Below are 113,428 nucleotides of genomic sequence, written 5' to 3'. Positions count from 1 at the left end.
GGAACGGCCGTACGGGATCTTCGCCGCGTCGATCACCTCGACGTGCGGCGGGAGCTCGGCGAGCAGGTCGCGCGGGCCGAGGCGGTCCGCGATGACGACGTCGGCCTCGGCGAGCAGGCGACGGCCGCGCACGGTGATCAGGTCCGGGTCGCCGGGACCGCCGCCCACCAGGGCCACGCCCGGGGTGCGGGTGCGGTGGTGGGGGGCCACCAGGGTGCCGTCGCGCAGGCCCTCGACGACCGCGTCGCGGACGGCTGCGGTGTGGCGGGGGTCGCGGCCGCGCGCGTCCGTGGTCAGGACGGCGACCGTGACGCCCGCGCTGTGGCCCGTCGCCGGGGTCCAGGCCGTGGCCGCGTCGGCGTCGTCGGAGCGGACGCACCAGACGCGGTTGCGCTCCGCCTCGGCGGAGGCGGCGGTGTTCGCCTCCGGGTCGCTCGTGGCGATCAGGGCGTACCAGGCGTCGGCGAGGTCGCCGTCGGCGTACGGACGCCGCTCCCAGGTGATCTCGCCCGCGTCCGCCATCGCCTCCACGGAAGGGGTCGCCTCCGGGGACACGAGGAGGACGTCCGCGCCTGCCGCGACGAGGGCCGGGAGGCGGCGCTGGGCCACCTGACCGCCGCCGAGGACGACCACTTTGCGGCCGGTGAGGCGGAGGCCTACGGGATAGGCGGGGTGTTCGGCCATGAGGTGGGGCTCCTCGTACGGGCGTCGTGCGATGGGCGCTGCGGCTCCGGAGCGGCCCTGACGTGCGGATTTTAGACGTGGGTTCAGTGTGTGGCGGGGGCGGGGCGGGGTGGGGCGCGGTCCGCCCCACCCCGGCCGGGCGCTACTTCTCGGTGACGCCCGCCGAGTCGAACGTCGCCACCTCGTGCATCGCCCTCGCCGTGCTCTGCACCAGCGGCAGGGCGAGCAGGGCGCCTGTGCCCTCGCCCAGGCGCAGGTCCAGGTCGACGAGCGGGCGCAGGCCGAGCTTGTTCAGCGCGGCCACATGGCCGGGTTCGGCACTGCGGTGGCCCGCGATGCAGGCCGCCAGGACCTCGGGGGCGATCGCGCGGGCCACCAGGGCCGCGGCGCCGGCGCTGACGCCGTCCAGGATCACCGGCGTGCGCAGGGAGGCGCCGCCGAGGAGCAGGCCGACCATGGCGGCGTGCTCGAAGCCGCCCACCGCGGCGAGGACGCCGATGGGGTCGGCCGGGTCCGGCCGGTGCAGCTCGATCGCGCGGCGGACGACCTCCGTCTTGCGGGCGAGGGTCTCGTCGTTGATGCCGGTGCCCCGGCCCGTCACCTCGGCCGGATCGGCGCTGGTGAAGACCGAGATGAGAGCGGCCGACGCGGTGGTGTTGGCGATGCCCATCTCCCCGGTGAGCAGCGCCCTGTTGCCGGCCGCCACCAGGTCGCGGGCCGTCTCGATGCCGATCTCGATGGCCTTCCTGGCCTCCTCGCGGGTCATCGCCGGGCCGGCGGTCATGTCGGACGTGCCGGCGCGGATCTTGCGCGGCAGCAGGCCCGGGGTGGCCGGGAGGTCGGCGGCGACGCCCACGTCGACCACGCAGACCTCGGCACCCACCTGGGTGGCGAACGCGTTGCAGACCGCTCCCCCGCCGAGGAAGTTGGCCACCATCTGGCCGGTGACCTCCTGCGGCCAGGGGGTGACGCCCTGGGCGTGCACGCCGTGGTCGCCGGCGAAGATCGCGACGGCGGCGGGCTCCGGGATGGGCGGCGGGCACTGGCGGGACAGGCCGGACAGCTGCGCGGAGATGATCTCCAGCATGCCGAGCGCCCCGGCCGGTTTCGTCATGCGCTTCTGCCGCTCCCAGGCCTCGCCGAGCGCCTTGGCGTCCAGCGGCCGGATCTGTGCGACGGTCTCGGCGAGCAGGTCGTGGGGTTCCTCTCCGGGCAGGGCGCGACGGCCGTACGTCTCCTCGTGCACGACCCAGGACAGCGGGCGGCGCTTGGACCAGCCCGCCTGCATCAGCTCGGGCTCGTCCGGGAACTCGTCGACGTACCCGACGCACAGGTAGGCGATGACCTCCAGGTGCTCGGGCAGGCCGAGGACGCGGACCATCTCGCGCTCGTCGAAGAAGCTGACCCAGCCGACGCCCAGGCCCTCGGCGCGGGCGGCGAGCCAGAGGTTCTCCACGGCGAGGGCGGCGGAGTACGGCGCCATCTGGGGCTGGGTGTGGCGGCCGAGGGTGTGGCGGCCGCCGCGGGTCGGGTCGGCGGTGACGACGATGTTCACCGGGGTGTCGAGGATGGCCTCGATCTTCAGTTCCTTGAACTGCTTCGCCCGGCCCTTGGGCAGGGACTTCGCGTACGCCTCGCGCTGGCGCACGGCCAGTTCGTGCATCGCGCGCCGGGTGTCGGCGGAGCGGATGACGACGAAGTCCCAGGGCTGCGAGTGGCCGACGGAGGGCGCGGTGTGGGCCGCCTCCAGGACGCGCAGCAGCACCTCGTGCGGGATCGGGTCGTTGCGGAAGCCGTTGCGGATGTCGCGGCGCTCGCGCATGACCTTCAGGACGGCCTCGCGCTCGGCGTCGTCGTAGGGGGGCGCGGCCGGGCCGGTGGACTGCCGTGCTTCTGCCACTGCGGCCGTGCTCTCCTCTCCCTGGTGTTCGGGGTGTTCGGGGTGTTCGGGGTCTTCCTGGTCGGCGGCCCGGGTGTCCAGGTCCTCCGCGTTCTGCACGGGCTCGGGGTCCGGCCCGGTCTGCGCGCCGCGGGGCGCGGGAACCCCGGCGGCGGGCTCCGGCGCCTGCCGGGCCTGCGCGGGGAGGGCCGCCGCCTGCGGCGGGGCCGGCGCGAGGTGCGGGGCGGCCGGTACCGGGCCCTCGACCGGGACGAACCGGCCGACGGGCTGCTCCGGCCGGTCCGCCGTCGCCGGGAAGCCGTCGTCGGCGGACCGGGCGGGGGCGGTCGCCGCTCCGTCCGGGACGGGAGCGGCCGGGGTCCCGTCCGCGACCGGTGCCCCGGCCTCCAGGGGGGCCGGCTGTACGGGAAGGGACGCCTGGACGTCCGGGGCGGGCTGGAGCGCGTGGGCCTGCTGCGGGCCCTGCACGGGCTGCGCGGCACGGCCGGGCTCCGGGGTGTGCGGCGGCTGCACCTCGGGGACGGACTGCTCGCCCTGCTCCTGCGCGGCCGGCTCGGGGCCCGTCTGCGCGGGGGACGGTCCGGGCGCTGCGGCGGGGACGGCCTCGGTGGGAGCCGGGGCGGCCTCGGCGGGGGCCGGGGCGGCCTCGGCGGGGGCCGGGACGGCCTCGGCGGGGGCCGGGGCGGCCTCGGCGGGCTGCGGGACCCGGGCCGCGTCCGCGGCAGCCGGAGCAGCAGCCGTGAAGGGGGCTGCCTCGGTTGCCTCGGCCGCCTGGGGGACCGCCGTCGGCTGGGGTGCGGGCACGGGCGCCGTGGGTTCGGGCGTTGTGGGTTCGGGCGTCGTGGGTTCGGGGTCCGTCGCCACCGCCGTCGGGTCGGGCGCGGGGGCGGCCGCCTCGGGGATCACCTGCTCGGTGGGGGCCGGCTCGTCGACGGCCGTCCCGGGGGCGACCGTCCCGTGAACGTGCGGGACGGCGTCGGCAGCCGCCGCGTCCGGAGCCTGGGCGGCGGCTCCGGGATCGCTCGCCCCGGGAGCGACGCCCTCGGGAGCGACGCCCTCAGGGGCGATGTCTTCCGGGCCGCTCGCGTCCGGAGCCTGGGCGGCGGCCTGCGGCCCGTCGACGACGGGGGCGGGCCCGGCCGGTCCGGGCACCTCGCCGCCCTCGGCCGCCGAGGGCGGTTCGGCACCCGGCGCGCCGTCGGACGCCTGGGCGTCCTCGGGGGCGGCGGCCGCCTCCGGCGCTTCGGCGGCCCCGGGGGCCTGTCCGGCGTCCGGGACCGGCGTCCCGGAGACCGGGTGCGGGGCCCGGCCGGAAACGTCCGCGAGTTCCTGTCCGGCCTCGTCGGCCGGCAGGTCCGCGGCGCCCGGCGCGGCCGCCTCCGGGGAGCCCTCCGCAAAGCCGTGCCCGGCGTCATCGGCGGGAACACCGTCGGCTCCCTGCCCGGCGTTCGCCGCGTAGGGAACCTCGGCGCCGGGCGCCTGCCCGGCCTGGGGGTCGTACGCCTGTCCGGCGGGCAGGCCGGTGGCCTGCGTGCCGTGCGGCGGCTGCGCGGGGTGCGCGCCGTCCGCCGGCTGGGCGGCCGGCGCGTGCGGCACGGCGTGGCCGGCCTCCGCCGGCTGCCCGGCCTGGGCGGCGCCCGGCTCCGTCGCCGCGCCCGCTCCCGTGGCCACGCGCGCCACCAGCGCCTGCGCCGCGCCCGCCGGCTCCGCCGCCGGAACAACCGTTTCCGCAGGCGCCGCCCCGGCGCTCACCGGCGCCTGTGCCGCGGCCTGCGCGCCCCAGGGCGCCGCCCCCTGCGGGGGCACCTGCGCGGGCGCCGGCCGCGTCCCCGGGGCGTCGAGGTACTCGGGGCCGGCCGCCGGCGGCCCCGGCTGCCGTACCGGCGCGTCCGCGGGGCCGCGGTCGGCGAGGGAGCGGACCGGGCTGGCGGAGGTGTCGGGGATGGGCGGACCGAGGTGCAGCGGACGGCGCGGCGGGACCGGGGCCGGCGCGGGGTCGGGCAGGCGGACGCCGCCGAGGTCGACCGAGCCGCTGTCGCGGCCGGAGAGCTCGTGCGGGCCCGGCTCGTGCACGGCCTCGACGACCGGCTCGGGCGCGGGCGGGGCGACCTCGGTGCCCCAGGCCCCCTGGTGGCCCGGCAGCAGCAGGTCTTCGTCCTCGGCGGGGGATTCGGAGAGGTAGGTGTACGCGCCGGGTGCGGGGACGCCCGGCTGCTCCACCATGCCTGCGTTCTCCGGCAGCCCCTCGCCCGGGACCTGGCCGGTGTCGGTCATGCGTACCCCTCGCCCATCGGTTAGTGCTCCTACGAACAGCTCACCCGGAACGGCGCACCGACCGCCCCGCAGTGAAGAACGAGCTTGCGTCCTCAGCGGCACGAACGGCCCGCCCCGAAAAGGCGACAAAGCCATTCACTGGCATTGTCGCGGCCGTACCGGCGTCGCGGCACCTTGATCCGCGACGCTTCCGCTGTGGACTGCGCCACGTTGCGCGTCCTCCGCTTCTGCCGTACCACACCCACCCCGAAACGGACGGGTTTTCCGGACATCGGCCGACGAACCGCCGGGTGCCCGCGTGGGGTGCAGCGATCGGCCAGCCTACCGCGCGCGGTACGACAAGCGGATCACGGGGACGGCTCGAAGGATCAAGGGCTGCGCTCGGGCAGCACCCCGCTGAGCAGGAACGCGACGCTCCGTTCTTTCTCCGTCCAGGCCCTGGTGTCGAGTTCGAGGGACTGCAGGAGGGTGCACTCGACGTGGTAGCCGTGTTCGCTCAGGTCGCGGCCGACGAGTTCGGCGGCGTCGCGGGTGGCGGCGTGGGTGACGATGCGCTGCGCCCGGCGGTCGGCGACCGCGGAGACCACGGCCGCTCCCCCGCCGCCGACGCGGACGACGTCCGGTTCGGGGAGGTTCTCCAGTACGTGCGGGGCGGTGCCGCGCACGACCTGGAGCTGGACGCCGAAGCGACGGGCGGTGGACTCGGTGCGGGCGCAGGCGTCCGGGTCGTGGTCGACGGCGATGACGGCGGCGCCCAGGCGCGCGGCCTCGGTGGCGAACGCGCCGCTGCCGCAGCCGATGTCCCACACCAGGTCGCCCGGGCGCGGCCCGAGCCGGGCGAGCTGGCAGGTGCGCAGCAGGCCGGTCTCGGCCTCGCCGAGGTCGCCGCCGTACGCCTCGGCCGGCAGCGACCAGCCGCGGGGTCCGGCGGCCGGGTCGCGTCCGGCGATCCAGTCGCCCGGCTCCCCCGCGCCGGCCGGGCCGCCGATGACGATGACGACGTTGGGGTCGCGCCAGGTGTGGTCGGCGGCCTTGTCGGAGGTGACGACGGAGACCTGTTCGCGCTCGGTGCCGAGTTCCTCGCAGATGACGAAGGTGCGGTGCACGCCCTCCAGGAGCAGGCCGAGTTCGGCGGGGCCGGCGCCGGGCGAGGTGAGGACCGCGACCTTGGGGTGGGCCCGGCACACGTTCACCGCGCGCCGCAGGGTGCGGGGGTGCGCGACGACCACCTGGGCGTCGTCCCAGGGCATGCCGGCCCGGGCGAAGGCGGCGGCGACGGAGGAGACGGCGGGGACGACCTCGACCTCCAGACCGAACTCCGGTGCGCGCAGGGTGCGTACGACGCCGAAGAAGCCGGGGTCGCCGTCGGCGAGCACGACCGCGGTGCCGCGGTGGGCGGCGATGCGGCGGGCGGCGAGGGCGACGCTGCCGAGGCGGATGCGCTCGGCGGCCGGGGGCACCTCGGGCAGCGCCAGGTGGTGGGCGGCGCCGGCCACCAGCGTGGCGGCGCCCAGAGCGGCACGTGCGGCTGCGGTCAGCGGCGAACCGTCCCAGCCGATCACCGTGACCCGGTCGGCCATCGTCGTCAGTCTCCAGGGTTCGCAGGTCGGTTCGGAGCGGGTGGTCCCGGCAGGTCCGGGCGGCAGGTCCGGACGCGGTCCTGCCGGCAGGCCGTCCCTGCGGGTCGGGGGGAGGGAGTCCGCGGGCGGGCTCCGTGAGGGTACCTGGTGGAGGCGGCGGGACGGACGGCGGTCCGTCGCCCGTGGGAGCGGTTCCCGTCAGTTCCAGTCGCCGAACGACGTGAAACCGCCGTTCAGCTGCTCGCCGACGCCCTCCAGGTCCTCCGGCAGCAGGCTCCAGACGATCAGGTCGGTGCGGATGTCGGTCCATTCGCCGCCGTCGGTTTTGGCCCGCGCTATCCAGGCGCCCCGCAGCACGCCCTCGCTGATGCAGCCGATCTTCTGGGCCACCTGCTGGGAGGCGGTGTTGTCGGCGGCGGTGCGCAGTTCCAGCCGTTCGAACTTCTGGTCGTGGAAGAGCCACTGGGCGGTCGCGAGGGCCGCCTCGCAGGCGTAGCCCTCACCGCGGGCCCAGGGCGCGACCACGTAGGAGATCTCGGTCGCGCGGACCCGCCAGTCGGTGTTCCGCAGGTGCACCACGCCGACCAGGCGCTGGGTGAGGAACTCGGCGACCGCGAAGACGATGCCGCGGCCCTCGGTGCGTTCGGCGGGGGCGAGTTCGGTGATCCAGGCGCGGGCGTCGGTCTCGGTGTAGGGGTGCGGCACGGAGGTCCAGGCGGTGACGAGTTCGTCGTTCATCATCTCGGTGAACGCCTCGGTGTCCGACTCGTCGAAGGGGCGCAGGACCAACCGCTCCGTGCTGATGGAGACGTTGGGGAAGGTGCCAGTCATGCGCCACTCCGTAAACCTTGGAATACCTTCGTACACCGTCAGGGCCTGCTGAACTGCCCAGCATGCAGCATGAAAGCACTGAACCGCACCACGGGGTCCGCTCCCGGTGAGGGAGCGGACCCCGTGGGCGGTGGCGTGCCGTGCGGGCGCTCAGAAGGAGGCGATCACGGAGCCGGCGTACTTGTCCTGGATGAACTTCTCGACCTCGGGCGAGGTGAGGAGCTTCGCGAGCTTCTTCACGCGCGGGTCGTCCTCGTTGCCCTCCTTGACCGCGAGGAAGTTGCCGTACGGGTTGTCCTTCGCGGACTCCAGGACCAGGGCGTCCTCGGCGGGCTTGAGGTCGGACTCGATGGCGTAGTTGCCGTTGATGACGGCGGCGTCCACGTCGTCGAGGGAGCGCGGGGTCTGGGCCGCCTCCAGCTCCTTGAACTTGAGCTTCCTGGGGTTCTCGGTGATGTCGGAGGGGGTCGCCTCGTTGCCGACGCCGTCCTTGAGGGTGATGATCCCGTTGGCGGCCAGCAGCTTGAGGGCGCGGGCCTCGTTGACGGTGTCGTTCGGGACGGCGATGGTCGCACCGCTCTTGAGGTCGTCGGCCTTCTTGACCTTGTGGGAGTACAGGCCGAGCGGCTCCAGGTGGACCGTGACGACGGGCACGATGTGGGTGCCGTTCTTCTTGTTGAAGTCGTCGAGGTACGGCTGGTTCTGGAAGTAGTTGGCGCCCACCGAGCCGTCCTCCGTCGCCGTGTTCGGCGTGACGTAGTCGGTGAACTCCTTGACCTCCAGGTCGAGGCCGGCCTTCTTCGCGAGGTTCTCCTTGACGTAGGTCAGGATCTCGGCGTGCGGGACCGGGCTCGCGGCGACGACCAGCGGACCGGAGGTGTCGGAGGAGGCGGAGTCCTTGTCGTCGGCGCCGCAGGCGGTGAGCCCGAGGGTGAGGGCTCCGGCGGCGAGGACGGCGGTGGTGATCTTGGCGGTGTTACGCACGAAAAGTGCCTTTCCTTATGGGTGGTGCGACCCCGTCCTGGGTGTACGGGGAGTCTCGGTGGGGGTCAGGCGACCTTGCTCACGTCGGCCGCGGCCGGCTCCTTGGCCTTCAGCAGGCGCAGCTTCGGCGCGGGGCCCGAGCGGCCGCCGCGGCGGTGCAGGGCGCGGGCCGCGTAGTCGCCGGCGAACTGGATGAGCGAGATGACGACGGCGAGGACGGCGACCGTGATCCACATCAGGCCGGTCTCGAAGCGCTGGTAGCCGTAGCGGACGGCGAGGTCGCCGAGTCCGCCGCCGCCGACGGTGCCGGCCATGGCGGAGTAGCCGATGAGCGCGATGACCGTGGTCGTGGTGCTGGCGATGAGCGACGGCAGCGCCTCGGGGACGAGGACCTTGCGGACGATCGTCCAGGTGTTGCCGCCCATGGCCTGCACGGCCTCGACGAGCCCGTGGTCCACTTCGCGGACGGCCGTCTCGACCAGGCGCGCGAAGAAGGGGATGCCGCCGATGGCGAGGGGCACGATCGCGGCCTCGCTGCCGATGGTGGTGCCGGTCACCCAGCGGGTGAAGTTCATCAGCGCGACCATGAGGATGATGAACGGCATCGAGCGGCCGATGTTCACCACCTGCCCGATGACCTTGTTCACCACGGTGTTCTGCAGCAGGCCGCCCCTGTCGGTGAGGACGAGCAGGATGCCCAGGGGGAGGCCGCCGAGGACGGCGATCAGGGTCGACCAGCCGACCATGACCAGCGTCTCCCGACACGCCTGTTCCAGCAGGGGCTGCATCTCGGACCAGGTCACTTGGCACCTTCCTTCACCAGCAGGGGCTGGTCCCGGTTCACGACGTCGATGTGCAGGCCCTGTTCGCGCAGGAAGCCGATGGGGACGACGTTGTCCTCGTAGCGGCCGGGCAGTTCGATGCGCATCCGGCCGACCTGGAGGCCGCCGACGGTGTCGATGGCGGCGCCGAGGATCGAGATGTCGATGTTGTAGGTGCGGGCGAGCCGGGAGACGACCGGCTGGGTGGCGCTCTCGCCCTGGAAGGTGATGTCGACGACGGTGCGGTCCGCGGCGGAGGCCTCGCCGCCGACCGGGAAGAGCGCCGCCGCCAGCTCGGAGCCGGGGGTCGCGAGGAGTTCGCCGACCGTGCCGGACTCGACGATGCGGCCCCGCTCCATGAGGGCGGCCGAGTCGCAGACCGACTTCACGACGTCCATCTCGTGCGTGATGAGCAGGACGGTGAGTCCGAGCTGCCGGTTCAGGTCGCGCAGCAGCTGCAGGATGGAGCGGGTGGTCTCCGGGTCGAGGGCGCTGGTGGCCTCGTCGGACAGCAGCACCTTGGGGTCGCCGGCGAGGGCGCGGGCGATGCCGACGCGCTGCTTCTGGCCGCCGGAGAGCTGGGCGGGGTAGGCCCTGGCCTTGTCGGCCAGGCCCACCAGGTCGAGCAGCTCCAGCGCCTTGCGGGAGCGTTCCTTCCCCGACTTGCCGAGGATCTCCAGCGGCAGTTCGACGTTGTCCTGCACGGTCCGGGAGGACAGCAGGTTGAAGTGCTGGAAGACCATGCCGATCCGGCTGCGCGCCTGCCGCAGTTCCCGGCCCGCGCGCGGTCCGCGGCCGGCCAGGGCGGTGAGGTCCCGCCCGTCGACGGTCACGGTGCCGGAGGTGGGGCGCTCCAGCAGGTTGACGCAGCGGATGAGCGAGGACTTGCCGGCACCGGACTGGCCGATGACGCCGTACACCTCGCCTTCGCGGACGTGCAGGTCGACGCCGTCCAGGGCGGTGACCTCGCGGCCGCGTGAGCGGTAGACCTTGGTGAGGCCCGATGTGGTGATCACGTGGTTTCCGTCACTGTCGAGTGCGCGGCACGTCGTGGGCGCCGGGCACGGGGCATTCAGGGTCGAAGGCAGCCGGGACGCGGCACGGTTCTCGCGGGCGCGGTGGAACCGTGGAGAACGTGCGCGCGGGGCGGCGGGCTCAGCCGCGCGTGCGGGGCACGCGGGCGGACGTGAGCGGGCTCTCGCTTCGGGGCGCGAGGCTCAGGCGGTGCAGGGGCCCTCTAGAAGGCGCACATTCGGCACATGGGACACATACAACGAGCACCGGGCGTCAGGGTCGCCTCGGTCGCAGGGGTGCGGTGGCTCGTCGTGGTCATGCGATCAGTAAAGCAGAGGTTCGCTCCCGGCCGGCCACCGCTGTCCGCATGGTGGACAGCGGTGGACAGCCGGCGGACCTGGGTCAGGCCCGCACGGAGATCTCGACTCCCCCGTCGGTGACCAGGACCGACAAGGCCGACAGGTCGGTCACCACCAGGTCGGCGTCGAGCTCGTCGGCCCGGTGGGTTGTGGCCAACGCCACGGTGGTCATGCCGGCGGCGCGGCCGGCCGCCAGGCCCGCCGGGGCGTCCTCGAAGACCACGCAGCGGGCCGGGTCGACGCCGAGCGTGCGGGCGGCCAGCAGGTAGGGCTCGGGGTCCGGCTTGCCGCGGGTGACGTCGTCGGCGGCGACGAGCGTCTTGGGCAGGATGCCGACGGCGTCGAGGCGTGCCTCGGCCAGCCGGCGGGTGGCGGAGGTGACCACGGCCCAGCGGTCGGCGGGCAGGGCGTCGAGGAGGGCCCGGGTCCCGGGCAGCAGGTGCACGCCCCCGTTGGGCACGTCCTCCACCTCCAGGTCCTCGATCCGCGCGACGGCCCGCGGCACGACGTCGGCGGGCAGCAGGTCGGCGGCTATCTCGGCGGCCGGCCGCCCGTGCAGCTCGACCCGCGCGAACTCCTCGGCCGTGATCCCGTACTCGCCGGCCCACCGCGCCCAGCAGCGGTCCACGGAGGCGAGGGAGGAGACGAGGGTTCCGTCGTTGTCGAAGAGCAGGGCATGTGCGTGGATCCTCATGCCCTCGACCCTACGGGGCCGCCGCACCGCGCCCGGCCGGGGTCGGCCGCATCGGGTCTTTTCGGCCGTAATAAGGTCGCTGCCATGCTTGATGCCCTGACGCTGGCGACCGGCGTCGCCGCGCTGCTCCTCGCCGCCTGGTGCGGCTGGGCCGCCCGTCGCGACCAGCCGACGAAGGACTGGCACTTCATCGGGATGGCCGTGGTCACGCTGCTGGCGCTGGTCCAGCTGGTGGTCGGGATCGTGCACCTGGCGCGGGGCGAGAAGCCGGAGCAGGGCACGACGATCTTCGTGGCGTACCTGCTGGGGGCGTTCGCGTGCGTCCCGGCGGCGGGTTTCATGTCGCTGGCGGAGCGCACCCGGTGGGGCTCGGTGACGGTCGCCGCCGGCGGTGTCGTGCTGGCCGTGCTCGAGGTGCGGCTCCATGACATCTGGGGAGGCTGAGGTGGCGGGCGCGCAGGAGAAGCAGGCGGGCGGGCGGCTCGTCGGCGGGCCCGGCATGCTGCTGGTCTGGCTGTACGGCGTGATGGTCGTGGGGGCGGTGTCGCGGTCGGCCTACCAGATCGCCACCGACTTCGGCCGCGCCCCGCTCGCCTATTCGCTCTCGGCGGTGGCCGGGCTGGTGTACGGCTTCATCACCTACTCGCTGGTGCGCGGCGGCGAGACCGCCCGCAGGGCGGCGCTGGTGTGCTGCGCCGCCGAGCTCGTGGGCGTGCTGGTCGTCGGGACGTGGACCGTGCTCGAGCCGTCGGCGTTCCCCGACGCGACCGTGTGGTCCGACTACGGGATGGGCTACCTCTTCATCCCGGTGCTGCTGCCCGTGTCGGCCCTGTACTGGCTCCGCAGGGCGCGCCCCGCGTAGCGGAACGCCGGGGCGCCTCGGGCCGTGGACCGCGCAGTGGAACGCCGGGGCCTCAGGCCGTGGCCGCGTAGGCCTCCGCCGGCTTCTCCAGGACGATCATCGGGATGCCGTCGGCGCCCTGGGAGGTGCCCACCGCCTCGTAGCCCACCCGGCGGTACAGCCGCAGGTTGCCCTCGCTGCGCCGGCCGGTGTGGAGGCGGAACCTGGTGGCGCCGCGCTCCTCGGCCAGGGCCTCCTCGGCCGCGCGCAGCAACCGCGCGCCGATGCCGTGGCCCTGGAGGCGGGGGTGGACGCAGAGCTTGCCGATGGAGGCGGCGCCGTCCTCGGTGATCCGGCCGCGCACCGAACCGACGACCTCGTCGCCGAGGCGTGCCACGAAGACGCAGTCCCGGGCGACCTCCTCGCGGACGCTGTCGAGGGTCTGCACGAGCGGGTCGATGCGGTAGTTGCCGTACAGCGCCGCCTCGCTCTGGAAGCACAGGTACTGCAGCCTGAAGATCTGCTCCGCGTCCTGCCCGGTCGCCGCAGAGATGGTCACGCTCATGCCCATGTGCGCATGCCTCCCGCTCACCTGATCGCCTGTCGTCCCCCACTCCTATCCCCGTCCTCAGCGGGCCGCAACCTCCGGTGTGAGCAACCGGCGCAGACATCCCAGACATCTGGAACGTTCCGGACCGAGACTGCCCTGTGAGATACCCAACTCCCTTGCGATTTCCCGATATGTCAGGTCTTGCGGGGAGAACAGCACCTCCATCAGGCGGGGGCAGCGGCCGGGCAGGCGCCGGACCGCGTCGCGCAGGGCGCGGTGGCCGGCGGCGGCGAGGGCGAGCCGTTCGGGGTCGGGGCCGCCGTCGTCCGCGGGCTCGGCGGAGCAGGGCCGTTCGAGACGGGCCGTACGGCGGGTGCGGCGCGCCTCGGAGCGGACGGCCCGGCGCAGCCAGCCCTGCGGGTCGGCCGGCGGGTCCTGGGTATCCAGGCGCTCCAGGAGGCGGAGCCAGACCGCCTGTTCCAGGTCGCCCGCCTCCACGCCCGAGGCGTACGCCTCGGCGGAGGCCTCGGCGGTGAGCAGGGGGCGCAGGGCGGCGACCAGGTCGTGCGTCATGTGCACAGCGACGCGGCCGCCCGGGCACGGGTTGCCCGGGCGGCCGAAGCTCACCCCGACCGGGGACGGAGGGCTCAGCCGTTGACGAAGTCCTCGCGGGCCAGCAGACCGGTGTCCGGGTGGTCGGTGAAGATGCCGTCGATGCCGGTCGCGAAGTAGGCCCGGTAGGCGCCGAAGACGTCACCGTAGGCGTCGGCGGCGGTGCCCTCGCGGAAGTCCGCGGGCAGGAAGGGGTTTTCGTTGCGCAGGGTGTAGGGGTGCAGGACCAGGCCCACCCGGTGGGCGTCGGCGACGAGGGTGGTGGGGCGGGTGAGGTTGCCGGCCGCGTCCCTCGGGATGACCAGGTCGAGGGTGGGGCCGATGCCCTGGGCGTAGGAGGCGATCTCCCTCAGGCCCTTCGGGGTGATCAGGTCGGCGACCGTGCGCGGGTCGCCGGTCTCGACGAAGTCCCAGGGGCGGGTGTCCGCGCCGGACAGCAGCACGACGAGCGGGTTGTCGACCAGTTCGTTCAGGCGCTGGACGGCGGTCGGTTCGAAGGACTGCAGGACGACCGGCGAGTTCCACCTGTCCTTGCGGTACTTGCGCAGCAGCTTGGCGACCCGCTGCTCCAGGTCCAGGCCCTGCTTGCGGAAGTAGGTCGGGTGCTTGAGCTCGGGGTAGATCCAGACCTGCCTGCCGCGCCTGCGGGTCTGCTCGTCCTGCCACTTCAGGACCTCCTCGAAGGTGGGGATGTCCCAGCGGCCGTCGTAGAGGGTGTTGCGGGGGCGGTTGGCGGGGATGCGCTCGACCGCCCGGAGCGTCTTGAGCTCGGCGAGCGTGAAGTCCTCGGTGAACCAGCCGGTGGTGGAGACGCCGTCGAGGAGCTTGGTCCTCCTGCGGTCGGCGAACTCGGGGTGGTCGGCGACGTCGGTGGTGCCGCCGATCTCCGGCTCGTGCCGGCAGACCAGGTGGCCGTCCTTGGTGGCGACCAGGTCGCCGGCCTCGACGATGTCCGCGCCCATGTCGAGGGCCAGCTGGTAGGAGCCGAAGGTGTGCTCCGGCCGGTAGCCGCTGGCCCCGCGGTGCGCGACGACCGTCGGCACGGGCAGGCTCTTCAGACCGCCGCCGCGCCGGGTGCCGGCGGCCGACGCCGTGCCGGTCAGCCCGAGGGCCGCCCCGCCCGTGCCGAGCACGGCCGCGCCGAGCAGTGCCCGTCGTCCGGTCCCGCGTGCCTGCTCGTTCGACTCCTGCGTCCCCATGGGCGTCCTCCTGCGTCGGCTCGGTCCTCTTCGCGCGGCTCGCGGGACGGGCCCCCGGTGACGTGACGGGCGCGCCCGGCCGGCCGCGCGCCGTCGGTGCGGGCCGATCGTAGGGGCGCGTCCATGACGGGTGGGAGACGTGCGGCGGAACACGCGGGTGACGCCGGATGTCGCACCGGGCGTACGGGGAGGGAGGGGTGACAATCCGTCGATTCCGCTCGATTCGACGGGGCCGTCCGGGGAACGCGTCCGGTGTGTCCCGGGCGATGTCCGTCACATCGTGGCGGCCGTGTAACGCGCCGTCGCCGACGCGCCACCGCAGGTGAACGTGCGTCAACGGCACGTAAGACCTCGGTGAATCCGGCCCGCCCGACGTGCGGGATCCCCCGGGCCGCGAGTAATGTCCTCACCTGCACAGACTCATACGGCATCCATCGAGATCCCCTTGACACCGGAGGGCCCGTTGTCCCGCTTCGCGCTCATCAAGGCAGTGCTCGGCCCGATCATGCGCCTGATGTTCCGCCCCCGGGTGGAAGGCGTGGAGCACATCCCGGCCGACGGTCCGGTCATCCTGGCCGGCAATCACCTGACGTTCATCGACTCGATGATCCTGCCGCTGGTCTGCGACCGTCAGGTCTTCTTCATCGGCAAGGACGAGTACGTCACCGGCAAGGGCCTCAAGGGCCGGCTGATGGCGTGGTTCTTCACCGGCGTCGGCATGATCCCGGTCGACCGCGACGGCGGCCGGGGCGGGGTCGCGGCGCTGATGACCGGCCGCCGGGTCCTGGAGGAGGGCAAGGTCTTCGGCATCTACCCGGAGGGCACCCGCTCCCCCGACGGCCGCCTCTACCGCGGCCGTACCGGCATCGCCCGGCTGACCCTGATGACCGGCGCGCCGGTCGTCCCGTTCGCCATGATCGGCACCGACAAGATCCAGCCGGGCGGCGCGGGCCTGCCCCGGCCCGGCCGGGTCACGGTCCGCTTCGGCGAGGCGATGGAGTTCTCCCGCTACGACGGCATGGACCGCGACCGCTACGTCCTGCGCGCCGTCACCGACTCGGTGATGACCGAGGTGATGCGGCTGTCCGGGCAGGAGTACGTCGACATGTACGCGAGCAAGGCCAAGGAAGCCGCGTAGTCCGGCTCCCTCACACGGCGGGCCGTCCTCGGGCGGCCCGCCGTCGGCGTGTCCGCCGCCGGGCGCGGGGAACCGCAGCACGGGCGTCGGCCCCTTCCCCGCCCGGGAGGACAGCCGGACCGGACCTGCCCGGCGCGGCGCGTCGTGGTCGCCGGTGGCGGCCGGGCCCGGGGCGAGCCGGCGGTGCAGGCCCAGGCCGCGTCGCGGGCCGCGGTGCGCCGGTCCTCCCCGCCGGTGTCCTCGGCGGTGACGGCGCCGGTGTCCTCGGCGGTGGCGGCGCCGGGTGCGCGGCCAGGACCGTCGGCCGCAGGCTCAGGCGGACTTGAAGCCTGGCGGGATCGCAGGTCAGGGGTGCCCGGCCCGGTCCTCCAGCCGCTGTCCGCGCAGCAGGAACCAGGCCGCCACCGCCGTGGCCAGCAGCACCGCCGCGCCGACGCCCGCCGCCAGCGTCAGCCCGTCGACGAAGGACTGCCGGGCCGCGTCCAGCAGCGCCCGGGAGGTGTGCGCGGGCAGGTGCGCGGCCGCCTCGACGGCGCCGCCCAGCGACTCGTGCGCCGCGGCCGGGGTGCCCGCCGGGCCGGTGAAGTCGCGGTAGACGCCGGTCACGACGGAGCCGAGCAGGGCGATGCCGAGGGCCGCGCCGAGTTCGTAGGCCGTCTCGGACACGGCGGACGCGGCGCCCGCCTGGTCGCGGGGCGCGCCGGAGAGGATGACGTCGGCGGTCACGGTGAACGAGAACCCGGCTCCGACGCCGACGACCAGCAGGGACGCGCCGAGCAGCGGATAGCCCGTGGACCGGTCGACGACGGTCAGGGCCGCGAGCGCGAGGCCGACGGCGGCGAGTCCGCCGGAGACCACCGCCCGCACCGAGAACCGCCGGGCCGCCCGGCCCGCGACCAGACCGGCCGCCACCGCGCCGACGGCGGCGGGCAGTTCGGCGAGCCCGGCCTCGAGCGGGCCCCGCCCCTGGACCAGTTGCAGGTACTGCGAGAGGAAGAACACCAGCCCGGACAGTCCGAGGACGGTCAGCAGGTCGGCCAGCACCGCGCCGCCGAAGCCGCGGTTGCGGAACAGCCGCACGTCCAGCAGCGGGGCGGGCAGGGTGAGCTGGCGGCGTACGAAGCCGTACAGCGCGGCCGCGCCCAGGACACCGGCGGCGAGCGTGGTCCACGCGAACCCGTGCGCCGCGGTCTCCTTGACGGCGTACACGGCACCGATCACGCCGGTCAGCGACAGCAGGACGCTGCTCGGGTCCCAGGGGCCGGGGTGGGGGTTGCGGGACTCGGGCAGCAGCCTGACGCCGACGAGCACCAGGACGGCCATCACGGGCAGGTTGATCAGGAAGACCGAGCCCCACCAGAAGTGTTCGAGCAGGAAGCCGCCGACGATGGGGCCGACGGCCGTGCCGGCCGAGGCGGTGGCGCCCCAGACGCCGATGGCGAGGCTGCGTTCGCGCGGGTCGTGGAAGAGGTTGCGGATCAGGGCGAGGGTGGCGGGCATCAGGGTCGCGCCGGCGACACCGAGCAGGCCCCGCGCCGCGATCAGCAGCTCGGGGGTGGTGGCGTAGGCGTTCAGGACGGACACCGCGCCGAACGCCGTGGCGCCGACGAGCAGGACGCGCTTGCGGCCGATCCGGTCGCCGAGGCTGCCCATGGAGACCAGCAGGCCGGCGATGACGAACGAGTAGACGTCGCCGATCCACAGCAGCTGCGTGCCGGAGGGCTCGAGGTCCTCACTGATGTACGGGGTCGCGAGGCCGAGGACGGTCGCGTCGACGGCCACCAGCAGCACGGCGAGCACGAGGACGGACAGCGCGAGCCAGCGGCCCGGGCGCCTCACCGCCCCGGTGGTGTCCGGCTGCAGGGTGCTGGTCATGATTCCTTCCTTCGTCGGGCACCGCCGAGCAACAGCTCGACGATCATGTGGGTGAAGTCCTTGGAGGCCACGCGGCCCTCCGCCACCGCCCAGGCGCCGGAGGCCAGCAGGCCGTACAGCGCCTCGGTGAGCCAGGCCGGGGTGAGGTCGATGCGGAACTCGCCGCTCAACTGGCCGCGCCGGAACAGGGCGGCGACCCGCTCGTCGATCCGGTTCCAGCCCGCGTCGACCTCCTCGCCCTCGAACAGCTGGTTCTCGGTGTACAGGAAGGCGAGCAGGCCGGCGGCGGGCTCGATCGCCCGCACCAGGCGGTGCACGGCGTCGCTCGCGGACCCCTCGTCCAGCCGGGCCGCGTCCAGGGCGGCCTCGCACTCGGCGATGCCGAGGGCTTCCAGCGCCCGTACGAGCGCGTCGCGCCCGGCGAAGTGGCGGTGCAGGGTCGCCCGGCTGATCCCGGCGGCCCTGGCGACCTCGTCCATGGTCGCGGTGGATTTGCGGGTCAGCAGGGCCGCGGCGGTGCGCAGCACGTGGTCACGATCGACAGCCATGAGACAACCTTAAGCCAAATGAGACGTTGACGTCTCATGCTGGGCATGCGTGACTCACGGTCGGCGGTCGCGCGGGGATCTCAGTGCCAGGGCAGCCGCCCGCGCCGCTCCCAGTAGAGGCGCGGTTCCTCGGCCAGCGCGGCGAGCCGGGCCGACCGGTCGTCGTCGAGGTCGACGGCAGCGGCGTGCAGGTTGGAGGCGAGCTGGCCGGTGGTCGCCGCACCGGACAGGACGACGCCGGCCCAGGGCTGCCGCAGGACGACGGCGAGGGCAACCGCGTCGCAGCCCAGCCCGGTCTCCTCGGCGACCGCCTTCAGCTCCTGCGGCGCGTGCGGCCCGGCGAGCCGCCCGTTGGCCATGCCCTCCTTGACGATCACGGTGAGCCCGGCGTCGTGCGCCTCGGCGAGCGCGGGTCCGGCGGAGGTCTCCAGGACGTTGTACGTGGACTGGACGGTGCGGAAGAGGGGTTCGCCGCCGACCGTGACGGCGAGGGCGGCGCGGATGGCGTCGGCCTGGGCGGGACCGCTGGTGGAGAAGCCGACGGTGAGGCCCTGCGCGGCGGCCTCGGCCAGCCTGGCGTGCAGCTCCCGGTCGGTCAGGGCCGGACTGTCCGGGGTCACCGAGTGGATCTGGTAGAGGTCGAGCCGGTCGCCGAGCAGCGCGTCGGTCTCGGCGCGCTGCCGCTCGTAGGTGGCGAGAGCATGGTCCTTGACCTCGTGCCGCTCGGCGTCGGTGGACCATCCGGCGGTGTAGGTGTAGCCCCACTTGCTGCCGACGACGACGTCGTGGGCGTCGGGCCGGGCCTTCAGCCAGTCGGCGAGGAACTCCTCCGAGCGCCCGTAGGAGCGGGCCACGTCGACGTACCGCACGCCCTGGGCGTAGGCGGCGTCGAGGAGTTCGTGGGTGCGGGCGCGCAGCGCGTCCACGCTGCGGTCGGCCGGCAGGTCCCGGTCGCGGCCGAGGTTGATGTAGCCGGGCCGGCCGACGGCGGCGAGCCCCAGGCCGATGTGGCACGTGGGGGTCGTGGCCGAGGCCAGTCGTGCGAAGGGCATCGCGGGCTCCGTTCGGTCGGCTCCGTGCGGCTGCCGGACCAACGTAACCCGCGATGCCCCGCGGCACCCGGCGGGTCACTTCCCGGCGTTCGCCCACGCGTGCTGGGCCGCCACGTCCGCCTTGACCTCGGCGAGCTGGACGGCGACGGCGTCGGGCGCCGTACCGCCCCGGCCGCTGCGGGAGGCGAGGGAGCCCGGGACGTCGAGGACGCCGCGCACCTCGGGGGTGAGGTGGGGGGAGATCTTCGCGAACTGCTCGTCGGTCAGCTCGTCCAGCTCCTTGCCCTCGGCCTCGGCGACCTTGACGCACTCGCCGGCGACCTCGTGCGCGACGCGGAACGGCACGCCCTGCCTGACCAGCCACTCGGCGATGTCGGTGGCGAGGGAGAACCCGGCCGGGGCCAGCTCCTCCATGCGCTCGCGGTGCACGGTGAGGGTGGCCATCATGCCGGTGAAGGCCGGCAGCAGGACCTCCAGCTGGTCGATGGAGTCAAAGACCGGCTCCTTGTCCTCCTGCAGGTCGCGGTTGTAGGCGAGCGGCAGGGCCTTGAGGGTGGCCATCAGCCCGGTCAGGTTGCCGATCAGACGGCCGGACTTGCCGCGCGCCAGCTCGGCGATGTCCGGGTTCTTCTTCTGCGGCATGATCGACGACCCGGTGGAGAAGGCGTCGTGCAGGGTCACGAAGGAGAACTCCTTCGTGTTCCAGATGATGACCTCCTCGGCGATCCGGGAGAGGTTCACGCCGATCATCGCGGTGACGAAGGCGAACTCGGCGACGAAGTCGCGGGAGGCCGTGCCGTCGATGGAGTTGCCGGCGCTGCCGCGCTCGAAGCCCAGCTCCTCGGCGACCGCCTCCGGGTCCAGGCCGAGGGAGGAACCGGCCAGCGCGCCCGATCCGTACGGCGAGACGGCCGTGCGCTCGTCCCACTGGCGCAGTCGCTCGGCGTCCCGGGACAGCGCCTGGACGTGGGCGAGGACGTGGTGGGCGAAGAGCACCGGCTGGGCGTGCTGGAGGTGGGTGCGGCCGGGCATGGCGACGTCCGGGTGGGCCTCGGCCAGGCCGATCAGCGCGTCCTGCAGGTCGGCGATCAGCCCGCCGATGATCCGGGCGTGGTCGCGCAGGTACATCCGGAACAGGGTGGCGACCTGGTCGTTGCGGGACCGGCCCGCGCGCAGCTTTCCGCCGAGGTCGGGGCCGAGGCGCTCCAGCAGGCCGCGCTCCAGGGCCGTGTGGACGTCCTCGTCGGCGACGGTGCCCACGAAGTCGCCCGAGGCCACGTCCGCTTCGAGCCGGTCGAGCCCTTCGATCATCCGGCCCAGCTCGTCGTCGGTGAGCAGACCGGCCTTGTGCAGTACGCGCGCGTGCGCACGTGAACCGGCGATGTCGTACGGCGCGAGCCGCCAGTCGAAGTGGACGGACGCGGACAGCTTGGCCAGGGCCTCGGCGGGACCGTCGGCGAAACGGCCGCCCCACAGCCGTACGTCACCGCTGTTGCTGCTCACTCGGGTCGCTCCTAGAAGAGATACGGATGTGCCGCCGCCTCCCCACTAAAGCGCAAGTGAGGAGGCGGGTGTCAGGCTGATGCGGGTGAGGTGCCGGGGGCCGTCACGCGAGGTCGCGCTTGGCCGCGATCTTCGACGACAGGCTGTAGATGTCGATGAAGCCCTTGGCGGCGGACTGGTCGAAGGTGTCGCCGGTGTCGTAGGTCGCGAGGTTGAAGTCGTACAGCGACTCCTGCGACCGGCGGCCGGTGACGACCGCGCGGCCGCCGTGCAGGGTCATCCGGATGTCGCCGGAGACGTGCTGGTTGGCCTCGTCGACGAAGCCGTCCAGGGCGCGCTTGAGCGGGGAGAACCACAGGCCGTCGTAGACCAGCTCGCTCCAGCGCTGCTCCACGCCCCGCTTGTAGCGGGCGAGTTCGCGCTCGACGGTGACGTTCTCCAGCTCCTGGTGGGCGGTGATCAGGGCGATCGCGCCCGGAGCCTCGTACACCTCGCGGGACTTGATGCCCACGAGCCGGTCCTCGACCATGTCGATCCGGCCGACGCCCTGGGCGCCCGCGCGCTCGTTGAGCTGCTGGATGGCCTGCAGGACGGTGACGGGCCTGCCGTCGATGGCGACCGGGACGCCCTCCTTGAAGGTGATGACCACCTCGTCGGCCTCGCGGGCGACGGCCGGGTTCTGGGTGTACTCGTAGATGTCCTCGATCGGGGCGTTCCAGATGTCCTCCAGGAAGCCGGTCTCGATGGCGCGGCCGAAGACGTTCTGGTCGATCGAGTACGGCGACTTCTTGGTGGTCGCGATCGGCAGGCCCTTCTCCTCGCAGAAGGCGATGGCCTTGTCGCGGGTCATGGCGTAGTCGCGGACCGGGGCGATGCACTTGAGGTCGGGGGCGAGGGCGACGATGCCGGCCTCGAAGCGGACCTGGTCGTTGCCCTTGCCGGTGCAGCCGTGGGCGACGGTGGTGGCGCCGTGCTTCTTGGCGGCGGCGACGAGGTGCTTGACGATCACCGGCCGGGACAGGGCGGAGACCAGCGGATAGCGGTCCATGTAGAGGGCGTTGGCCTTGACCGCCGGGAGGCAGTACTCCTCGGCGAACTCGTCCTTGGCGTCCGCGACCTCGGCCTCGACGGCACCGCAGGCGAGCGCGCGCTTGCGGATGACGTCCAGGTCCTCGCCGCCCTGGCCGACGTCGACCGCAACGGCGATGACCTCGGCGCCCGTCTCCTCGGCGATCCAGCCGATGGCGACGGAGGTGTCCAGACCGCCCGAGTAGGCGAGTACGACGCGCTCGGTCACGGGTTTCTCCTCACAGTGCATTCGCTGACATGCATGAGTATGCAGGAGTACGCATGATTCGTCAATCCGGACCCGCCGGAGGTGCCTGTCCGGCCGCGCCGAGCCCGGTTCGGGGGCGATTGAACACGGGGAATCGCCCTCCCGTACCTCTTGCCGGACGCAGGCGCCGCGTCACGGAACACACGACCCCCGGCCCGGCTTCGCCCGGAACGCCGCCCTCGGCCCCTCGGGGGCAAGCGCCCGGCCCCCTGTCGACCGCGCCGCCACCGCCAGGCCCCGGGCCTGGACCCCCGGCCGCCCGCACGCCCGTCAGGTGGCGTGACGGGCGCCGCGTCCGCCCCGTGCAAGCGCCGGCCGGGGCGGGCGCGGACAGGACGGGAAGGACAGGACAGGGGCGGCTCGGCCCGGCGGTCCGCGGACGCGACCGGATGCCGCAATTCCTTAGACAGGCAAAACATCAGCGTTCATAATCGTTAGACATGGGAAAGACTTATGAGCGCATAGAGGGCCGGCTGCGCACCTTCATCGAGGCGCAGCCGGTCTTCTTCGCCGCCACCGCTCCCCTGTCCGCCGACGGCACGGTCAACCTCTCGCCCAAGGGCCTCAAGGGCTCCTTCGCGGTACTGGACGAGCACACCGTGGCCTATCTCGACTTCGCCGGCTCCAACGCCGAGACCATCGCGCACCTGCGCGAGAACGGCCGGATCACGCTCATGTGGTGTGCCTTCCAGGGCCCGCCGAACATCGTCCGCGTGCACGGCCGCGGCGAGCCGGTCTTCCGCGACGACCCGCGCTTCAAGGACCTGCTCGGCCGCTTCCCGGGCATCGACCCGGCTCCGCACGGCCTGCGCGCGATCGTCGTCGTGACGGCCGAACTCGTCCGCGGCACCTGCGGCTACGCGGTGCCCTTCATGGCCTACGAGGGCGATCGCGACCTGCACGGCAAGCGTTTCGCCCGCGAGGACGACGCCTCGCTCGGCGAGTACTTCGCCAAGAAGGAGCACGTCGCCACCAGCCTGGACGGACTTCCCGGGCTGCCGCTGCCGCTGCCGCCGTCCGCGGTCTGAGGCCCGCGCCCCGCCGCCCCCGTCCGCGCGTCCCCGCTCCCGCGCGCCGACGGGTGCGGGGCGACAGCGGGCCGCGCGCCGGTGCCGAGGGAGGCGATGCGGCGGCTCCCCGCACGGGCCGCCCCTTTCGAGGAGCCCCGTCCCGCCGTCGGGACGACGGGCGGGACGGCCGCGATCACGAAGTACCGAGCCGCTGAACGCCGGCGCGTCCCGGCACGTATCTGTGGGCCAAGGGTCAAGTCCCGACGGAGGAACCGTGACCACCACGCTCGCAGGCGGCCGTGCCGCCCGCCGCCAGACGATGCGCCGCATCCGTCCGCGCCGCTCCCCGGCCGTCCCGCTGCTGATCGCCGTAGGGGCGGGTGCGGCGGGCGTGCTGTGGCTGTGGTGGGACAACACGCCGTCCATCGCGGACGACGCCGGCAGGATCCTGGCCGCGGGCCGGATCACCGGCCTGCTCGCCGGGTACCTGATGGCGCTCGTGGTGCTGCAGATGGCCCGTGTGCCCGCACTGGAGCGCCGGGTGGGGTCCGACCGGGTCGCGCGCTGGCACGCGATGAGCGGCCGCTACACGCTCTGCCTGGTCATCGCCCACGTCTTCCTCACCATGTGGGGCTACGCGCTCCAGGCGGGCAGGTCGCTGAGCGGGATCGTCCAGCAGACCGTCGACTCGGTGAACCAGCTGCCGGACATGGGCAAGGCCGCCGCCGGCACCGGCCTGCTGTTCCTGATCGGGTTCCTCTCGATCGGCGGGGTCCGCCGCCGGATCCCGTACGACGCCTGGTACCACGTGCACCTGCTCACCTACGCGGCGGTGTTCCTGACGTTCTGGCACCAGATCACCACCGGCAACGAGTTCGCCGTCCAGCCCACCGCGAAGACCTTCTGGTACGGGCTGTACGGGGCGGTCACCGCGCTGGTGGTCTGGTACCGGATCCTCACCCCGATCCGGCTGAACCTGCGGCACCGGATGCGGGTCGAGGCGGTCGTCGAGGAGACGCCGGGGATCGTGTCGGTGCTGATCGGCGGGCGCAAGCTGCACCGGATCGGCGCGGAGGCCGGGCAGTTCTTCCGCTGGCGGTTCCTGGCGCCCGGCATGCGGTTCAGCTCCCACCCGTACTCGCTGTCGGCGGCGCCCCGCCCGGGCCTGCTGCGGATCACCGTGAAGGCGATCGGCGACCACAGCTCCCGGCTGCGCGAACTGGAGCCCGGCACCCGCGTGTGGGCGGAGGGCCCGTACGGCGCGCTGACCGCGCAGCGCCGCAGCCGGGGCAAGGTGCTGCTGGTCGCGGGCGGCGTCGGGATCACCCCGATGCGGGCGCTGTTCGAGACGCTGCCCGGCGCCTCCGGTGACATCACCCTGCTCTACCGGGCCAACAGCACCCAGGAGCTGGCCCTGTGGGACGAACTCGCCAAGATCGCCGACGAGCGCGGGGCGCGGCTGATGTACGCGGTCAACAGCCCCGACGGGGAACGCCCGGACATCTCGGCGGAGTCGCTGCAGCGCAAGATCCCGGACATCGACCGCCACGACGTGTTCATGTGCGGCCCGCCCGGGTTCGCGCAGTCGGTCTACGAGGCGCTGCGCGGGGCGGGTGTGCCCGCCCGCCGTATCCATCACGAGTCGTTCGAGATGTGAGCGACGGGATTCCCACGGGACATCAGGAGTCTGAGAAGCAATGAGGAAGAGTCACCCCGTCCGGCGCGCCGTGCTCGCCACCGCGGCCACCGTCTCCGGGATCGTGCTGATGCTGTCGCTGAAGCCGGCCTCCGACCCGGGCGCCGCCCAGGCGGTGGGCGGCCAGGCCCCGCCCGCGGCGGCACAGTCCCCGCAGGGCGGCGCCCAGGCCGCCGGGAACGGCACGGCCACCGGTGACGCCGCCCAGACCCAGTACGGCGCGGTGCAGGTGCGCCTCACCGTCAGCGGCGGGAAGATCACCCGGGCGGAGGCCGTGCAGGCGCCCCGAGGGGGACGCAGCGACCAGATCACCCAGAGCGCGGTGCCGCGCCTCAACCGGGCGGCGGTCGCCGCGCAGGGCGCGGACATCGACGCGGTCTCCGGGGCGACCTACACCAGCGCCGGGTACAAGCAGTCGCTGCAGTCGGCGCTGGACAAGGTCGAAGCCGCCGGCGCCGGTCCGGGGTCCTCGCAGGCGCCGGGGTCCTCGCAGGCGCCGGGCTCCTCGCAGGGACCGGGGAGCGCGCAGGCGCGGACCGTCACCGGTGACGCCGTCCGGACCCAGTACGGGCCGGTGCAGGTCCGTGTCACCGTCAGCGGCGGGAAGATCACCGCAGTGGAGGCCGTCCAGGCGCCGAGCGGCGGACGCAGCGGCCAGATCACCCAGAGCGCGGTGCCGCGGCTCAACCGGGCGGCGGTCGCCGCGCAGAGCGCGGACATCGACGCGGTCTCCGGGGCGACCTACACCAGCGCCGGGTACCAGCAGTCGCTGCAGTCGGCGCTGGACCGGGCCGGTGGCTGACGCGGTGGCCGGATCGGCCGAGGCTCCCGCCGCGGTGCGTCACGTGGAGGAGGCGATGGGGACCGTCTTCTCCCTCGACGTCCGCGGCGGGGAACCCGGCGCGGTGCGGGCCGCGCTGGACGAGGTGGTCGCCGGGCTGCACCGGGTGGACGAGGTGTTCAGCACCTACCGCGACGCCAGCCAGGTCTCCCGGCTGGCGCGCGGCGAACTGACCGTCGGGGAGTGCGATCCCGAGGTCGCCGAGGTGCTGGAACTGGCGGCCGAGGCGGAGCGGACGAGCGAGGGCTGGTTCAGCACGACGTACCGGGGCCGTCTCGATCCGACGGGGATCGTCAAGGGCTGGGCCGTCGAACGGGCCGCGCGGCACCTCGCGGCGGCGGGCGCGACCGGCGTCAGCGTCAACGGCGGCGGCGACGTCCAGCTGCTCGGCGCTCCGGGCGCGCGGCGCCCGTGGCGGGTCGGGGTCTCGGACCCGCTGCGCCCGGGCGGTCTCGCCGCCGTCGTCTCCGCCGCCGGGGCGGACGAACTGGCCGTGGCCACGTCCGGCACGGCGGAGCGCGGTGCCCACATCGTCGACCCCCGTACCGGCCGGGCCGCGGTGACGGACCTGGTGGCGGTCACCGTGGTGGCCCCTCGGCTGACGTGGGCCGACTGCTGGGCCACGGCGGCCTTCGCCATGGGCTCCCGGGCGGGCCTGGCCTGGCTGGAGTCCCTGCCCGACGTGGAAGCCCTGCTCGTCACGGCGGGCGACGAGGTGCGGTGCACGGGGGGCCTGGCCGCCCGGCTGGGTTAGGGCCTGTCGTCGAACTCCCGCCTGCCCCGCGACGCCCCGCACGCACTCCGGCCGCACCGGGCGCAGACCCGAGTGCATCCCGTACGACGGCCGGCGCCCGGCACGCCGGGAGCACGCACCCGACGCCGCGGGGCCCGCCCTCCGGGCGGACGACGGGAGTCCGACGGCAGGGCCCGGGCAAGGGCCCCGGGGCGCGCGGGACCGCGCGGCCGGGCACCCGCGGCCCGCGCCCGGCCGGAACGGCCGCCGCCCCGCTCAGTGGCCGTTCTGCGCCAGCCTCAGCAGGTGCTCGGCCAGCGCCTGCCCCCCGTCCGGGTTCCGGCTGATCAGCAGCACGGTGTCGTCACCGGCGATGGTCCCGAGGATGTCGTGCAGCTCGGCCTGGTCGATGGCCGAGGCCAGGAACTGCGCGGCCCCCGGCGGGGTCCGCAGGACCACGAGATTGGCCGACGCCTCCGCGGAGATCAGCAGCTCCTGCGACAGCCGCCGCATCCGCTCCTCCTTCGCCGACTCCCCCAGCGGAGCCCGGGGGGTGCGGAAACCCCCCTCGCTCGGCACCGCGTAGATCAGGTCGCCGTCGGTGTTGCGGATCTTCACCGCGTTCAGCTCGTCCAGGTCCCGGGAGAGCGTCGCCTGCGTGACGGTCAGCCCGTCGTCGGCGAGCAGCTTCGCCAACTGGCTCTGGGAGCGCACCGGCTGCCGGTTGAGGATGTCCACGATCCGGCGGTGGCGTGCGGTGCGGGTCTGCGGCACGGCGGGCCCGGCGATGCCGTTGTGCCCGTGGTCCTGCGCCTGGCTCATCGTCGTCTCATTCTCCGGATCGTCCGTCCCCGTCGGTCCCGCCGGTCCCGCCGGTCCTGTCGGCCCCGGCGGCCCTGGCGGCCCTGGCGGCCCTGTCAAGGATGCCGGGCAGGGCCCCGAGGAAGGCGTCCACCGCGTCGTCGCCGAGGTTCAGCGGCGGCATGAGCCGTACGACATCGGGGGCGGGCGCGTTCACCAGGAAGCCGGCGTCCTGAGCCGCCTGCTGCACCCTGGGTGCGAGCGGCTCGGTGAGCACGATACCCAGCAGGAGGCCCGCGCCCCGGACATGGTCGACCAGCGGGTGGCGGGAACCGCCGCCGGCGCCCTCGATTCCGTCGCGCAGCCTCTCGCCCTGCCGCTTGACGTTCTCCAGCAGTCCCTCGCCGGCGATGGTGTCGAGGACGGCGAGTCCGGCGGCGCACGCGACGGGGTTGCCGCCGAAGGTCGTGCCGTGCTGGCCCGGCCGGAGCAGGTCGGCCGCCCGCCCGAACGCCACCGTCGCGCCCAGCGGCAGCCCGCCGCCGAGTCCCTTGGCGAGGGTGACGACGTCGGGCAGGACCCCCTCGTGGGCCTGGTACTCGAACCAGTGCCCGGTACGGCCCACACCGGTCTGCACCTCGTCGAGGACGAGCAGCGCCCCCGTGGCGGCGGTGATCGCCCGGGCCGCCTTCAGGTAGCCGGCCGGGGGCACCACGACCCCGTTCTCGCCCTGGATCGGCTCGATGACCACCAGGGCCGTCTCGTTCGTCACCGCCGCGGCCAGCGCCTGCGCGTCGCCGTACGGCACGTGCGTGACGTCGCCGGGCAGCGGCAGGAACGGCTGCTGCTTGCCGGGCTGGCCGGTCAGCGCCAGGGCGCCCATCGTGCGGCCGTGGAAGCCGCCCTGGGTGGCGACCATGTGGGTCCGCCCGGTCAGCCGGCCGATCTTGAAGGCGCCCTCGTTGGCCTCGGCGCCGGAGTTGCAGAAGAAGACCCTGCCGTCGCGGCCGAAGAGCTCCAGCAGCCGTTCGGCGAGCGCGACGGGCGGCTCCGCGACGAACAGGTTGGAGACGTGGCCGAGGGAGGCGATCTGCGTGCTGACGGCCCGCACGACCGCCGGATGGGCGTGGCCGAGGGCGTTGACCGCGATGCCGCCGACGAAGTCGAGGTACTCGTTGCCGTCGGCGTCCCACAGCCGGGCGCCCTCACCGCGCACCAGGGGCAGCCGCGGGGTGCCGTAGTTGTTCATGAGCACGCCCTGCCACCGCGCGGTCAGTTCCTCGTTGCTCACGACTCCCCCTGTACGCCTTGTTCGTCTTGTGCGCCTTGCCCGCCGGGTTTCTCGTCCGGCACGACCATGGTCCCGATGCCCTCGTCCGTGAAGATCTCCAGCAGGATCGAGTGCTGGACCCGGCCGTCGATGACGCGGGCGGTGTTGACGCCGTTGCGCACGGCGTGCAGACAGCCCTCCATCTTCGGCACCATGCCGGAGGACAGCTCCGGCAGCAGCTTCTCCAGCTGGGACGCGGTCAGACGGCTGATCACCTCGTCGGAGTCCGGCCAGTCCTCGTAGAGTCCCTCGACGTCCGTGAGGACCATGAGGGTCTCGGCGCCCAGTGCCGCGGCGAGTGCCGCAGCCGCCGTATCGGCATTGACGTTGTAGACGTGGTGGTCGTCCTGGCTTCGGGCGATCGACGAGACGACCGGGATGCGGCCGTCCGCGAGCAGCGCCTCGATCGCGCCCGTGTCGATGCCGGTGATCTCGCCCACCCGCCCGATGTCGACGAGCTCGCCGTCGATCTCGGGCCGGTGCCTGGCGGCGGTGATGGTGTGCGCGTCCTCGCCGGTGAGGCCGACGGCGAGCGGCCCGTGCCGGTTGAGCAGCCCGACCAGCTCCCGCTGCACCTGCCCGGCGAGCACCATCCGTACGACGTCCATGGCGTCCTCGGTGGTGACGCGCAGCCCCGCCCTGAACTCGCTGACGATGCCGTGCCGGTCGAGGGCGGCGCTGATCTGCGGGCCGCCGCCGTGCACGACGACCGGCTTGAGGCCGGCGTGCCGCAGGAAGACCACGTCCTGGGCGAAGGCGGCCTTCAGTTCCTCGTCCACCATGGCGTTGCCGCCGAACTTGATGACGACGATCTTGCCGTGGTGCCGGGTCAGCCAGGGCAGCGCCTCGATGAGGATGCGGGCCTTGGGGAGCGCGGTGTGCTTCCTCGTCGTGCTCATGAGCTGTAGGCGCTGTTCTCGTGGACGTAGTCGGCGGTGAGGTCGTTGGTCCAGACGGTGGCGGTCTCGGAGCCGGCGGCGAGGTCGGCGACGATGTGCACCTCGCGGTAGCGCATGTCGACCTTCTCGCGGTCCTCGCCGATGGAGCCGTTCTTGCAGACCCAGACGCCGTTGATGGCGACGCCCAGCCGGTCGGGCTCGAAGGCGGCCCCGGTGGTGCCGATCGCGGAGAGGACGCGGCCCCAGTTGGGGTCCTCGCCGTGGATGGCGCACTTGAGGAGGTTGTTGCGGGCGATGGAGCGGCCCACCTCGACGGCGTCGTCCTCGGTCGCGGCGCCCACCACCTCGATCCTGATGTCCTTGCTGGCGCCCTCGGCGTCCCCGAGGAGCTGCCGGCCCAGGTCCTCGCAGACGGTCCGTACGGCCTCGGCGAACTCCTCGTACGGCGGGGCGATGCCGCAGGCGCCGGAGGCGAGCAGCAGGACGGTGTCGTTGGTGGACATGCAGCCGTCGGAGTCGATGCGGTCGAAGGTCGTGCGCGTCGCCGCCCGGAGGGCCCTGTCCAGGGTCTCGCTGTCGAGGTCGGCGTCGGTGGTGAGCACGACCAGCATGGTGGCCAGGCCCGGGGCGAGCATGCCGGCGCCCTTGGCCATGCCGCCGACCGTCCAGCCGTCCTTGGTGACGACGGAGGTCTTGTGGACGGTGTCGGTGGTCTTGATGGCGATGGCGGCCTTCTCCCCGCCGTGCTCGGAGAGCTGGGCGGCGGCGGTCTCCACGCCCGGGAGCAGCTTGTCCATCGGCAGGGGCACGCCGATGAGGCCGGTGGAGCAGACGGCGATCTCGATGGCGCCCCGCCCGAGGACCTCGGCGGCCTTCTCGGCGGTGGCGTGGGTGTCCTGGAAGCCCTTGGGTCCCGTACAGGCGTTGGCGCCGCCGGAGTTGAGGACGACCGCGGAGACCTGACCGCTCTTGAGCACCTGCTCGGACCACAGGACGGGGGCGGCCTTGACGCGGTTGGAGGTGAAGACGCCGGCGGCGGCGCGGCGCGGGCCGTTGTTGACCACGAGGGCCAGGTCGGGGTTGCCGTTGTCCTTGATCCCGGCGGCGATGCCCGCCGCCGTGAACCCCTTCGCTGCCGTCACACTCACTGCATCTCCTTGTTCGCTTCTCCACCCGTGGAGCGCACAGGTGCGGCTGTCGTCGTCGTCCGCGGCCCGGTGCCCGCACGCGCTCCCCCGGCCGCCGCCGGGCGGCACCCCCGGCTCACGGTGCGACCCCGGCCGTCGTCAGTCCGGTGGTCTCGTCGAGTCCCAGGGCGATGTTCATGCTCTGGACGGCACCGCCCGCGGTGCCCTTGGTCAGGTTGTCGATGGCGCTGATCGCGATGATCCGCCCCGCGGCCTCGTCGTGGGCGACCTGCACCTGGACGGCGTTGGAACCGTGGACGGACGCGGTGGCGGGCCACCGCCCCTCGGGGAGCAGGTGGACGAAGGGCTCGTCGGCGAAGGCCTTGTCGTAGGCGGCGCGCAGGGACTCGCCGGTCACGCCGGGAAGCGCCTTCGCACTGCAGGTGGCGAGGATCCCGCGGGACATCGGCGCGAGGGTCGGCGTGAAGGACACGGAGATCCGCTCGCCGGCCGCCGCGCTGAGGTTCTGGACCATCTCGGGGGTGTGCCGGTGCACGCCCCCGACGCCGTACGGCGTCATGGAGCCCATGACCTCGCTGCCGAGCAGGTGCGGCTTGGGCGCCTTGCCCGCGCCGGAGGTGCCGGAGGCGGCGACGACCACGGCCTCGGGCCCGGCCAGGCCGGCCGCGTACGCCGGGAAGAGCGCCAGCGAGACGGCGGTCGGATAGCAGCCGGGCACCGCGATGCGCTTGGCCCCCTCCAGCGCGGCGCGGCCGCCGGGCAGTTCGGGGAGGCCGTAGGGCCAGGTGCCGGCGTGCGGGGAGCCGTAGAACGCCTCCCAGTCGGCGGCGTCCCTCAGCCGGAAGTCCGCGCCCATGTCGATCACGACGACGTCCGGGCCGAGCTGCTCGGCGACGGCGGCGGACTGCCCGTGCGGCAGCGCGAGGAAGACGACGTCGTGGCCGGAGAGGACGTCGGCGGTGGTCTCCCGCAGCACCCGGTCCGCGAGCGGCAGCAGGTGCGGTTGCAGCGCGCCGAGCCTCTGGCCCGCGTTGGAGTTGCCGGTCAGGGCGCCGATCTCGACCTCGGGGTGGGCCAGGAGCAGACGCAGCAGTTCTCCGCCCGCGTATCCGCTCGCTCCGGCCACCGCCGCTCGTACCGCCATGGGATCCTCCTCCTAGGTGGCATGACTATACGTTTCGCTGCACGTTTATGCAATGCGGAGATCCATGAGCGGCCGGTTCCGGCGAGCGGGTGTCCGGGGCGACGGTGATCGTGCGGTCGGCGGCGTCCCCGGCGTACACGAGGGCCGGGACGAGGGCGGCGGCCAGGAGCGCGGTCGCGGCGGGACCGGGTTTCCAGCGGGTGCGGGCGGTGCGCGCCATGGGCGCTCCGCGGCCCGGACGGGGAGTTGTTCGAAATGTCAAAACTTGGCCAGCACTTCGAACGGCAAGATAGGGAGGGTGCGGAGACGCGTCAACGGGTCACGCGGCGACGGGCGTGGCCCCGTGGCGGCGGACGGGACGGAGAGCGGGGCGTGATGGGCGAGTTCTGGCCGGTGCCGGACGTGCTGGCCTACCTGGCCGGGACCTGGCGCGTGCGGCGCTCGGTGCGGGACCTGGCGAGCGGGGAGGCGGGCGAGTTCTCCGGCACCACCCGCTTCACCGCGCTGCGGGAGGGCGGCCTGCTGCACCACGAGTCCGGCGCCTTCGTCTGGCAGGGCGTCGCCCGGCCCGCCGAGCGGACGCTGCGCTTCCTGCCCGGCCCGCACGGCACGGCGGACGTGCGGTTCGCGGACGGCCGCCCCTTCCACGACCTGGACCTGTCCTCGGGGCGCCACGTCGCCGACCACCCCTGCGCGGCGGACCTCTACCGCGGCGAGTTCACCGTCCGCGACGCGGACCGCTGGCGGACGCTCTGGCGGGTGCGCGGCCCCGCCAAGGACCTCGTTCTCACCACCGACTACACGCGCGAGGGCTGAACCGAGGACCCGGCGGCGGGGCGCCGCCGGTGGTCCGGCCGCGCGGGTCGGCGAGCAGCGCCGCGGTTCGGCGGCGGGGGCGGCGGGTCGTCGACGGGCGGATGCCTCACTCGAGGAGGAGCGCCATCCACTGGTCGGGCCGCTCCAGCGCCCGGAAGCCGAGCTTCTCGTAGACGCCGTGCGCGTCGTGCGTGGCGAGCAGCACGCGACGCAGCCCGCAGGGCCGCAGGTGCTCCCGCACGGCCGCCACGAGCGCCGTGCCGATTCCTTTGCCGCGCGCCGACGGGTCGACGTACACGTCGCACAGCCAGGCGAAGGTCGCCCGGTCGGTGACGATCCGGGCGTACGCCACCTGCTCTCCCGACACCGTGTCGTACACGCCGAAGTTGAGCGAGCCCTCGATCGCCCGGTCCTGCCTGGCGCGCGGCCGGCCCAGCGCCCAGTACGCGTCGGTGGACAGCCAGTGGTGCACGCGCCCGGCGTCGATGCGGGCGCGGTCGGCGGAGATCTCGTAGCCCTCGGGGAGGGCGGGGGTGTCGGTCATGGCGGGATGGTCGCAGGGCCGGGGAAGAGGCGTCGACCGGTTATCCCGGCCCGTGGGCCGGCCGCCCCAGCACCTCGTCGCAGGCCGTGCGCAGCCGCCGCACGCCCTCCGCGATCTCCCCGGTCCCCGCGACCGCCGCGAAGCTGAGCCGGACGTGCCCGGCGGGGGGTTCGGCGCTGAAGTACGGGCGCCCGGGGGTGATCGCGACGCCTGCGCGCAGGGCGGCCGCCGTCAGGGCGGACTCCGCCTCGGTGCCAAAAGCCCCGGCGGCGCCCCCGGTGCCGTCGGGCAGGCGCAGCCACAGGTGGTAGCCGCCCGACGGGACGTGCGGCAGGACGAGTTCGGGCAGGCGGAGCCGGAGCGCGGCGGTCATCGCCTCCCGGCGGGTCCTCAACTCCGCGGAGACCGCCCGCAGATGGCGCGGCCAGGCGGGTGAGCCGACGAGTTCGAGGGCCGCCTCCTGCAGGGGCCGGGGCACGAAGAAGGTGTCGACGACCTGGATGGCCCGCAGCCGCTCCAGGACCGGCCCGCGCGCGGCCAGGGCGCTCACCCGGAAACTGGGCGAGGTCACCTTGGTCAGCGAGCCGACGTGCACGACGACGCCGTCGGGGTCCTCGGCGGCCAGCGGGCGCGGCAGGGGCCCCGCGTCCTCGTGCACGAGCCACCGCACGAAGTCGTCCTCGACGACGAAGGCGCCCGCCTCGCGCGCGATGCGCAGCACCTCGCCGCGCCGCTCCGGCGCGAGCACGGCACCGGTGGGGTTCTGGAACAGCGGCTGGCAGACCAGGACGCGGGCGCCGCTCGCCCGGAAGGCGTCAGCGAGCAGCGCCGGTTTCACGCCGTCGGCGTCCACGGGCACGGGCACCGGGCGCAGTCCGGCGGCGCGGGCGATGGCCAGCATGCCCGGGTAGGTCGGCGACTCGACGAGGACGGGCGCGCCGGGCGGGGCGAGCGCGCGCAGCGCGGTGGTCAGCGCGGACTGGCCGCCCGCGGTGATCAGCACCTCGGCGGCCGTGACGGCTCCGCCGATGTTCCGCGCGAACCACTCCCGCAGCTCCGGCAGCCCCTCCACGGGCGGGCGCCCCCACGCGCCGGGGCGGCGGCCCGCGCGGGACAGGGCGGCGGCCATCGCCCGCTCGGGCTGCAACGACGGGTGCAGATAGCCGCCGTTGAACTCGACGACGCCGGGCGGCGGAGCGGCCAGCGAGACCAGCACACCGGAGGCGTCCACCGAGCGCGGTACGCGACCGGCGGCGCCGTCGGCGCTGAGCGCGACCTCCTGCCAGGCGGTGTCCCCGGCGGGCGCGGCCGTCGCCCGGGGCTGCGCGCGGAACGCGCCCGCGCCGGGCCGGGTGACCACCAGCCCTTCGGCGGCGAGCTGCGCGAGGGCCCGGGAGACCGTCACGGGGCTCACCCGGAACCGTTCGACGAGGGCACGGCTCGACGGGAGCTTTCCACCCGGCGAGTAGCGGTCGAGCTCTCGCCGGAGCTGGGACGCCAGTTCACCGACGCTGCTACGCTCTTGCATGAGAGCACAGAGTAGCGCTACTAACACACCCGCGATAGCGGTCGGCACCCCCGACCGGGAACACCCAGGCCGGGAACACCCAAGCCAGGAACACCCCGACCGGGAACGCCCCGGCCTGGGCATCCTGCAGGCCGCCCTGGGGGTCACCGCCTTCTCCCTCACCTTCCCGGCCACCGCCTGGGGGCTGGAGGGCTTCGGACCCTGGTCGCTGGTCGCCGTGCGCTGCGTGCTCGCGGCCCTGATCGCCGGCGGCTGCCTGCTCGTCCTGCGGGTACCGCTGCCCGCCCGCCGGCACTGGCCGGGCCTGGCCGTGGTCGCCGCCGGGGTCGTCCTCGGCTTCCCGCTGCTCACCACCCTCGCGCTGCAGACGTCGACCACCGCGCACGCGGCCGTCGTGGTCGGCCTGCTCCCGCTGACCACCGCCCTGTGCTCCGCCCTGCGCGTCGGCTCCCGCCCCTCGCGCACCTTCTGGGCGGCGGCGCTCGCGGGCGCGGCGGCGGTGCTGGCCTTCACGGCCGGGCAGAGCGGCGGCGCCCTGACCACGGCCGACCTGTACCTCTTCGCCGCGCTGCTGGTGTGCGCGGCCGGCTACACCGAGGGCGGCCGGCTGGCCCGGGTGATGCCGGGCTGGCAGGTCATCGGCTGGGCACTGGTGCTGTGCCTGCCGCTGACCGTGCCCGTCGCCGCGCTGGCCCTGTCGTACGAGCCCGTGGAGCCGACCGCGCACAGCGTGGCCGGGCTGCTGTGGGTGGCCGCGGGCTCGCAGTTCGCCGGGCTGGTCGTCTGGTACCGGGGCATGGCGGCGATCGGCATTCCGCGGGCCAGCCAGTTGCAGCTGGCCCAGCCGCTGCTCACACTGGTGTGGTCGGTGCTGCTGCTGGGCGAGCGCCTGACGGTGGCCGCCCCGCTGACCGCCGCGGCGGTGCTGGTCTGCATCGCCGTCACCCAGCGGGCGCGCGGCTGAGCGGGCCGCACGGCCCCCTGCCGACCGGCGCTTCCCGCCGTAGACTCAAGGCCACGGACCGCTGCTCCCGCACCGGGTGAGGAGGGCTCCAACGATGCGTGCAACCGTGGGCGACCAGCTTGTCCAGCACGGCAGGGTGGTCGGCCAACACGACAAGGTCGGCGAGATCGTCGAAGTACTGGGCCAGGAGGGCAACCCTCCCTACCGCGTCCGTTTCCAGGACGGGCACGAGGGCGTCTGCTCCCCCGGCCCCGACTCGGAGATCCGCCACAGGACGATCCGGCAGGAGACGCAGTAGCTCAGCGCGAGGGGTTCGCCGGCTGCCGGTAGTGGTCGGCGACCACCCGCGCCATCGCCCCGATCCGGTCCTCGGCCACGTCCCTGGCGGCGAAGTAGACGTGCCCGCGCACCTGCGCGTGGTCCGCGGCGAGGGCCAGGTGCCGGGACAGCTCGGCCGGGTCCTGCCAGGCGGCGGGCTGCGCCGGGTCGCCGGCCTTGTACAGCGCCTCGCCCACGTACAGCCTGGTCGCGGTGCCCCGCGCCACCTCCGCCCACCAGGAGAGCAGCTTCGCGTAGTCGGCGGCGGCGAAGCCGATGTTCCAGTACAGCTGCGGGCAGATGTAGTCGATCCAGTTCTCGCGCACCCACCGGCGGGTGTCCGCGTACAGGTCGTCGTACGTCTGCACCCCGGCCCGTGTGTCGGAGCCGAGCGGATCGGCGGCGGCGTTGCGCCAGACGCCGAACGGGCTGATGCCGAACCGCGCGGCGGGCCGGATCGCCTTGATCCCGGCGGCCGTCTCGCGCACCAGCCGGTCGATGTTGTCCCGCCGCCAGGCGGCCCGGCCGGGGAAGCCCGCGCCGTGGGCGTCGTAGGCCGCGTCGTCGTCGAAGGTCTGGCCCGCCACCGGATACGGGTAGAAGTAGTCGTCGAAGTGCACGGCGTCGACGGGGTACTTCCGCACCGCGTCGAGCATCGCCTCCCGCACGAAGGCGCGGACCTCGGGCAGGCCGGGGTTGTAGTACATCTTCCCGCCGTACGTCACCACCCAGTCCGGGTGCCGTCGGGCGGGGTGGGAGGCGACCAGCCGCGCCGGGTCCGTGTGGCCCGCGATCCGGTACGGGTTGAACCAGGCGTGCAGCTCCAGGCCGCGGGCGTGGGCCTCCTCGACGGCCGTGCCGAGCGGGTCCCAGCCGGGCGCCTCGCCCTGGGTGCCGGTGAGGTACTGCGACCAGGGCTCGTACGGCGAGGGCCACAGCGCGTCGGCGGTGGGCCGCACCTGGAGGATCACGGTGTTGAGGCGGTTGCGGACGGCCAGATCGAGCAGGCCGGTCAGCTCGGCGCGCTGCCGGGCGGCGCTCAGGCCGGTGCGGGAGGGGAAGTCGCGGTTGGCCACGGTGGCGATCCACATGCCCCGCATCCCGGTGGCCGCGTGCCCCCGCGCGCCGGCGTCCTCGTTCTCCCGGTCCCCCCGCGCCTCGTCGTCCGCGGGCCCTCCCCCCGGCGCCGCGGACGCCTGCGGCATCATCGTGAGAGCCGACAGCGCCGCCACGGCGAACGCCCTGCGTGACACTCGTCCCATCTTCATGCCCCTCGACACGGCGGGTCCGCTCCGTCGCGGACCGCTCCGTGCCCAGCATGCCGGACCCCGGCGATCGATCATCGATACTTGGGAGTAACGTGCACGGACGGAGCAGGCACCGGAACCCGGCGGACCTGCCACAGCCGTAGACCAGTGCCGGGGCGTCGGCCAAGGGACGCGCCGCGCATGCGACGGAAAGGGACGATGTGACGGACATCCCAGCGGGAGACATTGCACGCGTCGGAGTGGTGGGCTGCGGTCAGATGGGCGCGGGGATCGCCGAGGTGTGCGCCCGGGCCGGGCTGGACGTGAGGGTCGCCGAGACCACCGGCGAAGCCCTGGAGATCGGCCGTACCCGGCTGTTCAACTCCCTGTCCAGGGCGGCCGAGCGCGGCAAGATCACCGAGGAGGAGCGGGCGGCCACGCAGGACCGCCTGAGCTTCACCACCGACCTCGGCGAGTTCGCCGACCGTGACCTGGTGATCGAGGCCGTCGTCGAGAACGAGCAGGTCAAGACCGAGATCTTCCAGGTCCTGGACCAGGTCGTGACCCGTCCGGACGCGATCCTGGCCTCCAACACCTCCTCCATTCCGCTGGTGAGGCTGGCGGTCGCCACCTCGCGGCCCGACCAGGTCATCGGCATCCACTTCTTCAACCCGGCCCCGGTGCAGAAGCTCGTCGAGCTGATCCCGGCGCTCACCACCTCCGAGGGCACCCTCGGCCGCGCGCAGCTCTTCACCGAGAAGGTGCTGGGCAAGCACTCCATCCGCGCCGTGGACCGCTCCGGCTTCGTGGTCAACGCGCTGCTGATCCCGTACCTGCTCTCCGCCATCCGGATGTTCGAGTCGGGCATCGCCAGCCGCGAGGACATCGACAACGGCATGGAGCTGGGCTGCGCCCACCCCATGGGCCCGCTGAAGCTGTCCGACCTGATCGGCCTGGACACGGTCGCCTCGGTGGCGCAGTCGATGTACGAGGAGTACAAGGAGCCCCTGTACGCCGCTCCCCCGCTGCTGCAGCGCATGGTCGACGCCGGCCGCCTGGGCCGCAAGACCGGCTCGGGTTTCTACACCTACGGCTGACCCGCCCCGGGGCGCCCCGGGCCGCGGCACACCCCTCCGGGGGGAAGCCGGCCGCCTCCGCGTCCGGCCCGTGCCACGGGTCCGGCGGCGGACCGGTGACGGCCGGCTTCGTCCACGCGAACCGACCGCACCCGGATGCGGGATCGGCAGCACCCGGACACGGGATCGGGCAGCACCCGAAGCACGCGGATGTCGGACGGTTCACGGCTCCGGGCAGCGCGGGCCGGGGCGCTGGAGGTTCTCGTGGACGAAGCCGGACGGTGCACGGCGAGGACGGCGGGATCCTTTCCGACGCGAGCCACCGCATCGCGCGGCTGATTACAGACGGTCAGAATTCGGCCAAGTGCACGGGCCCGGCGCCGTGAAAGGCACCGGGCCCGCGGCATTCGCACACCGTGTGAGAGCCGGGCTCGCATATGCCCGTCGCACACTCTCCCCACGCGCCCACCAGGGGAGTTGACTCAGCATGCGCATGCAAGGGATGTGAACGACTACGGAAAGGAGCGGACTTGTGACCGCCGATCCCGAGCATCCCGTCGTCCACGGTGAACTCGCAGAGTTACGACGCCGCCTCGATGTGGCGTACGCCCGCGTCGAGGGCGGACTGGCCCTGCTCAGTCACCGCACCGAGGAGACGGCGAAGGAACTGGACGAACTGCACGACCGGATCGTCACCCTGGAGCACGCCCGCTGGCCGCTGCCCTCGATCGCGGCCGTCACGGCCGTGGGCGCGCTCGTGGTGGCGGTCTGGCAGGCGCTCGGCCGCTAGCCGGAGCCGGACGCGGCGGGGGGGATCAGGGCAAGGCGTCCTGTCCGAGCCTGAGGTGGTGCAGCAGGAGTAACGCGGCCGCCATGTTGGCGGCCGGGACCTCCCCGCGGGCGACCATGTCGGGGACGAGTTTGAGGGGGACCCACTCCCGGCGGTCCGACTCGAAGTCGTCCACGGGGTGCCCGACGTACTCGCCCTCGTCGGCCCAGTAGATGTGGTGCCGGGCGTCGGTGAGGCCGTTGGACGGCTCCACACTCATGAGGTGGTGCAGGGGTCCCGGCCGCCAGCCGGTCTCCTCCTCCAGTTCCCTGGCGGCCGCGACGGGGATGTCCTCGCCGTCCTCCACCACGCCGGCCGCGAGTTCCCACCCCCAGCTGTCGGTGATGAAGCGGTGGCGCCAGAGGAGAAGGACCTCGTTGGCCTCGTTCACCACCGTGGCCACGGCGACGGGCCGCAGCCGGATGAGGAAGTGGTCGAGATGCCGGCCGTCCGGCAGTTCGACGTCCGCGAGATTGACGCTGAACCAGCGGTTTGCGTACACAGTTTGTTCGTTCTGTTTCGTCCACTGCACGGTTCTGCCACCTTTCGCTGGGTAAGGGGCAATATCGCAGCAGGGACGGTCTGGCAGCAGGCGCACGGGCAGCCCGCTCGGGGGGTGGTGCGCGCCGGTTCACAAAGGTCTACAGCGGTACGCGCAGCGCTCCGTCGATCAGTTCGGCGGCCTCGGTGGTGCCCGCGCAGCCGCTGCGCACCAGGTGTTCGCGTACCGCGCGCAGTCTGTCGCGCAGCCGCTGGGACTCCATCCCCCGGGCCTGCTCGGCCATCTGCACGGCGATGGCGACCGCCTTGTCGGCGTTGCCCTGCCGCAGCTCGATCGTGCTGAGCATGGCGAGCCGGTGCACCCGGCCCCGGTCGTGGGCCGGGTTGTCGACGGCCGCCGCCGCGTGCTCCCCCGCCGCCGCGATCTCCCCCAGGCTCAGCAGCGCCTCCGCCACCTGGACGTTGACCAGGCCCGGCTGGACATAACCGGTCTCGTCGGGCTCGTATCCGCGCCGGATGCGTTCGGCGGCCTGCTCGGCGCGCCGGATGCAGGACAGCGCGCTCGTGCCGTCACCGAGGTGGGCGTACGCCTTGGCCTGCATCGCGTACAGGTCGGAGGCGAGCGCCGGGGTGATGTGCCGGCCGGCGGTGCGCAGCGCGGCCTCCGCGAAGGCGACGGCCTGCCGGTACTCCCGCATGAACAGCGACTGGTTGACCAGCAGCGCGATCACGTACGCCCCGAGCCCCCGGTCCCCGCTCGCCTTGGCCAGCCGCAGCGCCTGGTGGAAGTAGCGCTGGGCGAGGCCGTGCGCGTCGGAGTCGTACGCGCAGATGCCGGCGATCGCCACCAACCCGCCCGTGGCCCGGTGCAGTTGGCGGCCGGTGGCGTCGGTGTAGCCGCCGCGCAGCAGCGGGGCGGCCTCGGCGTTGAGGAAACCGACGATGCGGGCGCGGGTCGCGATGCCGCCGGCCTTGCGGTACATCTGCTCGTAGTGGGTGCGGGCGGCACGCAGCGTCTCGATGTCGGACGGGGTGACCCGGTGCCGGCCGCCGCGCGAGACGTCCACGTCCTCGGGCGGGTTCTCCCACTCCCACACCGGCATCACGGCGGGCGTGCCGGTGAGCGCGGGCGCGCCCAGGACGTGCGGGCGCTGCTGCTGGTCGGAGCGCCACAGGGCGGTGGCCCGCTCCACGAACCCGGACAGCGACCCGGTGTGCGGCGCGGCCGGCTCGCCGGGCACGCCGAGGCCGATGTCGTCCAGGGTGACGGGCCGTTGCAACCGCGCGGCGAGCACCTCACAGATCAGGTCGGGCACCTGGCCGCGGGGCCGCTGCCCCTTCAGCCACCGGGCCACCGCCGTGTGCTCGTAGCGCAGGGCCAGGCCGCGCCTGCGGCCGGCCTGGTTGACGTGCGCGGCCAGACCCGCGTGCGAGATGCCCGCCTCGTCCAGGATCGCGTCGAGCAGTGTATTGGGCTGCATGTGGGCCCCCCGGGTGGCTCGGTGCCGACAGCGTAGTGGGTCCGCCTTCACACGGGGTGTGAACGGAGTGTCCGAATCCGCAGCGTGCGCGCGCTGTCGCGGAGAGTTCCCGGCCGGTTGACTGAGGTGCCTCGAAAGAGGCCGGCCGGGCCGCCGGCTCCCCCTCGTACATCGCGGCGGCCCGCTTCCGCGCCGTCCGCCCGGCTGCCTGCCCGACACTCCGTGGCGGGGCGGACGGCCCGCCGGTGGCCGGGCCGGGCGGCTCGTCGCCGCCGGGCCGTCCGTGGTCGTCCGGGGCGGCCCACGGCCGTTCGCGGCTATCCGCGGTGCGTCGGCTGCGGGTGGGCCGGCCGCGCCCCGGCGGGGTCGCCCGTGCCGCGGCCCCGCGTCCCCAGGGGGGTGCGCCGGCCGTTCGTGAGGACCAGCAGGGCGACGTCGTCCGCCGGCGCGCCGCGTGTGTGGCACAGGAGGGCCGTGAAGACCCTGTGGAGCACGGTCTGCGGTGAGAGCGGCTGCACGCGTACGGCGTCGGCCAGGACGGCCGGCAGGGGGAAGAACCGGCCGTGGGCGTCCCGGGCGTCCTCCGCTCCGTCCGTGTGGAGGAACAGCGCCTCACCGGGCAGGAGACGGCCCAGCCACACGGGGGACAGCTCGGCCGGCAGGGGAAACGGCCCCAGGGGCGGGAACGGGTCGGCACGGGCGAGTTGCTCGACCCGCGTACCGCTCAGCAGGTACGGCCACGGATGTCCGCAGTTCAGGGCCCGCACCTCGCCGTCCCCGCGGATCTCCACCAGCAGCAGGGTGACGAACTCCTCGGCCACCGGGTCGCGGGGCGCCGGGCCCGCCGACGGGTGCTCGGCGCGGGCCCGCTCGCGCAGGTGCCGGGCCAGGGTCCGCTCCAGCCGGCGCAGGACCCCGCCGAGGTCGGGCTCGTCGTGCGCGGCCTCGCGGAAGCCGCCGAGGACGGCGGCGACGGTGGCGAGGGCACCGAGCCCGTGCCCGCGGACGTCGCCCATCACCACCCGCACGCCGTGCTCGGTGGCGACGGCCTCGTACAGGTCGCCGCCGACCGTCGCCTCGCGATCGGCGCAGAGCCGGCCGGCGGCGACGTTCAGCCCGTCGATGCGCGGGGGCAGCGGACGCAGCAGCACGCTCTGGGCGGCGCCCGCGACACGGCGCGCCCGGCGCAGTTCACGCAGCAGCGTCCGCCGGACGTGGACGACGATCCCGGTGCCGACCGCGAAGAACACGGCGCCGGTGGCGATCCGCGCGCCGAGCCCGGTCTGCTCGGCGAGCGGGCAGGTCAGCTTGTACGTGAGGGCTGTGGCGCCCCAGGCCGTGGGCAGGCCGAGGGTGAGGATCCGGCGCAGCGGCTGCCGTGCGGCCCGGCACCTGACCCGGCGAGCAGCTCTCCGGACGGCTTCGCCCAGCTCCTCGCGGCCCGTCCGGCGCCCGCCCGGCCGGGCCGGGGCGGGCAATCGGGAGTTCGTCCGGGGCCACCCTGTCCTGCGGGGACCCCCAGCCCTGATGCGGATCATGCCGATGGCCCCCCATATAGGCCCTGACAGCACAGACGGACCGGCCTCGAAAGGCCGGTCCGATTCTGTCGACCGCATGGCCCGAAAGGGCTGGATCACCCGGCATTCTCACCCGATCGGGTGAGGCGCCCGGAAGCGTCCCGAGGGAGCGCGGGGAACCGCGCGACCGGCCGCCGCAGCTATGCGACCGCCGGACGGCAGCGGCTCCCCTCCCCCGGGTACGGCCTTCAGCTCCGCAGCACCGCTCCGGTCCGCTCGGTGGCCAGCGCCACCGCCGCGTCCCGGGCCGCCGACGCCTCGTCCACCGTCAGCGTCCGGTCGGCCGCCCGGAACCGCAGCGCGTACGCGAGGGACCTGCGCCCCTCGCCGAGCTGCTCGGCGTTGTCGTACACGTCGAACAGCCGGATGGACTCCAGCAGTTCGCCCGCGCCCTCGCGCAGCGCCGCCTCGACGTCCGCCGCCGGCACGAGCGCGTCGACGACCAGCGCGACGTCCTGCGTGGCGACCGGGAAGGCCGAGATGCCCGGCGCCTGCAGGGCGCCGTCCCCGGCCTGTTCCAGGACGTCCAGGTCCATCTCCATGGCGCAGGTGCGCGCGGGCAGGCCCAGGGCCTTCAGCACGCGCGGGTGCAGCTCGCCCGCGTGGCCGACGACCCGCTCCGCGCCGTCGACGGTGACCGCCAGCTCGGCGCACCGGCCCGGGTGCCACGGCCCGTACCGGCCCTTGCGGACGATCAGTCCGGCGCCCGCCTCACGGGCCACGGTCCGCGCCGCCTCGACCGCGTCGGCCCAGTCGGCCGGGCGGCCCTTGCCCCACCAGCCGGCCTGCTCGCGGGCGCCGGCGAGGACGACGGCGACGTGGCGCGGCTGCCCGGGCAGCGCGGAGTCGAGCTCCGCGATCTCCTCGTCGGCCGGACGCCGGTCGACGGTGAGCCGGAGGGCGGTCTTCCGCTCCTCGTGCGGGAGGAAGACCAGGCCGGTCTCGAACAGGGCCAGGTCGTGCGAGCCCCGGCCGTCGTTGCGCCGCAGGGCACCCAGCAGGCCCGGCAGCAGCGAGGTCCGCAGCGCGGGCTCCTCGTCGCTGAGCGGGTTGGTGAGCTTCACGACGCGGCGGGCCGGGTCGTCGGGCTCCAGGCCGAGCTGGTCGAAGACCCGCTCGGCGACGAACGGGTAGTTCGGCGCCTCGACGTACCCGGCACCGGCCAGGGCCCGGCCGACGCGGCGGTGCAGCCGCTGCCGGCGGGTCAGGCCGCGGCCGGCCGGCGGCCTGGGCAGCGTGGAGGGCAGGTTCTCGTAGCCCTCCAGGCGGATGACCTCTTCGGCCAGGTCGTTGGGGTCGGTCAGGTCGGGCCGCCAGGACGGGACGGTGACGATCAGCTCGTCCTGCCCGTAGACGTCGCAGCCGATCTCCTGCAGCCGCCGCACGACGGTCTCGCGGCCGTACTCCACGCCCGCGACCCTGTCCGGGTGGTTCGCCGGGAGGGTGATGGTGCGCGGCGCGGACGGGGCGACGATCTCGGTGACGCCGGCCTCGGCGGTGCCTCCGGCCAGCAGGACCAGCAGGTCCACCGTCCGCTGGGCGGCGGCCGCGGCGGCCTGCGGGTCGACGCCGCGCTCGAAGCGGCGGGACGCCTCCGAGGACAGCTTGTGGCGGCGGGCCGTGCGCGCGATCGACACCGGGTCGAAGTGCGCGGCCTCGATCACCACGTCGGTCGTGGCGCCGGCCCCGTCGTCGGCGTCGTGGTCGGCGATCTCGGTGTCGGCGCCCCCCATGACACCGGCGAGGCCGATCGGGCCGCGCTCGTCGGTGATGACCAGGTCCTCGGCGTCGAGGGTGCGCACCACGCCGTCGAGGGTGGTGATCTTCTCGCCCGGCTCGGCCCGGCGCACGCCGATGGCGCCCTGGACCAGCCTGCGGTCGTAGGCGTGCAGCGGCTGGCCGAGCTCCATCATCACGTAGTTGGTGACGTCGACGGCGAGCGAGATCGGGCGCATGCCGACCTTCTGCAGGCGGCGCTGGAGCCAGATCGGGGAGCGCGCCTCGGGGCTCAGGCCGGTGACCGTGCGGGCGGTGAAGCGGTCGCAGCCGAGGGGGTCGGAGATCCGCACCGGGTGGCCGAACGCGTTCGGGGCGGGCACGTCGAGCAGGGCCGGGTCGCGCAGCGGCAGGCCGTAGGCGATGGCGGTCTCGCGGGCGACGCCGCGCAGCGAGAGGCAGTAGCCGCGGTCGGGGGTGACGGCGATGTCGAGGACCTCGTCGACCAGTTCCAGGAGCTCGACGGCGTCCTTGCCGACCTCGGTCTCCGGCGGCAGCACGATGATGCCCTTGGTGCCGTCGTCGCCCATGCCCAGCTCGTCGCTGGAGCAGATCATGCCGCGCGACATCCGGCCGTAGGTCTTGCGCTCGGCGATCTGGAAGTCGCCGGGCAGCACCGCGCCGGGCAGCGCGACGACGACCTTGTCGCCGACGGCGAAGTTGCGGGCGCCGCAGATGATCTCCTGGGGCTCGCCGGTGCCGTTGGCCCGGCCGACGTCGACGGTGCAGTAGCGGATCGGCTTCTTGAAGCCCTCCAGCTCCTCGATGGTGGCCACCTGGCCCACGACGAGCGGGCCCTTCAGGTCGGCGCCGAGCTGCTCGACGGTCTCGACCTCCAGACCGGCCGAAATCAGCTTGGCCTGTACGTCACGGCCGGTCTCCGTCGCCGGCAGGTCGACGTACTCCCGCAGCCAGGAAAGCGGGACCCGCATCAGATCTCCATCCCGAACGGCCGGGTGAACCGGACGTCACCCTCGACCATGTCTCGCATGTCCTCGACGTTGTGGCGGAACATCAGCATCCGCTCGATGCCGAACCCGAAGGCGAAGCCGCTGTACTTCTCGGGGTCGACGCCGCAGGCGGTGAGCACCCGCGGGTTGACCATGCCGCAGCCGCCGAGCTCGATCCAGCCCTCGGAGGAGCAGGTGCGGCAGGGCCGGTCGGGGTTGCCGACGGACTCGCCCTTGCAGACGTAGCAGAGCATGTCCATCTCGGCGCTCGGCTCGGTGAAGGGGAAGAAGTTCGGCCGCAGCCGGGTCCTCATGCCCTCGCCGAACAGCGACTGGACCATGTGGTCCAGGGTGCCCTTGAGGTCGGCCATGGTCAGGCCCTCGTCGACGGCGAGCAGCTCGACCTGGTGGAAGACGGGGGTGTGGGTGGCGTCCAGCTCGTCGGTGCGGTACACGCGGCCGGGGCAGATCACGTAGACCGGCAGTTCGCGGTCGAGCAGCGAGCGGATCTGCACGGGCGAGGTGTGGGTGCGCAGCACGACGCCGGACTCGGTGCCGCCGTCGGGGCCCTGCACGAAGAAGGTGTCGGCCTCGCCGCGGGCGGGGTGGTCCGGGCCGATGTTGAGGGCGTCGAAGTTGAACCACTCGGCCTCGACCTCGGGGCCCTCGGCGACCTCGTAGCCCATGGCCACGAAGATGTCCTCGATGTGCTCCGACAGCGTGGTCAGCGGGTGGCGGGCACCGGCCGGCACGCGGTCGTAGGGCAGCGTGACGTCCACGGCCTCCTCGACCAGCACCCGCGCGTCCCGCTCGGCCTCCAGCTCCTCCTGACGGGCGGCGAGCGCCTTGTTGACGGCGCCGCGGGCCTGGCCGACGCGCTTGCCGGCCTCGGCCTTGGCGTGCGGGGGCAGGGCGCCGATCTCGCGGTTGGCGAGGGCCAGCGGGGAGGCGGGGCCGGTGTGGGCGACCTTGGCCTCGTGGAGCGCGTCGAGGGAGTCCGCGGCGGCGAAGGCGGCGAGCGCCTCGTCCCGCATGCGCTCGATCTCTTCCGGTTTCAACGCCTCGACCTCGACAGGGTCGTACGACTTATTGGGTGCCGACATCTCTTCCCGTGCTTCCGATTGGCTGGCGGATGGTCCCCGTCACCGACTCGTGGACGCCTCGTCTCCGTCCGTGAGATCCGTCGGGATCCGTCGGGATCCGTCGAGGTCCGTCGGGATCCGTCTGGGACACAAAGGTGCCAAAGGCCGAGTCTAACGGGGTGGGGGTGTGCGCATGCGCCCGTGGGGTCTCAGGCCAGATAGGCCGGGGCCGCCACGGGCAGGGTAAATCGGAACTCGGCGCCGCCGCCGGGGGCGCGGCCGACCGTGATGGTGCCGCCGTGGGCCTCGACGATGCCCTTGACGATGTAGAGCCCGAGGCCCGTGCCGCCGCGCTTGCTGCCCCGCCAGAAGCGGGTGAAGACGCGGTTCATGGACTCCTCCGGGATGCCGGGCCCCTCGTCGCTCACCGTGACCGACGTGCCGGCGTCCTCTCCCTCGCGGGGCGACGCCGTGGCCGTGATGTCGATGGTGACGGTTCCCTCGCCGTGCCGCACGGCATTTTCCAGCAGGTTGCTGAGCACCTGGTCGATCTTGTCGGGGTCGGCCCACAGCATCGGCAGGGGCTGCTCGACGCGCAGCAGGAACCGGTCGGCGGGCTGGCCGGCGGCGACGTAGGCCTGGATGTGACGTCCGACGGCGGCCCCGATGTCGACGGGCTGCCGGCGCACCTCCAGCCGGCCGGAGTCGATCCGGGAGATGTCCAGCAGCTCGGCGATGAGCCGGGTGACCCGGTCGGCGTCGGCGTCGACGGTCTCCAGCATGAGCCGTTTCTGGTCGTCGGTGAACCGCTCCCACTTGGCGAGCAGGGTGGCGGTGAAGCCCTTGACGGAGGTGAGCGGGGAGCGCAGTTCGTGGGCGACGGTGGCGATCAGCTCGGCGTGGCTGCGTTCGGTGCGGCGCCGGGCCTCGGTGTCGCGCAGGGTGACGACGACACGGCGGACGGGACCGGTGGGCTCGCCGCGGACGTAGCGGGCCGACACCAGCACCTCCCGCCCGCCGGGCAGCAGCAGGTTGCGCTCGGGCTGGCGGACCCGGATGGCGAGTCCTCCGTAGGGGTCGGTCAGCTGCCACCAGCGCCGGCCGTCCAGGTCCTCCAGCGGCAGGGCCTTGTCCAGCCGCTGCCCGAGGGCCCCGGCGGCGGGCACGGCGGTGATGCGCTCGGCGGCGGCGTTGAAGCAGACGACCCGCCCGTGCTCGTCGGCGACGACGAGGCCGTCGGGCAGCTCGTCGGGATCGATGCCGGGACCGGCGAGGTCACCGGGCCGGGATGCGGGCGGCCGCCGCACGTCCCGTGCTCCCGCTGGCCCGCCCGTGCCGACGCTCATCCCCGTACCCCACCTCTCGTACCGGCGCAGTGGGTGTCCCCGAGCTGGTCACCCTACTAGCTGCCGGTGACGGAACGGCACCCTCCGGCGGCACGCTGTGCACGCGCCGACGCATAGAGACATACGGCGGCGGCGGTGGCGAGGTTCAGGCTCTCGGCCTTCCCGTGGAGGGGGACGCGCACGACGGCGTCCGCGAGCGCCCGGGTCCCCTCCGGCAGGCCCCAGGCCTCGTTGCCGAACACCCAGGCGGTCGGCCCGCCCATGGTGCCCTTGTCGAGCTCGGCGTCGAGGTCACGGTCGCCCGCCCCGTCGGCGGCCAGGACCCGCACGCCGGCCTTCTTGAGCCCGCCGACCGCCCGGTCCACGGGTACGCCGACGGCGACCGGCAGGTGGAACAGCGAACCCACCGAGGCGCGCACGGCCTTGGGGTTGTACAGGTCGACGGAGGCGTCGGTGAGGACGACGGCCTCGGCTCCGGCGGCGTCGGCGCACCGCAGCACGGTCCCGGCGTTGCCGGGGTCGCGGACGTGCGCGAGGACGGCGACCAGCCGGGGGCGGGCGGCGAGGATCTCCTCGAAGGGCGTGTCGAGGAACCGGCAGACGCCGACGAGTCCCTGCGGCGTGACGGTGGTGGAGACGTCCTCGATGACCTGCTCGGAGGCGAGGTGCACCCGGGCGCCGGCGTCCCGGGCCTCCCCGACGATGTCGGCGTACCGCTCGGCGGCCTCCAGGGTGGCGAACAGCTCCACGAGCGTGGCGGTGCCCCCGGTCCGGTGCCCGGCCGCCTCCCGCACGGCCTGCGGTCCCTCCGCGAGGAACAGCCGCTCCTTGCCCCGGAAGTTCCGCTTGGCCAGCCGCCGCGCGGCCAGGACGCGGGGGGAGCGGGGGGAGATGAGCTCGGGGGTGGCGGGGGGCATGGGTTCACCTTGGCAGTTCAGGGGTTCACGGACACAGCAGGACCCGCAGGCCTGGACGGCCTGCGGGTCCCTTCCGTCACACCGGCGCGGCGCCGGCGCGGCGTCACGCAGCCTTGGGGGCGTTCACGTCCGCCGGCAGCGCCTTCTGGGCGACCTCGACGAGCGCGGCGAAGGCGCCCGGGTCGTTGACGGCCAGCTCGGCCAGGATCTTGCGGTCGACCTCGACGTTGGCGGCCTTCAGACCCTGGATGAAGCGGTTGTACGTGATGCCGTTGGCGCGGGCAGCGGCGTTGATGCGCTGGATCCACAGCTGGCGGAAGTCACCCTTGCGCTTCTTGCGGTCGTTGTAGTTGTAGACCAGCGAGTGGGTGACCTGCTCCTTGGCCTTGCGGTACAGGCGCGAGCGCTGACCGCGGTAGCCGGAGGCCTGCTCGAGGATCGCCCGGCGCTTCTTGTGAGCGTTGACTGCCCGCTTGACGCGTGCCACTTGTTAACTCCTTGTAGCGGGGCCGCGGTGGTCCTCACACGGCCCGAAATCGATTGGGTCCCGGTCCTGACGTACGTACGGCGCTCGGCGCGTGCGGTGCGCCCGGCGCCGGGGCGTCACTTGCCGAGAAGCTTCTTGATCTTCTTGGCGTCGCCCGGGGCCATCTCGGCGTTGCCGGTGAGGCGGCGCGTCACACGGGACGACTTGTGCTCGAGCAGGTGGCGCTTGCCGGAACGCTCGCGGAGCACCTTGCCGGAGCCGGTGATCTTGAAGCGCTTGCTGGCACCGCTGTGCGACTTGTTCTTCGGCATAGCGCCGTTCTCTCCTCGTCGGTGGCGCTCCGGTGCCCGGTCGCGAGAACCGGGCACGGTGGAGCGTCGCTCTTGTTTCGGTTACGTCCTGGGGGCTGACGCCCCCCGGGGTCACGCCTCGGCGGAAGTCTCGGCCGGAGCCTCGGCGTTCGCGGCGTCGGGGTCCGCGGCGTTCATCGAACGGCCGGGGTTGGCCTTCGCCTCCGCCTTGCGGGCCTCCTGCGCCTGGCGAGCCTCGGCCATCGCCTCGGTCTTCTTCTTGTGCGGACCGAGGACCATGATCATGTTGCGGCCGTCCTGCTTCGGGTTCGACTCGACGAAACCGAGGTCCTGGACGTCCTCCGCGAGGCGCTGCAGCAGTCGGTAGCCCAGCTCGGGCCGGGACTGCTCGCGACCACGGAACATGATCGTGATCTTGACCTTGTCGCCCTGCTTGAGGAACCGGACGACGTGACCCTTCTTGGTGTCATAGTCGTGCGGGTCGATCTTCGGCCGGAGCTTCATCTCCTTGATGACCGTGTGCGCCTGGTTCTTGCGCGCCTCACGGGCCTTCATGGCCGACTCGTACTTGAACTTCCCGTAGTCCATGAGCTTGCACACGGGCGGACGGGCGTTCGCCGCGACCTCGACCAGGTCCAGGTCGTACTCCTGCGCAAGCTCCAGTGCCTTGGCAAGCGGCACGATGCCGACCTGCTCGCCACTGGGACCGACAAGTCGCACCTCGGGAACGCGAATCCGGTCGTTGATGCGGGGCTCGGCGCTGATGGATCCTCCTCGGTAGCACCACGCGACGGTCTGGCGGACAGCCGCGTAACGTCTGTGTTCGTTAGACCTAACCGCGCCGAAGCAGAAAAAATGCCCCGGACGATCACAGGCGGGGCTCCTCGAACTACCGGAGCACCGCCGCGATGCCGCGGGGCGCGATTTCGGGCGGAGCGCCGTCGCCGGGACGCCGACCGCCTGACCGGTGACCCGCCTCCCGCGAGGGTGGTCGGGTGGGAGTTCGAAAGCCTCCACTTGTGGGTCGGTCCGTCTGTCGTGTGACATACGTGTCCGACCGGTCGTTACACAAGGTTAGCAGCTCCGGCCGGGAACGGCTAACCGGAGCCGGCCGGGGTCCGCCGCGTGGCCCCGTCGCGGTGCACCTATCGTGTGGAGCATGAGTGACACCTCCCCCTCGGACCGCCCCGAGACCGCCGGCAGCCCCGGCTTCGACGCCATGACCCGCGACATCGCCGAGGTCCCGGCGGTCGAGGTGATCGTGACGGTCGCCGTCAACCTGATGAGTGCCGCCGCCGTGAAGCTCGGGCTCACCGAGGAGGGCGACAAGTACAAGGACCTGGACGAGGCCCGCAAGCTGGTCCACGCGCTGGCCGGTCTGCTGGACGCCTCCACCACCGAGATCAGCTCCTTCCACGCGGCGCCGCTGCGCGACGGCCTGAAGTCGCTGCAGCTGGCCTTCCGCGAGGCCTCGCTCGTCCCGGACGAGCCGGGCCAGGGCCCGGGCGAGAAGTACACGGGCCCGGTCTACGGCTAGTCCGTCACCGCACGTACAAGGGCTCGCCCGGTGGCGTCGTCCCGGCCGGCAGCAGTGCCAGGTCGAGGCCGCGCACCAGGCGGGCCCTCAGCGTGTCGTCGGCGGCCAGGCGCCGCGCGAGCGCGCGGGCGGCCTCGGCGGGGGGCGCGGCGGGGTCGAGGACGAGGGCCAGGGTGCCGTCGGCCTGCCCCGGCCCGAGGTGGGCGCGCAGCACGGCGGGCTCGGCCGCGACCGCCGCGCGCACGGCCTCGACGACGGCCGGGTCGGCGAGCGGGTCGGTCGTGGTGCGGCCCTCGGCCAGCGCCAGCAGCGCGGGCCGGTCCAGTTCGAAGGGGACCGGGCCGGCCAGGTCGAGCACGATCGTGTCCGCCTTCTCGTGCGCGGCGGCCTGCAGGGCCTGGTGCAGCGGCACGGCGACGGGGCGGGCCGCCGGGTCCCAGCGGGCCAGGGAGCCGGTGGAGGTGAAGGCGGGCAGGGCGGTGCGGTGTCCGGCCTTCAGGGTCGGCACCGCCATCTCGCTGGTCTTGTCGCGGCGCAGCCCGTTCTCGTCCTCCTCGGCCTCGCCGAGCACGGCCACGACGGGCACGAGCAGCCGGGCGCCCCTGAGCGCCTCCAGGACCGGACCCACGGCGGTGCGGTCCTCGGCCCAGGCGGCGAGCGCCGCGCTCAGCCGGGGGTCGGCGGAGCCGTCGTCGTCGGAGAAGCCGGGGTCGGGGATGTTCTTGTTCGCCACGGTCCCGACCCTATAGGCAGCGGGCATCGGGGCCCGGGCGGGCCCGGGGAGCCCGCGCGTGACGTCCTCGGCGGGCTTCCCGGTGCCTCCCGGCCCGCCCGCGGGGTGCGCCCGGCGGTCCGCGCGGCCGTCGCCCCCGGCATCGCCGGCAGGGAGTCCCCGGAGCCCGCTTTCCCGGGGCCCGCCGGGGCCGTCGTGCCCGCCCGCCCTGCCGCCCGTTCCCGTGCGGCGCGCCCGCCGCGGCCGGCCCCGTGGGCGGTACCGCCGCCGGGACGGTGTACGTGAGGGCGCGGGCGCACTACGGTGTGCGGGCCGTGCCGTCGTCCGCGCCGCCGTCGGGGCCGGCTTCGGCCGGCGGGGAGGCACCGGTGCGACCTGGGAGGAGAACCCGGCGTGGATCTCGACGCGCTGCTCGCGCGGGCCATGGAGCCGGTCACCGTCGCGGACGGCGCGAGGGTGTCGGTGGCGGTGCTGGACGCGGAGTCCGGCCGGGGCGCCGCGTACGGTGACGGTGCCTTCGACACGGCGAGCGTCGTCAAGGTCGACATCCTGGCGGCGCTGCTGCTCCGGGCGCAGGACGCAAGACGGCGGCTCACCGCGGCCGAGCGGGCGCACGCCGCCGTGATGATCCGGGACAGCGACAACGCCGCCGCCTCCGCCCTGTGGCGGGCGATCGGCCGGGCGCCGGGGCTCGACGCCGCGAACGAGCGGTTCGGGCTCACCGCGACCGGGGGCGGCGAGGGGACGCTGTGGGGCCTGACCCGGACCACGGCGGCCGACCGGCTGGTGCTGCTCCGTCAGGTCTTCGGGGAGGACTCGGAGTTGAACGGGGCCTCGCGGGCGTACCTGCGGGGGCTGATGGGACGGATCGCCCCCGGCCAGGACTGGGGGGTCTCGGCCGCGGGATCGCCGTACGCGCTCAAGAACGGCTGGCTGCCGCGCAGCACGACCGGCCGGTGGGACGTCAACAGCACCGGGCGTGTGCGGGTCGGCGGCCGCGACCGCCTGGTGGCGGTCCTGTCGGACGGCAGCGCGACGAAGGCGGACGGGATCGCGCTGGTGGAGGCGGCGGCGCGGGCGGCCGTGTCGGTGTTCGCGACCGCCCCCTGACCGGTCGTCTCCGTGCGGGCCGGGGCGCGTCGCACGGTGTCCGGAAGTCCTCTAGAGGCCGTCCCGGTGTGCGCGGCGGCCGCGCCACAGGGCCACCGACGCGACCAGCAGGACGCCGCCGGCGCCGCCCGCGAGGGGGGCCGCCCAGTTGGCGGTGTCGCCGCCGGACGCGGCGTCGTCCGGGCCGGGGCCGAAGTACCGCTCGCCGTACGCCGCCGGGCGCAGCCGCTCCGGCTTCAAGCGGTCCGCGGCCCGGATGGCGGCGGCCGGGTCGACGAAGCCGAAGCCGCGGGAGTCGTCGCGGCCGCCGGTGGGGGCGTCGCGGGCGGTGTCCTCCAGGAGCTTCTTGATCTGCGCCGGGGTCAGGTCCGGGTGGGCCGCCCTGACCAGGGCGACGGCGCCGGAGACGAAGGCGGCGGCCGCGCTGGTCCCCCAGCCCTCGTAGTACTTGCGGTCGGGGTCGGCGATGACGACGTCGACGCCGGGTGCGCTGACGGTGGCGTACCAGCGGCGGGTGGAGAAGGAGGCGCGGGTGCCGTAGCGGTCGACGGCGGCCACGGCGATCACGCCCGGGTAGGCCGCCGGGTAGGAGATGTGGTCGCCCTTCTCGCCGCCGTTGCCGGCGGAGGCGACGACGGCCACGCCCTTGCGCAGGGCGTACTGGATGGCCTGGTCCTCGGTGGGTTCGGGGTGCGCGGAGGCGGAGTCGTCGCCGAGGGAGAGGTTGATGACGTCGGCGCCGTGGTCGGCGGCCCAGCGGATGCCCTCGGCAAGGGCGTTGCCGCGGGTGTTGCGGGCCTTGGCGCGGGACGCGTCGCCGTCCTCCAGGATCACGCGGACGGGGAGGATCCTCGCCTCGGGGGCGATGCCCATGACGCCGTCGGCGCCCCCGGGGCCGTGTCCGTGACCGGCGATGATGCCGGCCATGGCGGTGCCGTGGCGGGCCCAGGCCCGGTCGCCGGGCTCGGCTCCGAAACCGATCAGGTCCTCGCCGGCGAGGACGTTGCCGGCGAGGTCGGGGTGGTCGGCGTCGACGCCGGTGTCCAGGACGGCGACGGTGACGCCCGCGCCCTTCGTGGTCCGCCAGGCCTCCTGGGTGCGCATGGCGTCCAGGGCCCACTGCTGGGCGCGTATGCCGTCGGCGTGCGCGGTGGTGGACGGCAGGAGGGCGAGGCCCACGGCGAGGAGGAGGCACAGGGCTCCCGACCGGCGGGGCCTTTCCCCGGGCCTCCCGGCCTTCCCGGCCTTCCCGACTTCCCCGGCCTTCCTGATTTTCCCGGCTTTCCCGGCCGGGTCCACCGCGGTGTGCGTCGCGGCGTTCGTCGCGGTGTTCACGAGGGCTGCTCCGTGGCCGAGCGGACGTTCTTGCGCAGGGCGCGCTCGATGCGGTCGGCGAGGCCCCGTGCCTCGTGGCCGAGGCCCGCCTGGGCGGGGGCCGTGGTGGCGCCGGAGGCCATGGCGTCCTCGGCGGGCTGCGGGTCGTCGACGGTGCGGCCGTCGGCCCAGCCGGAGACGGCGTAGACGACGACGGGGGCGTCGGTGAGGACGGAGACGGTCCAGGAGGCGCGCTGCCCGGCGCCGAAACGGCCGGCGGCGGTGTCCCGCGCGGCGTACGGCAGGGGCATCAGGTCGCTGCGGCGGTCCAGGCGCTCCTTGGCGAAGCGGCTCGCCAGGGAGGCCATGGCGGCGGCGTCGGCCTTGGTGAAGAGCAGGCCGACGGTGGTGACGTGGCTCTGGGTGGCGTCGGTGTAGGTGGCGCGCAGCAGGCGCCGGCAGCCGACGGGGGCGAGGGCCTTGCGCAGCAGGGGGTCGAAGGCGCCCGCGCAGCCGCCGTCCGGGGCGACGGCGACGCGGGTCCAGGTGCGGTCGGCCTCGCCGGGACCCGCGCCCTGCCCCGCGACCGTGGGCGGGAACAGCCGGTCGACCGGGACGCTGTGCCACAGGCTCCCGGCGGCGGCGAAGGCACCGCGCTGCTCGGCCTGCCCGGAGCCGCCGACGAGCCAGCTCCCGGTCACGGCACCGCCGGTGAGACCGAGTCCCAGCACGAGGCAGGCGGCCGCCGCCACGGCCCGCGACCGTCCCCGCCGCCCGAGCGGCCCGGGCCGCGCGTGCTCGTCGTACCCCTCGGGCTCCCCGAACGACACGACGGGCCGCCCGGCCCCCGGGGTGCCCCCCGGGGCCGGGAAGGCGCTCCAGGAGAAGGCGGGGTCGGGAGAGACGGAGGACGGGGCGGGGGGCGGCACCGGCGGCGGGGTCCCGGTGCGGGCGGCGGGCACGGCGGGGCGGCCCGCCGCGGGCCCCGTACGGCGACCGGAGTCACCGGGCGCCGCGCCCGGCCGGGTTCCCGCGCCGGACGGTGCACCGGCCGCGCCGGGGCGGCCGAAGGTTCCGGCGGGCGTGCCGCCCGGCCGGGCGGGCGGCTCCGGCGCGGGGTGTGCGGGCACGGGGCGCAGACGGGCGGTCGTCTCCGAGGAGGTCTCGGCGCGGGCGTCCGCGCGGCGCGGCGCGGGCCGGTGGTCCGGGCGCGGGGGTACGGCGGCCGACCCGGTGGCCGACGCGGTGCCGGGCCGCGTCCGGGAGCCGGCCGCCGGGGCGTCCGGGGCCGCCGCGCCGCTGCCGCCTGCCGCCCGCGGGCCCACCGCCGGCGGCGTGTCCGGGAAGCGGGCGGAGGCCCGCGGCGGGGGCGGGGCCGAGGAGACGGTGCCCTGGGGCGCGGGGGGCGCGAAGCCCGGGAAGGACGGGCGGGTCCGCGGAGGAGGGGACGCGGGCCGGGCCGCGCCGGTGCCCTCCCGGGTGCGGCCGGCCGGCGCTTCGGCCTCCGAGCCGTCCCGGGCGGGCGCGGCGGCCGGCTCACGGGTGCCGGGGGTACCGGAGGTGCCGGGAGGGGCGGAAGTACCGGAGGTGCCGGGTCCGGCCGTGGCCGGCGGGTGCGGATCCGGGCGTCCGGCCGCCGGCTCGCCGCGGCCGTCCGTACCGGCCGCCCCCGGCTGCCCCGCCGTCCGCTGCTCCCGGACCGTCCGCGGCTGCCGCCGGTCGTGCTCCCCGGTGCCGTCCTGCCCGGTCCGGGGCGGATGCGGCGGGGGCGGCGGCGCGGCCGGGCGCGGGGGGACGGGGGCACGCCGCGCTTCCGTGCTCATGCACCCCCCGTTTCCTCGGCCCGGGCTGTCTCCTCCGCGGGCCGCTGGTCTCCTGCCCGGGCCCGGCACGGACTCGTCCCGGGCACACCTACCCGCACGGGCGGGCCGTCATCCGGCGCGGACCTCCGGCCGGCGGCGTTCCGCCGTGCGTGCGCGTCACTCTACGGCGTCTCCCCGGGCGAACGGGAACCGGTCCGCGCGGCCGGGGCATCTGCCCGGAACATCCCCTACCCTGCGGTAATTCCGTCTGGCAGGCTGCGTCCATGACTGCGCGCGCCGCCGACCGGGCCCGTTACGACCGGGCCACCGCCCATCTCGACGCCCCCGTCGCGATCGTGGACCTGGAGGCCTTCGACGCCAACGCGGGCGACCTGGTGCGGCGGGCCGGCGGGAAGCCCGTCCGGGTCGCCAGCAAGTCCGTGCGCTGCCGTGCCCTGCTCGAACGGGTCCTGGCGCGCGACGGGTTCGCGGGCATCATGTCCTTCACGCTGGCCGAGTCCCTGTGGCTGGCCCGGTCCGGGTTCGACGACGTCCTGCTCGCCTACCCGTCCGCCGACCGCGCCGCCTACGCCGAACTGGCCGCCGATCCCAAGCTCGCCGCCGCCGTCACCGTCATGGTGGACGACCCGGCCCAGCTCGACCTCGTCGACGCCGCGCGCGGCGACGGGCGCGAAGTGGTGCGGGTGTGCCTGGAGTTGGACACCTCCCTGAGGCTGCTCGGCGGGCGGGTGCGCGTCGGGGCCCGCCGCTCGCCGCTGCACTCCCCCGCCCGACTGGCCGACCTGGCCCGGGCGGTGGCCCGGCGGCCGGGCTTCAGGGTCGTGGGGATCATGGCGTACGAGGGGCACGTCGCCGGGGTCGGGGACGCGGTCGCCGGCCGGCCGCTGCGGTCGCGCGCCGTCCGCCTGATGCAGGCGGCCGCCCGGCGCGAACTCGCCGCGCGGCGCGCCGAGGCGGTGCGCGCGGTGCGGGCCGTCGTACCGGACCTGGAGTTCGTCAACGGCGGCGGCACCGGCAGCGTGCAGCACACCGCCGCGGAGGAGGCGGTCACCGAGGTCGCGGCCGGGTCCGGGCTGTACGTGCCGCGGCTGTTCGACGACTACACATCGTTCACGGGCCGCCCGGCCGCCCTCTTCGCCCAGCCCGTCGTACGGCGGCCGGGCGTGGGCGTGGTGACGGTCCTGGGCGGCGGCTACCCGGCGTCCGGCGCCGCGGGACGCGACCGGCTGCCGGTGCCGTACCTGCCGGAGGGCCTGCGGTACGACCGCCGGGAGGGGGCCGGGGAGGTGCAGACGCCGCTGCTCGGCGCGCCCGCCGACGACCTGCTGATCGGCGACAAGGTGTGGTTCCGGCACGCCAAGGCCGGTGAGCTGTGCGAGCGGTTCGACGTGCTGCACCTCGTCGAGGGCGACGCGGTGACGGCGACCGTGCCGACCTACCGCGGCGAGGGCCGTACGTTCCTGTAGCGGCCCGCCCCCCCCGGGGCGGGCCGGTGCCCCGTCCCGGCGGCTCAGTCCGAGGGGCCGATGCTGCTGCCCACACCGCCGCCCGTGTCCGCGTCGCCGGCCGGGCGGATGCCCTCGGTGATGCGGTCCATGTCGGTGAGGGGCGGGCCGTCCCCGCCCGCGTCGAAGACGTACCGGACGAGGACGGGGGACTCGGTGCCGACGCTGGACGGGAAGACCAGGGACTGCACGTAGCCGCCGGGCCCCTCGGCGGTGCGCACGCGCCAGCGCACGAAGTACCCGGCACGGCCCGCCACCGCGACCGGCCCGGACCCGACGACCTCGTGGGACTCGATGCCGCCGAAGGGCTTGCGGCCGACCGGGTCGCGGTCGTACGCGTCGGCGGCGGCGTCGGAGATGTCCTGCTCGGCGAGGATCCGGGGGGACGTCTCGTCGGTGTCGGTCACCGTGCGGGAGATGACGAGCCCGTGCCGGCACACGCCGCCGTCACCCGGGCAGTCGTAGGTGCCGTCGGTGGTCATGACGACGTCCTCCCGGGCGACGTACCGCGGCCTGGTCCAGCCGTCGGGCAGCGGGAAGGTGACGCCGTTGAGCTGGTCCTCCACGACGGAGGGGCCGCCGGGGGACGGCGCCGGCGCGGACGGCGCGGGCGTCCGGCCGGCCGGGGAGGCCGCGGCCGTCGGGCCGGTGCGCGCCCGGGCACCGCCGTCGTCCTCGCCGAGGAGGACGGCGCCGGTGACGATCGCGGCGGCCAGGACGGCCCCGGCGGCGGTGAGGACGACGGCCCTCGCGCGTCCGGTGCCGCCCGGGGACGGGGGCGCCGGCGCGCCGGGGGCCCCGGGGGCGCGCCGGTGCCCGGTCCAGGCCGTGCCGTCCCACCAGCGTTCCAGGTGCGGGGCCGACGGGTCGCGGTACCAGCCGGGCGGGGTCGTCGTGCTCATTCCGGCACTGTAGGACGGCGTCCGGGCACGGCAGGACGCGTCCTACAGCGGTGTGACGTACGCCCCCGCGATGCCGCCGTCCACCAGGAAGTCGGTGGCGTTGACGAAGGAGGAGTCGTCGCTGGCCAGGAAGGCAACGGCGGCGGCGATCTCGTCCGCCTCGGCGAACCGGCCCAGCGGGATGTGCACCAGGCGGCGCGCGGCCCGCTCGGGGTCCTTGGCGAACAGCTCCCGCAGCAGGGGGGTGTTGACCGGGCCCGGGCACAGGGCGTTGACGCGGATGCCCTCCCGCGCGAACTGCACGCCCAGTTCCCGGGACATGGCGAGGACGCCGCCCTTGGAGGCGGTGTACGAGATCTGGCTGGTGGCCGCGCCCATCCGCGCCACGAAGGACGCCGTGTTGATGATCGACCCCTTGCCCTGGCGCCGCATGTACGGGAGGGCGGCCTTGCAGCACAGGTAGACGGAGGTCAGGTTGACCTCCTGGACCCGCTTCCAGGCCTCCAGCCCGGTCTCCAGGATGGAGTCGTCGTCGGGCGGGGAGATGCCGGCGTTGTTGAAGGCGACGTCGACCGAGCCGTAGGTGTCGTACGCGGCGCGGAAGAGGTTCTCGACCTGCTCGGGGTCGGTGACGTCGACCTTCACGAAGATGCCGCCGGTCTCCTCGGCGGCCGCCTTGCCGCGCTGCTCGTCGACGTCGCCGCAGACGACGTGCGCGCCCTCGGAGGCGAGGCGGCGGGCGGCGGCCAGGCCGATGCCGCTGCCGGCGCCGGTGACGACGGCGGTACGGCCGACCAGGCGGCGGCAGACGGCGTCGGGGGTCCGGGGGGTGCGGGGAGTCTGTGCGGTCACTGTGCGGGGCCCTCCGTGCTGATGAAGACGTTCTTGGTCTCGGTGAAGGCGGCCAGCGCGTCGGGGCCGAGCTCGCGGCCGATGCCGGACTGCTTGAAGCCGCCGAACGGGGTCCAGTAGCGGACGCTGGAGTGGGAGTTGACGGAGAGGTTGCCGGCGCGGACGGCCCGGGAGACGCGCAGGGCGCGGCCGACGTCCCTGGTCCACACCGAGCCGGACAGGCCGTAGTCGGTGGCGTTGGCGAGACGGACGGCGTCGGCCTCGTCGTCGAAGGGGAGGACGACGGCGACCGGGCCGAAGACCTCCTCGACGGCCACCCGCGCGCCGGGGTCGACACCGGTGAGGACGGTGGGCGGGAACCAGAAGCCGGGCCCCTCGGGGGCCTTGCCGCGGATCCCGCCGGTGCCCTCGGGGACGTAGGAGCGGACGCGCTCCAGCTGGGTCCGGGAGATCAGCGGGCCCATGTCCGTCCTCTCGTCGGCCGGGTCGCCGACGAGGACGGACTCGACCGCGGGCGCGAGGAGGCCGAGGAAGCGGTCGTGGACGGAGCGCTGGACGAGGATGCGGGTGCGGGCGCAGCAGTCCTGGCCGCAGTTGTCGAGGAACGACATGGGGGCGGCGGCCGCGGCCGCCTCGAGGTCGGCGTCGGCGAAGACGATGTTGGGACTCTTGCCGCCGAGTTCGAGGGTGACGCGCTTGAGCAGCGCCGAGCCCTTGGCCAGTACCCCTCTGCCCACGGCCGTCGACCCCGTGAACACGATCTTGGCGACGTCCGGGTGCTCGACGAGCGCGTCGCCCGCGACGGGGCCGTGGCCGGGCAGCACCTGGAACAGGTGCTCCGGAAGGCCGGCGTCCAGGGCGAGTTCGGCCAGCCGCAGGGCGGTGAGCGGGGTGGTCTCGGCGGGCTTGAGGAGCACCGCGTTGCCGGCCGCGAGCGCGGGGGCGGCGCCCCAGGCCGCGATCGGCATCGGGAAGTTCCAGGGGGCGATCACGCCGACCACGCCCAGCGGTTCGAGGAAGGTGACGTCGACGCCGCCGGACACCGGGATCTGCCGTCCGGTCAGCCGCTCCACTCCCCCGGCCGCGTAGTCCAGCAGGTCGCGGACGTTGCCCGCCTCCCAGCGGGCGTTGCCGATGGTGTGGCCGGCCTCGCGGACCTCCAGCCGGGCCAGCTCCTCGACGTGCTCGTCGACGGCGGCCGCGAAGCGGCGCAGCAGCCGGGCGCGGTCGCCGGGCGCGAGGGCGGCCCAGGCGGTCTGGGCCCGCGCCGCGCGCCGGACGGCCGTGTCGACGTCCTGTGCCGAGGCGGCGGGGACGGTGGCGACGACCTCCTCGGTGGCCGGGTTGAGGACCTGGAGCTCGTGCGGCTCTTGGGGGACAGGGGACAAGGAGGGCCTCACATGCGTTCGAAGGAGCGGCGCAGCTCCCAGTCGGTGACCGCGGCGTCGAAGGCGTCCAGTTCGACGCGCGCCATGTTGTGGTAGTGCGCGACGACCTCGTCGCCGAAGGCGGCCCGGGCGATCGCGCTGTTCCGCCAGAGTTCGGCGGCCTCGCGCAGGGTGGCCGGGACGTGCGCGAAGCCGGCGGTGTAGGCGTTGCCGGTGCACGGCTCGGGAAGGTCCAGCTCCCGCTCGACGCCGTACAGCCCGGCCGCCACCATGCCCGCCACCGCCAGGTACGGGTTGACGTCGCCGCCGGGCAGCCGGTTCTCGAAGCGCAGGGAGCGGCCGTGGCCGACGACCCGCAGCGCGCAGGTGCGGTTGTCGTGGCCCCAGGCGACGGCGGTCGGGGCGAAGGAGCCCGGCTGGAACCGCTTGTAGGAGTTGATGTGGGGGGCGTACAGGAGCGAGAAGTCGCGCAGGGCCGCCAGCTGCCCGGCGAGGAAGCGGCGCATGACCTCCGACATGCCGCCGGCGTCGGCCGGGGCCGCGGCCATGGCGTTGCGCCCGTCGGCGTCCGTGAGCGAGAGGTGGATGTGGCAGGAGTTGCCCTCGCGCTCGTTGTACTTCGCCATGAAGGTGAGGGACATGCCCTCCTGGGCGGCGATCTCCTTGGCTCCGGTCTTGTAGACCGCGTGCTGGTCGCAGGTGACCAGGGCCTCGTCGTAGCGGAAGACGATCTCGTGCTGGCCGGGGTTGCACTCGCCCTTGGCGGACTCGACGGTGAGGCCGGCGCCGGCCATCTCGTTGCGGATGCGGCGCAGCAGGGGCTCGATGCGGCCGGTGCCCAGCACCGAGTAGTCGATGTTGTACTGGTTGGCCGGGGTCAGGCCCCGGTAGTGGGCGTCCCAGGCCTGTTCGTAGGTGTCCCTGAAGACGATGAACTCCAGCTCGGTGCCGACCTGGGCGGTGAGGCCGAGGCCGGCCAGGCGCGCGAGCTGGCGGCGCAGGATCTGGCGGGGCGCGGCGGCGACCGGGGAGCCGTCGTCCCAGGCCAGGTCGGCGATGACCAGGGCGGTGCCCTCGTTCCAGGGCACGCGGCGCAGCGTGCCGGGGTCGGGGTGCATGGCGAAGTCGCCGTAGCCGCGGTCCCAGGAGGACATCGCGTAGCCCTCGACGGTGTTCATCTCGGCGTCGACGGCGAGGAGGTAGGCGCAGCCCTCGGTGCCGTGGCGGAGGACCTCGTCGAGGAAGAAGCGCGCGGCGAACCGCTTGCCCTGGAGCCGTCCCTGCATGTCGGGGAAGGCCAGGACGACGGTGTCGATGTCACCGCCCGCGACGAGGGCGTGCAGCTCCTCGACGCCGAGCGGGGCTGTGCGGTCTGCCACGGCAGGGCCTCCTTGGGGTGTGCACGGCGAAGTCGCCGTGGCCGCCTCGTCGGGCCCGTTCGGGCCTCGTCGCGCTTCCTCACGCTCCTCGCGCCGCTGCGCGCTTCTTCGGCCGCGCCGAGAGCCATAAGGTATTGCCGGGAACCATTGCTTGGGAAGGGGGCACGGCCACATGCCGCAGGAATCGGGCGGTCCGGTGCGGGACCGTCTGGCGCCGGTGCTGCGGCCGGTGCGGGCGGGCAACGGCTTCGAGGAGGCGCTGGAGCAGATCCTGCAGGTCGTCCGGCTGGGCCTGGTGCCGGGGGGCGGGCGGCTGCCGGCCGAGCGCGAACTGGCGGAGCGGCTGGGGATCAGCCGGGTGACGCTGCGCGAGGTGCTGAAGGTGCTGCAGGACCAGGGGCTGGTCGAGTCGCGGCGCGGCCGCTACGGCGGAACGTTTGTGCTGCCCCGTACGCCGGAGACGGGCGGCGAGGACGAACTGCGCCGCCGGATCGCCGGGGTCGACGTCGAGGACGTGCTGCGCTTCCGCGAGGTGCTGGAGGTCGGCGCCGCCGGCCTGTGCGCCGCCCACGGCCTGGCGGGCGGGCAGGCGCGACGGCTGCGGGAGGCGCTGGCCCGCACGCACGACGCCCCGCTCGCCGACTACCGGCGCCAGGACACGCTGCTGCACCTGACCCTCGCCGAGCTGTGCGGGTCGCCGACGCTGAGCGCGCAGTACGCGGCGGTACGGGCGACGGTGAACGACCTGCTCGACTGCATCCCGATCCTGGTGCGGAACCTGGAGCACTCCCAGCGCCAGCACACCGCGCTGGTCGAGGCGGTGCTCGCCGGGGACGCGGAGGGGGCGCGGGAGACGATGCGGGAGCACTGCGCGGGGACGGCGGCGCTGCTGCGGGGGTTCCTGGCGTGAGCGCCCCGCCGCGCGGGGAAGCTCGCCGCAAAGGTGCCAAGACGATCCATTGCCGGAACGACGGGGGAGCCGCATGGCGGGCAGGCCGCTGATAGGCGTCAGCACGTACCTGGAGTCCGGGGCGCGCTGGGGGGTGTGGGAGCTGGAGGCGGCGCTGCTGCCGGCCGGGTACCCGCGGCTGGTGCAGCGGGCGGGCGGACTGGCCGTGATGCTGCCGCCGGACGCGCCGGAACACGCCGCCGCGGCCGTGGCCCGTCTCGACGGGCTGGTGATCGCCGGCGGCCCGGACGTCGAGCCGGCCCGCTACGGCGCCGAGCCCGACCCGCGCACCGGGCCGCCCGCCCGGGCCCGGGACGCCTGGGAGCTCGCCCTGATCGAGGCGGCGCTGCGGGCGGACGTGCCGCTGCTGGGCATCTGCCGGGGCATGCAGCTGCTGAACGTCGCCCTCGGCGGCACGCTGGTCCAGCACCTGGACGGGCATGCCGAGGTGGTGGGGGTCTTCGGGCGGCACACGGTCGTGCCGGTGCCGGGGACCCTGTACGCCGGTGTCGTCCCAAAGGAGACGTCCGTGCCGTCGTACCACCACCAGGCGGTGGACCGGCTCGGCGAGGGCCTGGTCGTCTGTGCGCACGCGACGGACGGGACCGTGGAGGCCGTCGAACTGCCGTCCGCCGCCTGGGCGCTGGGGGTGCAGTGGCACCCGGAGATGGACGAGGACGTCCGGGTCGTGCGGGCCCTGGTGGAAGCCGCTTCCTGAGGGCCCCGGCCGGGCCGGCCGAAAGGCGCCCTACGCCCGCGTCAGGGACAGCAGGTCCCGGGCCGGGCCCGTGGGGCGGTGGCCCGTCGGCCACACCGCCCTCAGGTCGCGGGCCAGGACGACGCCGTCCACCGGCACGCGGACCAGGCGTCGCATGGACAGCTCCTCGCCCACCGCCAGTTCGCTCAGGACCGCGGGGCCGGCACCGCTCACGACCGCGGCCTTCACCGCCGTGGTGGACGACAGTTCGATCAGCGGACGGGCCAGGCCGCCGAGGGCCGCGTCCAGGACCTGCCGGGTGCCCGAGCCCTTCTCCCTCAGGATCAGCGGGGTCGTCGCCAGCTCCCCGGCCGCGAGCGGGCGCCGCCGGCGGGCCCAGGGGTGGGCGGGGGCCGCCACCACGATGAGGCGGTCGTGGGCGACGACCGCGCAGTCGAGGCCGGGCGGCACCGTCAGGCCCTCCACGAAACCGAGGTCCGCCTCGCCCGACAGCAGGCGCTGCGCGACCGCCGCCGAGTTGCCCGCCAGCAGTGACACCGCCGTGTCCGGCCGCTGGGCGCGCAGCGCGAGCAGCCAGCCCGGCAGCAGGTACTCGGCGATCGTCATGCTCGCCGCCACCCGCAGCCGGGAGTCACGGCGGTCGCGCAGCGCCTGCGCCCCCGCGTCGAAGGACTCCGCCGCCTCCACGATCCGCCGGGCCCAGTCCGTCACCAGCGCACCGGCGTCCGTGAGCCGGGAACCGCGCGGTGAACGGTCCACCAGTGCCACACCCAGCTGCCGTTCCATCGAGCGGATCCGGCTGCTGGCCGCCGGCTGGGTGATGCCGAGCTCCCGCGCCGCCCCGCCGAGACTGCCGAGCCGCGCCACCGCCAGCAGCAGCTCCAGCGCCCCCAGGTCGGGGACCCGGTGCGCCAGGGAGCCGGCGGACGGCGGACGGGCGCCGGCGCGGCCGTCCGCGCCGTCGTCCCGCCGCGTGCCGTCCCTGCCGCCCTCGGTCCTGCCCATAAGGCCAGCTTATGCCGCCGGGGAGGCGAACTCCCTGGTGGTGGGCGTCCGCCCGCGCGACGGCGGGGCGACGGCCGGGAGCGCCGCCGTGCGCGGACTGCTCAGCGCAGAGCCGCTCGCAGGGCCTCGCCCAGCACCCGCGGCGCCTCCGCCAGCGACGGGCCGTACCAGGTCAGGTGCCGTCCGCTGACGAGCGCGCAGGGCAGTCCCGCGAAGGCCTCCGGGCCGTCGTCGGCGGTGAAGCGGTACGGCTCGTCCGGGAGCACGACGACGTCCGGGGCCGCCGCGCGCAGCTCCTCCAGCGGCAGGCGCGGGTAGCGCTCGGGATGCGTCGCGTGGACGTGGTCGACGCCCAGGCGGGAGAGCACGTCGCCGGCGAAGGTGTCGCGCCCCAGGACCATCCACGGGCGGCGCCAGACCGGTACGACCGCTGTCCTGCGGACCCCGGGGACCGGCAGCGCGGACCAGGCCTCCTCGGCCTCGTCCAGCCAGCGCGGGCGGGCGGCCGCTCCGCAGGCGTCCAGGACCCGCGCCAGTTCCCGGAAGGCCCGGGGCACGTCCCGGACCTCCGTGAGCAGGACCTCGACGCCTGCCGCGCGCAGGGCCGCCAGGTCGGGTGCGCGGTTCTCCTCCTCGTTGGCGATCACCAGGTCGGGGGCGAGGGAGACGATGCGGTCGAGCTTCGGGTTCTTGGTGCCGCCGACACGGACGACGTCGAGGTTGGGCGGGTGCGTGCACCAGTCGGTGGCACCGGCCAGGACGGCGGGGACCGTGCGCGCGACGGCCTCCGTCAGGGACGGGACCAGGGAGACGACCCTCACCGGAGCCCGCCGGCGCTCACCGGCTTCCACCGGGGTTCGCCGGCGCTCACCGGCGCGGTCGCTTCCGGTCGCGGACCGCCTCGATGTGCTCCGCCACGGCGACTACGATCACCCGGGTGTCCGGCTCCGTCGCCCGCCAGCGGTGCCGCACGCCGCCGGTGAGGTAGAGGGTGTCGCCGCGGCCGAGCCGGTAGGCGCGGCCCTCGGCCTCGATCTCCACGACACCGTCGGCCACGTACATCAACTGGTCGTTGCGGAACTGGAACTCGCGTCCCGGATCGTGGTCGCCGGTGAACTCCGAGGCGTGCATCTGGTGGTGGCCGCGGACCAGCGAGCGCACCCGGGGTTCGAGGAGCGGCCCGGGGGCCTCGGAGCGGACGACGTCCACGCTGCACGCCGGATCGGCCGCGGCGAGGAGTTCGACGGCCGTGGTGCGCAGGGCGTCGGCGACCTTCTCCAGGGAGCTCCTGCTGGGGCGGGCGCGCTCGTTCTCGATCTGGCTCAGGAAGGGGACCGACAGGCCGCTGCGCTCGGCCACGACGGCGAGGGTGAGCTCCAGGGCACGGCGGCGCCGCCGCACGGCCGCGCCCACCCGAAGGGGCTGTTCCTTGTGGTCGCCCATCGCTCCGGCTCCCTCCCCCGCCTGTCGTTCGGTTTCTTGTCGGCTTCTCTGCACCCTACGCATGTTCGGCAAAGCGTTTCATGTGCCCGTCACATCGGCGGCACACGGTGGGGGTGCGGCCCCACGGTCCGCGCCGACGGATCACCACGCCGGACCCGCCGGCCGCGGGTTCCTCCCGCGAGGCGAACCGGCCGGCCGGTGAGACCCTCGGCCGCCGTGTTCGATGCGCGTGCGGTTGCGCGTGTTCCCGCGGGCGCGGCGGGCGGGGAGGAGGCCGTGGCCACGCCGGTGGCGTTGTGCGGTTGTCCGGATCCTTTTCGTGAGCGACCCGGGCCCGGCCCCGCCGCCGGGTTCCTCCCGTACCCGGCGCGGGCCGCGACGCGCCGCGCGGCCCGAGGAGCTGTCGGTGCCGTACGGCATGATGCCACGCGTGACCGGACGACTGATGCTCCTCGACACCGCCTCCCTGTACTTCCGCGCCTACTTCGGCGTCCCGGACTCGCTCAGGGCCCCGGACGGCACGCCGGTGAACGCCGTGCGCGGACTGCTCGACTTCATCGACCGGCTGGTCAGGGACCACCGGCCGGACCACCTGGTGGCGTGCATGGACGCCGACTGGCGCCCGCACTGGCGGGTGGAGCTGATCCCCTCCTACAAGGCGCACCGCGTCGCCGAGGAGCACGCCGCGGGCCCGGACGAGGAGGAGGTCCCCGACACGCTGTCCCCGCAGGTGCCGGTCATCGAGGCCGTCCTCGACGCCGTCGGCATCGCGCGCGTGGGCGTGGCGGGCTACGAGGCGGACGACGTCATCGGCACGTTCACCGCGCGGGCGAAGGGCCCCGTCGACATCGTCACCGGCGACCGCGACCTCTACCAGCTGGTGGACGACGCGCGCGGGGTGCGCGTGCTGTACCCGCTCAAGGGCGTCGGCTCGCTGCAGCTCACCGACGAGGCGGTGCTGCGCGGGAAGTATGGGGTCGGTGGCAGCGGGTACGCGGACCTGGCGCTGCTGCGCGGCGACCCGAGCGACGGCCTGCCGGGGGTGCCGGGCATCGGCGAGAAGACGGCGGCCAAACTGCTCGCGGACTTCGGCGACCTGGCCGGGATCCTCGCCGCGGTCGACGACCCGCGGGCGAAGCTGACGCCGTCGCAGCGCAGGCGGCTGGACGAGGCGCGGCCGTACCTCGCGGTCGCCCCGAAGGTCGTCAGGGTCGCGGACGACGTCCCGCTCCCGGACGTCGACACGGCGCTGCCGCGCGCCCCGCGCGACCGGGACGCGCTGGAGGCGCTGGCGGCCCGCTGGGGCCTGGGCGGATCGCTGGAGCGTCTGCTGACGACGCTCGGGGCATGAGTCCCGGGAACCTTCCGGTCCAAGGGTTTTGAATACGACGGAGATGCTAACTTAGGTAAACCTAACCATTTGCGTCCCAGGGGAGGCCCTCATGGCAGAGCGACCGGCACGCCAGCCGCGCAAGCCGCACGCCGCGCAGGTCGTCCGCACCGAGCGGCTGACCCCGCACATGCAGCGCGTGGTGCTGGGCGGCGAAGGCCTCGCCGGCTTCGCGGCGGACACCTGTACCGACCACTACGTGAAACTGCTGTTCCCGGCCGCGGGCGTGACCTATCCGGAGCCCTTCGACTTGCAGCGCATCCGCGAGGAGTTCCCGCGCGAGCAGTGGCCGGCGACCCGGACGTACACCGTGCGCCAGTGGGACGCCGAACACCGCGAGCTGACGCTGGACTTCGTCATCCACGGCGACGAGGGGCTGGCCGGCCCGTGGGCGCTGCGCGCCCGGCCCGGGGAGCGGGTGTGGTTCATGGGCCCCGGCGGCGCCTACGCCCCCGACCCGGGCGCCGACTGGCACCTGCTGGCCGGTGACGAGAGCGCGCTGCCCGCGATCGCCCGGTCCCTGGAGGCGCTGCCGCACGGTGCCCGGGCACACGCCTTCGTGGAGATCGCCGGCCCCGGGGAGGAGCAGAAGATCGACTCCGACGCGGAGATCACCTGGCTGCACCGCGGGAACCGTCCCGTCGGCCAGGCGCTGGTGGAGGCCGTCCGGGCCCTGGACTTCCCCGCGGGCCGGGTGCACGCCTTCGTGCACGGGGAGGCGCACTTCGTGAAGGAGCTGCGCCGGCTGCTGCGGGTCGAGCGCCAGGTGCCGCGCGAGGACCTGTCCGTCTCCGGCTACTGGCGGCTCGGCCACACCGAGGACGGCTGGCAGGCCTCCAAGCGGGAGTGGAACGCGCGTATCGAGGCGGAGCAGGAAGGCGCGAGCGCCGCCTGAGAGCGGCGCACGGGGCCCGCACCGGCGCCCGCCGCTCCGGACGGCGGCCGCACCGCCCCCAGGTCCGGGTCCGTGTTCGCCGCGCACGTCCGGAACATGCCGCTTAGGATCCTTACGCGTGGCACATACCTTTGACGAACTGGTCGCGATGCAGCGCGCGGCGGACCAGGCGCACCACAGGGTCGAGGAACTGCGCGACCAGTACGGGCCGCCCACCTACGCCAAGTGGACCAAGACCCAGACCGACACCTACGAGACCGCCTGGCGCGCCTGGCGCGACCTGGACCGCGACGCCCGGATCGCGGTGAACGAGTACGCGAGGGAGCGGAACGAGTCCCGCGGGAGGGTCGAGGCCGCCGTGCAGGAAGCGGTACGGCACCCGGAGACGGGGAGCTGACCGGCTCCGGCGCGGACCGGGGCCCGGCCGCCCGGGGTTCGGCGGCGCCACCGTCCGGTGCGCGGGGTGCCCCGGGCCCAGCGGTTCTCCCGGCTCCCGTACGCCCTCGTACCCTGGTGCCCGATGAGACGCCGTACCCCGCCCCCTCCCCCTCCCCTCCCCCAGCGCCACGGGGTCGACCCGGTGCGGGTGCGACTGCCGGCGGCCGGGCCGTGGGCCACGGTCCGTGAGCACCTGGTGGAGCGGCTGGCGGTCCGGACGGCGGTCGTCGACGAGATGTTCGACGCGGGACTGTTCGTCGGTGCGGACGGGCGGGCGGTCGCGTCGGACGCGCCGTACGTGCCGGGCATGTTCGTGTGGTTCCACCGGGACCTGCCCGAGGAAGTGCCGGTGCCCTTCCCGCTGGAGGTAGTCCACCGGGACGAGCACCTCGTCGTCGTCGACAAGCCCCACTTCCTGGCCACCACCCCGCGCGGCGGCCACGTCGCCGAGACCGCGCTGGCGCGGCTGCGCCGGGAACTGGGCGTCCCGACGCTCACCGCCGCCCACCGTCTGGACCGGCTCACCGCCGGGCTGGTGCTGTTCACCGTGCGGCCCGAGGAGCGCGGCGCGTACCAGACGCTGTTCCGCGACCGCCGGGTGCGCAAGGAGTACGAGGCCGTCGCCCCGTACGACCCCGCGCTCGCCCTGCCCCGGACCGTGCGCAGCCGGATCGTCAAGGAGCGCGGGGTGCCGGCCGCCCGGGAGGTCGAGGGCGAGCCGAACGCGGTCAGCCGCATCGAGCTGACCGAGCACCGGGCGGACGGGCTGGGCCGCTACCGGCTGGTGCCCCGCACGGGGCAGACGCACCAGCTGCGCGTGCACATGAGCGCCCTCGGCGTCCCGATCCTCGGCGACCCGCTCTATCCCGAGGTGACCGGTCCGGTGCCGGCCGGCGACTTCCGGCGTCCGCTCCAGCTGCTGGCGCGGTCCCTGGAGTTCACCGATCCGGTCACCGGCGAGGAGCACCGGTTCCGCAGCGGCCGGGTGCTCGGGGCGTGGGCGTCCTACGACCGGTGGGCCGCCGGTGAGCCGTCGGCCGACGGGGTGTGACAGCCCCGTGGCCGGCGGCCGGTGCCCCTTCCGGCGGTCGGTCAGTGGCCGTGCCACCAGCGCAGGAGCCGCTGCCAGGCGCCGTTCGGGCGGACCGGTTCCGGCTCCGGCTCCGGCTCCGGCCGGGCCTGCGGCTGCTGCGGCTGCGCGGCCGGCTCGGGATCGGTGGGCGCGGTCCGGGGCTCGGACTGCGGCTGCGGCTGCGGCTGCGGCTGCACGCTGCTGATGTGCCAGGTGCTGCGCTGCGGCGGCACCGGGGTGTGGTGCGGCAGCTCCTTGACGTCCTGCGGCGGCTGGGGGGCGAACCGCACGGGCAGCTCCACCAGGTGCCGTGAGGCGATGGACGCCGTCCAGCGCAGCTCCTCCTCGTCGCAGTCGAGCTCGACGTCCGGCAGCCGCAGGAGCAGCGCGTCCACGCCGACGTCGGCGATGGAGCGGCCGATGTCCTGACCGGGGCACTCGTGGGGGCCGCCGCCGAAGGCGAGGTGGGAGCGGTTGCCCATCATGCTGGCGCTCAGGTCGGGGCGTACGCGCGGATCGACGTTGGCCGGAGCGGGTGCGAACAGCAGCCCGTCGCCCCTGCGGATGCGCTGGCCGCCCAGTTCCGTGTCCTGCTTGGCGAAGTAGCCGAGGACCGTGCTGAACGGCGGCTCGTCCCACAGGGACTGCTCGACCGCCTCCGGCACGGTCATGTTGCCGCCGCTGAGCTGGGCGCGGAAACGCTCGTCGGTCAGCACCGTGCGCAGCACGTTGGACAGGAGGTTGGTGGTGGCCTCGTAGGCGGCGAAGAGCACGAGGCGCAGGTGCTCCCTGACCTCGTCGTCGGTCAGCCGCGCCGGGTGGTTGATGAGGTGGCTGGCGAAGTCCTCGGCCGGTTCGCTCCGGCGCCGGGCGGTGAGCCTGCTCAGCGCGTCCATGACGTAGCCGTGGCTGGCGATCGCGGTCTCGGTGCCCTTGAGCGAGTCGCGGGCGGCCTCGACGAGGCGGTCGTTGTACTCCTCCGGCATGCCGAAGATCTCGCACATCACGGCCATCGGCAGGTGCTCGGCGAACTGGCCGACCAGGTCGGCCTCGCCCTCCCGGCAGAACCGGTTGACGATGCGCTGGGTGCTGCGGTTGATGTAGCGGCGCAGCAGGCGGAAGTCGATGGTCGACATGGCGCCCATGACCGCGCCGCGCAGCCGCTTGTGCTCGTCGCCCTCGGCGTGGGAGCAGATCGGCTGCCAGGCGATGTGCGGCATGAGCGGGTGGTCGGGCTTGACCAGGCCGTCCCTGAGCGGGGTCCACAGGCGGCTGTCCCGGCAGAACTGCGTGGGCGTGCGCACCATGTGCAGGTTCTCGGCGTGGCCGAGCACCACCCAGACCGGCACGTCGTCGTGGAGCAGCGCGGGCGCCACGGGGCCGTGCTCGGCCCGCAGGTTCTCGTACAGCTCCCGCAGGTCCGGCGCCTCGTGCAGCCGGTACAGCCCTCCGGGCCCGAGGCCGTGCGCGGGGCAGCCGGGGGGCGGGCCGGCCCGGGAGGTGTCCGGACCGGTCAGGGAGTGGGATTCAGGCGTCACAGTGGTCGCTCCGAAACAGAAAGGGATCCAGGTGTCTGGAGGCGGGGGGGGAGACGGGGTCAGGCGAGGGCGCCCCGCATGGCGAGCGAGTGCAGGAAGCGCATCAGCGTCAGCAGGACGTCACGGCTGGAGGCCCGGCGCCGCACGTCGCACTCCATGATCGGGATCTCCGGGGGCAGGTCGAGGGCGGTGCGCAGCTCCTCGACGGGGTAGCGCGGCGCGTCCGGGAAGGTGTTGACGGCGACCACGAACGGCACGCCGCGTTCCTCCAGCCGCCCCATGACCTCGAAGCTGACCTCCAGACGGCGGGTGTCGACCAGCACCACCGCGCCGAGCGCGCCCTCGAACAGGCCGTTCCACAGGAACCAGAAGCGCTGCTGGCCGGGTGTGCCGAAGAGGTAGAGCACGAGCTGGTCGGTGATGCTGATGCGGCCGAAGTCCATCGCCACGGTGGTGGCCGTCTTGGTGTCGGAGCCGAAGTTGTCGTCGACACCGATGCCGGCCTGCGTCATGGTCTCCTCGGTGGTCAGCGGCTTGATCTCGCTGACCGACCCGACCATGGTCGTCTTGCCGACCCCGAACCCGCCCACGATCACGATCTTGGCCGCGGCCTGTGCCGTGTGCGGCAACTGGTCCTCGGTCCGTGGGCCCGGGATGGTGTCAGAGCCTTTGAAGTCCATGCATCACCGCTTCGAGGAGGGAACGGTCGGGGAGCGCCTGGCGGACGATCGGGGCGCGCGCCTGCACCAGTTCCGCCGTCAGCATCTCGGTGAGCAGCACGGTCACCACGCTGCACGGCAGGTTGAGGTAGGCCGACAGCTCGGCCACGGACAGGGGGGCGCTGCACAGCCGGAGCAGCGCCGCCTGCTCGGGCGTGGCGGAGGGCGGGGGGTCGTCGACGCGCGCCACGATCAACGTCACCAGGTCGAGGGCCGCGCGCTCGCCGTCCGGGCCGGCCACCACGTACAGCCGCTCGGGGTTCTTGCGCTCGCCCTCCGGGGGAGGCTGCGGCGGGGGGTCCTGCCGGGGTTGGCGCCTCTGGCGTTGCGGAGGAGTCATACGGTCTGCCCGTTCCGCCGGGGCGGACTGGTCAGGTGGGAGCCGATGCGGACGATGAGGTCGCGCATCATGGCGCTCATGCGGCCGGGTTCGCACCGCACGTCGGAGAGGACCGCGAGGTAGGCGTTGGCGCCGGCCGACATGAGGTAGAAGTAACCGCGGTCGATCTCGATCACGACCAGTTTCATCTCGCCGTCGCTGCCCGGGAGTTCCTGGGCGACGGCGGTCGAGAGGCTCTGCACGCCGGCGCAGGCCGCGGCGAGACGGTCGGCGGCGTCGGGCTCACCGCCGTACCGGGCGATGCGCAGGCCGTCGGCCGACAGCACGACGATCATCTCGATGCCCGGGACGCTGTCGTAGAGCTGCTTGAGAATCCAGTCGAAGTTGCCTCGCTGCTGGATCACTTGAGGTCCCCCTCGTCGTCGGTCTCGGTGCGGACCGGATCGTCGTTGAGCAGGTGCAGGTACGCGGTCGGGTTCCGCGTGAAGTCGGTCGGGTGGACGCCCGGTTCGAGCCCTTGCTTGAGCCCCTCCCAGAAGGCCTCGAACCCCACTCCGGGCGGGAGGTCGTCCTTCTTCTCGGGCTCGGGCTCCGGCTCGGGAGCCCGCCAGCCGGGCCGGGCCCTGGCCCGTTCGGCGGCCTCGCGCTCGGCCTTCTCGAAGGCGGCCTGCTCGGCGAGCCGCTGGCTGAGCGGGATCTTCACCTTGCTGCGGCGCTGCGGCAGGCCGCCCGCCGTCCACTCGGTGACCACCGGGACGTCGTCGTCCAGGGAGACCGTGGCGGGGATCTTCGGGTTGGTGGGGCGGCGCTTCTTGGGCGTGCGCTTGGGGCCCTCGACCCCGCCGACCTGCTGGGGAATGCCGGTGGCGCCGATGCCGTGGGCGAGTCCGACACCGGGCTCGTCGGTCATCATCTGGCTCGGCACGATGAGGACGGCGCGGACGCCGCCGTACGCGGAGGACCGCAGCGCGACCTGCATCTTGTACGCCGTGCAGAGCCGGCCGACGACGGCGAGGCCCAGACGCGGGTGCTCACCGAGGTCGTCCAGGGCGGCGCCGGCCTTGGCGCGCTCCAGCATGCCCTCGATCCGGGCGCGGGACTCCTCGTTGAGGCTGACGCCGGCGTCCTCGATCTCGATGGCGACGCCGGTCTGCACCTCGGCGGCGGTGACGTGCACCTTGCTCTGCGGCGGCGAGTAGCGCGTGGAGTTGTCGAGGAGTTCCGCGAGCGCGTGGATGACCGGCTCGACGTAGATGCCCTTGATGTTGACCTTGGCGATGTTGTCCAGCGAGATGCGCCGGTACTCCAGGATCCGGGACATGGCGCCGCGCAGCACGCTGTACAGCGCCACGGGCTCGGGCCACTGGCGTCCGGGGCGGCCGCCGCCGAGGACGGAGACGGAGTCGGCGAGGCGGCCGATCAGCGCGTTGCCGTGGTCGATGCGCAGCAGGTCGTCGAAGACCTCGGGGTTGCGGCCGTGGTCCTCCTCCATCTCGCGCAGTTCCTTGGCCTGCTGGTGGACGATCGCCTGGACGCGGCGGGCGACGCTGACGAAGGAGCGCGCGTTGGAGTCGCGCAGGGTTTCCTCGTGGTCGATGATCTTGAGCAGCAGCTGCAGCAACTCGGTCTGCGGCTGGGTGAGATGCCGGCAGGACGGCTCCACGTCACCGAGTTGACGCATCGCCTCCCGGGGGGAGCCCACGCGGTGCATCAGGTTGATCGCGGCGGGCACGACCTCCCGCGCGAAGCGGAGCGTCTCCTGGTCCTGGGCGGCGACCCGCCCTTCCAGATACGCGCGGTGACGGGCGTGCTCGGCGCGCGCCTCCCGCAGGACGCGGCCGCGACGCACCGCCTCGCCCGCGGCCGCGACGACCAGGAGGGTGGCGACGCCACCGCACCAGCCGACGGCGGCCCGGGCCGGGTCCGTCACCAGGGCGACGGCGGCTCCGGTCACCGCGGCCATCAGCATGGCCGGGAGCAACAGCACGCGCGTGTAGGGAAGTTCTCGGCGACCGGGTGGGGATTGAACACTCACCATGTAGGCCCTCTGAAACGAATCGGCTGGGGGTCGGGGGGAGGTGCAGGGGGGTGTGTCATGAAGCTCGTCTGGATCTTCCGCACATAAGGGAACAAGCGCGCGAATTCATCCCAACTCAGCGCACTGCGGGCGAGCTTAGTCCGACCGGGTCATCGCCGTGTCATATTCAGCAAGCACCGGAAACGAGGCGTGGAAGGGGGTACGCTCGGGCTTATTTACACACTCGGACACCATTCGCACACACCGTGTGACGACGTACGTGCGTGCGAAAACCACTCACCGTGACGGGTGAACGAGAGGCGCCTGCCCGGCGGGACTCCGCACACAGCCTGCCCACGCGGCCCGCCCACGATGCCTGCTGAACCGAACCGGGTGGGCGCGCCCGGGCACGTGCGAGACGCGGCACGGCGTCGGTCACCGTGCCGCGCCGGCCGGGCCGGGGAAACGGGAACACGGCGGCGGGCCGGGGGGCCCCGCCGGGGGTGGGGGCAAGGGCGGGCCGGTCGGGGCGGAGGCGTCGCGCCTCCCGGCGGAAGGTTTCGGCGCCCCCCGCGCGATGTCACCGAGCGGCGTGCAGCCGGAAGGGCCGAAGGCGCGAGGGCGTACCGGCGTGCGCCGCCGCCGTGCGGGCGCGGGCGGCCCCGGGCAGCCCGCGCCCTCCGGGCGGCGGCCTCACCCCACCGACGAGTAGGCCACGACTCCCCGCAGCAGCCCGTCGACCGCCTTGCGCGCGTTCTTCACCACCGTGGACCCCTCGGGCGCCGCCGCCTGGATCTGGCCCAGGACGTCGATCACCTGCTTGCACCACCGCACGAAGTCGCCCGCCGGCATCTCCGCCTCGCGCAGGACCTCGTCGAGCCCTTTGCCGGAAGCCCACATGTACGCGGCCCAGGCGAATCCGAGGTCGGGTTCGCGCTGGCCGACCCCCTCGGTCTGCGTGATCCGGAACTCCTCCTCCAGAGCGTCCAGGCGCCCCCAGATCCTCACCATCTCCCCGAGGGCGGCCTTGGCCCCGCCCGAGGGCAGCTTCGGCGCCAGCGCGTCGTCACCGACCCGCGCCTCGTACACCAGCGCCGAGACGCACGCGGCGAGTTCGGCCGGGGAGAGCCCCTCCCAGACGCCCGCGCGCAGGCATTCGCTGGCGAGCAGGTCGAGTTCGCCATACAACCGCGCGAGCCGCTTGCCGTGCTCGGTGACCTCGTCGCCGCGCAGGTAGTCCAGCTCGGTCAGCAACGCCACGATCCGGTCGAACGTGCGGGCGATGGTGTTGGTGCGGCCCTCGATCCGCCGCTCCAGCTGCGAGGTGTCCCGCAGCAGCCGGTGGTACCGCTCGGCCCACCGGGCGTGGTCCTCCCGGTCGTCGCACCCGTGGCAGGGGTGCGCGCGGATCGCCTTGCGCAGCCGGGCGATCTCACGGTCGTCGGCCGCCTGGGAACGCCGCTTGCGGTGCCGCTCGGGCTCGATGTGCGCGGCCTTGGTGCGCAGCGCGGAGGCGAGGTCCCGGCGGGACTGCGGTGAGCGCGGGTTGAAGGACTTCGGGATCCGCATCCGCTCCAACGGCTCGACCGGCACCGGGAAGTCGATGGACGCCAGCCGCTTGACCTGCCGCTCGGCGGTGAGCACCAGCGGGCGCGGCCCGTCGTGGTGCTCGAAGCCGCGGTGCCCGTTGGACCGCCCGGCGGGCAGGCCGGGGTCCAGCACCAGCGCCAGCCCCGCGTACTTGCCGGTGGGCACGTGGATGACGTCACCGGGCCTGAGCTTCTCCAAGGCGACGGCGGCCTCCGCGCGGCGCTGCGCCTGCCCCTGCCGCGCCAGCTCGGTCTCCCGGTCCTTCAGCTCGCGGCGCAGCCGCGCGTACTCCTCGAAGTCCCCCAGGTGGCAGGTCATCGAGGCCCGGTAGCCCGCCAGCCCCTCCTCGTTGCGCTGCACCTGCCGGGAGATCCCGACGACCGACTTGTCGGCCTGGAACTGGGCGAAGGAGGTCTCCAGCAGCTCGCGCGACCGGTGCCGCCCGAACTGCTCCACCAGGTTGACCGCCATGTTGTACGACGGCTTGAAGCTGGACCGCAGCGGGTACGTGCGCGTGCCGGCCAGTCCCGCGAGGTGCTCGGGGTTCATGCCGCGCTGCCACAGCACCACGGCGTGGCCCTCGACGTCGATGCCCCGCCGGCCGGCCCGCCCGGTCAGCTGCGTGAACTCGCCGGGGGTGATGTCGGCGTGCTGCTCGCCGTTCCACTTGACGAGTTTCTCCAGCACCACCGAGCGGGCGGGCATGTTGATGCCGAGCGCGAGGGTCTCGGTGGCGAAGACCGCCTTGACCAGGCCGCGGACGAACAGCTCCTCGACGACCTCCTTGAAGGTCGGCAGCATGCCCGCGTGGTGGGCGGCGATGCCTCGCTCCAAGCCCTCCAGCCACTCGTAGTAGCCCAGGACGTGCAGGTCTTCGCGGGGGATGGAGGCGGTGCGCTCCTCGACCAGTGCCCGCACCCGCTCCCGGGCCTCTTCGTCGTTCAGCCGCAGGCCCGCGTACAGGCACTGCTGGACGGCGGCCTCGCAGGCGGCGCGGCTGAAGATGAACGTGATCGCGGGCAGCAGGCCCTCGGCGTCCAGCCGCTCGATGACCTCGGGCCGGCTCGGCGTCCACACCCGGGACCGCTGCCTGCGCTCGCGCTCCCGGTCCGCCTCGCGCAGGGCACGGCCGCGCCGGCGGTCCTGGAACGACGGCCGGCTCGCCTCCATACGGGCCATCCGCGTCAGGTCGGGGTTGACCGCCTTCTTGTGGCCCTCGCCCTCCTCGAACAGGTCGTACATCCGGCGCCCGGCCAGCACGTGCTGGAACAGCGGCACGGGCCGGTGCTCGGAGACGATCACCTCGGTGTCGCCGCGGACGGTGTCGAGCCAGTCCCCGAACTCCTCGGCGTTCGACACGGTCGCCGACAGGGAGACCAGGGTCACCGACTCGGGGAGGTGGATGATCACTTCCTCCCACACGGCGCCCCGGAAGCGGTCGGAGAGGTAGTGCACCTCGTCCATGACCACGTAGCCGAGGCCCAGCAGGGTCTGCGAACCGGCGTAGAGCATGTTCCGCAGCACCTCGGTGGTCATCACGACCACCGGGGCGTCGGAGTTGACGCTGTTGTCGCCGGTGAGCAGGCCCACCCTGTCCGTGCCGTAGCGCCGGCACAGGTCGGCGTACTTCTGGTTCGACAGCGCCTTGATGGGGGTCGTGTAGAAGCACTTCCTGCCCTGCTGGAGGGCGAGGTGGACGGCGAACTCGCCCACGATCGTCTTGCCGGAGCCGGTGGGCGCGGCGACCAGCACGCCCTTCCCCGCCTCGAGCGCCTGGCAGGCCTCGATCTGGAAGGGGTCGAGGCCGAAGTCGTACATCTCGCGGAAGGAGGCGAGCGCGGTGGCCTGCTCGGCAGCGCGCCTGCGTGCTGCCGCGTACCGCTCGGCCGGTGAGAGGTCCTCTGTCATCGTGCTTTCGAGCGTACCGGGCCGCACCGACAACAGGACGATCATTATCCGGATCCGCGCCCGTCGCCCCCGGAACCCTCCCAGCTCAGGGCCGGGCGCGCCGCGCGGGCGCCCGTGACGCGCGAGCGGCCGGGCGCGCCGCACGGGCGCCCGGCCGCGGCCCGCGGCGGGGCCGGCGAAGAAGGGTGGCCCGCCCGGTCACGCGATGGTCCCGCGGGCCGCTTCCCGGTCCTCAGGTCACGTCGTCATAACCGTTGACCCGGTCCCTGGTGGCCTGCTCGGGCAGCGCGCCGCTGGTCGATACGGGCTCGATCTCGCCGATGTCCTCGGGCGTGAGGTCCAGCTCGGAGGCCTCGTCGTCGGCGGGCCCCAGGGCTTCGCGGCGGCGTGCGCGCCGGTCGTTGAGGAGTGCGACGAGCACGGCGGCGAAGTAGAGGATCCAGATCGGCCCGGCGAGCGCCAGCATGGTCAGCGGGTCCGTGCTCGGCGTGGCGACGGCCGCGAAGACGGTGATGCCCATGATCATGCCGCGCCACCAGCCGAGCATGCGCTTGCCGGAGATGGCCCCGGTGAAGTTGAGCATGACCAGCAGCAGGGGCAGCTCGAAGGAGAGGCCGAAGACGATCACCATGCGCGTGACGAGGTCGAGCAGGTCGTCGAGCGGCAGCAGGTTGTCCACGCCGAACGGCGTGAACTCGATGAGGACCTTCGCCGTGGCGGGCAGCACCTTGTAGGCGAAGAAGGCACCGATGAGGAAGAGCGGGAAGCCCGTGGCGACGAACGCGTAGGCGTACTTCTTCTCGTGCCTGTGCAGGCCCGGGGCGACGAACGCCCACAGCTGGTAGAGCCAGATGGGCGCGGCCAGGACGACACCGGCCATCAGGGAGACCTTCAGCGCCAGTGTGAAGGGGGTGAGCAGGCCGTTGATCGTGATCTGCGCGCACGGCTTGGTGTCGGACTTGGCCAGTTCCTCGAACGACTGGGAACAGCCGACCGACTCCAGGACCGGCTTGGTGAAGAAGTTGATGATGTCGTTGTAGAAGAAGGCGGCCACGACGGTGACGACGACAATGGCCAGAACGGCCTTCGCAAGCCGGTTGCGGAGCTCACGCAGGTGTTCCGCGAGGGGCATCCGCCCCTCGGGATCCTTCTCCTTCTTGCGGGCAGACTTCAGCAACCCACGTTCCCATCTCGTGCGGCGGGCCGGAGGTCACCGGCCCTGCGTCAGCGCTTGGTCGTGTCCGTCGGCTCGGTGACCGGGCGGGAGCTGGTCACGTCGCCGGGAGCGGCCTGGATGACACGCTGCGCGGGCTGCTCGTCGGTCTTGTGCGGCGGGTCGGCCGGCGCGGGGGACTTGTCGTCCTCCTTCATCGCCTTGGCCTCGCTCTTCAGGATGCGGGCGGACTTGCCGAGCGAGCGGGCCATGTCCGGAAGCTTCTTCGCGCCGAAGAGCAGAATGATGACGACGAGGATCAGAATGATCTCGGTAGGTCCGAGCCGTCCCATAAGTCTTTACCTTCTCACCGAGGCGGGTGGGTGGGGGGCTGCCCGACCGGTCGGACGTGCGTCCGAACGACCGTGCCGGCAGCGATCGTAACGCTCGGGGGTGAACCTCCGGCAATCCCCGTGCGTACTCCCGGCTCGCGGTCCGAGCCTCGTTTTCCGGGCCGCGATCAGCAGCGTACCTGTCGGAAGCGGCAAGTCGACAGGACGAAGCGGCCGAAGCGCCTCCGGCACGTGACTCGCGGGCCACGCCCGGCGCACCTCACAGCGTGTCCACGGAGCGGGCCGCGCTCTGTGCCGCCCGCTCCAGGTCCTCGGCGGCCCGGCTGATGCGGCGCGCGGAGTCGCCGACCTGTCTGCCCAGGCGCTGGGCCTCCAGGAAGACCCGTACGGCGAACACCCCGAGCACCACGAGACCCAGAAAACCCACGGCAACCGCGAACATCGGCCAGAACATGACGTCGAGCCTAGACCGTTTTGGGCAGTGCCCACGCCGTCCTACACCGTCGAGTGCAGCCGCAGCGTCCTGACCCCGCCCCCGGTGAGCAGTTCGACGATCCGCTCCCCCGCCGGCTTGCGGACGGCGACGCCGCACTCGGGGCAGGTGAAGGAGTAGAACGTCGTACGGCTCGTGGCGCCGATGGCGAGGCGCAGTGCGCTCGCGGCGAGCTCGAAGCGCCCGCGGCAGTCCGGGCAGCCGGCCCTGAACACCACCGGGGCCACGCTTCTCATCCCGGCGAACGCGGACGCCACCGTCATGCCCCGCGCACCAGACATCGCCGACTCGCTCACAGCCCTCGCTCCCCTTCTTCCGGTCGTTCGGCTCCGGGGCGCCCCGGCCGGGGAGGACCGTGCCCGGCCCCGCGGGCCCCGGCGCCCTCGCCCTCCGAGACACCGGCGCGCCCGCCGGGCTCACTCGTGTCTGTCGTCCTGCCCGTCCCGCGCCGCGCGCACGGTGTGCGCCCGCTGTGCCTCGGCCGCCTCGAACCCGTCGTACGCCGCCAGCGCCTCGCGGGCCGCCCGCCGGGCGCTGTCGGCGAGCTCGGGCGGCGAGACGATCCGGCCGTCGCGCCCCAGCCGCAGCGCCAGGCGCCTGAGCGACGCCGGGTCCGGCGTCCGCAGAGTGATGCGCAGTCCGCCGTCGGGAAGCTCATCGGCACTGTCGTGCGGGTAGTACTCGGCGACCCAGCGGCCGCCCGGGCCGACCTCGACGACGACCTCGGGATCCTCGGCCGCGGGCTGCACCAGCGCTTCCGACAGGTCGCGCAGCTCGATCTCCGGGGGCGCGGACGGCTCGTCGAGGATCTTGATCTCGGCGACCCGGTCGAGCCGGAAGGTGCGGCGCGCCTCGGAGCGGCGGCACCAGGCCTCGACGTAGGTGTGGCCGATGCTGACCAGGCGGATGGGGTCGATCTCGCGCTCGGTCACCTCGTCGCGCGCGGGCGAGTAGTAGCGGATCCACAGCCGGCGGCGCTCGGAGATCGCCCGGTCGACGTCCGCGAAGACACCGCCCTCGGACTCGAAGGTCACCGACAGCCGGGAGCTGGCGCCCGCCGCCTCGCCGGCCGCGGCCTCCACCTTCGCGGTGGCCCGCAGCAGGGCCTGCCGGTCGCTCTCGCGCAGGCCGGGCAGGGTCGCCACGGCACGGGCGGCGACCAGCAGGGCGGTGGCCTCGTCGGCGGCGAGCCTGAGCGGCTCGGCCGCCTCCGCCCCGAGGGCGGCGGGGTTGTGCCACCAGATGCGCTCGCCGTCGGTGTCGATGTCCAGCAGGTCGCCGCCGCGGAAGCTGGTGCCGCACATGGGCAGCACGTCGAGGTCGGAGACGAGCTCGTCCTCCGTGATGCCGAAGGCGCGCGCCACGTCCGCGACCCGGGCCCCGGGGCGCTCCCTGAGGTACGTCACCAGGGAGAGCATCCGCCGGGTCTGGTCGATGGCGTTCACGGGCCTGACCGGTTTGCCTGCCACTGTCTGCTCCGCTCCCCCTCAGCCCTTGGCCACGGCACGCAGCCGGTCCACCACGTCGGCCCGCAGTTCCGCCGGCTCCAGGACCACCACGTCCGGCCCGAACTCCACCAGCCAGGCGTCCAGGCCGTGCCCGTACGGGATCTCCAACTCGTCCCAGTCGCCGTCGAGTTCCCGCACCGAGGTGGCCTTCGCCCGAAGGGGGTACCCCGCGCCGGAACGCAGCCGGATCCGCGCGGAACGGTCGGCGGTCTCCCCGGCCCAGCTCGCGACGGTCTCGCGCACGGTGACGACGTCCGGCACCGGGGCGGTGAACCGGCCGCCGCGCGAGCGCACCCTGCCGGTGATCCGGGACAGCCTGAACACCCGCTCGGCGCCCCGGTCGCGGTCCCAGCCCGCCAGGTACCAGTGGCCGCGCCAGCACTCCAGCGCCCACGGCTCGACGTGCCGGGGCTCGGGCTGGGCGGCGTTGGCCTTGCGGTAGTCGAAGACGACCGGGCGGCGGTCGCGGCAGGCCAGCATCAGCGGCTCGAAGGCGGCCTCGTGCACGGGGATGCGCGGCTCCAGCGCCCCGTGGGCCCCGTAGGGGTCGACGTCCTCGGGCAGTCCGGCCGCGCGCAGCTTCTGCAGGGCGCCGCTGGCCGCGCCGGCCAGCCGGGCCTGCTGCCACACCTTGGCGGCGAGCCCGAGCGCGGCGGCCTCCTCGGCGTCGAGGGTGATGGGCGGGAGGCGGTTGCTGTCGCGGCGGGCCAGGTAGCCGACCTCGCCGTCCAGGCTCTCGACGGTCTCGATGACCAGGCCGAGCTCCCGCAGGTCGTCCTTGTCGCGCTCGAACATCCGGTTGAAGGAGTCGTCGGACCCCGCCTCGAGGTAGGCCTCGATGGACTCGCGCAGCTCGCGCTTGCTGAGCGGCCGCCGCGTCCCGAGCAGACACAGCGCCAGGTTCATCAGCCGCTCGGCCTTGGCAATGGCCATCGACGCCCTTCGCCTCCCTATGGTGCTTACGAACGACGACCGTACCGCCCCGCGGCGGCGGGGCAAAAGCCGAGGGCCCACGCCCGGACAGGCGTGGGCCCCAGGTGATCGGCTCCGGTCGGATCCCGTACCGAGGACGTCCGGCGACCGGAGCGTCTTCCTTCCGGCGACCGGTCGTCGACCGGACCCCGGCCGGTCGTCCGTCAGACGCCGAGCAGGTCGACCACGAAGATCAGGGTCTCGCCCGGCTTGATGGCCGGGGTCGGGCTCTGGTTGCCGTAGGCGAGGTGGGCGGGGATGGTCAGCTGGCGGCGGCCGCCGACCTTCATGCCCTGTACGCCCAGGTCCCAGCCCTTGATGACCCGGCCGGCGCCCAGCGGGAACCGGAAGGGAGTGCCCCGGTTCCAGCTGGCGTCGAACTCCTCGCCCGTGCTGAAGGCGACACCCACGTAGTGGACGGTGACGGTCTGACCCTCCTGAGCGACCGGGCCGTCGCCTTCCCAGATGTCCTTGATCTCGAGGTCCGCCGGGGGCTCGCCGCCCGGGAAGTCGATCTCGGGCTTGTCGATGCTCACGTCTCTGGCTCCTGCTTGTCTACGGAAAGGCGAACACGCACAGTCTTACATCCCCAAGGATCACATCTTGGCCAGGATGTCGACCGAGAAGACCAGCGTGGAGTCCTTCTTGATGGGACTGCCCTGCGGCGGGTTGTCGCCGTAGCCCAGCTCCGGCGGGACGACGATGAGGACCCGGCTGCCGACCTTCTTGCCGGTCAGGCCCTGCGCCCAGCCCTTGACGACCTGCTGGAGCGAGAAGGACGTCAGCTGCCCCCGGCCGTACGTCGAGTCGAACTCCTTGCCGCCGTCCCACAGGACGCCCTTGTACTGCACGAGGACGCTGTCCTGGGCGCCGACCTTTTCGCCGTCCCCCTCGATCACGTAGTTCGCCACGAGCTTCTTCGGGGCGCCGGCCTCGGGGACCTCGATGGCGGGCGCCTTGCCGTCGGTGTTGGTGCCGACCCTGGGCAGGCCGGTGTCGTCCTGGGCGACCTCGGTGCCCTTGGCGGAGCTCTTGGCGCTGAAGGTGTCCTTCACGTCGACCACGAACACCAGGGTGTCGGTGCCCTTGATGCCCGCCTGCTGGTTGCCCTGCTTGCCGTAGCCCCAGGTGGGCGGGACGGCCATCTCGACGCGGCTGCCGGTCTTCTTGCCGGTCAGGCCGTACCGCCAGCCGTCGATGATGCTCCCCTGGGCGAGCTGGATGACCAGGCGGGTCTTGCGGTCGTAGGAGTTGTCGAAGACCTTGCCGGTGTCCCAGACCTGGCCGAGGTAGTGGGCCAGGACGAAGTCGTTCTCGGCGACCGTCTTGCCGCCGCCCGCGATGAGCGTCTTCACCGCCAGCTGCTTCGACGGGTCCCCGCTGCCCTTGGCGACCGTCGGCTTCTCGTCGAACCCGGTGCCCGCCGTGATCGCCGGCAGCGGACCGTCGACGATCTTCGGCGGCGGCGCGGCGGACGTGGCCGGCGCCGAGGGCGACGCGCTGTCGCTGGCCTTGCTCGAGTCGGACTCCTCGTCGCCGCATGCGGCGAGCGTGACCAGTCCAGCGGGTACGGCAATCAGGAGGGAGCGTCGGCGCACGGTGGGGGCCTCGTAATCGGTCGATCTTGTTGATGGCGTGCGCGCAACTCTACGGCGTGAGAAGGGCGCCGCACCGGTAACGTGCGGCGCCCGTGTTGCGTTCCGGCCGTTGCCCTCGGAACGCGTCCGCTCACATTCCGGCGATCAGCTTCTCCACCCGGTCGTCCACGGAGCGGAACGGGTCCTTGCACAACACCGTGCGCTGTGCCTGGTCGTTGAGCTTGAGGTGGACCCAGTCGACGGTGAAGTCCCGGCGCTGTTCCTGGGCCCGCCGGATGAAGTCGCCGCGCAGCCGGGCCCGGGTGGTCTGCGGCGGGACGGACTTGCCCTCGAAGATCTTCAGGTCGTTGCAGACCCGGGTGGCCTGCCCCTTCTTCTCGAGCAGGTAGTACAGGCCACGGCGGCGGTGGATGTCGTGGTAGGCGAGGTCTATCTGCGCGACCCGCGGATGCGACATGGTCATGTTGTGCTTGGCCCGGTACCGCTCGATGAGCTTGTACTTCATGACCCAGTCGATCTCGGTGCCGATGCGGTCGAGGTCCTCGGCCTCGATCGCGTCCAGCGTGCGGCCCCACAGCTCCAGCACGCGCTCGACGGTGCCGGTGCGGATGCCGCGGCGCTCGCAGAAGTCCAGCGCCTTCTCGTAGTACTCGCGCTGCACCTCCAGGGCGGAGGCTTCGCGGCCGCTGGCCAGGCGGACCTTGCGGCGGCCGGTGATGTCGTGGCTGACCTCGCGGATCGCCCGGATGGGGTTCTCCAGGGTGAGGTCCCGCATCACCGTGCCCGCCTCGATCATGCGGAGCACCAGGTCGGTGGCGCCGACCTTGAGCAGGTTGGTGGTCTCGGACATGTTCGAGTCGCCCACGATGACGTGCAGGCGGCGGTAGCGCTCGGCGTCCGCGTGCGGCTCGTCGCGCGTGTTGATGATGGGCCGGGAGCGGGTCGTCGCCGAGGAGACGCCCTCCCAGATGTGCTCGGCCCGCTGGCTGACGCAGTACACGGCGCCGCGCGGCGTCTGCAGCACCTTGCCGGCGCCGCACAGCAACTGCCTGGTCACCAGGAACGGAATGAGGATGTCCGCGAGCCGCGAGAACTCCCCGTGCCGGGCCACCAGATAGTTCTCGTGACACCCGTAGGAGTTGCCCGCCGAGTCGGTGTTGTTCTTGAAGAGGTAGACGTCGCCCGCGATTCCCTCCTCGTGCAGGCGTCGCTCCGCGTCTACCAGGAGTCCTTCCAGAATGCGCTCGCCGGCCTTGTCGTGGGTGACCAGTTCGATCACGTTGTCACATTCGGGTGTGGCGTATTCCGGATGTGACCCCACGTCGAGATAGAGGCGGGCGCCGTTTCGCAGAAAGACATTGCTGCTGCGGCCCCATGACACGACACGGCGGAAGAGGTACCGCGCCACCTCGTCAGGCGACAGGCGGCGCTGTCCCCTGAACGTGCACGTGACGCCGTACTCGTTCTCCAGCCCGAAAATGCGGCGGTCCATGAGGGAACATTACGCCTGATCCTGCGTGCTGAAACGGGGTTCGGCAGCACGGTTTGGATCATTTTCCGAACCGGTCGCAATCACCGCTGTCCCGGCGGGAACCGCCAGTACCCGTCCCGTGGCCGTCAAAACCAGCAGCGACACGCCTCCCGCGGCCCACGGCACGGCGAATCCCCACAGGGGCCCGCCCGCCTCGACGACGGGCCCGGCGACACCCGTTCCGACGGACGCCCCCACGGTGAACGTCGTCACCAGCCAGGAGAACGCCTCGGTGACCGTGCCGCGCGGCGCGTGCCGGTCGACCAGCACGAACGCGCAGGCGATGGACGGCGCGAGGAAGACGCCGGAGAGCACGGTCAGGCCCACCATGGCGACCGCTCCCGGCATGAGCATCAGCGGCAGGTAACACACCGCCAGAAGGGCCACCAGGACCTGCAGTCGCCGGGCCGGCTCACCGGCCCACTGCCGGGCCCCGTAGAACGTGCCGCCGATGAGCGCGCCGAACCCCAGGGCGGCCATCAGCCACCCGTACACCGCGTCACCGCCGTGCTCGTCCGCGTACGGCACCGCGGCGACCGTGATGGAGCCCAGCGCCATCCCGATGAAGAGGAACGCCCCCAGCAGCGCCAGCAGTCCCGGCGAGCGAAGGGCCCCCAGCCAGTGCGCCTCGCGCGGCGCCGACCGCCACGCGCGCGAGGGCGGCGAGACGACCACGCACAGGGCCCCGAGGATCCCCACGGCGTTCAGGACGAGGAGCGCGGCCTGGGCCGACCACAGGGACACGCACAGGGTCACCAGCAGCGGTCCGACGGTGAACATCACCTCCTGGGCCACGGCGTCCATGGCGTACGCCGTGTGCACCTGGTCCTCCCTGCGCAGGACGGAGGGCCACAGCGCCCGCAGCCCGCCCTCCAGGGGCGGTGTGAAGAGCCCGGCGGCGGCCACGGCCGCGTAGGCCGGCGGGAGCGGCTCGATGCCGGCGAAGGCGAAGGCGACCATCGCCAGGCCCGAGAGCACCGCCGCGGGCAGCTGCACACGCGGCTGCCCGTGCAGGTCGACGAGCCGCCCCAGGACGGGCTGCCCCACGGCGTTGGCGACGCCGTACACGGCCGCGAGACCTCCCGCCAGGCTGTACGTCCCGCCCTCCGCGCGCACGAACAGCACGATCGCGATGGCCGCCGTGGCGTTGGGCAGCCGCCCCACCAGTGTGCCGACGAGCAGCCGGGCGGCGTGCCGCGCCCGGAGTACCTCCAGATAACCCGTGGCCATCTCCGCCCTCCACTCACCCGCGGCGCCGACCGGCCCCCCGAGGGGTTTTACGTATAACTAGTTCTCTCATACGTACCATGGCCGCTGTTCACGAGTCCATACGAAGGAGCGGCCCGACGGTGGCACGAGGCAGCACACGCCCCACGAGCCGGGACGTCGCCCGGGCCGCCGGCGTCTCCCAGGCAGCGGTCTCCCTGGTGCTCGGCGGCAAGTGGCGCGGCCGCGTCTCGGAGGCCACGGCACAGCGCGTCCGCGACGCCGCCCGCGACCTCGGCTACCGCCCGAACCTGGCGGCCCGCAACCTGCGCCTGGGCCGCACCCGCACCGTCCTCCTCGTCGTCCCGGCCCTGACCACGGAGTTCTTCGCCGGCGTCTACACGGGCGCCGCCCGGGTCGCCGCCGAGAACGGCTTCGGCGTGGTCCTCTACCCCTCCCCCGAGGGCATCGGCCCGGCCAGGGACCCCTTCGCCTCCGCCCAGGCCGCCCTGGACGGCGTGATCGCCTCCTCCATGGCCGCCGACGCGCTGAGCGCGATCCGCGGCGACCAGCTCCCGCTGGTGATGCTGGACAGCGACCCCGAGGGCAGCACCGGCGCGGCGACGGTGAACCTCGACATCGCGGACGGCATACGACAGGTGGCCGAGCACCTGCTGGCCCTCGGCCACCGCCGCTTCCTCCACCTGGCGGCGGACGTCGCCTCCTGGACCTTCGAGGTGCGCGCCCGGGAACTGGCGGACCGGATCGGCCGGGTCCCGGGCACGTCCCTGCGCACGGCCAGGGCGCCCATCTCCATCGAGGGCGCCGTGGCGGCCACGGAGAGCGCCCTGCGCGCGTCCGGCCCCCGCCCGACCGCGCTGGTCTGCGACGACGACAAGCTCGCGGCCGGCGCGTACAAGGCCGCCCGCCGCCTGGGCCTGCGCATCCCCGACGACCTCTCCGTCACCGGCCTGGACGACCTCGCCCTGTCCACGGCCATCGACCCCGAGCTGACCACGGTGCGCCTGGACGCGGAGCTCTTCGGCGAGCGGGGCATGCGGGCGCTCCTGGCGGTCCTGGAGGGCCGCGAGCCCGACGGTGGCGACATCCCGGTGCACCTGGTGGTACGGGGCTCCACGGCACCGCCCGGCGGGCGGGAGCCCGACGACAGGGCCTAGGAGGCGGCCCGGACGCGCCGCGCGCCCCGACCGGGGACCGGTCGGGGCGCGCGGCGGGGCGGCCGCGGGCCGCGGCCGAGCGCTACTCGTCGTCTCCCGGGGCCTCCGCCTCCGACGCGGTCGACGCGCCGCCCGCCTCCAGGAGACGCGACAGCTGCCGGCTGGTGATGCGCTTGAACTTGCGCTTCTGGGGCCGCGTACGGTCCAGCACCGCCACCTCCAGCCGCTCCGCGGGGATCTCCCGCTCACTGCCGTTGGTGTCGCGCGACAGGGCCTGCACGGCCAGCTTCAGCGCCTCCGCCAGCGTCATGCCGTCCCGGTGCCGCTGGTCCAGGTAGCTGCTGATCTGCTCCGCGTTGCCGCCCACCGCCACCGAGCCGTGCTCGTCCACGATGGACCCGTCGTGCGGCAGCCGGTAGATCTGGTCCTGGTCGGGCGTCTCCCCGACCTCGGCGACGACCAGCTCCACCTCGTACGGCTTCTCACCGACGCTGGAGAAGATCGTGCCGAGCGTCTGGGCGTAGACGTTGGCGAGACCGCGGGCGGTCACGTCGTTCCGGTCGTAGGTGTAACCCCGCAGGTCGGCGTAGCGCACGCCGCCGATCCGCAGGTTCTCGTACTCGTTGTACTTGCCGGCGGCCGCGAAGCCGATCCGGTCGTAGATCTCGCTGAACTTGTGCAGCGCGCGGGACGGGTTCTCGCCGACGAACACGATGCCGTCGGCGTACTGCAGCACGACCAGGCTGCGACCGCGGGCGATGCCCTTGCGGGCGTACTCCGCCCGGTCGGCCATGGCCTGCTGGGGTGAGACATAGAACGGCGTCGACACCGGTTATCCGTCCCTTTCTGTGGAAGTCACTGGATCACCTGACAACAAAGCGCTCGCCGCCTACAGCAGCGCGGCCCGCGGACCGTCGGGCTGCTCCAGACGCCGCTCCAGGACGGACCGGGCGATCTGGGACGCCTCGTCCTCGGAGAGCCGGCGGAAGCCGTCCTCGGTGATCACGGTGACGATCGGATAGATCCGGCGGGCGACATCGGGACCGCCGGTCGCCGAGTCGTCGTCTGCCGCGTCGTACAGGGCCTGGACCACGAGTGTCGTGGCCTCGGACTCGCTCAGGTCGTCCCGGAAGAGCTTCTTCATGGCGCCGCGCGCGAAGATCGAGCCGGAGCCCGTCGCCGCGTAGCCGTGCTCCTCGGAGCGGCCGCCCGTCACGTCGTAGGAGAAGATGCGCCCCTTGTCGCGGTCCACGTCGTAGCCCGCGAACAGGGGCACCACGGCGAGGCCCTGCATGGCCATGCCGAGGTTGGAACGGATCATGGTCGACAGCCGGTTGGCCTTGCCCTCCAGGGACAGCTGCTCGCCCTCGACCTTCTCGAAGTGCTCCAGCTCCAGCTGGAACAGCTTCACCATCTCCACGGCCAGGCCCGCCGTGCCGGCGATGCCCACCGCCGAGTACTCGTCGGCCGGGAAGACCTTCTCGATGTCCCGCTGCGCGATGACGTTGCCCATGGTGGCCCGCCGGTCACCGGCGAGCACGACACCGCCGGGGAACGTCACGGCCACGATCGTGGTGCCGTGCGGCGCCTCGACCGCCCCCTGGAGGGGCGGCAAGGTGCGCCTGCCCGGCAGCAGTTCGGGCTGGTGCTCCGACAGGAAGTCCATGAAGGAGGAAGACCCTGGCGTCAGGAAGGCAGCTGGTAGACGCCCGGTGCTACGAGTGTTGGCTTCCACGCGATTCCTTCCACGTATGCGGCAGCCCGCCCTGTGACGTCGGGCCGATCCTTGGAACTGCCCCAGCGGACGAGACGGCTGGAGCACGCTACGGCAGGGACCCTACCCGCCTTCCGGCGGTGATCCACACCCCCGGCGAAAGCGACGGTCCGGACGGGGCCGCAGCTTTCGTCCCGGGGCTCTCGCGGCGCCCGGCCGCAGCGGTGCCGTGTCCGCGGTCAACGGCGGACAACCGCTACGCGAAGGCCGCGCGCGGCACGGTCCCACCGCACCGCGCGCAGCGTCCCGTCGTCGTCCGCCCGTCCGTCACCGGCCCGCCCGCCTTCCGGACGAAGGCGGGAGCGGGCTACTGGCCGCCCTTCTGGACGAAGGAGCGCACGAAGTCCTCCGCGTTCTCCTCGAGCACGTCGTCGATCTCGTCGAGGACGGAGTCCACGTCGTCCGAGAGCTTCTCGTGCCGCTCCTTGAGGTCCTCCGAAGCCTGCGCCTCCGGCGCCTGCTCCTCGGTCTCCTCGGTGGACCGGGTGGCCTTCTGCTGTCCGCCGCCGGTGTCCTTGGTCGCCATCACCCTCACCCCGCTCGGTTCGCCCGACACAGTTGCTCGGTCAAGATCAGACCCTACAAGCCGGGTCTGACAACGGTCCCGCAGTTGCTCCAACGTACGGGGACCACCTCGATGATTCCCGGACCCGGGATTTTCCACCCTGCCCGGCTGCTTCGCCCGGGTACCCGCTCAGCCGCTCGACAGGACCCTGACCAGGTCCTCCGCGGTACGGCAGCGGTCCAGGAGCTCCTTGACGTGATTACGCGTTCCGCGAAGCGGTTCCAGGGTTGGAACGCGTTGCAGGGAGTCCCGGCCCGGAAGATCGAAGATCACCGAGTCCCAGGAGGCCGCCGCGACGTCGTCGGCGTACTGCTCCAGGCAGCGCCCGCGGAAGTACGCGCGCGTGTCCTCGGGCGGCTTCGTACGGGCCCGTTCGACCTCGGCCTCGTCCAGCAGCCGTTTCATGCGTCCGCGGGCCGCCAGACGGTTGTACAGGCCCTTCTCGGGGCGCACGTCGGCGTACTGGAGGTCGACCAGGTGCAGCCGCGCCGCGTCCCAGTCCAGGTCGTCGCGGCGCCGGTAGCCCTCCATGAGCTCCCGCTTGGCGACCCAGTCCAGCTCGCCGGCCAGGCTCATCGGGTCGTTCTCCAGACGGGTGAGGGTGTCCTCCCAGCGGGCCAGGACGTCCTTGGTCTGCTCGTCGGCGTCCGCCCCGAAGCGCTCCTCCACGTACTTGCGCGCCAGCTCGTAGTACTCCATCTGGAGCTGGACCGCGGTGAGCGTGCGGCCACTGCGGAGGGTGACCAGACGCGTCAGCGACGGGTCGTGCGAGACCTGGTGGAGGGTGCGCACCGGCTGGTCGACGGCCAGGTCGACGGCGATGAAGCCGTCCTCGATCATCGACAGCACCAGGGCGGTCGTGCCCAGCTTGAGGTACGTCGAGATCTCCGACAGGTTCGCGTCGCCGATGATCACGTGCAGCCGCCGGTACTTCTCGGCGTCCGCGTGCGGCTCGTCGCGGGTGTTGATGATCGGGCGCTTGAGCGTGGTCTCCAGGCCGACCTCGACCTCGAAGTAGTCCGCGCGCTGGCTGAGCTGGAAGCCGTGCTCGTGTCCGTCCTGGCCGATGCCGACGCGGCCCGCTCCGGCGAAGACCTGGCGGGAGACGAAGAACGGCGTCAGGTGGCGCACGATGTCCGAGAAGGGGGTCTCCCGCTTCATCAGGTAGTTCTCGTGCGTGCCGTAGGACGCGCCCTTGTTGTCGGTGTTGTTCTTGTACAGGTGGATCGGTTGGGCACCGGGGAGCTGGGCGGCCCGTTCCGCGGCCTCCGCCATGATCCGCTCGCCGGCCTTGTCCCACAGGACGGCGTCGCGCGGATTGGTGACCTCGGGCGCGCTGTACTCGGGGTGCGCGTGGTCGACGTAGAGCCGTGCACCGTTGGTGAGGATCACATTGGCCAGGCCGATGTCCTCGTCGGTGAGCTGGCTGGCGTCGGCGGCCTCCCGGGCGAGGTCGAAGCCCCGGGCGTCCCGCAGCGGATTCTCCTCCTCGAAGTCCCAGCGGGCCCGGCGGGCCCGGTGCATCGCCGCCGCGTAGGCGTTGACGATCTGGGACGAGGTGAGCATGGCATTGGCGTTGGGGTGACCGGGGACGGAGATCCCGTACTCCGTCTCGATGCCCATTACTCGCCGTACGGTCATGCGGCCCTCCTTGCCCGGCGGCGCCCTCGGTCGTGGACGCCGCTCAGATACCGCTGGCGCTCGGTTGCGTGTGCGGTGCCCGTCCCCGCACTGCGCGACTCGGCGGTACGGAAGAGCCTAGAACGCCTTTGCACTGGTGGGGAGATCATTTGCGTCATTGCCTTGCTCCAGCCGTGGCCCCGAAAACAGCCGACTGCGGGTACCCACTGAGGGCACCCGCAGCCGCCCTGTCTTTTACAGGTACTGACCGGTGTTCGCCACCGTGTCGATGGAGCGTCCGGTGTCCGTGCCCTGCTTTCCGGTGATGAGGGTGCGGATGTACACGATCCGCTCGCCCTTCTTGCCGGAGATCCGGGCCCAGTCGTCCGGGTTGGTGGTGTTCGGCAGGTCCTCGTTCTCCTTGAACTCGTCCACGCAGGCCTGGAGGAGGTGGGAGACCCTGAGTCCCTTCTGGTTCTTCTCGAGGAAGTCCTTGATCGCCATCTTCTTGGCGCGGCCCACGATGTTCTCGATCATGGCACCGGAATTGAAGTCCTTGAAATAGAGAACTTCCTTGTCGCCGTTTGCGTAGGTGACCTCCAGGAAGCGGTTCTCCTCGGATTCCGCGTACATGTGTTCCACGGCCGTCTGGATCATCGCCTGGACGCACGCGCCCTTGTCGCCGCCGTGCTCCGCGAGGTCCTCCGCGTGCAGCGGAAGGCGCTCGGTGAGGTACTTCCCGAAGATGTCCTTGGCCGCCTCGGCGTCCGGACGCTCGATCTTGATCTTCACGTCGAGCCGGCCGGGGCGCAGGATCGCGGGGTCGATCATGTCCTCGCGGTTGGAGGCACCGATCACGACCACGTTCTGCAGGCCCTCCACACCGTCGATCTCGGCGAGCAGCTGCGGGACGATGGTGTTCTCCACGTCCGAGCTGACACCGGAGCCGCGGGTGCGGAAGAGGGACTCCATCTCGTCGAAGAAGACGATGACGGGTGTGCCCTCGCTGGCCTTCTCACGGGCCCGCTGGAAGACCAGGCGGATCTGCCGCTCGGTCTCGCCGACGTACTTGTTCAGCAGCTCGGGGCCCTTGATGTTCAGGAAGAAGCTCTTGCCGGCGGCCTGGCCGGTCACCTCGGCGACCTTCTTGGCCAGCGAGTTGGCCACCGCCTTGGCGATCAGGGTCTTGCCGCATCCGGGGGGCCCGTACAGCAGGACACCCTTGGGCGGCCGCAGTTCGTGCTCCTTGAACAGGTCCGGGTACAGGTACGGGAGCTCGACCGCGTCGCGGATCATCTCGATCTGGTTGCCGAGGCCACCGATCTGCTCGTAGCCGATGTCGGGGACCTCTTCGAGGACGAGCTCCTCGACCTCGCTCTTCGGCACGACCTCGTAGACGTAGCCGGAGCGGGGCTCCAGCAGGAGGGCGTCGCCGGGGCGGATGGTGACGTCCAGCAGCGGCTCGGCGAGCCGCACCACCCGCTCCTCGTCGGTGTGCCCGAGCACCAGGGCCCGCTCACCGTCCTCGAGGATCTCCTTGAGGGTGACGATGTCACCGACGCGCTCGAACTCCATGGCCTCGACCACGTTGAGCGCCTCGTTGAGCATCACTTCCTGGCCGCGCCGCAGCTCGTCGAGCTCGACGCTCGGGCTGACGTTCACCCGCAGCTTGCGGCCGCCGGTGAAGATGTCGGCCGTGCCGTCCTCGTTCGCCGCGAGGAACACCCCGAAGCCCGCCGGGGGCTGCGCGAGCCGGTCGACCTCCTCCTTGAGGGCCACGATCTGGTCGCGGGCCTCACGGAGCGTGTTGGCGAGTCGTTCGTTCTGGGCGGACACGCCGGCCAGGTTGGTCTGCAGCTCGACGATCCGCTCTTCGAGAATCCTCGTGTGTCGCGGAGAGTCGGCGAGCTTGCGTCGCAGGACGGCGATCTCCTGCTCAAGGTAAGCGATCTGCCCGGCCGGGTCGTCGGACCCGCGTCCCGGGCGGATGCCGCGGTTCATGTCGTCGTCGTGGGCTGCCACGGTCCTCACCTCCTCCAAGGGGAGCTGGACGCTTCCAGACCCTACCTGGGCGGGTGTCGATTGAAACCCCTAGATCACAAAGACGGTCGGGGTGTGTCCGATCTTCACCCTTGCGCTCTCCCTCACGCCAGGGGAATACCCAGCGAACATGATTGGAACCCAGTCGGAGGTAGGGTCGAAGCGTTCAACACCCGCCAGAGCTGGCCGGATTCCCGTACGGCTCGGCGCAGAAACGGCAGGAGAGATGAGCGTGCAGCAGGAGGCCGGGGCGGGCGGAGAGGCGCTGGAGGTCTGGATCGACCAGGACCTGTGCACCGGCGACGGCATCTGCGCCCAGTACGCGCCCGAGGTGTTCGAGCTGGACATCGACGGCCTGGCCTACGTGAAGGGCGCGGACGACGAGCTGCTCCAGGACAGGGGGGCGGCAACGCCCGTGCCCCTCCCGCTCCTCACGGACGTGGTCGACTCCGCGAAGGAGTGCCCGGGCGAGTGCATCCACGTGCGCCGCGTTCTGGACAAGGTCGAGGTCTACGGCCCTGACGCCGGGTGACCAATTCGCCACACATCGTCACCTTTGTCTGATTTATCACATTCCGGGCGTGCGCCTCACGCGCTGCGGGCCCCGGCCGGCGTGGAGCGTACGAACGCACCGTTCTCCCAACGCCACTTCACGTCACTGCTGACGTCGGGACAGCAACGGGGCACGTCGGCCGACGAGTAGCCCAGCAGCGTGGCGGCCACGGCACCGTCGCGGACGGCGAAGTCGCCGACGGTCGTGCCGTCCCGGGGGTCGGCCAGGGTGGCCACCACGCGCGGCCTGCCGTCGTCGAGGGCGCGCGTGAGGACGTACACGCCGTCCGGCGGGGTGCCCATGGGGGCGTCGCAGTGCACCACGGCGACCGTCTCGGGCCGGCCGTCGCCGTCGAGGTCCCCGGAGGCCTTCTTCTTCACCACGGCCTCGACCGGGCCGCACTCGAGCGGGAACGCGACGTGTGCCGGGTCCGGCGCCGCGAGGCCGGCCGGGGCCGGGGCGCTCTTCGTGCCGGGGCCGGCCGCCTGGGCCGCCGTCGCCGCGCCGGGTTGCAGGACCGAGGACAGGGCCACGACGGCGGCGACGGCCGTCGCGGTGGCGAGCCAGTGGATCGGGCGGGTGTGCGCGTGGGCGAGCTCCGGGACGGCGGAAGGCTGCACTAGGAGGGTCTCCTGTGAGGGCTGTGCCGGTGGGATGGCCAGCATCGTGCCACACGTCACAGTGCGGGGGAACGGCGGGGGTGTGAACTTCCCGCGTCCGGGAACCTGTGCCGGTCGCGGACGTCGCGTCGTGCCAACGCAGAAGCGCCGTGGCGGATTTCCCGCTGGAGCACGGGAACTCCGCCACGGCGCGGACACGTTGTACGCGGCACCGGGCCGTCTCAGCGGCCGGTGGTGCCCCCGGCTGCGTTGGGACCCTCGTAGTCCTCGCCGTAGGCGCCCTTGGCGGGCCGGCGGCGGCGCATGGGCGGCTCGACGCCGTCGGCGAGGCGGCGGGCGGTGAGCAGGAAGCCGGTGTGGCCGATCATCCGGTGGTCCGGGCGGACGGCCAGGCCCTCGATGTGCCAGTTGCGGATCATCGTCTCCCAGGCGGTCGGCTCGTTGAAGCAGCCGATCTCCCGGATGGACTCGACGGTCCGGGCGAGCTGGGTGGTGGTCGCGACGTAGCAGCACAGGATGCCGCCGGGCACGAGTGCCTTGGAGACGGCCTCCAGGCACTCCCAGGGGGCGAGCATGTCGAGGATGACGCGGTCGACGTCGGTGTCGCTCAGGTTGTCCTGGAGGTCGCCGACGGTGAGCTGCCAGGCGGGGTGCGGGCCGCCGAAGTAGCGTTCCACGTTCTGCCGGGCGATCTCGGCGAAGTCCTCGCGGCGCTCGTAGCTGTGCAGCATGCCCTGGTCGCCGATGGCGCGCAGCAGGAAGCTGCTGAGCGAGCCGGAGCCGACGCCGGCCTCCACGACGCGCGCGCCGGGGAAGATGTCGGCGAAGGCGAGGATCTGCCCCGCGTCCTTCGGGTAGACGACGGCTGCCCCGCGGGGCATGGACAGGACGTAGTCGGGGAGCAGGGGGCGCAGCGCGAGGTAGGCGACGTTCCCGGTGGTGCGGACAACGCTGCCCTCGGGAGCGCCGATCAGCTCGTCGTGCGGGAAGGAACCCTTGTGGGTGTGGAAGTTCTTCCCGGCCTCGAGCGTGAACGTGTAGTGGCGGCCCTTGGGGTCGGTCAGCTGAACCTGGTCCCCGACCTTGAAGGGCCCGCGACGGCGGGCGGCACCGGTCGGTTCGGACATGTGACCAGCCTACCGGCACCCGGGAGGCCCGCCGACCACCGCCCGGGGTGCGCTCAGCTGGGACGGGCCATGGCCTTCACGAAGGCGCGCTCCACGTCGGCCGCGGACAGCACGCCGTAGATCTCCCCGGTCTCCTCCACCACCAGGTACTCGGTCGCCGGGGTCGTCCGCAGGGCGTCCAGCAGGTCCTCCCCCGCCAGCTCCGCCGAGACGCGCATGCCGTCGGTGATCTCCTGGGCGAGGCCGCCGACCGCGACCCAGGGGCGGCGGTGCTCGGGTACGCCGACGATGGCGGCCTCGCGCACGATCGACAGGGGGCTGCCGTCGGCGTCGACGACGACGAGCGCGCGGGCGCCGGCGGCGTTGGCGCGGCGCAGGGCCTCGGAGAGCGGGGTGTCGGTCTCGACGGGGACCGCGCGGCGGGTGAGGGCGCGGGCGCGCAGCTCGGGGAGGTGTTCGCGCAGCCGGGCCATGCGCAGGCTGTTGCCGGCGCCGGTCCAGATGATCGCGGCGAGGATCGCGGCGAGCAGGGCGTCCAGGACGGTGTCCATGCCCACGTTGTCCATGGCGCCGGAGCCGAGCGCCCCGGACTGGGTGAGCAGCGGCAGGCCGAGCAGCACGGAGACGGCCAGGGCGCGGCCGACCCAGGCGGCGGCGACCGTGCCGCTCATCGGCCTGCCGGTGATCTTCCAGACGACGGCGCGGAGCATGCGGCCGCCGTCCAGGGGCAGGCCGGGCAGGAGGTTGAAGACGGCGACGATGAGGTTGGAGACCATCAGGCCGGCCAGCAGGACGCCCGGGACGGTACCCGGTTCGACGGTCTGCAGGGCGAGGTGGAACAGGCCCGCGAGCACGAGGGACAGCAGCGGTCCGACGAAGGCCAGCACGAACTCGCGGCCCGGGGTCTCGGCCTCCTTCTCGATCTCGGAGACGCCGCCGAAGAACTGGAGCTGGATGCGGCGGACCGGGAGCTTGAAGCGGAGCGCGGCGAGGGTGTGGGCCAGCTCGTGGACGAGGACGGAGGCGTAGAAGGCGACCGCGAAGAACAGGGAGACCAGGTAGCGGGCTCCGCCGAGCTCGGGCAGGACGCGGTCGAGCTGCCCGCCGAACACCCAGGTGATCAGGGCGGCGACGAGGAACCAGCTCGGCGCGACGTACACGGGCACCCCGAAGGGCCGCCCCATCAGCAGGCCGCCCCGGGGCTCGGAGGGCCGCTGCGGTGCGGGGCCCTTCGCCGGACCGGAGTGGGCGAGCGTGCGGTCGCCGGGGGCGGAGGCGGTGCCCGGTGCGGGGACCGGCCGGGGGCCGGCGTCGCCGGGGAGGGGCGGGGAGGCCGCGGGCGGGCGGGCGTTCTCGTCGGACCGGTCTCCGCTGGGCCGGTCCTCGTCGGATCGGTCCTCGCCGGGGCGGCCCGCCGCCGGCGTCACGGGCTCCCCGGCCGCGTCGTGCTGCCGCGCGGTCCCCTCCGGGGCGGCCTCCGCCGGATCGGTCTGTGCCGGGGTGGCCGTCGCCGGATCGGCCTCCGCCGGGGCGGTCTCCGCCCGCTCCGGCCGCGGCGCGTGCGCGGACCGGTGGTCGGCCGGAGCGGGATCCGGGGTGGGGTCCGGGCCGGGGTGTGAGGGGCCGGCGGCCGAAGCCGCAGGCCCCGCGTGGCGCTCGGCCGACTCGTCGTTGCCGGACCGCGGCTGCCCGCGCCCGCCGCTCTCGTCCACCGGTGTCCCCTCGTTCGAAGAAGCATCTCCCGCGCCTGCCGGACGGGAGGGTCTCGAGTCGATGGTATGCGGCTGTCGCGACGCGTTCCGCCCCGGCACCCTGTGCCACCGTGGGGCGCGGGCGTCACGGGCGCGGCTGGGTCACTGTCGGTGGCGGGCCGTAAGGTCGGGGCATGGAGACGAGCACCGAGGGCGCGACGGAGGCCCCCAGCAGCCCTGCCGGGCCGGCGGATCCGCCGGCCCGGGCGGAGCCGGCGGCACAGGTGACGGCCGCGCGGGCGGTGGTGGAGGCGGAACCGGTCCTGGTCATGGACGCGGTCACCGGCACGGACACAGCGACCGCCACGGTCACCGGCACGGACACGGACACCGGCACGGACACGGTCGCTGCCGCGGCCGTCTCGGCCGGGCCCGCCGCAGCGGGGCCCGCCGCCGTGGTTCCCGCCACGCTGTCCCCCTCGCGCGCCAGTGACTTCATGCAGTGCCCGCTGCTGTACCGGTTCCGGGTGATCGACCGGCTGCCCGAGAAGCCGAGCGAGGCGGCGACCAGGGGCACGCTGGTGCACGCGGTGCTGGAGCGGTTGTTCGACGCCCCGGCGGCCGAGCGCACCGCGCCGCGCGCGAAGTCGCTGGTCCCGGTCCAGTGGGACCGGCTGCGGGAGACCAGGCCGGAGGTCGTGGAGCTGTTCGCCGACGATCCGGACGGGGAGCGCCTCGCGCGCTGGCTCGGTGAGGCGGAGCGGCTCGTCGAGCGCTGGTTCACGCTGGAGGACCCCAGCCGGCTGGAGCCGGCCGAGCGCGAGCTGTTCGTCGAGGCCGAGCTGGACTCGGGGCTGCGGCTGCGCGGGATCATCGACCGGGTCGACGTGGCGCCCACGGGCGAGGTGCGGATCGTCGACTACAAGACGGGCAGGGCGCCCCGGCCCGAGTACGCCGAGGGCGCGCTGTTCCAGATGAAGTTCTACGCCCTGGTGGTGTGGCGGCTGAAGGGAGTCGTGCCCCGGCGCCTGCAGTTGGTCTACCTGGGCAGCGGTGACGTCCTGACGTACGACCCCGTCCCCGCCGATCTGGAGCGGGTCGAGCGCAAGCTGCTGGCGCTGTGGGACGCGATCCGGCTGGCGACGGAGAGCGGGGACTGGCGGCCGCGCCCCACGAAGCTGTGCGGCTGGTGCGACCACCAGGCGCACTGCCCGGAGTTCGGCGGCACTCCCCCGCCCTACCCGCTCCCCGTGAGGACGGCCCCGCAGGGCAGAATGGGGCCGGACTAGCGAAGGAGACTCATGTGGCCATCCGCGTCCTACTGGTCGACGACCAGCCGCTGCTGCGCACGGGCTTCCGGATGATCCTGGAGGCGGAGCAGGACATCGCGGTCGTCGGCGAGGCCGGAGACGGCCTCCAGGCTCTGGACCAGGTGCGCGCCCTGCAGCCCGATGTGGTCCTGATGGACATCCGCATGCCGCGCATGGACGGTGTGGAGGCGACCCGGCAGATCACCGGGCCGGAGCGGGACGGCCCGGCCAAGGTGCTGGTGCTGACCACCTTCGACCTCGACGAGTACGTGGTGGAGGCGCTGAGGGCGGGTGCCAGCGGCTTCCTGCTGAAGGACGCCCCGGCCAACGAGCTGGTGCAGGCGATCCGCGTGGTGGCCGCCGGCGAGGCGATGCTCGCGCCGAGCATCACCAGGCGGCTGCTGGACAAGTACGCCACGCATCTGCCCTCCGGCGACGAGCCGGTGCCGGACACCCTGCACACGCTCACCGACCGCGAGGTCGAGGTGCTGAAGCTGGTGGCGCGCGGCCTGTCCAACGCGGAGATCGCAGCCGACCTGTTCGTCAGCGAGACCACCGTCAAGACGCACGTCGGGCACGTGCTGACCAAGCTGGGCCTGCGCGACCGGGTGCAGGCCGCGGTGTACGCGTACGAGAGCGGGCTGGTGCGCCCCGGCGCGCAGTAGCGCACCGGGTCCGGCCCGGCGGCACGGGCGAAGGGGCGCCCCCTTCCGCGGAAGGGGGCGCCCCGCGCGTGTCCGCGCCGGTTCAGGCCTTGCTCAGCTCCCAGAACCGGAACACGGTCGAGGCGTCCAGGCAGTACTCCAGCCCGTACACGCCGTCGCGGACGACCGCGTGCTGCTTGGCCTGCCAGACCGGCAGGACGGGCAGTTCGGCGGCGACGATGGTCTGCAGCTCGCCGTACTCCTTGTCGGTCGCCGAGCGGTCGGTCTGCGCGGCGGTGCGCGGGATGAGCGTGCCGGTGATCGTGCTGTTGTCGTAGTTGTTGTCCAGCACGTTGCCCTCGCCGAAGAACGGGGCCGTGAAGTTGTCGGCGTCCGGGTAGTCCGGGATCCAGCCCTTGACGTACACGCCGTACCTGCCGGCGGCGATGTCCTTCTCGTACTGGCCGAAGGGGACGGACTTCACGTCGGCCCGGAACAGGCCGCTGGCGTTGAGCTGGCCCGCGATGGCCTTCAGCTCCTGGTCGGTGGCCGGGCCGTAGCGGGACGGGGTGGACCACAGGGTGAGCCTCACCTTGCCGGTGATGCCGTCGGCGCGCAGCGCGGCCTGCGCCTTGGCCTTGGAGGGGCGGGCTCCGTAGGTGTCGAAGAAGGCCGTGTTGTGGCCCGCGACACCGGCCGGGATGATCGAGTACAGGGGGGTGGCCGTGCCCTGGTACACGTCCCTGATGAGGGCCTCGCGGTCGATCAGGTGGGCGATGGCCTTGCGCACGCCGATCTTCCCGGCGACCGGGTGGTCCATGTTGAAGACCAGGTGCTGGACCTCGGCGCTGCTGCCCTCGACGACCTCGACGCCGGTGCCGTCGTCGGCCTTCTCTATGCCGGCGATGTCGCGGGCGGTGAGGCCGCGGTAGGCGATGTCGACGTCGCCGTCCGTGAGCGCCTTCTTCAGGGCGGTCTGGTCGCCGTGGAAGAACGTGAGGGTGACGCCCTCGTTCTTCACCTCGGCGGTGCCCTTGTAGTGCTCGTTGACGGAGAAGACGGCCTTGTCGTCGCCGAAGGACTCCAGCTTGTACGGTCCGGAGCCGACGGCCCCGCCGTCCTCGCGCAGCCCGTCGGCGTCGTACTCCCGGTGGTTGACGATGGATCCGGCGCCGGAGGCGATCTTGCTCGGGAAGGTGGCGTCGGGCGTGTTGAGCCGGAAGACGACCGTCCTGTCGTCCGGCGCCTCGACCTCGTCGAGCATGGGGAACATGATCGCCGGCCCGTCGGGGTCGTTGATCCTCAGCATCCGGTCGAAGGAGAACTTGACGTCCTTGGAGGTGAGCGGGTCACCGTTGCTGAACTTGAGCCCGTCCCTCAGCGTGCACCGGTAGACCTTGGTCTGCGTGTCCGTGAAGGCGCAGGTCTCGGCGGCCTCGGGCTGCGGTTCCGTGGCCCCCTTGGGGAAGCTGAGCAGCGACTGGAAGACGTTGTTGAACAACAGCCAGGATCCGGGGTCGTAGCCGGAGGCGGGATCCGTGGCCAGGACGTCGTCGGACATCCCCATGACCACGTGGGAGCCGTTCCCCCCGGAACCGGCAGTCTCCGTTCCGCATCCGGTCAGCAGGCCGGAGGCCAGCCCCGCCACGATGGGCAGGACCGGCCACTGGTTGCGCATATTCACGTGTGTGCCTTGTCTTCGGTTTCCGAGATTCCGGGGCACGTCCCTGGCCCCGGGCGCTGATGGTCGGTCAGCCGCTCACGCCTCGGCCGAGCTCCCACAGCTGCAGGGTCGAGGAGGAGTTGAGCGCGTAGGCGGTCCCGGTCACGTCGTCGCGCGCGGCCACGTACTGCTTGCCCTGCCACAGCGGCAGCACCGGGACGTCGTTGGCCACGATGTCCTGGATGTCCGTCAGGCTGGCGGCGGCGGACAGGCGGTCGGCCTCGCGGCGGGACTCGGGGATCAGGACACTGCGGATCTGGCCGTTGGCGTACGGCGAGCCGAGGAAGTTGTCCTTGTCGAGGAACGGGGCGAGGAAGTTGTCGGCGTCGGGGAAGTCCGGGAACCAGCCCATGCCGTAGACCTCGTACTCGCCCTTCCGCTCGGCCGGGCGGAAGGTCGACCAGGGGGTGCCCTTGATGCCGACGTCGAACAGGCCGCTGTCGTTGAGCTGCTTCTGCAGCAGCTCGAACTCCTTCTTGGTGGCCGGGCCGTAGTGGTCGGTGGTGTAGTGCAGCGTCAGCTTCACCGGGGTGGTGATGCCGGCCTTGGTCAGCAGGGCCCTGGCCTTGGCGACGCTCGGGTCGCCGTACTTGTTGAAGAACGAGTTGGAGTGGCCGGTGACGCTGGCCGGGACCAGCGAGTACAGCGGCTCGGCCTGGGAGCCGTAGACCTTGGAGACGAGCTCGCCGCGGTTGATCAGCTGGGCCATCGCCTGGCGGACGGCCTTGGACTTCACGGCCGGGGCGTCGGTGTTGAAGGCCAGGTAGCGGATCTCCAGGCCGGACATCTCGACGACGTCGATGGATTCGTCCGAGCCGGTGGAGAGCTTGTGGATCTGCTCCGGCGACATGGTGCGGGTCATCAGGTCGATGTCGCCCTTCTTCAGCGCCTCGCCCATGGCGTCGGCGTCGGCGAAGGAGACCATCTCTACCTTGTCGTTGTTCACCTGCAACGCCCCCTTGTAGGCGGGGTTCTTGGTGAACACGGCCTTGACCAGCTCGTCGCCGTCGGTCTCGGCGCGGAAGGTGTACGGGCCGGAGCCGTTCACGGCGAAGCCGTCGCGCAGCTCGCCCTTCGGGTAGTCGTCCGGGTCGACGATGCCCGCCACGGGGGTCGACAGCTTGTACGGGAAGGTGGCGTCGGCGGTCTTGAGGTGGAAGATGACCTCGCGCTCGCCCTGCGTCTCGACGGTGTCGATGGTGGACAGCAGCGCGAAGACGCCGCTGTCGGCCTTGAGGGAGAGGGCGCGGTCGATGGAGTACTTCACGTCGGCCGCGGTGACGGGGTCGCCGTTGGCGAACTTCAGACCGTCGCGCAGGGTGCAGGCGTAGCGCTCGTTGCCGGCGTCGGTGAAACCGCACTTCTCGGCGGCCTCGGGGACCGGCTCACCCTCGCCGCGCGGCTGGACCATCAGGGTCTGCACGGTCTGGCGCAGCAGGTTCCAGGTGCCGACGTCGTAGGCGTACGCCGGGTCGAGGGGCGCGGGGGCGTCCTTCGAGGCGGTGAACCGGTCCGTGGTGCCGACGACGATCGCGTCGTCGCTCTCGCTCCCGCCGTCGGTTCCGCCGCAGGCGGCGAGTACCGGCGCGAGCAGGCCGATCACGGCCGGCAGCACCAAAGTCTTGCGGTTCATGCTCGAGTTTCTCCAGAGCTGTCGACTCCGTGTACCCGGCAAGCAAGGGTGTCGCGGCGGATCACGGAGCGGGGGTGATGTTCTCGCGACGAGATTAGTCCGCGCCCGCACGGGGGTTCGCGGCCACCGGAGTTGAACCTCCATCACGCTGCGAAACCGGGCGTGGACAGACCGAAAACCCGACAGAGGAAGGATTCGTGCAGCGCTCCACCAATCAGGACACAAAGGCACGCCGACCACCCCCGGAAGGGGGTGGGGAGCACACACAAGACCTCGTGTCGACCCCGTACGTCGTGGCGAACGTCACACCGCCGACGCGGTTCCGAAGTGCTGGAATTCGGCCACCCGTCACGGTTCGAATTCCCTCGGACACATGTCCTGTTCGGCCGTTCACACGGGGGCGAAATCCCTGCCCCGGGGCCGTTGAACGCTGGGTGAACGGCTAGCGCATTTCCGTCATCAGGCCGTGCAGAAATGTCAGGTCGACCTCTTCCAGCGAGGACACCACGGTCCGCCGGGCGGCCGGGGCGATGGGGGCCACGGAGGGCACCGCCACGACGCGGCAGCCCGCGGCCTCGGCCGCGGCGACACCGGTCGCGGTGTCCTCGATCACGGCGCACCGGACCGGGTCCGCGCCGAGTCCGGCGGCGGCCGTCAGATACGGGTCGGGGTGGGGCTTGGTGCGCGGCACCTCGTCGCCGGCGACCGTCAGGGCGAAGTGGTGCGGGCCCAGCGAGGCCAGCACCCGGTCGATGATGCGCCGGTGCGAGGCGGACACCAGGGCCGTGGGGATCTCGTACGCGTACAGTTCGGCCAGCAGCCGGGCGGCCCCGGGCATCAGCGGCAGGGAGCTGCTGATGCGCTTCTCGAAACCGTCGTTGAGCAGCACCGTGAGCTCGGGCAGGGTGATGTCGGCGCCGGTGGCCTCGATGAGGAACCCCGCGCTGCGGGTCATGGGGCCGCCGACCACGACATGGCGCCAGGACTCGTCGAGCGTGTGGCCGAGGGAGGCGAAGACCTCGACCTCGACGTCCCACCAGAAACCCTCCGTGTCCACCAGGGTGCCGTCCATGTCCAGGAGCACCGCCTGCAGGGCGGAGCCTTCGGCCGTACGGGTGCCGAGCGCGGGGACAGTACTGGTCATCCACGTACCTCCTTGAGGGACGATCAGGCCGGTTCCCACGAGGGAACCGGCCTGCGGTGGACCGACCAGTGTACGTCGTGCGCGGGCCGAACGCCTCGTCCGGCCGGTGTGCCGGGGGCCGGCGTGTGCCCGAGGGGTGCCTCAGCGGGCGTTGAAGTACTTCGCCTCCGGGTGGTGGATCACGATCGCGTCCGTGGACTGCTCGGGGTGCAGCTGGAACTCCTCGGACAGGTGGACGCCGATGCGCTCCGGCCGGAGCAGGTCGGCGATCTTGGCGCGGTCCTCCAGGTCGGGGCAGGCGCCGTAGCCGAGGGAGAAGCGGGCGCCCCGGTACTTCAGCTCGAACATGCCCCGCATCTCCTCGGGGTCCTCGCCGGAGAAGCCGAGCTCGGCGCGCACCCGGGCGTGCCAGTACTCGGCGAGCGCCTCGGCCAGCTGCACGGACAGGCCGTGCAGTTCCAGGTAGTCGCGGTAGGCGTTGGACTCGAACAGGCGGGCGGTCTCCTCGCCGATGCGCGAGCCGACGGTGACGACCTGGAGGCCGACGACGTCCGTCTCGCCGGACTCCTCCGGGCGGAAGAAGTCGGCCAGGCACAGCCGCCGGCCGCGGCGCTGGCGCGGGAAGGTGAAGCGGGTGCGCTCGTTGCCCTGCTCGTCCAGGATGATCAGGTCGTCGTCCTTGGAGACGCACGGGAAGTAGCCGTGGACGACGGCCGCCTCCAGCAGGTTGTCCGTCTGGAGCCGGTCGAGCAGCCCGCGCAGCCGGGGCCGGCCCTCGGTCTCGACGAGTTCCTCGTACGAGGGTCCCTCCCCGGTGCGGGCCTGCCTCAGGCCCCACTGGCCCTTGAACAGGGCGTCCTCGTCCAGCCAGGACGCGTACTCCCTGAGCTGGATGCCCTTGACCACGCGGGTGCCCCAGAACGGCGGGGTGGGCACGGGGTTGTCGGTGGCCACGTCGGAGCGGACGTGGCCTTCCTCGGGACGCTCCTCCACCACGGCCGTGGCGGTGGCGGTCCTGACCCGGCGCTGCTTGAGTTCGGGCAGCTTCGCCCCGGGCACGCCCCGCTTGATGCCGATCAGGGCGTCCATCAGGCGCAGGCCCTCGAACGCGTCGCGGGCGTAGCGCACTTCGCCCTGGTAGATCTCGTGCAGGTCCTGCTCGACGTAGGCGCGGGTGAGGGCGGCCCCGCCGAGGATGACCGGGTAGCGGGCGGCCAGGCCCCGGGAGTTGAGCTCCTCCAGGTTCTCCTTCATGATCACCGTGGACTTCACCAGGAGCCCGGACATGCCGATGACGTCGGCCCGGTGCTCCTCGGCGGCCTCCAGGATCGCCGAGACCGGCTGCTTGATGCCGAGGTTGACGACGTTGTAGCCGTTGTTGGACAGGATGATGTCGACGAGGTTCTTGCCGATGTCGTGCACGTCCCCGCGCACGGTGGCCAGCACGATGGTGCCCTTGCCCGCCTCGTCGCTCTTGTCCATGTGCGGCTCCAGATGGGCCACGGCCGCCTTCATCACCTCGGCCGACTGCAGCACGAACGGCAGCTGCATCTGGCCGGAACCGAACAGCTCACCGACCACCTTCATGCCGTCCAGCAGGGTGTCGTTGACGATGTCCAGGGCCGGACGGGACCGCAGGGCCTCGTCCAGGTCGGCCTCCAGGCCGTTGCGCTCGCCGTCGATGATGCGCCGCTTGAGGCGCTCCTCCAGCGGCAGGGCGGCCAGCTCCTCGGCCTTGCCCGCCTTCAGGGACTTGGCGGTGGCGCCCTCGAAGAGCTGCATGAGCTTCTGCAGCGGGTCGTAGCCCTCGCTGCGGCGGTCGTAGATCAGATCCAGGGCGGTGGTGACCTGCTCCTCGTCGAACCGGGCGATCGGCAGGATCTTGGAGGCGTGCACGATCGCCGAGTCCAGGCCCGCCTTGACGCACTCGTCCAAGAAGACCGAGTTCAGCAGGATGCGGGCGGCCGGGTTCAGGCCGAAGGAGATGTTCGACAGGCCCAGCGTGGTCTGCACCCGGGGGTGGCGCCTCTTCAGCTCGCGGATCGCCTCGATGGTGGCGATGCCGTCCCTGCGGGACTCCTCCTGCCCGGTGCAGATGGTGAAGGTCAGGCAGTCCACCAGGATGTCCTCCTCGTGGATGCCCCAGGTGCCGGTCAGGTCGGCGATCAGCCGCTCGGCGATCTCCACCTTCTTCTCGGCGGTACGGGCCTGGCCCTCCTCGTCGATGGTCAGCGCGATCAGCGCGGCGCCGTGCTCCTTGGCGAGCCGGGTGACCTTGGCGAAGCGGGACTCGGGGCCGTCGCCGTCCTCGTAGTTCACCGAGTTGATCACCGCGCGGCCGCCGAGCTTCTCCAGCCCGGCCCGCAGGACGTCGACCTCGGTGGAGTCCAGCACGATCGGCAGCGTCGAGGCGGTGGCGAAGCGGCCGGCCAGTTCCTCCATGTCGGCCACGCCGTCCCGGCCCACGTAGTCCACGCACAGGTCGAGCATGTGCGCGCCCTCGCGGATCTGCTCGCGCGCCATCTCCACACAGTCGTCCCAGCGGCCCTGGAGCATCGCCTCGCGGAACTTCTTCGAGCCGTTGGCGTTGGTGCGCTCGCCGATCGCCAGGTACGAGGTGTCCTGCCGGAACGGCACCGACTGGTAGAGGGAGGCCGCGCCCGGCTCGGGCTGCGGGCTGCGCTCGGCCGGGGACAGGTCCCGGACGCGCTCGACGAGCTGCCGCAGGTGCTGCGGGGTGGTGCCGCAGCAGCCGCCGACCAGGTTCAGGCCGTAGTCGCGGACGAAGTTCTCCTGGGCGTCGGCCAGGCCCTGGGGGTCGAGCGGGAAGTGCGCGCCGTCCTTGGTGAGGATGGGCAGGCCGGCGTTGGGCATGCACAGCAGCGGGATGCGGGAGTGGCGCGTGAGGTAGCGCAGGTGCTCGCTCATCTCGGCCGGGCCGGTGGAGCAGTTCAGGCCGATCATGTCGATGCCCAGCGGCTCCAGCGCGGTGAGCGCCGCGCCGATCTCGGAGCCGAGCAGCATGGTGCCGGTGGTCTCGAAGGCCATCGAGCACAGCAGGGGGACCTCGACGCCGGTCGCCTCCATGGCGCGGCGGGCGCCCAGGACGGACGCCTTCGTCTGGAGCAGGTCCTGCGTGGTCTCCACGATCAGCGCGTCCGCGCCGCCGGCCAGCAGCCCTTCGGCGTTGGCCTGGTAGCCGTCGCGGATCGTGGTGTATCCGACGTGGCCGAGGGTCGGCAGCTTGGTGCCGGGACCGATGGAGCCCAGCACCCAGCGGGGCCGGCCGTCCCGGGCCGCGTACTCGTCGGCCGCCTCGCGGGCGATCCTGGCGCCGGCCTCGGACAGCTCGTGCACGCGGTCGGGGATGTCGTACTCCGCCATGGCCGTGTGGTTGGCGCCGAAGGTGTTGGTCTCGACGCAGTCGACGCCCACCTCGAAGTACGCGTCGTGGACGGAGCGGACGATGTCCGGGCGGGTCAGGTTCAGGATCTCGTTGCAGCCCTCGAGGTTCTGGAAGTCCTCCAGGGTGGGGTCCTGCGCCTGGAGCATGGTGCCCATCGCTCCGTCGGCGACCACCACACGGGTGGCGAGCGCCTCGCGGAGGGCGGACACACGGGTCCGGCTGTCGGCGGAAGGGGTCGGCGGCAACGAGGCCATGAAAGGGGCTCCCTCGGGTGCGACGGCTGTCGGCTATGCGCCTTCCCGGCCGTCCGGGAAAAGGCGCACGGCGCCAGCGTAACCGGGAGTCGGCTTGGATGGGCAGGGCGTCCACGGGCCGGACGGGCGTGGTGTGCGCCGGTGCCGCCGTGCGGTCGGCGGGCCGCCCGCGGAAGCGGGAGAAGCGGGGCCGGACCGCCTGTCGGACGCCGAATCGGCCACTCGGGGCGGAACATGGGGCGTCCGACCATTAGCGGGAGGTCGGCATGGACCGGTAGTGTTCGGCATTGCCGAACGGCGGCGACGTCGCGTGTCGACGGTCGAAGGGGACGGAGGCAGTACGGCGATGGCACGGAACATCCAGTCGCTCGAACGGGCGGCCGCGATGCTGCGGCTCCTGGCGGGCGGTGAGCGGCGGCTCGGACTGTCGGACATCGCCTCGTCGCTGGGCCTCCCCAAGGGCACCGCCCACGGGATCCTGCGCACCCTCCAGCAGGAGGGCTTCGTCGAGCAGGACGAGGCCTCCGGGCGCTACCAGCTGGGCGCCGAGCTGCTGCGGCTCGGCACGACCTACCTCGACGTGCACGAGCTGCGGGCGCGCGCCCTGGTGTGGACGGACGACCTGGCCCGCTCCAGCGGCGAGAGCGTCTACCTGGGCGTCCTGCACCAGCAGGGCGTGCTGATCGTGCACCACGTCTTCCGGCCCGACGACAGCCGGCAGGTCCTGGAGATAGGGGCCATGCAGCCGCTGCACTCCACGGCCCTGGGCAAGGTGCTGTCGGCCTACGACCCGGTCGCGCACAGCGAGGCGATCGAGGCGGACCGCAAGGCGTTCACCGACCGGACCGTGTGCGAGCTGGAGGACTTCGAGCACCTCCTCGACCTCACGCGCGCGCGGGGGTACGCGGCGGACGTGGAGGAGACCTGGGAGGGCGTCGCCTCGATCGCGGCCCCCATCCACGACCGGCGGCGCATGCCGGTCGGCGCGGTCGGCATCACCGGCGCGGTGGAGCGGCTGTGCCGGGACGGCGAGCTGCGCCCCGAGCTGATCGCGGCGGTACGGGACTGCGCCCGCGCGGTCTCGCGGGACCTGGGCGCCGGGCGGTTCTGAACCCGTCGCACCGCACACCTGAACCCGTCGCACCGCACATCCGAATCGGTCGCACCGCACACCGGGACCGGGACGCCGCACGGCGTCCCGGTCCCGGTCGTGTCCGGACCCGCGCATTCGGCGAAACCCCACGGACCCCCACTCGACCGACCGATAACCCACAGCGATCAATAACGATCGCGCATTCGATAACACACCTCTTGACTCATCCGCGAAGGCGAAGCGAGACTCCCGTCCATCGGTCGGCATTGTCGAACACTTACCGGCAATACGCGCTAGAGTGTGACAACGCCAAGGGCCGGCATCGCTCTCACCCCGAGGGCGCCAATCCCCGGAGGGACCCGGGGTTCGGCTTCCCTGGACGAAGGACAAAGGAGTCGCGGGTGTCCAGCTCCGACATCTTCATCGGCGAGACCATCGGTACCGCCGTACTCATCCTGCTCGGCGGCGGAGTCTGCGCCGCCGTCACGCTGAAGGCCTCCAAGGCCCGCAACGCCGGCTGGCTCGCCATCACCTTCGGGTGGGGCTTCGCAGTGCTCACGGCGGTCTACACCTCGGCGCCGCTGTCCGGCGCCCACCTGAACCCGGCCGTGACCGTCGCCCTCGCGATCAAGGACAGTGACTGGAGCAACGTTCCGGCGTACTTCGCCGGACAGCTGCTCGGCGCCATGATCGGCGCGGCCCTGGTGTGGCTCGCCTACTACGGCCAGTTCCACGCCCACCTCACCGACAAGGAGATCGTCGGCGGTCCCGGCGCGCAGGCCACCGCGGCCAAGGCCGTCGAGGCGCAGGAGCAGGGCGCCGGCCCGGTCCTGGGCGTCTTCTCCACCGGCCCCGAGATCAGAGTCGTGTGGCAGAACCTGGCCACGGAGATCATCGGCACCGTCGTCCTGGTGCTCGCCGTCCTCACGCAGGGCCTGAACGACGAGGGCAACGGCCTGGGCACGCTGGGCGCCCTGGTCACCGCGCTCGTGGTCGTCTCCATCGGCCTGTCCCTCGGCGGACCGACCGGCTACGCGATCAACCCGGCCCGCGACCTCGGCCCGCGCATCGTGCACGCCCTGCTGCCCCTGCCGAACAAGGGCGGCTCCGACTGGGGCTACGCCTGGATCCCGGTGGCCGGCCCGCTGATCGGCGGCGCCGTCGCTGCAGGCATCTACAACGTCGCTTTCGCCTAGGAACACCGAGCCCGCCGCTTCCCGCGAAACCCGCAGCACGCGCCGTACGCGCAGCCCCACCACCACGGAACCTCCAGGAGCACACAGTGACCGACGCCCACACCGCCGGCATCGCCTCCCACGGCCACGGGCCGTTCATCGCCGCCATCGACCAGGGCACGACGTCTTCCCGCTGCATCGTCTTCGACCGCGACGGCCGCATCGTCTCCGTCGACCAGAAGGAGCACGAGCAGATCTTCCCCAAGCCGGGCTGGGTCGAGCACGACGCCACCGAGATCTGGACCAACGTCCAGGAGGTCGTCGCCGGAGCCGTCGCCAAGGCGGGCATCACCCGCGACGACATCAAGGCCATCGGCATCACCAACCAGCGCGAAACCACTGTATTGTGGGACAAGAACACCGGTGAGCCCGTTCACAACGCCATCGTCTGGCAGGACACCCGCACCGATTCCCTGTGCAGGGAGCTCGGCCGCAATGTCGGCCAGGACCGCTTCCGCCGCGAGACCGGCCTTCCCCTGGCCTCCTACTTCGCCGGTCCCAAGGCCCGCTGGCTGCTCGACAACGTCGAGGGCCTGAAGGAGCGCTGCGAGGCGGGCGACATCCTCTTCGGCACCATGGACACCTGGGTCATCTGGAACCTGACCGGAGGCGTCGACGGCGGAAGGCACGTCACCGACGTCACCAACGCCTCGCGCACCCTGCTGATGAACCTGCACACCATGGCGTGGGACGAGAGGATCGCCGAGTCGATCGGCGTGCCGGTGCGGATCCTCCCCGAGATCCGCTCCTCCGCCGAGGTCTACGGCGAGATCAAGGGCGGCAAGCTGGGCGAGCTGCTCGGCGGCATCCCGGTGGCCTCCGCGCTCGGCGACCAGCAGGCGGCCCTGTTCGGCCAGACCTGCTTCTCCGAGGGCGAGACCAAGTCGACGTACGGCACCGGCACCTTCATGGTGATGAACACCGGTGACAAGCTGATCAACTCCTACAGCGGCCTGCTGACCACCGTCGGCTACCAGATCGGCGAGCAGAAGCCGGTCTACGCCCTGGAGGGCTCCATCGCCGTCACGGGCTCCCTGGTGCAGTGGATGCGCGACCAGATGGGCCTGATCTCCACCGCCGCCGAGATCGAGACGCTCGCGCTCTCGGTCGAGGACAACGGCGGCGCGTACTTCGTGCCGGCCTTCTCCGGCCTGTTCGCCCCGTACTGGCGCTCCGACGCCCGCGGTGTGATCGCCGGCCTGACCCGGTACGTCACCAAGGCGCACCTCGCGCGCGCCGTCCTGGAGGCCACCGCCTGGCAGACCCGGGAGATCGCCGACGCCATGACGAAGGACTCCGGCGTCCAGCTCTCCACCCTCAAGGTCGACGGCGGCATGACCTCCAACAACCTGCTGATGCAGACCCTCTCGGACGTCCTGGACGCCCCCGTGGTGCGTCCCATGGTCGCCGAGACCACCTGCCTCGGCGCCGCCTACGCCGCCGGCCTCGCCGTCGGCTTCTGGAACGGCACCGACGACCTGCGCGCCAACTGGCGCCGGGCCGCCGAGTGGACCCCCCGCATGGACGCGGAGACCCGCGACCGTGAGTACAAGAACTGGCTCAAGGCCGTCGAGCGGACCATGGGCTGGCTCGAGGACGAGAGCTGACGAGGAGTAAGAAACCGCATGACCAGTCAGTCCACCCTGCAGTCCGTGCCTGCCCTGGGGACGCACCCGGCCTCCGGCTCCAACCCGAGCCGCGCCGAGACCCGGGAGCAGCTCTCCAAGGCGTCGTACGACCTCCTCGTGATCGGCGGCGGCATCCTGGGCATCTCCACCGCCTGGCACGCCGCGCAGTCCGGCCTCAGGGTGGCCCTGGTCGACGCCGGCGACTTCGCCGGCGCCACCTCCTCCGCCTCCTCCAAGCTGCTCCACGGCGGTCTGCGCTACCTGCAGACCGGCGCGGTGAAGCTGGTGGCGGAGAACCACTTCGAGCGCCGTGCGGTCTCCCGTCAGGTGGCGCCCCACCTGGCCAACCCGCTCACGTTCTACCTCCCCGTCTACAAGGGCGGGCCGCACGGCGCCGCGAAGCTCGGGGCGGGCGTCTTCGCCTACTCCGCGCTCTCCGCGTTCGGCGACGGCGTGGGCCACCTGCTGAGCCCGGCCAGGGCCGCGCAGGACGTGCCCGAGCTGCGCACCGAGAACCTCAGGGCCGTGGCCGTGTACGGCGACGACCAGATGAACGACGCGCGCATGGCGCTGATGACGGTCCGGGCGGCCGTCGAGGCGGGCGCGGTCGTGCTGAACCACGCCGAGGTCACCGGCCTGCGCTTCACGCGGGGCCGGGTGACCGGTGCCGAGCTGAAGGACCGGCTGTCCGGCGACGAGTTCGGCGTCGACGCCCGCCTAGTGCTCAACGCGACCGGCCCGTGGGTCGACCACCTGCGCAGGATGGAGGACCCCGGCGCCGCCCCGTCGATCCGCCTGTCGAAGGGCGCCCACCTGGTGCTGAAGCGCACCTCCCCGTGGAAGGCGGCGCTCGCCACCCCGATCGACAAGTACCGCATCACCTTCGCCCTCCCCTGGGAGGACATGCTGCTGCTCGGCACGACCGACGAGGAGTACGAGGGCGACCCGGCGGACGTCGCGGTCAACGACAGGGACATAGCCCAGATCCTCGACGAGGCCGCGTTCTCCATCCGCGACCAGCAGCTCGACCGCGACCTGATCACCTACGCGTTCGCGGGCCTGCGCGTCCTGCCGGGCGGCCCCGGCGACACGGCGAAGGCCAAGCGCGAGACGGTGGTGACGGAGGGCCGGGGCGGCATGCTGTCCGTCGCGGGCGGCAAGTGGACCACCTTCCGCCACATCGGCCGTACGGTCATGAAGAAGCTGGAGTCGCTGCCGGGCCACCCGCTGGGCGACGACTTCGAGCCGGTCTCCTCGCTGCCCAAGAGGGTGCCGCTGCCCGGCATCGCCAACCCGCGCGCGGTCGCCCACCGCCTGCTGATCGACCGTCCGGCACCCGGCCCGCGGATGGCCGCCGACACGGCCAGGCACCTGGCCACCCACTACGGTTCGCTGGCCTTCGACATCGCGCGCCTGGCCAACGACGATCCGGCGCTCGCCGAGCGCGTCCACCCCGACGCCCCGGAGATCTGGGCGCAGGTCGTCTGGGCGCGCGACCACGAGTGGGCCGAGACGGCCGACGACGTGCTGCGCCGCCGTACGACGCTGACGATCCGCGGCCTGGCCACGGACGAGATGCGCGCGAAGGTCCAGAGCCTGCTCGACAGGAAGTGAGTCCCGCACGGCGCCGCGGGGGTCCCGTACCGGACGGGCCCCCGCGGCGC

The 113,428-nt window shown here is 73.1% G+C and carries 100 protein-coding genes and 2 pseudogenes (1 of these 102 cut by a window edge); 29 read left to right on the top strand and 73 right to left on the bottom strand.

The genetic code is table 11. The features are described from left to right. The 8 genes from cobA to AB0L29_RS19130 all read right to left on the bottom strand — a co-directional run. On the bottom strand, nucleotides 1-684 hold the 5' portion of the coding sequence (gene cobA / locus AB0L29_RS19165; RefSeq protein ID WP_365828588.1) for a uroporphyrinogen-III C-methyltransferase. 549 nt of this gene lie to the left of the window's left edge; 684 of the gene's 1,233 nt are visible here — the first part of the coding sequence; it begins with the start codon at nucleotides 682-684; the stop codon falls past the left edge of the window. A 142-nt stretch (nucleotides 685-826) separates the two neighbouring features. After that, nucleotides 827-4,858 (bottom strand): nicotinate-nucleotide--dimethylbenzimidazole phosphoribosyltransferase, encoded by a 4,032-nt coding sequence (cobT, locus tag AB0L29_RS19160; protein WP_365828586.1) that lies wholly within the window; start codon nucleotides 4,856-4,858, stop codon nucleotides 827-829. A gap of 368 nt (nucleotides 4,859-5,226) precedes the next feature. Further along, nucleotides 5,227-6,438 (bottom strand): precorrin-6y C5,15-methyltransferase (decarboxylating) subunit CbiE, encoded by a 1,212-nt coding sequence (gene cbiE / locus AB0L29_RS19155; RefSeq protein ID WP_365828584.1) that lies wholly within the window; start codon nucleotides 6,436-6,438, stop codon nucleotides 5,227-5,229. A gap of 198 nt (nucleotides 6,439-6,636) precedes the next feature. After that, entirely contained in the window at nucleotides 6,637-7,269 is a 633-nt protein-coding gene (locus AB0L29_RS19150) for a GNAT family N-acetyltransferase (RefSeq protein WP_365828582.1), read from the bottom strand. 150 nt (nucleotides 7,270-7,419) lie between these two features. Further along, complete coding sequence (locus AB0L29_RS19145; protein WP_365828581.1) at nucleotides 7,420-8,253, bottom strand: MetQ/NlpA family ABC transporter substrate-binding protein; 834 nt, start codon at nucleotides 8,251-8,253, stop codon at nucleotides 7,420-7,422. 65 nt (nucleotides 8,254-8,318) lie between these two features. Beyond that, nucleotides 8,319-9,056 (bottom strand): methionine ABC transporter permease, encoded by a 738-nt coding sequence (locus AB0L29_RS19140; RefSeq protein WP_365828579.1) that lies wholly within the window; start codon nucleotides 9,054-9,056, stop codon nucleotides 8,319-8,321. After that, nucleotides 9,053-10,090: an ATP-binding cassette domain-containing protein gene (locus AB0L29_RS19135; RefSeq protein WP_365828577.1), complete on the bottom strand. Its 1,038-nt coding sequence runs from the start codon at nucleotides 10,088-10,090 to the stop codon at nucleotides 9,053-9,055. The genes AB0L29_RS19140 and AB0L29_RS19135 overlap by 4 nt, the downstream gene beginning before the upstream one ends. 400 nt (nucleotides 10,091-10,490) lie before the next feature. Next, on the bottom strand, nucleotides 10,491-11,141 hold the full coding sequence (locus tag AB0L29_RS19130) for an HAD-IA family hydrolase (RefSeq protein ID WP_365828575.1): 651 nt from the start codon (nucleotides 11,139-11,141) through the stop codon (nucleotides 10,491-10,493). Nucleotides 11,142-11,225: 84 nt separating this feature from the next. Here AB0L29_RS19130 and AB0L29_RS19125 point away from each other — a divergent pair, with 84 nt between their 5' ends. Together AB0L29_RS19125 and AB0L29_RS19120 are read left to right on the top strand one after the other, a co-directional pair. Then, nucleotides 11,226-11,585, top strand: a complete 360-nt coding sequence (locus AB0L29_RS19125; RefSeq protein WP_365828573.1) for a hypothetical protein — start codon at nucleotides 11,226-11,228, stop codon at nucleotides 11,583-11,585. Next, nucleotides 11,566-12,003 (top strand): hypothetical protein, encoded by a 438-nt coding sequence (locus AB0L29_RS19120; protein WP_365828571.1) that lies wholly within the window; start codon nucleotides 11,566-11,568, stop codon nucleotides 12,001-12,003. The genes AB0L29_RS19125 and AB0L29_RS19120 overlap by 20 nt, the downstream gene beginning before the upstream one ends. A 52-nt stretch (nucleotides 12,004-12,055) precedes the next feature. Here AB0L29_RS19120 and AB0L29_RS19115 read toward each other — a convergent pair whose 3' ends face one another. The 3 genes from AB0L29_RS19115 to AB0L29_RS19105 form a co-directional block, all read right to left on the bottom strand. Further along, on the bottom strand, nucleotides 12,056-12,553 hold the full coding sequence (locus AB0L29_RS19115) for a GNAT family N-acetyltransferase (protein ID WP_365828569.1): 498 nt from the start codon (nucleotides 12,551-12,553) through the stop codon (nucleotides 12,056-12,058). Between the two features lie 57 nt (nucleotides 12,554-12,610). After that, nucleotides 12,611-13,105, bottom strand: coding sequence for a sigma-70 family RNA polymerase sigma factor (locus AB0L29_RS19110; RefSeq protein ID WP_365828567.1), 495 nt, complete (start codon nucleotides 13,103-13,105; stop codon nucleotides 12,611-12,613). A 74-nt stretch (nucleotides 13,106-13,179) separates the two neighbouring features. Continuing rightward, nucleotides 13,180-14,343, bottom strand: a complete 1,164-nt coding sequence (locus AB0L29_RS19105; RefSeq protein WP_365828565.1) for a glycerophosphodiester phosphodiesterase — start codon at nucleotides 14,341-14,343, stop codon at nucleotides 13,180-13,182. A gap of 463 nt (nucleotides 14,344-14,806) precedes the next feature. On the opposite strand from AB0L29_RS19105, the gene AB0L29_RS19100 reads away from it, so the two are divergent. Then, nucleotides 14,807-15,481, top strand: coding sequence for a lysophospholipid acyltransferase family protein (locus AB0L29_RS19100; protein WP_365828563.1), 675 nt, complete (start codon nucleotides 14,807-14,809; stop codon nucleotides 15,479-15,481). A 345-nt stretch (nucleotides 15,482-15,826) separates the two neighbouring features. Here AB0L29_RS19100 and AB0L29_RS19095 read toward each other — a convergent pair whose 3' ends face one another. From AB0L29_RS19095 to AB0L29_RS19075, 5 genes are all read right to left on the bottom strand, one after another. Beyond that, nucleotides 15,827-17,356: an MFS transporter gene (locus AB0L29_RS19095; RefSeq protein WP_365828561.1), complete on the bottom strand. Its 1,530-nt coding sequence runs from the start codon at nucleotides 17,354-17,356 to the stop codon at nucleotides 15,827-15,829. Next, the gene (locus AB0L29_RS19090) at nucleotides 17,353-17,904 is read right to left on the bottom strand and encodes a helix-turn-helix domain-containing protein (RefSeq protein WP_365828559.1); all 552 of its coding nucleotides are present in this window, start codon (nucleotides 17,902-17,904) and stop codon (nucleotides 17,353-17,355) included. The genes AB0L29_RS19095 and AB0L29_RS19090 overlap by 4 nt, the downstream gene beginning before the upstream one ends. A gap of 80 nt (nucleotides 17,905-17,984) precedes the next feature. Then, nucleotides 17,985-18,956, bottom strand: coding sequence for an aldo/keto reductase (locus AB0L29_RS19085; RefSeq protein WP_365828556.1), 972 nt, complete (start codon nucleotides 18,954-18,956; stop codon nucleotides 17,985-17,987). A 75-nt stretch (nucleotides 18,957-19,031) separates the two neighbouring features. Next, nucleotides 19,032-20,459 carry an argininosuccinate lyase gene (gene argH, locus AB0L29_RS19080; protein ID WP_365828554.1) on the bottom strand — a complete coding sequence of 476 codons (1,428 nt, stop codon included), beginning with the start codon at nucleotides 20,457-20,459 and terminating at the stop codon, nucleotides 19,032-19,034. Nucleotides 20,460-20,562: 103 nt separating this feature from the next. Next, nucleotides 20,563-21,756 (bottom strand): argininosuccinate synthase, encoded by a 1,194-nt coding sequence (locus AB0L29_RS19075; RefSeq protein ID WP_365828552.1) that lies wholly within the window; start codon nucleotides 21,754-21,756, stop codon nucleotides 20,563-20,565. A 479-nt stretch (nucleotides 21,757-22,235) separates the two neighbouring features. On the opposite strand from AB0L29_RS19075, the gene AB0L29_RS19070 reads away from it, so the two are divergent. The 4 genes from AB0L29_RS19070 (at nucleotide 22,236) to AB0L29_RS19055 (ending at nucleotide 26,096) form a co-directional block, all read left to right on the top strand. Continuing rightward, nucleotides 22,236-22,823, top strand: coding sequence for a pyridoxamine 5'-phosphate oxidase family protein (locus AB0L29_RS19070; protein WP_365828550.1), 588 nt, complete (start codon nucleotides 22,236-22,238; stop codon nucleotides 22,821-22,823). A gap of 256 nt (nucleotides 22,824-23,079) precedes the next feature. Beyond that, complete coding sequence (locus tag AB0L29_RS19065) at nucleotides 23,080-24,462, top strand: ferredoxin reductase family protein (protein ID WP_365828548.1); 1,383 nt, start codon at nucleotides 23,080-23,082, stop codon at nucleotides 24,460-24,462. A gap of 40 nt (nucleotides 24,463-24,502) precedes the next feature. Further along, nucleotides 24,503-25,303 (top strand): FMN-binding protein, encoded by an 801-nt coding sequence (locus tag AB0L29_RS19060; protein WP_365828546.1) that lies wholly within the window; start codon nucleotides 24,503-24,505, stop codon nucleotides 25,301-25,303. A 55-nt stretch (nucleotides 25,304-25,358) separates the two neighbouring features. Further along, complete coding sequence (locus AB0L29_RS19055) at nucleotides 25,359-26,096, top strand: FAD:protein FMN transferase (RefSeq protein WP_365828709.1); 738 nt, start codon at nucleotides 25,359-25,361, stop codon at nucleotides 26,094-26,096. 255 nt (nucleotides 26,097-26,351) lie between these two features. Here AB0L29_RS19055 and AB0L29_RS19050 read toward each other — a convergent pair whose 3' ends face one another. The 5 genes from AB0L29_RS19050 to argC form a co-directional block, all read right to left on the bottom strand. Continuing rightward, nucleotides 26,352-26,897 carry an arginine repressor gene (locus AB0L29_RS19050; protein ID WP_365828544.1) on the bottom strand — a complete coding sequence of 182 codons (546 nt, stop codon included), beginning with the start codon at nucleotides 26,895-26,897 and terminating at the stop codon, nucleotides 26,352-26,354. Between the two features lie 7 nt (nucleotides 26,898-26,904). Further along, nucleotides 26,905-28,167 (bottom strand): acetylornithine transaminase, encoded by a 1,263-nt coding sequence (locus AB0L29_RS19045; protein ID WP_365828542.1) that lies wholly within the window; start codon nucleotides 28,165-28,167, stop codon nucleotides 26,905-26,907. Next, complete coding sequence (argB, locus tag AB0L29_RS19040) at nucleotides 28,164-29,105, bottom strand: acetylglutamate kinase (protein WP_365828540.1); 942 nt, start codon at nucleotides 29,103-29,105, stop codon at nucleotides 28,164-28,166. The genes AB0L29_RS19045 and argB overlap by 4 nt, the downstream gene beginning before the upstream one ends. Beyond that, nucleotides 29,102-30,253: a bifunctional glutamate N-acetyltransferase/amino-acid acetyltransferase ArgJ gene (gene argJ / locus AB0L29_RS19035; protein ID WP_365828538.1), complete on the bottom strand. Its 1,152-nt coding sequence runs from the start codon at nucleotides 30,251-30,253 to the stop codon at nucleotides 29,102-29,104. The genes argB and argJ overlap by 4 nt, the downstream gene beginning before the upstream one ends. Before the next feature lie 115 nt (nucleotides 30,254-30,368). After that, on the bottom strand, nucleotides 30,369-31,397 hold the full coding sequence (gene argC, locus AB0L29_RS19030; protein WP_365828536.1) for an N-acetyl-gamma-glutamyl-phosphate reductase: 1,029 nt from the start codon (nucleotides 31,395-31,397) through the stop codon (nucleotides 30,369-30,371). Nucleotides 31,398-31,772: 375 nt separating this feature from the next. Between argC and AB0L29_RS19025 the strand changes: the two genes are divergently transcribed. Then, complete coding sequence (locus tag AB0L29_RS19025; protein ID WP_365828534.1) at nucleotides 31,773-32,213, top strand: DUF6314 family protein; 441 nt, start codon at nucleotides 31,773-31,775, stop codon at nucleotides 32,211-32,213. A gap of 106 nt (nucleotides 32,214-32,319) precedes the next feature. On the opposite strand, the gene AB0L29_RS19020 is transcribed toward AB0L29_RS19025, so the two are convergent. Both AB0L29_RS19020 and AB0L29_RS19015 read right to left on the bottom strand, forming a co-directional pair. Continuing rightward, the gene (locus AB0L29_RS19020) at nucleotides 32,320-32,757 is read right to left on the bottom strand and encodes a GNAT family N-acetyltransferase (RefSeq protein ID WP_365828532.1); all 438 of its coding nucleotides are present in this window, start codon (nucleotides 32,755-32,757) and stop codon (nucleotides 32,320-32,322) included. A gap of 40 nt (nucleotides 32,758-32,797) precedes the next feature. Next, complete coding sequence (locus AB0L29_RS19015) at nucleotides 32,798-34,285, bottom strand: PLP-dependent aminotransferase family protein (protein ID WP_365828530.1); 1,488 nt, start codon at nucleotides 34,283-34,285, stop codon at nucleotides 32,798-32,800. On the opposite strand from AB0L29_RS19015, the gene AB0L29_RS19010 reads away from it, so the two are divergent. Next, entirely contained in the window at nucleotides 34,284-35,249 is a 966-nt protein-coding gene (locus AB0L29_RS19010; RefSeq protein ID WP_365828528.1) for a DMT family transporter, read from the top strand. The genes AB0L29_RS19015 and AB0L29_RS19010 overlap by 2 nt on opposite strands. Before the next feature lie 94 nt (nucleotides 35,250-35,343). Further along, nucleotides 35,344-35,547 carry a DUF1918 domain-containing protein gene (locus tag AB0L29_RS19005; protein WP_365828526.1) on the top strand — a complete coding sequence of 68 codons (204 nt, stop codon included), beginning with the start codon at nucleotides 35,344-35,346 and terminating at the stop codon, nucleotides 35,545-35,547. A gap of 1 nt (nucleotide 35,548) precedes the next feature. Here the strand turns inward: AB0L29_RS19005 and AB0L29_RS19000 are convergent, their stop codons facing one another. Continuing rightward, nucleotides 35,549-36,835: a family 10 glycosylhydrolase gene (locus AB0L29_RS19000; RefSeq protein WP_365828524.1), complete on the bottom strand. Its 1,287-nt coding sequence runs from the start codon at nucleotides 36,833-36,835 to the stop codon at nucleotides 35,549-35,551. Nucleotides 36,836-37,035: 200 nt separating this feature from the next. On the opposite strand from AB0L29_RS19000, the gene AB0L29_RS18995 reads away from it, so the two are divergent. Beyond that, nucleotides 37,036-37,911 carry a 3-hydroxybutyryl-CoA dehydrogenase gene (locus tag AB0L29_RS18995; protein WP_365828522.1) on the top strand — a complete coding sequence of 292 codons (876 nt, stop codon included), beginning with the start codon at nucleotides 37,036-37,038 and terminating at the stop codon, nucleotides 37,909-37,911. 511 nt (nucleotides 37,912-38,422) lie between these two features. Then, nucleotides 38,423-38,680 (top strand): hypothetical protein, encoded by a 258-nt coding sequence (locus AB0L29_RS18990; RefSeq protein ID WP_365828520.1) that lies wholly within the window; start codon nucleotides 38,423-38,425, stop codon nucleotides 38,678-38,680. A 25-nt stretch (nucleotides 38,681-38,705) separates the two neighbouring features. Here the strand turns inward: AB0L29_RS18990 and AB0L29_RS18985 are convergent, their stop codons facing one another. The 10 genes from AB0L29_RS18985 to infC all read right to left on the bottom strand — a co-directional run bounded on the left by AB0L29_RS18985 (nucleotide 38,706) and on the right by infC (nucleotide 49,912). After that, complete coding sequence (locus AB0L29_RS18985; protein ID WP_365828518.1) at nucleotides 38,706-39,251, bottom strand: NUDIX hydrolase; 546 nt, start codon at nucleotides 39,249-39,251, stop codon at nucleotides 38,706-38,708. 109 nt (nucleotides 39,252-39,360) lie between these two features. After that, nucleotides 39,361-40,701: a transcriptional regulator gene (locus AB0L29_RS18980; RefSeq protein ID WP_365828516.1), complete on the bottom strand. Its 1,341-nt coding sequence runs from the start codon at nucleotides 40,699-40,701 to the stop codon at nucleotides 39,361-39,363. 317 nt (nucleotides 40,702-41,018) lie between these two features. Then, on the bottom strand, nucleotides 41,019-42,179 hold the full coding sequence (locus AB0L29_RS18975) for a PP2C family protein-serine/threonine phosphatase (protein WP_365828514.1): 1,161 nt from the start codon (nucleotides 42,177-42,179) through the stop codon (nucleotides 41,019-41,021). Nucleotides 42,180-42,466: 287 nt separating this feature from the next. Then, nucleotides 42,467-44,986 (bottom strand): phenylalanine--tRNA ligase subunit beta, encoded by a 2,520-nt coding sequence (pheT, locus tag AB0L29_RS18970; RefSeq protein ID WP_365828512.1) that lies wholly within the window; start codon nucleotides 44,984-44,986, stop codon nucleotides 42,467-42,469. Further along, the gene (pheS, locus tag AB0L29_RS18965; RefSeq protein WP_365828510.1) at nucleotides 44,986-46,107 is read right to left on the bottom strand and encodes a phenylalanine--tRNA ligase subunit alpha; all 1,122 of its coding nucleotides are present in this window, start codon (nucleotides 46,105-46,107) and stop codon (nucleotides 44,986-44,988) included. The genes pheT and pheS overlap by 1 nt, the downstream gene beginning before the upstream one ends. 188 nt (nucleotides 46,108-46,295) lie before the next feature. Next, the gene (locus AB0L29_RS18960) at nucleotides 46,296-47,432 is read right to left on the bottom strand and encodes an ATP-binding protein (RefSeq protein WP_365828508.1); all 1,137 of its coding nucleotides are present in this window, start codon (nucleotides 47,430-47,432) and stop codon (nucleotides 46,296-46,298) included. A 56-nt stretch (nucleotides 47,433-47,488) separates the two neighbouring features. Next, nucleotides 47,489-48,349: an RNA methyltransferase gene (locus AB0L29_RS18955; protein WP_365828506.1), complete on the bottom strand. Its 861-nt coding sequence runs from the start codon at nucleotides 48,347-48,349 to the stop codon at nucleotides 47,489-47,491. A 103-nt stretch (nucleotides 48,350-48,452) separates the two neighbouring features. After that, nucleotides 48,453-48,836 carry a 50S ribosomal protein L20 gene (gene rplT / locus AB0L29_RS18950; protein ID WP_365828504.1) on the bottom strand — a complete coding sequence of 128 codons (384 nt, stop codon included), beginning with the start codon at nucleotides 48,834-48,836 and terminating at the stop codon, nucleotides 48,453-48,455. A 116-nt stretch (nucleotides 48,837-48,952) separates the two neighbouring features. After that, complete coding sequence (rpmI, locus tag AB0L29_RS18945) at nucleotides 48,953-49,147, bottom strand: 50S ribosomal protein L35 (protein ID WP_030577024.1); 195 nt, start codon at nucleotides 49,145-49,147, stop codon at nucleotides 48,953-48,955. Between the two features lie 111 nt (nucleotides 49,148-49,258). After that, nucleotides 49,259-49,912, bottom strand: coding sequence for a translation initiation factor IF-3 (infC, locus tag AB0L29_RS18940; RefSeq protein WP_365828707.1), 654 nt, complete (start codon nucleotides 49,910-49,912; stop codon nucleotides 49,259-49,261). A 394-nt stretch (nucleotides 49,913-50,306) separates the two neighbouring features. Between infC and AB0L29_RS18935 the strand changes: the two genes are divergently transcribed. After that, nucleotides 50,307-50,684: a DUF1844 domain-containing protein gene (locus AB0L29_RS18935; RefSeq protein ID WP_365828502.1), complete on the top strand. Its 378-nt coding sequence runs from the start codon at nucleotides 50,307-50,309 to the stop codon at nucleotides 50,682-50,684. Nucleotides 50,685-50,688: 4 nt separating this feature from the next. On the opposite strand, the gene AB0L29_RS18930 is transcribed toward AB0L29_RS18935, so the two are convergent. Further along, nucleotides 50,689-51,417 (bottom strand): SseB family protein, encoded by a 729-nt coding sequence (locus tag AB0L29_RS18930; protein ID WP_365828500.1) that lies wholly within the window; start codon nucleotides 51,415-51,417, stop codon nucleotides 50,689-50,691. 251 nt (nucleotides 51,418-51,668) lie between these two features. On the opposite strand from AB0L29_RS18930, the pseudogene AB0L29_RS18925 reads away from it, so the two are divergent. Beyond that, nucleotides 51,669-52,527, top strand: a pseudogene (locus AB0L29_RS18925) (hypothetical protein). 51 nt (nucleotides 52,528-52,578) lie between these two features. On the opposite strand, the gene mycP reads toward AB0L29_RS18925, so the two are convergent. Further along, nucleotides 52,579-53,724, bottom strand: coding sequence for a type VII secretion-associated serine protease mycosin (gene mycP / locus AB0L29_RS18920; protein ID WP_365828705.1), 1,146 nt, complete (start codon nucleotides 53,722-53,724; stop codon nucleotides 52,579-52,581). 134 nt (nucleotides 53,725-53,858) lie between these two features. Beyond that, the gene (locus AB0L29_RS18915) at nucleotides 53,859-54,671 is read right to left on the bottom strand and encodes a hypothetical protein (RefSeq protein WP_365828498.1); all 813 of its coding nucleotides are present in this window, start codon (nucleotides 54,669-54,671) and stop codon (nucleotides 53,859-53,861) included. A gap of 1,256 nt (nucleotides 54,672-55,927) precedes the next feature. Here AB0L29_RS18915 and AB0L29_RS18910 point away from each other — a divergent pair. Beyond that, on the top strand, nucleotides 55,928-57,130 hold the full coding sequence (locus AB0L29_RS18910; RefSeq protein ID WP_365828496.1) for an amino acid deaminase/aldolase: 1,203 nt from the start codon (nucleotides 55,928-55,930) through the stop codon (nucleotides 57,128-57,130). Between the two features lie 44 nt (nucleotides 57,131-57,174). On the opposite strand, the gene AB0L29_RS18905 is transcribed toward AB0L29_RS18910, so the two are convergent. Genes AB0L29_RS18905 through AB0L29_RS18890 form a run of 4 tightly spaced genes read right to left on the bottom strand, consistent with a single transcriptional unit; the run spans nucleotide 57,175 to nucleotide 61,690 of the window. After that, nucleotides 57,175-58,071 carry a DUF2510 domain-containing protein gene (locus AB0L29_RS18905; protein WP_365828494.1) on the bottom strand — a complete coding sequence of 299 codons (897 nt, stop codon included), beginning with the start codon at nucleotides 58,069-58,071 and terminating at the stop codon, nucleotides 57,175-57,177. A 42-nt stretch (nucleotides 58,072-58,113) separates the two neighbouring features. Further along, nucleotides 58,114-58,923 (bottom strand): 3-oxoacyl-ACP reductase, encoded by an 810-nt coding sequence (locus AB0L29_RS18900; protein ID WP_365828492.1) that lies wholly within the window; start codon nucleotides 58,921-58,923, stop codon nucleotides 58,114-58,116. Next, entirely contained in the window at nucleotides 58,920-60,311 is a 1,392-nt protein-coding gene (locus tag AB0L29_RS18895; protein WP_365828490.1) for an aldehyde dehydrogenase family protein, read from the bottom strand. The genes AB0L29_RS18900 and AB0L29_RS18895 overlap by 4 nt, the downstream gene beginning before the upstream one ends. A gap of 8 nt (nucleotides 60,312-60,319) precedes the next feature. Next, a complete protein-coding gene (locus tag AB0L29_RS18890) occupies nucleotides 60,320-61,690 on the bottom strand; it encodes a glutamine synthetase family protein (RefSeq protein WP_365828488.1) in 1,371 nt (456 codons plus the stop codon). Nucleotides 61,691-61,862: 172 nt separating this feature from the next. Between AB0L29_RS18890 and AB0L29_RS18885 the strand changes: the two genes are divergently transcribed. Both AB0L29_RS18885 and AB0L29_RS18880 read left to right on the top strand, forming a co-directional pair. After that, nucleotides 61,863-62,600 carry an FCD domain-containing protein gene (locus AB0L29_RS18885; RefSeq protein WP_365828486.1) on the top strand — a complete coding sequence of 246 codons (738 nt, stop codon included), beginning with the start codon at nucleotides 61,863-61,865 and terminating at the stop codon, nucleotides 62,598-62,600. A 73-nt stretch (nucleotides 62,601-62,673) separates the two neighbouring features. After that, entirely contained in the window at nucleotides 62,674-63,357 is a 684-nt protein-coding gene (locus tag AB0L29_RS18880) for a gamma-glutamyl-gamma-aminobutyrate hydrolase family protein (protein WP_365828484.1), read from the top strand. A 30-nt stretch (nucleotides 63,358-63,387) separates the two neighbouring features. Here AB0L29_RS18880 and AB0L29_RS18875 read toward each other — a convergent pair whose 3' ends face one another. From AB0L29_RS18875 to AB0L29_RS18865, 3 genes are all read right to left on the bottom strand, one after another. Continuing rightward, nucleotides 63,388-64,362 carry a LysR family transcriptional regulator gene (locus tag AB0L29_RS18875; RefSeq protein WP_365828482.1) on the bottom strand — a complete coding sequence of 325 codons (975 nt, stop codon included), beginning with the start codon at nucleotides 64,360-64,362 and terminating at the stop codon, nucleotides 63,388-63,390. A gap of 101 nt (nucleotides 64,363-64,463) precedes the next feature. Beyond that, the gene (locus AB0L29_RS18870; protein WP_365828480.1) at nucleotides 64,464-65,183 is read right to left on the bottom strand and encodes a helical backbone metal receptor; all 720 of its coding nucleotides are present in this window, start codon (nucleotides 65,181-65,183) and stop codon (nucleotides 64,464-64,466) included. Between the two features lie 46 nt (nucleotides 65,184-65,229). Further along, complete coding sequence (locus tag AB0L29_RS18865; protein ID WP_365828478.1) at nucleotides 65,230-65,805, bottom strand: XRE family transcriptional regulator; 576 nt, start codon at nucleotides 65,803-65,805, stop codon at nucleotides 65,230-65,232. A gap of 445 nt (nucleotides 65,806-66,250) precedes the next feature. Between AB0L29_RS18865 and AB0L29_RS18860 the strand changes: the two genes are divergently transcribed. The 4 genes from AB0L29_RS18860 (at nucleotide 66,251) to AB0L29_RS18845 (ending at nucleotide 69,579) form a co-directional block, all read left to right on the top strand. Next, on the top strand, nucleotides 66,251-67,156 hold the full coding sequence (locus AB0L29_RS18860) for a 5'-3' exonuclease (RefSeq protein ID WP_365828703.1): 906 nt from the start codon (nucleotides 66,251-66,253) through the stop codon (nucleotides 67,154-67,156). A 91-nt stretch (nucleotides 67,157-67,247) separates the two neighbouring features. Next, nucleotides 67,248-68,090, top strand: coding sequence for a siderophore-interacting protein (locus AB0L29_RS18855; protein WP_365828476.1), 843 nt, complete (start codon nucleotides 67,248-67,250; stop codon nucleotides 68,088-68,090). A gap of 118 nt (nucleotides 68,091-68,208) precedes the next feature. Then, complete coding sequence (locus tag AB0L29_RS18850) at nucleotides 68,209-68,487, top strand: hypothetical protein (protein WP_365828474.1); 279 nt, start codon at nucleotides 68,209-68,211, stop codon at nucleotides 68,485-68,487. Between the two features lie 123 nt (nucleotides 68,488-68,610). Next, nucleotides 68,611-69,579 (top strand): RluA family pseudouridine synthase, encoded by a 969-nt coding sequence (locus tag AB0L29_RS18845; protein WP_365828472.1) that lies wholly within the window; start codon nucleotides 68,611-68,613, stop codon nucleotides 69,577-69,579. A 41-nt stretch (nucleotides 69,580-69,620) separates the two neighbouring features. Here the strand turns inward: AB0L29_RS18845 and AB0L29_RS18840 are convergent, their stop codons facing one another. From AB0L29_RS18840 to AB0L29_RS18765, 16 genes are all read right to left on the bottom strand, one after another. Continuing rightward, nucleotides 69,621-71,138 carry a cytochrome P450 gene (locus AB0L29_RS18840; RefSeq protein ID WP_365828470.1) on the bottom strand — a complete coding sequence of 506 codons (1,518 nt, stop codon included), beginning with the start codon at nucleotides 71,136-71,138 and terminating at the stop codon, nucleotides 69,621-69,623. A gap of 59 nt (nucleotides 71,139-71,197) precedes the next feature. Further along, nucleotides 71,198-71,818, bottom strand: a complete 621-nt coding sequence (locus AB0L29_RS18835) for an ATP/GTP-binding protein (protein ID WP_365828468.1) — start codon at nucleotides 71,816-71,818, stop codon at nucleotides 71,198-71,200. Next, nucleotides 71,799-72,197: a DUF742 domain-containing protein gene (locus tag AB0L29_RS18830; protein ID WP_365828466.1), complete on the bottom strand. Its 399-nt coding sequence runs from the start codon at nucleotides 72,195-72,197 to the stop codon at nucleotides 71,799-71,801. The genes AB0L29_RS18835 and AB0L29_RS18830 overlap by 20 nt, the downstream gene beginning before the upstream one ends. Further along, nucleotides 72,194-72,601 carry a roadblock/LC7 domain-containing protein gene (locus AB0L29_RS18825; protein ID WP_365828465.1) on the bottom strand — a complete coding sequence of 136 codons (408 nt, stop codon included), beginning with the start codon at nucleotides 72,599-72,601 and terminating at the stop codon, nucleotides 72,194-72,196. Before AB0L29_RS18825 ends, AB0L29_RS18830 begins: the two co-directional genes overlap by 4 nt. After that, nucleotides 72,598-74,235: an ATP-binding protein gene (locus AB0L29_RS18820; RefSeq protein ID WP_365828464.1), complete on the bottom strand. Its 1,638-nt coding sequence runs from the start codon at nucleotides 74,233-74,235 to the stop codon at nucleotides 72,598-72,600. The genes AB0L29_RS18825 and AB0L29_RS18820 overlap by 4 nt, the downstream gene beginning before the upstream one ends. A gap of 672 nt (nucleotides 74,236-74,907) precedes the next feature. Beyond that, complete coding sequence (locus AB0L29_RS18815) at nucleotides 74,908-77,757, bottom strand: DEAD/DEAH box helicase (RefSeq protein WP_365828462.1); 2,850 nt, start codon at nucleotides 77,755-77,757, stop codon at nucleotides 74,908-74,910. A 187-nt stretch (nucleotides 77,758-77,944) separates the two neighbouring features. Beyond that, entirely contained in the window at nucleotides 77,945-78,889 is a 945-nt protein-coding gene (gene tatC, locus AB0L29_RS18810; RefSeq protein WP_365828460.1) for a twin-arginine translocase subunit TatC, read from the bottom strand. Between the two features lie 47 nt (nucleotides 78,890-78,936). Continuing rightward, nucleotides 78,937-79,218, bottom strand: a complete 282-nt coding sequence (tatA, locus tag AB0L29_RS18805) for a Sec-independent protein translocase subunit TatA (RefSeq protein ID WP_365828458.1) — start codon at nucleotides 79,216-79,218, stop codon at nucleotides 78,937-78,939. A gap of 259 nt (nucleotides 79,219-79,477) precedes the next feature. Then, entirely contained in the window at nucleotides 79,478-79,672 is a 195-nt protein-coding gene (locus tag AB0L29_RS18800) for a hypothetical protein (RefSeq protein ID WP_365828456.1), read from the bottom strand. A 41-nt stretch (nucleotides 79,673-79,713) separates the two neighbouring features. Beyond that, the gene (locus AB0L29_RS18795) at nucleotides 79,714-80,007 is read right to left on the bottom strand and encodes a hypothetical protein (protein WP_365828454.1); all 294 of its coding nucleotides are present in this window, start codon (nucleotides 80,005-80,007) and stop codon (nucleotides 79,714-79,716) included. Between the two features lie 120 nt (nucleotides 80,008-80,127). Beyond that, nucleotides 80,128-81,180, bottom strand: a complete 1,053-nt coding sequence (locus AB0L29_RS18790; RefSeq protein ID WP_365828452.1) for a WYL domain-containing protein — start codon at nucleotides 81,178-81,180, stop codon at nucleotides 80,128-80,130. 18 nt (nucleotides 81,181-81,198) lie between these two features. Next, nucleotides 81,199-82,152 (bottom strand): WYL domain-containing protein, encoded by a 954-nt coding sequence (locus tag AB0L29_RS18785; protein WP_365828450.1) that lies wholly within the window; start codon nucleotides 82,150-82,152, stop codon nucleotides 81,199-81,201. Between the two features lie 203 nt (nucleotides 82,153-82,355). After that, complete coding sequence (locus AB0L29_RS18780; protein ID WP_365828448.1) at nucleotides 82,356-82,727, bottom strand: FKBP-type peptidyl-prolyl cis-trans isomerase; 372 nt, start codon at nucleotides 82,725-82,727, stop codon at nucleotides 82,356-82,358. A 60-nt stretch (nucleotides 82,728-82,787) separates the two neighbouring features. Next, entirely contained in the window at nucleotides 82,788-83,789 is a 1,002-nt protein-coding gene (locus tag AB0L29_RS18775; RefSeq protein WP_365828446.1) for an FKBP-type peptidyl-prolyl cis-trans isomerase, read from the bottom strand. Nucleotides 83,790-83,919: 130 nt separating this feature from the next. Next, entirely contained in the window at nucleotides 83,920-85,281 is a 1,362-nt protein-coding gene (pafA, locus tag AB0L29_RS18770; protein ID WP_365828444.1) for a Pup--protein ligase, read from the bottom strand. 9 nt (nucleotides 85,282-85,290) lie between these two features. Continuing rightward, nucleotides 85,291-86,550, bottom strand: coding sequence for an MFS transporter (locus AB0L29_RS18765; RefSeq protein WP_365828442.1), 1,260 nt, complete (start codon nucleotides 86,548-86,550; stop codon nucleotides 85,291-85,293). 119 nt (nucleotides 86,551-86,669) lie between these two features. On the opposite strand from AB0L29_RS18765, the gene AB0L29_RS18760 reads away from it, so the two are divergent. Next, nucleotides 86,670-87,704: a LacI family DNA-binding transcriptional regulator gene (locus AB0L29_RS18760; RefSeq protein ID WP_365828440.1), complete on the top strand. Its 1,035-nt coding sequence runs from the start codon at nucleotides 86,670-86,672 to the stop codon at nucleotides 87,702-87,704. Nucleotides 87,705-87,786: 82 nt separating this feature from the next. Here AB0L29_RS18760 and prcA read toward each other — a convergent pair whose 3' ends face one another. From prcA to arc, 6 genes and pseudogenes are all read right to left on the bottom strand, one after another. Beyond that, a complete protein-coding gene (gene prcA / locus AB0L29_RS18755) occupies nucleotides 87,787-88,533 on the bottom strand; it encodes a proteasome subunit alpha (protein ID WP_365828438.1) in 747 nt (248 codons plus the stop codon). A 60-nt stretch (nucleotides 88,534-88,593) separates the two neighbouring features. Then, nucleotides 88,594-89,394, bottom strand: a complete 801-nt coding sequence (gene prcB, locus AB0L29_RS18750) for a proteasome subunit beta (RefSeq protein ID WP_365828701.1) — start codon at nucleotides 89,392-89,394, stop codon at nucleotides 88,594-88,596. Continuing rightward, nucleotides 89,391-89,468: pseudogene (locus AB0L29_RS18745) on the bottom strand (recombination endonuclease VII); the annotation flags it as partial. The pseudogene AB0L29_RS18745 and the gene prcB, both read right to left, overlap by 4 nt. A 317-nt stretch (nucleotides 89,469-89,785) precedes the next feature. After that, the gene (locus tag AB0L29_RS18740; RefSeq protein WP_365828436.1) at nucleotides 89,786-90,004 is read right to left on the bottom strand and encodes a ubiquitin-like protein Pup; all 219 of its coding nucleotides are present in this window, start codon (nucleotides 90,002-90,004) and stop codon (nucleotides 89,786-89,788) included. A gap of 168 nt (nucleotides 90,005-90,172) precedes the next feature. Then, a complete protein-coding gene (gene dop, locus AB0L29_RS18735) occupies nucleotides 90,173-91,684 on the bottom strand; it encodes a depupylase/deamidase Dop (protein ID WP_365828434.1) in 1,512 nt (503 codons plus the stop codon). A gap of 234 nt (nucleotides 91,685-91,918) precedes the next feature. Next, nucleotides 91,919-93,685 (bottom strand): proteasome ATPase, encoded by a 1,767-nt coding sequence (gene arc / locus AB0L29_RS18730; protein WP_365828432.1) that lies wholly within the window; start codon nucleotides 93,683-93,685, stop codon nucleotides 91,919-91,921. A gap of 244 nt (nucleotides 93,686-93,929) precedes the next feature. On the opposite strand from arc, the gene AB0L29_RS18725 reads away from it, so the two are divergent. After that, nucleotides 93,930-94,235, top strand: a complete 306-nt coding sequence (locus tag AB0L29_RS18725) for a ferredoxin (protein WP_365828430.1) — start codon at nucleotides 93,930-93,932, stop codon at nucleotides 94,233-94,235. 56 nt (nucleotides 94,236-94,291) lie between these two features. Here the strand turns inward: AB0L29_RS18725 and AB0L29_RS18720 are convergent, their stop codons facing one another. From AB0L29_RS18720 to AB0L29_RS18710, 3 genes are all read right to left on the bottom strand, one after another. Beyond that, the gene (locus tag AB0L29_RS18720; protein WP_365828428.1) at nucleotides 94,292-94,876 is read right to left on the bottom strand and encodes a hypothetical protein; all 585 of its coding nucleotides are present in this window, start codon (nucleotides 94,874-94,876) and stop codon (nucleotides 94,292-94,294) included. A gap of 221 nt (nucleotides 94,877-95,097) precedes the next feature. Then, nucleotides 95,098-96,003: a tRNA (adenine-N1)-methyltransferase gene (locus AB0L29_RS18715; protein ID WP_365828426.1), complete on the bottom strand. Its 906-nt coding sequence runs from the start codon at nucleotides 96,001-96,003 to the stop codon at nucleotides 95,098-95,100. A gap of 53 nt (nucleotides 96,004-96,056) precedes the next feature. Further along, complete coding sequence (locus AB0L29_RS18710; RefSeq protein WP_365828424.1) at nucleotides 96,057-97,715, bottom strand: site-2 protease family protein; 1,659 nt, start codon at nucleotides 97,713-97,715, stop codon at nucleotides 96,057-96,059. Between the two features lie 173 nt (nucleotides 97,716-97,888). Here AB0L29_RS18710 and AB0L29_RS18705 point away from each other — a divergent pair, with 173 nt between their 5' ends. Then, on the top strand, nucleotides 97,889-98,983 hold the full coding sequence (locus AB0L29_RS18705) for a RecB family exonuclease (RefSeq protein ID WP_365828422.1): 1,095 nt from the start codon (nucleotides 97,889-97,891) through the stop codon (nucleotides 98,981-98,983). Nucleotides 98,984-98,997: 14 nt separating this feature from the next. Further along, on the top strand, nucleotides 98,998-99,669 hold the full coding sequence (locus AB0L29_RS18700) for a response regulator transcription factor (RefSeq protein WP_018570356.1): 672 nt from the start codon (nucleotides 98,998-99,000) through the stop codon (nucleotides 99,667-99,669). Between the two features lie 82 nt (nucleotides 99,670-99,751). On the opposite strand, the gene AB0L29_RS18695 is transcribed toward AB0L29_RS18700, so the two are convergent. The 4 genes from AB0L29_RS18695 to metH form a co-directional block, all read right to left on the bottom strand. Next, complete coding sequence (locus tag AB0L29_RS18695; RefSeq protein ID WP_365828420.1) at nucleotides 99,752-101,332, bottom strand: ABC transporter substrate-binding protein; 1,581 nt, start codon at nucleotides 101,330-101,332, stop codon at nucleotides 99,752-99,754. A 67-nt stretch (nucleotides 101,333-101,399) separates the two neighbouring features. Further along, nucleotides 101,400-103,004, bottom strand: coding sequence for an ABC transporter substrate-binding protein (locus AB0L29_RS18690; RefSeq protein WP_365828418.1), 1,605 nt, complete (start codon nucleotides 103,002-103,004; stop codon nucleotides 101,400-101,402). A gap of 442 nt (nucleotides 103,005-103,446) precedes the next feature. Beyond that, entirely contained in the window at nucleotides 103,447-104,148 is a 702-nt protein-coding gene (locus tag AB0L29_RS18685) for an HAD family phosphatase (RefSeq protein WP_365828416.1), read from the bottom strand. Nucleotides 104,149-104,289: 141 nt separating this feature from the next. Then, nucleotides 104,290-107,808, bottom strand: coding sequence for a methionine synthase (gene metH, locus AB0L29_RS18680; protein ID WP_365828414.1), 3,519 nt, complete (start codon nucleotides 107,806-107,808; stop codon nucleotides 104,290-104,292). A gap of 346 nt (nucleotides 107,809-108,154) precedes the next feature. Between metH and AB0L29_RS18675 the strand changes: the two genes are divergently transcribed. From AB0L29_RS18675 to AB0L29_RS18660, 4 genes are all read left to right on the top strand, one after another. Continuing rightward, the gene (locus tag AB0L29_RS18675; protein ID WP_365828412.1) at nucleotides 108,155-108,919 is read left to right on the top strand and encodes an IclR family transcriptional regulator; all 765 of its coding nucleotides are present in this window, start codon (nucleotides 108,155-108,157) and stop codon (nucleotides 108,917-108,919) included. 383 nt (nucleotides 108,920-109,302) lie between these two features. Then, entirely contained in the window at nucleotides 109,303-110,097 is a 795-nt protein-coding gene (locus tag AB0L29_RS18670; RefSeq protein WP_365828410.1) for an MIP/aquaporin family protein, read from the top strand. Nucleotides 110,098-110,183: 86 nt separating this feature from the next. Beyond that, nucleotides 110,184-111,743 (top strand): glycerol kinase GlpK, encoded by a 1,560-nt coding sequence (gene glpK, locus AB0L29_RS18665; RefSeq protein ID WP_365828408.1) that lies wholly within the window; start codon nucleotides 110,184-110,186, stop codon nucleotides 111,741-111,743. 18 nt (nucleotides 111,744-111,761) lie between these two features. Then, a complete protein-coding gene (locus AB0L29_RS18660) occupies nucleotides 111,762-113,378 on the top strand; it encodes a glycerol-3-phosphate dehydrogenase/oxidase (RefSeq protein WP_365828406.1) in 1,617 nt (538 codons plus the stop codon). Nucleotides 113,379-113,428 lie beyond the last annotated feature (50 nt).

It is taken from the genome of Streptomyces sp. NPDC052701, from assembly GCF_040678355.1.
Lineage (GTDB): Bacteria > Actinomycetota > Actinomycetes > Streptomycetales > Streptomycetaceae > Streptomyces.
The sequence above is the reverse complement of the archived record's forward strand: the minus strand, read 5'-3'. Positions and strand labels throughout refer to the sequence as shown.

Bases quoted from the DNA above. Each gene is read 5' to 3' on its own strand.
- cbiE (WP_365828584.1), bottom strand. From the start codon at position 6,438: ATGGCCGACCGGGTCACGGTGATCGGCTGGGACGGTTCGCCGCTGACC.
- AB0L29_RS18815 (WP_365828462.1), bottom strand. From the start codon at position 77,757: ATGATCGTCCTGTTGTCGGTGCGGCCCGGTACGCTCGAAAGCACGATG.
- pafA (WP_365828444.1), bottom strand. From the start codon at position 85,281: ATGGACCGCCGCATTTTCGGGCTGGAGAACGAGTACGGCGTCACGTGC.
- argC (WP_365828536.1), bottom strand. From the start codon at position 31,397: ATGGCGGTACGAGCGGCGGTGGCCGGAGCGAGCGGATACGCGGGCGGA.
- argB (WP_365828540.1), bottom strand. From the start codon at position 29,105: ATGAGCACGACGAGGAAGCACACCGCGCTCCCCAAGGCCCGCATCCTC.
- AB0L29_RS19110 (WP_365828567.1), bottom strand. From the start codon at position 13,105: ATGACGCACGACCTGGTCGCCGCCCTGCGCCCCCTGCTCACCGCCGAG.
- AB0L29_RS19050 (WP_365828544.1), bottom strand. From the start codon at position 26,897: ATGAGCCAGGCGCAGGACCACGGGCACAACGGCATCGCCGGGCCCGCC.
- AB0L29_RS19055 (WP_365828709.1), top strand. From the start codon at position 25,359: ATGGGGACCGTCTTCTCCCTCGACGTCCGCGGCGGGGAACCCGGCGCG.
- AB0L29_RS18875 (WP_365828482.1), bottom strand. From the start codon at position 64,362: ATGGGCAGGACCGAGGGCGGCAGGGACGGCACGCGGCGGGACGACGGC.
- AB0L29_RS18960 (WP_365828508.1), bottom strand. From the start codon at position 47,432: ATGAGCGTCGGCACGGGCGGGCCAGCGGGAGCACGGGACGTGCGGCGG.
- AB0L29_RS19000 (WP_365828524.1), bottom strand. From the start codon at position 36,835: ATGAAGATGGGACGAGTGTCACGCAGGGCGTTCGCCGTGGCGGCGCTG.
- AB0L29_RS19025 (WP_365828534.1), top strand. From the start codon at position 31,773: ATGGGCGAGTTCTGGCCGGTGCCGGACGTGCTGGCCTACCTGGCCGGG.
- AB0L29_RS19005 (WP_365828526.1), top strand. From the start codon at position 35,344: ATGCGTGCAACCGTGGGCGACCAGCTTGTCCAGCACGGCAGGGTGGTC.
- AB0L29_RS19095 (WP_365828561.1), bottom strand. From the start codon at position 17,356: ATGACCAGCACCCTGCAGCCGGACACCACCGGGGCGGTGAGGCGCCCG.
- AB0L29_RS18740 (WP_365828436.1), bottom strand. From the start codon at position 90,004: ATGGCGACCAAGGACACCGGCGGCGGACAGCAGAAGGCCACCCGGTCC.
- AB0L29_RS18910 (WP_365828496.1), top strand. From the start codon at position 55,928: ATGACTGCGCGCGCCGCCGACCGGGCCCGTTACGACCGGGCCACCGCC.
- dop (WP_365828434.1), bottom strand. From the start codon at position 91,684: ATGACCGTACGGCGAGTAATGGGCATCGAGACGGAGTACGGGATCTCC.
- AB0L29_RS18845 (WP_365828472.1), top strand. From the start codon at position 68,611: ATGAGACGCCGTACCCCGCCCCCTCCCCCTCCCCTCCCCCAGCGCCAC.
- AB0L29_RS18860 (WP_365828703.1), top strand. From the start codon at position 66,251: ATGCTCCTCGACACCGCCTCCCTGTACTTCCGCGCCTACTTCGGCGTC.
- AB0L29_RS18835 (WP_365828468.1), bottom strand. From the start codon at position 71,818: ATGGACTTCAAAGGCTCTGACACCATCCCGGGCCCACGGACCGAGGAC.
- AB0L29_RS19070 (WP_365828550.1), top strand. From the start codon at position 22,236: ATGGGAAAGACTTATGAGCGCATAGAGGGCCGGCTGCGCACCTTCATC.
- AB0L29_RS19015 (WP_365828530.1), bottom strand. From the start codon at position 34,285: ATGCAAGAGCGTAGCAGCGTCGGTGAACTGGCGTCCCAGCTCCGGCGA.
- AB0L29_RS19090 (WP_365828559.1), bottom strand. From the start codon at position 17,904: ATGGCTGTCGATCGTGACCACGTGCTGCGCACCGCCGCGGCCCTGCTG.
- AB0L29_RS19010 (WP_365828528.1), top strand. From the start codon at position 34,284: ATGAGAGCACAGAGTAGCGCTACTAACACACCCGCGATAGCGGTCGGC.
- AB0L29_RS18800 (WP_365828456.1), bottom strand. From the start codon at position 79,672: ATGTTCTGGCCGATGTTCGCGGTTGCCGTGGGTTTTCTGGGTCTCGTG.
- tatA (WP_365828458.1), bottom strand. From the start codon at position 79,218: ATGGGACGGCTCGGACCTACCGAGATCATTCTGATCCTCGTCGTCATC.
- AB0L29_RS18765 (WP_365828442.1), bottom strand. From the start codon at position 86,550: ATGGCCACGGGTTATCTGGAGGTACTCCGGGCGCGGCACGCCGCCCGG.
- AB0L29_RS19125 (WP_365828573.1), top strand. From the start codon at position 11,226: ATGCTTGATGCCCTGACGCTGGCGACCGGCGTCGCCGCGCTGCTCCTC.
- pheS (WP_365828510.1), bottom strand. From the start codon at position 46,107: ATGTCGGCACCCAATAAGTCGTACGACCCTGTCGAGGTCGAGGCGTTG.
- AB0L29_RS18685 (WP_365828416.1), bottom strand. From the start codon at position 104,148: ATGACCAGTACTGTCCCCGCGCTCGGCACCCGTACGGCCGAAGGCTCC.
- AB0L29_RS18785 (WP_365828450.1), bottom strand. From the start codon at position 82,152: ATGGCCATTGCCAAGGCCGAGCGGCTGATGAACCTGGCGCTGTGTCTG.
- AB0L29_RS18660 (WP_365828406.1), top strand. From the start codon at position 111,762: ATGACCAGTCAGTCCACCCTGCAGTCCGTGCCTGCCCTGGGGACGCAC.
- AB0L29_RS18980 (WP_365828516.1), bottom strand. From the start codon at position 40,701: ATGCAGCCCAATACACTGCTCGACGCGATCCTGGACGAGGCGGGCATC.
- AB0L29_RS18705 (WP_365828422.1), top strand. From the start codon at position 97,889: ATGGAGACGAGCACCGAGGGCGCGACGGAGGCCCCCAGCAGCCCTGCC.
- AB0L29_RS18885 (WP_365828486.1), top strand. From the start codon at position 61,863: ATGCCGCAGGAATCGGGCGGTCCGGTGCGGGACCGTCTGGCGCCGGTG.
- metH (WP_365828414.1), bottom strand. From the start codon at position 107,808: ATGGCCTCGTTGCCGCCGACCCCTTCCGCCGACAGCCGGACCCGTGTG.
- AB0L29_RS19085 (WP_365828556.1), bottom strand. From the start codon at position 18,956: ATGCCCTTCGCACGACTGGCCTCGGCCACGACCCCCACGTGCCACATC.
- AB0L29_RS18880 (WP_365828484.1), top strand. From the start codon at position 62,674: ATGGCGGGCAGGCCGCTGATAGGCGTCAGCACGTACCTGGAGTCCGGG.
- AB0L29_RS19020 (WP_365828532.1), bottom strand. From the start codon at position 32,757: ATGACCGACACCCCCGCCCTCCCCGAGGGCTACGAGATCTCCGCCGAC.
- AB0L29_RS18820 (WP_365828464.1), bottom strand. From the start codon at position 74,235: ATGGTGAGTGTTCAATCCCCACCCGGTCGCCGAGAACTTCCCTACACG.
- AB0L29_RS19115 (WP_365828569.1), bottom strand. From the start codon at position 12,553: ATGGGCATGAGCGTGACCATCTCTGCGGCGACCGGGCAGGACGCGGAG.
- AB0L29_RS18725 (WP_365828430.1), top strand. From the start codon at position 93,930: ATGAGCGTGCAGCAGGAGGCCGGGGCGGGCGGAGAGGCGCTGGAGGTC.
- AB0L29_RS18690 (WP_365828418.1), bottom strand. From the start codon at position 103,004: ATGAACCGCAAGACTTTGGTGCTGCCGGCCGTGATCGGCCTGCTCGCG.
- cobT (WP_365828586.1), bottom strand. From the start codon at position 4,858: ATGACCGACACCGGCCAGGTCCCGGGCGAGGGGCTGCCGGAGAACGCA.
- AB0L29_RS19105 (WP_365828565.1), bottom strand. From the start codon at position 14,343: ATGGGGACGCAGGAGTCGAACGAGCAGGCACGCGGGACCGGACGACGG.
- AB0L29_RS18830 (WP_365828466.1), bottom strand. From the start codon at position 72,197: ATGACTCCTCCGCAACGCCAGAGGCGCCAACCCCGGCAGGACCCCCCG.
- AB0L29_RS18855 (WP_365828476.1), top strand. From the start codon at position 67,248: ATGGCAGAGCGACCGGCACGCCAGCCGCGCAAGCCGCACGCCGCGCAG.
- AB0L29_RS18905 (WP_365828494.1), bottom strand. From the start codon at position 58,071: ATGAGCACGACGACCCCGCCCGGCTGGTACCGCGACCCGTCGGCCCCG.
- AB0L29_RS18865 (WP_365828478.1), bottom strand. From the start codon at position 65,805: ATGGGCGACCACAAGGAACAGCCCCTTCGGGTGGGCGCGGCCGTGCGG.
- AB0L29_RS18715 (WP_365828426.1), bottom strand. From the start codon at position 96,003: ATGTCCGAACCGACCGGTGCCGCCCGCCGTCGCGGGCCCTTCAAGGTC.
- AB0L29_RS18955 (WP_365828506.1), bottom strand. From the start codon at position 48,349: ATGCCCCCCGCCACCCCCGAGCTCATCTCCCCCCGCTCCCCCCGCGTC.
- AB0L29_RS18675 (WP_365828412.1), top strand. From the start codon at position 108,155: ATGGCACGGAACATCCAGTCGCTCGAACGGGCGGCCGCGATGCTGCGG.
- rpmI (WP_030577024.1), bottom strand. From the start codon at position 49,147: ATGCCGAAGAACAAGTCGCACAGCGGTGCCAGCAAGCGCTTCAAGATC.
- AB0L29_RS19130 (WP_365828575.1), bottom strand. From the start codon at position 11,141: ATGAGGATCCACGCACATGCCCTGCTCTTCGACAACGACGGAACCCTC.
- AB0L29_RS19060 (WP_365828546.1), top strand. From the start codon at position 24,503: ATGAGGAAGAGTCACCCCGTCCGGCGCGCCGTGCTCGCCACCGCGGCC.
- AB0L29_RS19150 (WP_365828582.1), bottom strand. From the start codon at position 7,269: ATGACTGGCACCTTCCCCAACGTCTCCATCAGCACGGAGCGGTTGGTC.
- pheT (WP_365828512.1), bottom strand. From the start codon at position 44,986: ATGCGGGTCCCGCTTTCCTGGCTGCGGGAGTACGTCGACCTGCCGGCG.
- AB0L29_RS19120 (WP_365828571.1), top strand. From the start codon at position 11,566: ATGACATCTGGGGAGGCTGAGGTGGCGGGCGCGCAGGAGAAGCAGGCG.
- AB0L29_RS18935 (WP_365828502.1), top strand. From the start codon at position 50,307: ATGAGTGACACCTCCCCCTCGGACCGCCCCGAGACCGCCGGCAGCCCC.